106 protein-coding genes, 1 tRNA gene and 2 pseudogenes (1 of these 109 only partly in view) are annotated in these 113,832 nt (G+C 60.7%); 59 read left to right on the top strand and 50 right to left on the bottom strand.

The window, feature by feature from the left end; genetic code table 11:
* Nucleotides 1–235, top strand: the 3' portion of a protein-coding gene (locus QRN10_RS07975; protein ID WP_285428131.1) for an AraC family transcriptional regulator. Its footprint begins 554 nt before the window's first position; 235 of the gene's 789 nt are visible here — the last part of the coding sequence; its start codon lies beyond the left edge, outside the window; the stop codon is at nt 233–235.
* Between the two features lie 8 nt (nt 236–243).
* On the opposite strand, the gene QRN10_RS07970 is transcribed toward QRN10_RS07975, so the two are convergent.
* Entirely contained in the window at nt 244–933 is a 690-nt protein-coding gene (locus QRN10_RS07970; protein WP_253508158.1) for a helix-turn-helix domain-containing protein, read from the bottom strand.
* A 70-nt stretch (nt 934–1,003) separates the two neighbouring features.
* On the opposite strand from QRN10_RS07970, the gene QRN10_RS07965 reads away from it, so the two are divergent.
* Together QRN10_RS07965 and QRN10_RS07960 are read left to right on the top strand one after the other, a co-directional pair.
* The gene (locus tag QRN10_RS07965) at nt 1,004–2,242 is read left to right on the top strand and encodes an MFS transporter (RefSeq protein ID WP_285428130.1); all 1,239 of its coding nucleotides are present in this window, start codon (nt 1,004–1,006) and stop codon (nt 2,240–2,242) included.
* Nucleotides 2,243–2,315: 73 nt separating this feature from the next.
* Nucleotides 2,316–2,747 (top strand): hypothetical protein, encoded by a 432-nt coding sequence (locus tag QRN10_RS07960; protein ID WP_285428129.1) that lies wholly within the window; start codon nt 2,316–2,318, stop codon nt 2,745–2,747.
* Nucleotides 2,748–2,829: 82 nt separating this feature from the next.
* On the opposite strand, the gene QRN10_RS07955 is transcribed toward QRN10_RS07960, so the two are convergent.
* The 9 genes from QRN10_RS07955 to QRN10_RS07915 form a co-directional block, all read right to left on the bottom strand.
* A complete protein-coding gene (locus QRN10_RS07955; protein WP_285428127.1) occupies nt 2,830–4,074 on the bottom strand; it encodes a zinc-dependent alcohol dehydrogenase in 1,245 nt (414 codons plus the stop codon).
* Nucleotides 4,075–4,122: 48 nt separating this feature from the next.
* Nucleotides 4,123–5,067, bottom strand: a complete 945-nt coding sequence (locus QRN10_RS07950; protein ID WP_285428126.1) for a methyltransferase — start codon at nt 5,065–5,067, stop codon at nt 4,123–4,125.
* Between the two features lie 11 nt (nt 5,068–5,078).
* Complete coding sequence (locus QRN10_RS07945; RefSeq protein ID WP_285428125.1) at nt 5,079–6,458, bottom strand: iron-containing redox enzyme family protein; 1,380 nt, start codon at nt 6,456–6,458, stop codon at nt 5,079–5,081.
* Nucleotides 6,459–6,807: 349 nt separating this feature from the next.
* Nucleotides 6,808–8,550, bottom strand: coding sequence for an ABC transporter substrate-binding protein (locus QRN10_RS07940; RefSeq protein WP_034114134.1), 1,743 nt, complete (start codon nt 8,548–8,550; stop codon nt 6,808–6,810).
* Nucleotides 8,551–8,583: 33 nt separating this feature from the next.
* Nucleotides 8,584–8,856 (bottom strand): DUF2160 domain-containing protein, encoded by a 273-nt coding sequence (locus QRN10_RS07935; RefSeq protein WP_003232363.1) that lies wholly within the window; start codon nt 8,854–8,856, stop codon nt 8,584–8,586.
* Nucleotides 8,857–8,867: 11 nt separating this feature from the next.
* Nucleotides 8,868–9,668 carry a carbohydrate ABC transporter permease gene (locus QRN10_RS07930; protein WP_181076743.1) on the bottom strand — a complete coding sequence of 267 codons (801 nt, stop codon included), beginning with the start codon at nt 9,666–9,668 and terminating at the stop codon, nt 8,868–8,870.
* 10 nt (nt 9,669–9,678) lie between these two features.
* A complete protein-coding gene (locus QRN10_RS07925) occupies nt 9,679–10,545 on the bottom strand; it encodes a carbohydrate ABC transporter permease (RefSeq protein WP_034098582.1) in 867 nt (288 codons plus the stop codon).
* Complete coding sequence (locus QRN10_RS07920) at nt 10,542–11,639, bottom strand: ABC transporter ATP-binding protein (protein WP_181076742.1); 1,098 nt, start codon at nt 11,637–11,639, stop codon at nt 10,542–10,544. Before QRN10_RS07920 ends, QRN10_RS07925 begins: the two co-directional genes overlap by 4 nt.
* Entirely contained in the window at nt 11,639–12,733 is a 1,095-nt protein-coding gene (locus QRN10_RS07915; protein ID WP_181076741.1) for an ABC transporter ATP-binding protein, read from the bottom strand. Before QRN10_RS07915 ends, QRN10_RS07920 begins: the two co-directional genes overlap by 1 nt.
* A gap of 277 nt (nt 12,734–13,010) precedes the next feature.
* Between QRN10_RS07915 and QRN10_RS07910 the strand changes: the two genes are divergently transcribed.
* Nucleotides 13,011–14,840: a sigma-54-dependent Fis family transcriptional regulator gene (locus QRN10_RS07910; RefSeq protein ID WP_285428124.1), complete on the top strand. Its 1,830-nt coding sequence runs from the start codon at nt 13,011–13,013 to the stop codon at nt 14,838–14,840.
* A gap of 87 nt (nt 14,841–14,927) precedes the next feature.
* On the opposite strand, the gene QRN10_RS07905 is transcribed toward QRN10_RS07910, so the two are convergent.
* Nucleotides 14,928–17,045: a TonB-dependent receptor family protein gene (locus tag QRN10_RS07905; RefSeq protein WP_285428123.1), complete on the bottom strand. Its 2,118-nt coding sequence runs from the start codon at nt 17,043–17,045 to the stop codon at nt 14,928–14,930.
* Nucleotides 17,046–17,270: 225 nt separating this feature from the next.
* Between QRN10_RS07905 and QRN10_RS07900 the strand changes: the two genes are divergently transcribed.
* Entirely contained in the window at nt 17,271–17,552 is a 282-nt protein-coding gene (locus QRN10_RS07900; protein ID WP_181076738.1) for a hypothetical protein, read from the top strand.
* A gap of 59 nt (nt 17,553–17,611) precedes the next feature.
* Here the strand turns inward: QRN10_RS07900 and QRN10_RS25250 are convergent.
* The 7 genes and pseudogenes from QRN10_RS25250 to QRN10_RS07870 form a co-directional block, all read right to left on the bottom strand.
* Nucleotides 17,612–18,049 (bottom strand): annotated as a pseudogene (locus QRN10_RS25250) (methyl-accepting chemotaxis protein); the annotation flags it as partial.
* 111 nt (nt 18,050–18,160) lie between these two features.
* Nucleotides 18,161–18,925, bottom strand: a pseudogene (locus QRN10_RS25245) (PAS domain-containing protein); the annotation flags it as partial.
* Between the two features lie 138 nt (nt 18,926–19,063).
* Nucleotides 19,064–19,333, bottom strand: coding sequence for a hypothetical protein (locus QRN10_RS07890; protein ID WP_181076734.1), 270 nt, complete (start codon nt 19,331–19,333; stop codon nt 19,064–19,066).
* 132 nt (nt 19,334–19,465) lie between these two features.
* Nucleotides 19,466–20,194, bottom strand: a complete 729-nt coding sequence (locus QRN10_RS07885; protein WP_181076733.1) for a hypothetical protein — start codon at nt 20,192–20,194, stop codon at nt 19,466–19,468.
* Nucleotides 20,195–21,949: 1,755 nt separating this feature from the next.
* Nucleotides 21,950–22,570 carry a hypothetical protein gene (locus QRN10_RS07880; RefSeq protein WP_253508182.1) on the bottom strand — a complete coding sequence of 207 codons (621 nt, stop codon included), beginning with the start codon at nt 22,568–22,570 and terminating at the stop codon, nt 21,950–21,952.
* 304 nt (nt 22,571–22,874) lie between these two features.
* The gene (locus QRN10_RS07875; protein WP_253508184.1) at nt 22,875–23,318 is read right to left on the bottom strand and encodes a GNAT family N-acetyltransferase; all 444 of its coding nucleotides are present in this window, start codon (nt 23,316–23,318) and stop codon (nt 22,875–22,877) included.
* 245 nt (nt 23,319–23,563) lie between these two features.
* Nucleotides 23,564–23,654 (bottom strand) — tRNA-Ser (locus QRN10_RS07870).
* A gap of 152 nt (nt 23,655–23,806) precedes the next feature.
* Here QRN10_RS07870 and QRN10_RS07865 point away from each other — a divergent pair.
* Nucleotides 23,807–24,478, top strand: a complete 672-nt coding sequence (locus QRN10_RS07865) for a Bax inhibitor-1/YccA family protein (protein ID WP_003174664.1) — start codon at nt 23,807–23,809, stop codon at nt 24,476–24,478.
* A gap of 61 nt (nt 24,479–24,539) precedes the next feature.
* Here QRN10_RS07865 and murB read toward each other — a convergent pair whose 3' ends face one another.
* From murB to QRN10_RS07825, 8 genes are all read right to left on the bottom strand, one after another.
* The gene (gene murB, locus QRN10_RS07860; protein WP_285428122.1) at nt 24,540–25,559 is read right to left on the bottom strand and encodes a UDP-N-acetylmuramate dehydrogenase; all 1,020 of its coding nucleotides are present in this window, start codon (nt 25,557–25,559) and stop codon (nt 24,540–24,542) included.
* A complete protein-coding gene (locus QRN10_RS07855; protein WP_266247801.1) occupies nt 25,556–26,020 on the bottom strand; it encodes a low molecular weight protein-tyrosine-phosphatase in 465 nt (154 codons plus the stop codon). The genes murB and QRN10_RS07855 overlap by 4 nt, the downstream gene beginning before the upstream one ends.
* A complete protein-coding gene (gene kdsB, locus QRN10_RS07850) occupies nt 26,020–26,784 on the bottom strand; it encodes a 3-deoxy-manno-octulosonate cytidylyltransferase (RefSeq protein ID WP_181076688.1) in 765 nt (254 codons plus the stop codon). The genes QRN10_RS07855 and kdsB overlap by 1 nt, the downstream gene beginning before the upstream one ends.
* Nucleotides 26,781–26,966, bottom strand: coding sequence for a Trm112 family protein (locus tag QRN10_RS07845; protein ID WP_003174668.1), 186 nt, complete (start codon nt 26,964–26,966; stop codon nt 26,781–26,783). The genes kdsB and QRN10_RS07845 overlap by 4 nt, the downstream gene beginning before the upstream one ends.
* Before the next feature lie 24 nt (nt 26,967–26,990).
* Nucleotides 26,991–28,001: a tetraacyldisaccharide 4'-kinase gene (gene lpxK / locus QRN10_RS07840; RefSeq protein WP_181076686.1), complete on the bottom strand. Its 1,011-nt coding sequence runs from the start codon at nt 27,999–28,001 to the stop codon at nt 26,991–26,993.
* Entirely contained in the window at nt 28,001–28,429 is a 429-nt protein-coding gene (pocB, locus tag QRN10_RS07835; RefSeq protein WP_181076685.1) for a flagellar polar localization protein PocB, read from the bottom strand. The genes lpxK and pocB overlap by 1 nt, the downstream gene beginning before the upstream one ends.
* Nucleotides 28,426–29,061: a flagellar polar localization protein PocA gene (pocA, locus tag QRN10_RS07830; protein ID WP_159936015.1), complete on the bottom strand. Its 636-nt coding sequence runs from the start codon at nt 29,059–29,061 to the stop codon at nt 28,426–28,428. Before pocA ends, pocB begins: the two co-directional genes overlap by 4 nt.
* 99 nt (nt 29,062–29,160) lie before the next feature.
* Entirely contained in the window at nt 29,161–31,386 is a 2,226-nt protein-coding gene (locus QRN10_RS07825; RefSeq protein WP_266247797.1) for a DNA internalization-related competence protein ComEC/Rec2, read from the bottom strand.
* 135 nt (nt 31,387–31,521) lie between these two features.
* Here QRN10_RS07825 and QRN10_RS07820 point away from each other — a divergent pair, with 135 nt between their 5' ends.
* Nucleotides 31,522–32,037, top strand: coding sequence for a DUF2062 domain-containing protein (locus tag QRN10_RS07820; RefSeq protein ID WP_181076681.1), 516 nt, complete (start codon nt 31,522–31,524; stop codon nt 32,035–32,037).
* A 3-nt stretch (nt 32,038–32,040) separates the two neighbouring features.
* Here the strand turns inward: QRN10_RS07820 and QRN10_RS07815 are convergent, their stop codons facing one another.
* A complete protein-coding gene (locus QRN10_RS07815; RefSeq protein ID WP_285428121.1) occupies nt 32,041–33,411 on the bottom strand; it encodes a histidine kinase sensor domain-containing protein in 1,371 nt (456 codons plus the stop codon).
* Nucleotides 33,398–34,114: a response regulator transcription factor gene (locus QRN10_RS07810; RefSeq protein ID WP_181076678.1), complete on the bottom strand. Its 717-nt coding sequence runs from the start codon at nt 34,112–34,114 to the stop codon at nt 33,398–33,400. Before QRN10_RS07810 ends, QRN10_RS07815 begins: the two co-directional genes overlap by 14 nt.
* A 205-nt stretch (nt 34,115–34,319) precedes the next feature.
* Here QRN10_RS07810 and QRN10_RS07805 point away from each other — a divergent pair, with 205 nt between their 5' ends.
* The 4 genes from QRN10_RS07805 (at nt 34,320) to QRN10_RS07790 (ending at nt 39,013) form a co-directional block, all read left to right on the top strand.
* On the top strand, nt 34,320–37,073 hold the full coding sequence (locus tag QRN10_RS07805; RefSeq protein ID WP_181076676.1) for a response regulator: 2,754 nt from the start codon (nt 34,320–34,322) through the stop codon (nt 37,071–37,073).
* A gap of 37 nt (nt 37,074–37,110) precedes the next feature.
* Nucleotides 37,111–38,100, top strand: a complete 990-nt coding sequence (locus QRN10_RS07800; RefSeq protein WP_181076674.1) for a 2-hydroxyacid dehydrogenase — start codon at nt 37,111–37,113, stop codon at nt 38,098–38,100.
* Between the two features lie 71 nt (nt 38,101–38,171).
* Nucleotides 38,172–38,612, top strand: a complete 441-nt coding sequence (locus QRN10_RS07795; protein WP_181076672.1) for a hypothetical protein — start codon at nt 38,172–38,174, stop codon at nt 38,610–38,612.
* On the top strand, nt 38,609–39,013 hold the full coding sequence (locus tag QRN10_RS07790; protein ID WP_181076670.1) for an META domain-containing protein: 405 nt from the start codon (nt 38,609–38,611) through the stop codon (nt 39,011–39,013). The genes QRN10_RS07795 and QRN10_RS07790 overlap by 4 nt, the downstream gene beginning before the upstream one ends.
* 73 nt (nt 39,014–39,086) lie before the next feature.
* Here the strand turns inward: QRN10_RS07790 and QRN10_RS07785 are convergent, their stop codons facing one another.
* Nucleotides 39,087–39,548 carry a TlpA disulfide reductase family protein gene (locus QRN10_RS07785; protein WP_181076669.1) on the bottom strand — a complete coding sequence of 154 codons (462 nt, stop codon included), beginning with the start codon at nt 39,546–39,548 and terminating at the stop codon, nt 39,087–39,089.
* Between the two features lie 115 nt (nt 39,549–39,663).
* Here QRN10_RS07785 and arsC point away from each other — a divergent pair, with 115 nt between their 5' ends.
* Genes arsC through QRN10_RS07770 form a run of 3 tightly spaced genes read left to right on the top strand, consistent with a single transcriptional unit; the run spans nt 39,664 to nt 41,016 of the window.
* The gene (gene arsC / locus QRN10_RS07780) at nt 39,664–40,017 is read left to right on the top strand and encodes an arsenate reductase (glutaredoxin) (protein ID WP_181076667.1); all 354 of its coding nucleotides are present in this window, start codon (nt 39,664–39,666) and stop codon (nt 40,015–40,017) included.
* Complete coding sequence (gene wrbA / locus QRN10_RS07775) at nt 40,014–40,628, top strand: NAD(P)H:quinone oxidoreductase (RefSeq protein WP_181076666.1); 615 nt, start codon at nt 40,014–40,016, stop codon at nt 40,626–40,628. The genes arsC and wrbA overlap by 4 nt, the downstream gene beginning before the upstream one ends.
* Nucleotides 40,612–41,016, top strand: coding sequence for a DUF2069 domain-containing protein (locus QRN10_RS07770; RefSeq protein WP_253508197.1), 405 nt, complete (start codon nt 40,612–40,614; stop codon nt 41,014–41,016). Before wrbA ends, QRN10_RS07770 begins: the two co-directional genes overlap by 17 nt.
* A gap of 50 nt (nt 41,017–41,066) precedes the next feature.
* Here the strand turns inward: QRN10_RS07770 and QRN10_RS07765 are convergent, their stop codons facing one another.
* Entirely contained in the window at nt 41,067–41,738 is a 672-nt protein-coding gene (locus QRN10_RS07765; RefSeq protein WP_181076663.1) for a DNA-3-methyladenine glycosylase I, read from the bottom strand.
* 67 nt (nt 41,739–41,805) lie between these two features.
* Complete coding sequence (gene ttcA, locus QRN10_RS07760) at nt 41,806–42,630, bottom strand: tRNA 2-thiocytidine(32) synthetase TtcA (protein ID WP_181076661.1); 825 nt, start codon at nt 42,628–42,630, stop codon at nt 41,806–41,808.
* 280 nt (nt 42,631–42,910) lie between these two features.
* Here ttcA and QRN10_RS07755 point away from each other — a divergent pair, with 280 nt between their 5' ends.
* Both QRN10_RS07755 and QRN10_RS07750 read left to right on the top strand, forming a co-directional pair.
* On the top strand, nt 42,911–43,513 hold the full coding sequence (locus tag QRN10_RS07755; protein WP_181076660.1) for a Yip1 family protein: 603 nt from the start codon (nt 42,911–42,913) through the stop codon (nt 43,511–43,513).
* A 128-nt stretch (nt 43,514–43,641) separates the two neighbouring features.
* Complete coding sequence (locus QRN10_RS07750; protein WP_253508199.1) at nt 43,642–44,136, top strand: SprT family zinc-dependent metalloprotease; 495 nt, start codon at nt 43,642–43,644, stop codon at nt 44,134–44,136.
* 103 nt (nt 44,137–44,239) lie between these two features.
* Here the strand turns inward: QRN10_RS07750 and QRN10_RS07745 are convergent, their stop codons facing one another.
* Entirely contained in the window at nt 44,240–45,415 is a 1,176-nt protein-coding gene (locus QRN10_RS07745) for a CaiB/BaiF CoA transferase family protein (RefSeq protein ID WP_285428120.1), read from the bottom strand.
* Between the two features lie 157 nt (nt 45,416–45,572).
* Here QRN10_RS07745 and tusD point away from each other — a divergent pair, with 157 nt between their 5' ends.
* The 6 genes from tusD (at nt 45,573) to QRN10_RS07715 (ending at nt 49,008) form a co-directional block, all read left to right on the top strand.
* Nucleotides 45,573–45,965, top strand: coding sequence for a sulfurtransferase complex subunit TusD (gene tusD, locus QRN10_RS07740; RefSeq protein ID WP_181076655.1), 393 nt, complete (start codon nt 45,573–45,575; stop codon nt 45,963–45,965).
* Between the two features lies 1 nt (nt 45,966).
* Nucleotides 45,967–46,317, top strand: a complete 351-nt coding sequence (gene tusC, locus QRN10_RS07735) for a sulfurtransferase complex subunit TusC (RefSeq protein ID WP_181076653.1) — start codon at nt 45,967–45,969, stop codon at nt 46,315–46,317.
* Nucleotides 46,317–46,595: a sulfurtransferase complex subunit TusB gene (gene tusB, locus QRN10_RS07730; protein ID WP_181076652.1), complete on the top strand. Its 279-nt coding sequence runs from the start codon at nt 46,317–46,319 to the stop codon at nt 46,593–46,595. The genes tusC and tusB overlap by 1 nt, the downstream gene beginning before the upstream one ends.
* A complete protein-coding gene (locus QRN10_RS07725) occupies nt 46,592–46,927 on the top strand; it encodes a TusE/DsrC/DsvC family sulfur relay protein (RefSeq protein ID WP_181076650.1) in 336 nt (111 codons plus the stop codon). The genes tusB and QRN10_RS07725 overlap by 4 nt, the downstream gene beginning before the upstream one ends.
* Nucleotides 46,924–47,925 carry a glycosyl transferase family protein gene (locus QRN10_RS07720; RefSeq protein WP_266247788.1) on the top strand — a complete coding sequence of 334 codons (1,002 nt, stop codon included), beginning with the start codon at nt 46,924–46,926 and terminating at the stop codon, nt 47,923–47,925. The genes QRN10_RS07725 and QRN10_RS07720 overlap by 4 nt, the downstream gene beginning before the upstream one ends.
* An 87-nt stretch (nt 47,926–48,012) precedes the next feature.
* On the top strand, nt 48,013–49,008 hold the full coding sequence (locus QRN10_RS07715; protein WP_285428119.1) for a glutathione S-transferase family protein: 996 nt from the start codon (nt 48,013–48,015) through the stop codon (nt 49,006–49,008).
* Nucleotides 49,009–49,080: 72 nt separating this feature from the next.
* On the opposite strand, the gene cysG is transcribed toward QRN10_RS07715, so the two are convergent.
* From cysG to QRN10_RS07680, 7 genes are read right to left on the bottom strand one after another with little or no spacing between them, the layout of a single operon-like run.
* Nucleotides 49,081–50,475: a siroheme synthase CysG gene (gene cysG / locus QRN10_RS07710; protein ID WP_253508210.1), complete on the bottom strand. Its 1,395-nt coding sequence runs from the start codon at nt 50,473–50,475 to the stop codon at nt 49,081–49,083.
* A complete protein-coding gene (serS, locus tag QRN10_RS07705) occupies nt 50,476–51,756 on the bottom strand; it encodes a serine--tRNA ligase (protein ID WP_181076644.1) in 1,281 nt (426 codons plus the stop codon).
* A gap of 16 nt (nt 51,757–51,772) precedes the next feature.
* Nucleotides 51,773–52,147 (bottom strand): fluoride efflux transporter CrcB, encoded by a 375-nt coding sequence (gene crcB / locus QRN10_RS07700; RefSeq protein ID WP_034120232.1) that lies wholly within the window; start codon nt 52,145–52,147, stop codon nt 51,773–51,775.
* Complete coding sequence (locus QRN10_RS07695; protein WP_181076643.1) at nt 52,147–53,469, bottom strand: replication-associated recombination protein A; 1,323 nt, start codon at nt 53,467–53,469, stop codon at nt 52,147–52,149. Before QRN10_RS07695 ends, crcB begins: the two co-directional genes overlap by 1 nt.
* Nucleotides 53,470–53,496: 27 nt before the next feature.
* A complete protein-coding gene (lolA, locus tag QRN10_RS07690; RefSeq protein ID WP_266247779.1) occupies nt 53,497–54,120 on the bottom strand; it encodes an outer membrane lipoprotein periplasmic chaperone LolA in 624 nt (207 codons plus the stop codon).
* 54 nt (nt 54,121–54,174) lie between these two features.
* On the bottom strand, nt 54,175–56,580 hold the full coding sequence (locus QRN10_RS07685; RefSeq protein ID WP_181076639.1) for a DNA translocase FtsK: 2,406 nt from the start codon (nt 56,578–56,580) through the stop codon (nt 54,175–54,177).
* Nucleotides 56,555–56,827 carry a hypothetical protein gene (locus QRN10_RS07680; RefSeq protein WP_181076638.1) on the bottom strand — a complete coding sequence of 91 codons (273 nt, stop codon included), beginning with the start codon at nt 56,825–56,827 and terminating at the stop codon, nt 56,555–56,557. The genes QRN10_RS07685 and QRN10_RS07680 overlap by 26 nt, the downstream gene beginning before the upstream one ends.
* Nucleotides 56,828–57,078: 251 nt before the next feature.
* On the opposite strand from QRN10_RS07680, the gene aat reads away from it, so the two are divergent.
* The 3 genes from aat to infA all read left to right on the top strand — a co-directional run bounded on the left by aat (nt 57,079) and on the right by infA (nt 58,842).
* The gene (gene aat, locus QRN10_RS07675) at nt 57,079–57,759 is read left to right on the top strand and encodes a leucyl/phenylalanyl-tRNA--protein transferase (RefSeq protein WP_253508220.1); all 681 of its coding nucleotides are present in this window, start codon (nt 57,079–57,081) and stop codon (nt 57,757–57,759) included.
* Between the two features lie 56 nt (nt 57,760–57,815).
* On the top strand, nt 57,816–58,523 hold the full coding sequence (locus QRN10_RS07670; protein WP_181076635.1) for an arginyltransferase: 708 nt from the start codon (nt 57,816–57,818) through the stop codon (nt 58,521–58,523).
* 100 nt (nt 58,524–58,623) lie between these two features.
* Entirely contained in the window at nt 58,624–58,842 is a 219-nt protein-coding gene (gene infA, locus QRN10_RS07665; RefSeq protein WP_002553999.1) for a translation initiation factor IF-1, read from the top strand.
* Nucleotides 58,843–59,018: 176 nt separating this feature from the next.
* Here the strand turns inward: infA and clpA are convergent, their stop codons facing one another.
* Nucleotides 59,019–61,289, bottom strand: coding sequence for an ATP-dependent Clp protease ATP-binding subunit ClpA (clpA, locus tag QRN10_RS07660; RefSeq protein ID WP_181076633.1), 2,271 nt, complete (start codon nt 61,287–61,289; stop codon nt 59,019–59,021).
* Nucleotides 61,290–61,318: 29 nt separating this feature from the next.
* The gene (clpS, locus tag QRN10_RS07655; RefSeq protein ID WP_010567912.1) at nt 61,319–61,687 is read right to left on the bottom strand and encodes an ATP-dependent Clp protease adapter ClpS; all 369 of its coding nucleotides are present in this window, start codon (nt 61,685–61,687) and stop codon (nt 61,319–61,321) included.
* 224 nt (nt 61,688–61,911) lie between these two features.
* Here clpS and cspD point away from each other — a divergent pair, with 224 nt between their 5' ends.
* Nucleotides 61,912–62,217, top strand: a complete 306-nt coding sequence (gene cspD / locus QRN10_RS07650; RefSeq protein WP_181076631.1) for a cold shock domain-containing protein CspD — start codon at nt 61,912–61,914, stop codon at nt 62,215–62,217.
* A gap of 75 nt (nt 62,218–62,292) precedes the next feature.
* Here cspD and icd read toward each other — a convergent pair whose 3' ends face one another.
* Nucleotides 62,293–63,549 (bottom strand): NADP-dependent isocitrate dehydrogenase, encoded by a 1,257-nt coding sequence (gene icd, locus QRN10_RS07645; RefSeq protein WP_181076630.1) that lies wholly within the window; start codon nt 63,547–63,549, stop codon nt 62,293–62,295.
* A 493-nt stretch (nt 63,550–64,042) separates the two neighbouring features.
* Between icd and QRN10_RS07640 the strand changes: the two genes are divergently transcribed.
* From QRN10_RS07640 to nuoN, 22 genes are all read left to right on the top strand, one after another.
* Entirely contained in the window at nt 64,043–66,268 is a 2,226-nt protein-coding gene (locus QRN10_RS07640) for an NADP-dependent isocitrate dehydrogenase (protein ID WP_285428116.1), read from the top strand.
* A 160-nt stretch (nt 66,269–66,428) separates the two neighbouring features.
* Nucleotides 66,429–66,875, top strand: coding sequence for an NUDIX hydrolase (locus QRN10_RS07635; RefSeq protein ID WP_285428115.1), 447 nt, complete (start codon nt 66,429–66,431; stop codon nt 66,873–66,875).
* Nucleotides 66,876–66,934: 59 nt separating this feature from the next.
* Nucleotides 66,935–68,059, top strand: a complete 1,125-nt coding sequence (gene mnmA, locus QRN10_RS07630; RefSeq protein ID WP_253508224.1) for a tRNA 2-thiouridine(34) synthase MnmA — start codon at nt 66,935–66,937, stop codon at nt 68,057–68,059.
* A complete protein-coding gene (gene hflD, locus QRN10_RS07625) occupies nt 68,056–68,679 on the top strand; it encodes a high frequency lysogenization protein HflD (protein ID WP_016969254.1) in 624 nt (207 codons plus the stop codon). Before mnmA ends, hflD begins: the two co-directional genes overlap by 4 nt.
* A 125-nt stretch (nt 68,680–68,804) precedes the next feature.
* The gene (gene purB / locus QRN10_RS07620; protein ID WP_007972090.1) at nt 68,805–70,175 is read left to right on the top strand and encodes an adenylosuccinate lyase; all 1,371 of its coding nucleotides are present in this window, start codon (nt 68,805–68,807) and stop codon (nt 70,173–70,175) included.
* A gap of 84 nt (nt 70,176–70,259) precedes the next feature.
* The gene (locus tag QRN10_RS07615; RefSeq protein WP_181076622.1) at nt 70,260–71,426 is read left to right on the top strand and encodes a ribosomal protein uL16 3-hydroxylase; all 1,167 of its coding nucleotides are present in this window, start codon (nt 70,260–70,262) and stop codon (nt 71,424–71,426) included.
* Nucleotides 71,419–71,841 carry a GNAT family N-acetyltransferase gene (locus tag QRN10_RS07610; protein ID WP_285428114.1) on the top strand — a complete coding sequence of 141 codons (423 nt, stop codon included), beginning with the start codon at nt 71,419–71,421 and terminating at the stop codon, nt 71,839–71,841. Before QRN10_RS07615 ends, QRN10_RS07610 begins: the two co-directional genes overlap by 8 nt.
* Nucleotides 71,842–72,058: 217 nt before the next feature.
* Nucleotides 72,059–72,796 (top strand): secretin N-terminal domain-containing protein, encoded by a 738-nt coding sequence (locus QRN10_RS07605; protein ID WP_285428113.1) that lies wholly within the window; start codon nt 72,059–72,061, stop codon nt 72,794–72,796.
* Nucleotides 72,797–73,302: 506 nt separating this feature from the next.
* Nucleotides 73,303–74,628 carry an isocitrate lyase gene (gene aceA, locus QRN10_RS07600; protein WP_003174717.1) on the top strand — a complete coding sequence of 442 codons (1,326 nt, stop codon included), beginning with the start codon at nt 73,303–73,305 and terminating at the stop codon, nt 74,626–74,628.
* 569 nt (nt 74,629–75,197) lie between these two features.
* Nucleotides 75,198–75,611 carry an NADH-quinone oxidoreductase subunit A gene (locus tag QRN10_RS07595; protein ID WP_003219575.1) on the top strand — a complete coding sequence of 138 codons (414 nt, stop codon included), beginning with the start codon at nt 75,198–75,200 and terminating at the stop codon, nt 75,609–75,611.
* Between the two features lie 10 nt (nt 75,612–75,621).
* Entirely contained in the window at nt 75,622–76,296 is a 675-nt protein-coding gene (locus tag QRN10_RS07590; RefSeq protein ID WP_003174719.1) for a NuoB/complex I 20 kDa subunit family protein, read from the top strand.
* A gap of 71 nt (nt 76,297–76,367) precedes the next feature.
* Complete coding sequence (nuoC, locus tag QRN10_RS07585) at nt 76,368–78,152, top strand: NADH-quinone oxidoreductase subunit C/D (RefSeq protein WP_285428111.1); 1,785 nt, start codon at nt 76,368–76,370, stop codon at nt 78,150–78,152.
* A gap of 2 nt (nt 78,153–78,154) precedes the next feature.
* A complete protein-coding gene (gene nuoE / locus QRN10_RS07580; RefSeq protein WP_003174721.1) occupies nt 78,155–78,652 on the top strand; it encodes an NADH-quinone oxidoreductase subunit NuoE in 498 nt (165 codons plus the stop codon).
* Nucleotides 78,649–80,007 carry an NADH-quinone oxidoreductase subunit NuoF gene (gene nuoF / locus QRN10_RS07575; protein ID WP_181076615.1) on the top strand — a complete coding sequence of 453 codons (1,359 nt, stop codon included), beginning with the start codon at nt 78,649–78,651 and terminating at the stop codon, nt 80,005–80,007. The genes nuoE and nuoF overlap by 4 nt, the downstream gene beginning before the upstream one ends.
* Before the next feature lie 136 nt (nt 80,008–80,143).
* A complete protein-coding gene (gene nuoG / locus QRN10_RS07570; protein WP_285428110.1) occupies nt 80,144–82,858 on the top strand; it encodes an NADH-quinone oxidoreductase subunit NuoG in 2,715 nt (904 codons plus the stop codon).
* Complete coding sequence (gene nuoH / locus QRN10_RS07565; protein ID WP_181076612.1) at nt 82,855–83,862, top strand: NADH-quinone oxidoreductase subunit NuoH; 1,008 nt, start codon at nt 82,855–82,857, stop codon at nt 83,860–83,862. Before nuoG ends, nuoH begins: the two co-directional genes overlap by 4 nt.
* A gap of 11 nt (nt 83,863–83,873) precedes the next feature.
* Complete coding sequence (nuoI, locus tag QRN10_RS07560) at nt 83,874–84,422, top strand: NADH-quinone oxidoreductase subunit NuoI (RefSeq protein ID WP_003174725.1); 549 nt, start codon at nt 83,874–83,876, stop codon at nt 84,420–84,422.
* 9 nt (nt 84,423–84,431) lie between these two features.
* Nucleotides 84,432–84,935, top strand: a complete 504-nt coding sequence (nuoJ, locus tag QRN10_RS07555; RefSeq protein ID WP_016974048.1) for an NADH-quinone oxidoreductase subunit J — start codon at nt 84,432–84,434, stop codon at nt 84,933–84,935.
* A 2-nt stretch (nt 84,936–84,937) separates the two neighbouring features.
* On the top strand, nt 84,938–85,246 hold the full coding sequence (gene nuoK / locus QRN10_RS07550; RefSeq protein ID WP_003174727.1) for an NADH-quinone oxidoreductase subunit NuoK: 309 nt from the start codon (nt 84,938–84,940) through the stop codon (nt 85,244–85,246).
* Nucleotides 85,243–87,096, top strand: a complete 1,854-nt coding sequence (gene nuoL, locus QRN10_RS07545; RefSeq protein WP_285428109.1) for an NADH-quinone oxidoreductase subunit L — start codon at nt 85,243–85,245, stop codon at nt 87,094–87,096. Before nuoK ends, nuoL begins: the two co-directional genes overlap by 4 nt.
* 39 nt (nt 87,097–87,135) lie before the next feature.
* Entirely contained in the window at nt 87,136–88,668 is a 1,533-nt protein-coding gene (gene nuoM / locus QRN10_RS07540) for an NADH-quinone oxidoreductase subunit M (protein WP_034098707.1), read from the top strand.
* Between the two features lie 7 nt (nt 88,669–88,675).
* Nucleotides 88,676–90,139 (top strand): NADH-quinone oxidoreductase subunit NuoN, encoded by a 1,464-nt coding sequence (gene nuoN / locus QRN10_RS07535; RefSeq protein ID WP_181076610.1) that lies wholly within the window; start codon nt 88,676–88,678, stop codon nt 90,137–90,139.
* A gap of 253 nt (nt 90,140–90,392) precedes the next feature.
* Here nuoN and QRN10_RS07530 read toward each other — a convergent pair whose 3' ends face one another.
* On the bottom strand, nt 90,393–91,145 hold the full coding sequence (locus tag QRN10_RS07530; RefSeq protein ID WP_285428108.1) for an outer membrane beta-barrel protein: 753 nt from the start codon (nt 91,143–91,145) through the stop codon (nt 90,393–90,395).
* Nucleotides 91,146–91,269: 124 nt separating this feature from the next.
* Nucleotides 91,270–92,109: an arylamine N-acetyltransferase family protein gene (locus QRN10_RS07525; RefSeq protein ID WP_285428107.1), complete on the bottom strand. Its 840-nt coding sequence runs from the start codon at nt 92,107–92,109 to the stop codon at nt 91,270–91,272.
* 119 nt (nt 92,110–92,228) lie between these two features.
* On the opposite strand from QRN10_RS07525, the gene QRN10_RS07520 reads away from it, so the two are divergent.
* On the top strand, nt 92,229–92,465 hold the full coding sequence (locus tag QRN10_RS07520; protein ID WP_181076606.1) for a DUF6555 family protein: 237 nt from the start codon (nt 92,229–92,231) through the stop codon (nt 92,463–92,465).
* Nucleotides 92,466–92,513: 48 nt separating this feature from the next.
* On the opposite strand, the gene QRN10_RS07515 is transcribed toward QRN10_RS07520, so the two are convergent.
* Nucleotides 92,514–92,714, bottom strand: a complete 201-nt coding sequence (locus tag QRN10_RS07515; protein ID WP_285428106.1) for a DUF6021 family protein — start codon at nt 92,712–92,714, stop codon at nt 92,514–92,516.
* A gap of 11 nt (nt 92,715–92,725) precedes the next feature.
* Entirely contained in the window at nt 92,726–92,908 is a 183-nt protein-coding gene (locus QRN10_RS07510; protein ID WP_181076603.1) for a hypothetical protein, read from the bottom strand.
* Nucleotides 92,909–93,034: 126 nt separating this feature from the next.
* Between QRN10_RS07510 and QRN10_RS07505 the strand changes: the two genes are divergently transcribed.
* Nucleotides 93,035–93,556 (top strand): DUF3087 family protein, encoded by a 522-nt coding sequence (locus QRN10_RS07505; RefSeq protein WP_181076601.1) that lies wholly within the window; start codon nt 93,035–93,037, stop codon nt 93,554–93,556.
* A 1-nt stretch (nt 93,557) separates the two neighbouring features.
* On the opposite strand, the gene QRN10_RS07500 is transcribed toward QRN10_RS07505, so the two are convergent.
* A complete protein-coding gene (locus QRN10_RS07500) occupies nt 93,558–94,691 on the bottom strand; it encodes an MFS transporter (RefSeq protein ID WP_285428105.1) in 1,134 nt (377 codons plus the stop codon).
* 197 nt (nt 94,692–94,888) lie between these two features.
* Here QRN10_RS07500 and QRN10_RS07495 point away from each other — a divergent pair, with 197 nt between their 5' ends.
* The gene (locus QRN10_RS07495; RefSeq protein ID WP_181076598.1) at nt 94,889–95,629 is read left to right on the top strand and encodes a carbonic anhydrase; all 741 of its coding nucleotides are present in this window, start codon (nt 94,889–94,891) and stop codon (nt 95,627–95,629) included.
* Between the two features lie 18 nt (nt 95,630–95,647).
* On the opposite strand, the gene QRN10_RS07490 is transcribed toward QRN10_RS07495, so the two are convergent.
* Entirely contained in the window at nt 95,648–96,511 is an 864-nt protein-coding gene (locus QRN10_RS07490; RefSeq protein ID WP_181076597.1) for a Dyp-type peroxidase, read from the bottom strand.
* Nucleotides 96,512–96,660: 149 nt separating this feature from the next.
* Between QRN10_RS07490 and QRN10_RS07485 the strand changes: the two genes are divergently transcribed.
* The 4 genes from QRN10_RS07485 (at nt 96,661) to QRN10_RS07470 (ending at nt 104,258) form a co-directional block, all read left to right on the top strand.
* Nucleotides 96,661–98,277, top strand: coding sequence for an NADP-dependent glyceraldehyde-3-phosphate dehydrogenase (locus QRN10_RS07485; RefSeq protein ID WP_285428104.1), 1,617 nt, complete (start codon nt 96,661–96,663; stop codon nt 98,275–98,277).
* 392 nt (nt 98,278–98,669) lie between these two features.
* Nucleotides 98,670–99,734 (top strand): FUSC family protein, encoded by a 1,065-nt coding sequence (locus tag QRN10_RS07480; protein ID WP_285428103.1) that lies wholly within the window; start codon nt 98,670–98,672, stop codon nt 99,732–99,734.
* A 556-nt stretch (nt 99,735–100,290) separates the two neighbouring features.
* A complete protein-coding gene (locus tag QRN10_RS07475) occupies nt 100,291–102,249 on the top strand; it encodes an RCC1 domain-containing protein (protein ID WP_285428102.1) in 1,959 nt (652 codons plus the stop codon).
* A gap of 95 nt (nt 102,250–102,344) precedes the next feature.
* A complete protein-coding gene (locus QRN10_RS07470) occupies nt 102,345–104,258 on the top strand; it encodes an RCC1 domain-containing protein (protein ID WP_285428101.1) in 1,914 nt (637 codons plus the stop codon).
* Nucleotides 104,259–104,519: 261 nt separating this feature from the next.
* On the opposite strand, the gene QRN10_RS07465 is transcribed toward QRN10_RS07470, so the two are convergent.
* Nucleotides 104,520–107,618 (bottom strand): hypothetical protein, encoded by a 3,099-nt coding sequence (locus QRN10_RS07465; RefSeq protein ID WP_266247738.1) that lies wholly within the window; start codon nt 107,616–107,618, stop codon nt 104,520–104,522.
* A 291-nt stretch (nt 107,619–107,909) separates the two neighbouring features.
* Nucleotides 107,910–108,647, bottom strand: a complete 738-nt coding sequence (locus tag QRN10_RS07460; protein WP_253508253.1) for a TetR/AcrR family transcriptional regulator — start codon at nt 108,645–108,647, stop codon at nt 107,910–107,912.
* A gap of 356 nt (nt 108,648–109,003) precedes the next feature.
* On the opposite strand from QRN10_RS07460, the gene QRN10_RS07455 reads away from it, so the two are divergent.
* Genes QRN10_RS07455 through QRN10_RS07440 form a run of 4 tightly spaced genes read left to right on the top strand, consistent with a single transcriptional unit; the run spans nt 109,004 to nt 113,609 of the window.
* Nucleotides 109,004–109,708 (top strand): ABC transporter ATP-binding protein, encoded by a 705-nt coding sequence (locus tag QRN10_RS07455; RefSeq protein WP_181080916.1) that lies wholly within the window; start codon nt 109,004–109,006, stop codon nt 109,706–109,708.
* Nucleotides 109,705–110,904, top strand: a complete 1,200-nt coding sequence (locus tag QRN10_RS07450; protein WP_181080917.1) for an ABC transporter permease — start codon at nt 109,705–109,707, stop codon at nt 110,902–110,904. Before QRN10_RS07455 ends, QRN10_RS07450 begins: the two co-directional genes overlap by 4 nt.
* On the top strand, nt 110,897–112,375 hold the full coding sequence (locus tag QRN10_RS07445) for a TolC family protein (RefSeq protein ID WP_285428100.1): 1,479 nt from the start codon (nt 110,897–110,899) through the stop codon (nt 112,373–112,375). Before QRN10_RS07450 ends, QRN10_RS07445 begins: the two co-directional genes overlap by 8 nt.
* A complete protein-coding gene (locus tag QRN10_RS07440) occupies nt 112,365–113,609 on the top strand; it encodes an efflux RND transporter periplasmic adaptor subunit (RefSeq protein ID WP_285428099.1) in 1,245 nt (414 codons plus the stop codon). Before QRN10_RS07445 ends, QRN10_RS07440 begins: the two co-directional genes overlap by 11 nt.
* The last annotated feature ends 223 nt before the right edge of the window (nt 113,610–113,832 follow it).

Genomic DNA, 113,832 nt, shown 5'->3' with positions numbered 1-113,832 from the left:
GAGCGACAAACTGGGGGTCAGCGAAAAAACCCTCAGCCGCCTGTTCCTGCGCGATACCGGCCTGACTTTCCGCGCCTGGCGCCAACGCCTGCGCCTGCTCAGCGCCCTGCCCGCCCTCGAACATGGCGAACGGGTCACGGACGTGGCGCTGGCCAGCGGGTATGAATCGACATCGGCGTTCATCAATGCGTTTCGCCAGCAGTTCGATGCCACGCCGGGGGAGTTTTTCCGCTGATTCCAGCGTCAGGATGAAATATCAAATACAGCAGCCAGGCGCTTGCGGCCTTTGGGGGTGAGCGTTAACGCGCGGGTATCGAGCGTGCGCATCAGCCAGCGGTCATGCAGCATATGCGTCAGCAACTGCGCGCCCAACGCACCGCCCAGGTGCGAGCAACGCTGGCTCCAGTCCAGGCAGGGATAAGCAAATCGGCGGCGCGCCGAGCTGTCCGGAACTGCCTGCAGCCCCAGCGCCGTCAGCCGTTCGGTGCCTGTGGCGGTCAGTTGATATCCGCTGTCCTGCAGGCACATCCACTGCTTGCGCAACAACGCATCGTGCACTTGGACGCCAAGTTCTCCGGCCAGGTGGTCGTAGCAACTGCGAGCGTGGCGCAGGTGGCAAGGCGTCGAGGGTTTGAAGGCCGGCGCGTCGAATGAGCTGATTGAAAGCAAGCCTTCCAGCGCCCTGGCGACATCGGCACTGACCAATTGAAAGTAGCGATGCTTGCCTTGAGTGACCAGGGTCACCAGCCCCTGTTCCAGCAGTTTCTGGAAATGGCTGGAGGCGGTCGACGGGCTCTTTTGCGCCACTACCGCCAATTCGGTCGCCGTGCGCGCGCGGCCGTCCAGCAGGCAGCAGAGCATACGCGCCCTGGCGGGGTCGGCGATGGCGGCGGCGACACTGGCCAGTCGCAGCTCGGACTGCTCAACATCCATTGTTCGATGCTCCTCGAAGTGAACGACAGGGCGCAAGCATAGCCTGTGCGTCCACCAAAAGGAGATAGCCATGCGTGACAAGCATTTTTTCGGACATACAGTGCTCAGGTGCACATTCATTCTGGCGATGCTCGGATGGGGCATCGGCTTTTACGGCCCGCCGATTTATCTGCAGGCGGTGATGGAGCGCACGGGCTGGCCAATCGCTCAAGTGTCGGGCGCCGTCACCCTGCACTTCCTCAGCGGCACGCTGGTGATTGCCAATCTGCCCCGCCTGTACGCACGGTTCGGCGTGCCGGCGATCACACTCGCGGGCTGCGTGATGCTGGGCATCGGTGTGAATATCTGGGCCCGGGCCGACACCGTGCAGGTGCTGTACCTGGGCGCGATCTGCTCGGGTATCGGCTGGGTGACCCTGGGCGCCACTGCGGTGAACACTTTGATCGCGCCCTGGTACGTCAAGGAGCGGCCAAAAGCCTTGGGTAAGGCTTACAACGGCGCCAGCCTGGGCGGGGTGATTTTTTCGCCGTTGTGGGTCGTGCTGATCGAGCGCTTCGGCTTTGCCGTGGCTGCGCTGATGGTGAGCCTGGTCGCCGTGGTCGTCATCGCCGGGTTCTCGCTGCGGGTCTTCAACCGGACGCCGCGTGATCTCGGGCAACATCCGGATAACCAAGCCCAGGCGGAACCGGTGAGCGTCTCCCAGGCCGATTCGCCCTGGACCACCGCACAGGCGTTCAGGTCAGGTTCGTTCCGCTCGTTGGCCGCCGGCATGTCACTGGGCCTGTTCGCCCAGATCGGCCTGATCGCGCATTTGTATTCCCTGCTCAGCACACGTCTGGGCAGTCATGAAGCCTCCGTGGCCATGGCGCTGGCCACCGCCAGTGCGATGGGCGGTCGCTACGTTGCCGCCCATTTGATGATCGGCGGCTTCAACCGTCGCCACCTCGCTTGCCTGGGGTACGCGGTGCAGTTGCTGGGGACCTTGATGCTGCTGGGTCTGGACCTGCATCCGGCATTCGCATGGGCCGCCGTGCTGCTGATCGGCTCGGGCATCGGCAATGCGACTTCGCTGCCGCCGCTGATTGCACAGGTTGAATTCAATCGCGCGCACACTGCCAAGGTCATCGCCCTGATGGTGGCCGTCAGCCAGGCCACTTACGCCTGTGCGCCGGCGTTTTTCGGGTTGATCCGCTCCGTCTTCGACGACCCCGGCCACACGATCATGGCGATGGTGGGCGCGACGGTGGCCGTTCAATTGCTGGCGATGCTGTCGTTCTATCGCAACTCATCCACCCGCGAGCGCAAATAGTGCCCAAACCCGCCCTCGGCTGTTATTGTGCGGCGCTTTGAAAAGCTGCCATGCCACTGCGAGGAAACGGACGTTGAACACTGACGAAAAAATGACCGGAGACCTGTTCGAGGTCGATAAGCGCCTGTCACTCAAACCGGTGGTGGAGTTTAACGCTTACCTGCGCAGCGCATTTGGCGACGGCCTGTGCACCTGCATTCGCTGCACGGCCAGTGGTGGCGACGAAAACGGCTATGAGTTCCAGCACACCTTCGGTTTCGACGGCAAACCCACGCATCGCCGCTTTGCTTCAACGGCGGGCAGCGATGTGTTGCAGGCATTGAAAAAGGCCTGGTTGTCGTATACCAAGGCAGAGCTGCCCGCGAGCGGCGTGTTGGCCCTCGATACGGTAAAAGAATTTGTCGAGCCGCAACTGCACAAACGCCTGGCGCCATTATTCTTGGCCAGTGGGCTGGTCAAGCATGTGGACGGTGTCTTGCACATTCAGCCCCAGGCTATGGCCTGATTCGTACGGCGAATGCACTTTTACAGGGTGAATCTGAGCCAAGCGATGCAGGACGGATAACCCCTCCCGCATCGCGCCCGACTCAGAACCCCGGCACGCCCTGCACTTGCAGCTCAGGCATCGTTTCATCCAGCGGCTCCACCAGCGGCCGCTCATCCAGACCCGGCACCAGAATCACCTTACGGCACTCCTCCTCGGCTTTATCAAACAGTTCATAGCCGCGCGCCGCCTGCTCCAAGGACAGGCGATGAGTAACGATAGCCTCCGGGTTCAGACGCCCCAGTTCGATATGTTGCAGCAGTTGCGGCAGGTAACGCTGCACGTGGGTCTGCCCCATCTTGAACGTCAAACCCTTATCGAATGCATCGCCAAACATGAAACCGTGGATGAACCCGGCGTACACCCCTGCCACGCTTACCACCCCGCCCCGTCGGACTGCAGCAATACATTGGCGCAGGGCCTTACCGCTGCTGCCTTCGATCTTAAGCGTGGTAAGGATTGTTTCGGTGGTGCTGCCCTTCGCTTCGAAGCCGACCGCGTCCACTACCCCGTCGACCCCACGCATGCCACGGGTCTGGCGGATGATGGTATCGGCGGGGTCATCGTCTTCCTCGAAATTGATCGGAATCACGCCATACATCTTCTGCGCGTACGCCAGTCGATACGGGTGATCATCGACCATGAAGATTTGCTCGGCGCCGAGCATCTGCGCGCACGCGGCGCTCAGCAGGCCTACGGGGCCTGCGCCGTAGATCGCTACGCTGGAGCCCTGGCCGATGCCCGCGTTAGTCACCGCCTGCCACGCCGTGGGCAAGATGTCTGAGAGAAACAGCACCTTCTCATCAGCCAGGGCGCCGGGGGCTTTGAACGGCCCGGTATTGGCCTTGGGAACCCGAACCAGCTCAGCCTGACCACCGGGAATGCCACCGTACAAGCGGCTGTAGCCGAACAACGCAGCACCTGGTGGGATCGACTTTTTGTTGAGGATCGCGCCGCGCCCGTCATTGGTGGTTTCACAGGCGGCAAATTGCTGGAGCTGACAGAAGAAGCAGTCGCCACAAGCGATTACGAACGGGATCACTACCCGGTCGCCACGCTGCACGGCGGTGACCGCCGGACCGGTCTCTTCAACGATGCCCATGAACTCGTGGCCGAAGATATCGCCGTGCTCCACCGTCGGTATTTTGCCTCGATACAGATGCAGGTCCGAACCGCAGATAGCGGTAGCGGTGACGCGCAGAATGATGTCGTCGGGTTGCTCGATGATCGGGTCGGGAACCGTATCCACTTGCACTTTGTGGGACCCTTGGAAAGTCATCGCTCGCATGCTTTGCACTCCTGATCTGAAAAAAATGGCAGATTTAAGGGACGGCCATCAGCGCAGTCGCGTAACCGCCAATGCGACCACGGCAATCCGCTCCACGCGCTCGTAACCCGGTTTTTCCAACTCCTCGCCGAACACGTCCGGGTCCAGTTCGCGGTAGGTCCAGCCGTAGGCATCGCTGCCGAGCAACGGCTTGACTGCGGCGAGGAAGGGGTCCTCACCAGCGACAATCGCCGCACCGGTGTACAGCACCAGGGTGCCGCCCACGGCCAGGCGACCGAGGGCCTCGCTGACAATCCGCACCGACAGTTGCTCGCCCAGGGCACCGCCGCCGTGCCGGTAGGCGCGCTGACGGTCGTCGTTCATATAGGGCGGGTTGGCGACAATCAGGTCGAATTCGCCTTCGACGCTGTCCAGCACATTACTGTGATAGGCGCTGACGTTGCCCAGGCCGGCCAGCTCCGCGTTCACGGCAGTCAAGCGCAGTGCGCGGGGGTTGATGTCCACCGCGAGCACTTCGGCGTCGTGGCGCGCCCGGGCGATCACCAGCGCGCCGACGCCGGCGCCGCAACCTATGTCCACCGCGCGTTTGATCGGCTCGAAACGCTGTTGCAGGTGGGCCTCGATCAGTTGCGCGAAGCGGTAGCTGTCAGGCCCGAAAAACACCGCGTCCGATTGGGTGGTGGGGTACGCCGAATGGGCGATCAACAGATCATCCAGGCTCGACCAGCGCACCGTACTGCGCCACAGCGAATCGTGCTCTTCGACCACGTCGGCATGCTGCAACGCTTCGCGCACGCTGTCAGGCAACAGGTCGCGGTCGAACGGCATCGACCAGCCGAACACGTCGCGCAGGTTCATCGCCAGCGGGGTCGCGAGGCGACGATAGACGCGGTCATGGGTCAGCGGCGTGGGGGTGATGAAGTGATAGCCGTCGTGTTTCAACCCTCGGCCCAGGTCCAGCAAGGCGCGGTCGGCGAGTTGTTGTGCGGACATAAGCGGGTTCCTTAGCGCAGGCGCGCACGCAGTTGGATAAAGCGCCGCGTGGCATACAGCCCCGCAGGAGTGCAATGGCGGCGGGCCGACAGCCAGGGAATCAGCGCCGTGAGCTGCTGTTCATCGGTCAGGTTGCTCAGCGATTCGACCAGGGACTGAGTGTCCGGGTCCGTTGGACGGTGCGAGTCGCGGGCCAAGGGTCTGCCGCGTCCAGGCCGCACCGCCGGCACACGCTCGGCGCTGATCCAGTCACCGGCGATCCAGTCGTGCAGCACCTGCTTTTCATAGCCGCTGAACACGCCGAACATCGCCGCGCCGGCGCCTTCGATCAGTTGCCAGAAACGGCTCTCGGTTGGGTCCTGATTGCGTTTGATCCAGCCCTTGTCTTCCAGAGCCTGGAGAAATGCGCCGATCTGCCCGGGCTTGGCCAGCCACTGGTTGACGGTCTTGCCTTCGAAGCGGCAGTAATCCGAATGCATGTGCTGGCCGAACGTGCGCTTGCGCTCCAGCATGGCCACCACTTCGTCATGCAGGTTGAAGCTGTCGATGACGGCGTTGGTGCCCGGGCCCAGGTCATTGAGGCGATAGCCCTCGGCGACACGTCGGTAAAAGTCCGCCCTGCCCTCGCCCAGCGGCAATAGATCGATCACCGATTGCGCCGCCTTGCAGGCGTGGCCGGTGCTGGCATTGTCGATGGTTACATGCAGGGTGAAGTAATAAGGGTCGATGCCCAGCTCGCTCAGCTCGTACGAGGTGATGAGCAGGTGCAGGGGCAACTGTTCGTAGCCAAGGTTGTAGCCGATGATTTCCGGCAGGAAGTCCTCGCCGCACAGGCCCAGCGCCATTTGCAGAGCGCCTTGCAGGTAATGGTCGTCGTCCAGGCCGGCTTCGCTGGCGGCGTCGTGATCGCTGAGCAGCTTGCGGTAGATCACCACATGATTTTGCGCGGCCTGACCGTCGCCCAACTCTTCCAGGTAGGTGGTGAGCAAGCCGTCGAAACGCGGGTCGTGCCAGTGGGCCAGCAGCCCGTACAACCAGGCGCCGTCGACCTGTTTGGTCGGTGCTACGCGCTGCAGGCAATACAAGGCATGGGCCTTGTTCTGGAAAAAGCGCCGGGGCCGACCTTGCTGGCGTTGTTCCAGGTACTCGGCGTAGGCCTGGGCGACTTCGGCGCAGCGCTGCTCCACCCACGCCGTAAGATGTTCAGGCACTTCGGGCAGATCGCCGGGCAGCTCGCGCGCCAGGGTCAATTGCGCCTGCACGAAGTCGCGCGCGACCTCTTCGGCGCCCTCGACTTCGCTGTACAACTGCTGATACAGGTGTTGATAACGACCGTGAGCCGAAAGAAACATCGAGGCCGGCTGGCCTGAGAGCGCAGTGAGGAACGTCATGATGGCAGTGTCCGCAAAGTCCTAAACAACCAGGCCTGCCGACAAGGCGGCCCCGTGAGCGCGCTGAAATACGCGTGTCTAGAATGCAGAGCGTCGGAGTGTGCAGAAAATTCAAATTGGGTTCAGATGGGCTGGACCAGCGGTCGATTGATTTGGCGCGCAGTGGGCCTGCATGGCTTGGCAGGGCTTATGGGGTGGATGGGCTTTCTGTGGCGAGCGGGCTTGTCCCGCGCTGGGCTGCGAAGCAGCCCCTTTTCAGGCGATGTGTTCCATCTGACACACCGAGGTGCCTTAAGAAGGGCTGATACGCAGCCCAGCGTGGGGCAAGCCCGCTCACTACAAAGGGCGCTTACTTGCGCGCCGCCTCCCATTGTTTAAGCAGGTCGTTGTAGCCGACGGTTTCGCCCTTGGGCTTTTCGTTGGCCAGTTTCGGCTTGGGTGCGCCCGGCTGGTCGAACCAGTATTGCGCGTCGCGCTCGGGGTTCATTTTCGGGCCGCACACCGGTTGCACCTTGGAACGTTCCAGGCGCGTCATGATCGCGTCCTGTTCCTTGGCCAGGTTGTCCAACGCCTGCTGCGGGGTTTTCTCGCCGCTGGCGGCGGCGGCGATATTGCTCCACCACAGCTGCGCCAGGCGTGGGTAGTCCGGCACGTTGGTACCGGTCGGGGTCCACTCCACGCGGGCCGGGCTGCGGTAGAACTCCACCAGGCCGCCCAGTTTCGGCGCCATGTCGGTCATGGCCTGGGAGTTGATGTCGGACTCGCGAATCGGCGTCAGGCCGACGATGGTTTTTTTCAGTGACACGGTTTTCGAGGTGACGAACTGCGCATAGAGCCAGGCCGCCAGTTTCTGCTTCTCGGGAGTGGACTTGAGGAACGTCCAGGAACCTACGTCCTGATAGCCCTTTTTCATGCCCTTTTCCCAGTAAGGCCCTACCGGCGACGGCGCCATGCGCCATTTCGGCGTGCCATCGGCATTCACCACCGGCAGGCCCGGTTTGGTCATGTCGGCGGTAAACGCGGTGTACCAGAAGATCTGCTGGGCGATATTGCCCTGGGAAGGCACGGGGCCGGATTCGGAGAACGTCATGCCCGCCGCTTCCGGCGGCGCGTAGGCTTTCATCCAGTCCACGTATTTCTGGGTGGCGAATACCGCCGCCGGGCCGTTGGTGTCGCCGCCACGGGTGACACTGGAACCCACCGGGTGGCAGTCCTCCACGCGAATGCCCCACTCGTCCACCGGCAAGCCGTTTGGCAGGCCTTTGTCGCCGCCGCCGGCCATGGAGAACCAGGCGTCGGTGAAACGCCACCCCAGGGACGGGTCTTTCTTGCCGTAGTCCATGTGCCCATAGATGCGCTTGCCGTCGATTTCCTTGACGTCTTCGCTGAAGAATTTGGCGATGTCTTCGTAGGCCGACCAGTTCACCGGCACACCGAGTTCATAGCCGTACTTTTCCTTGAACTTGGCTTTCAGTTCCGGACGCTCGAACCAGTCGGCACGGAACCAGTAGAGGTTGGCGAACTGCTGGTCGGGCAATTGGTAGAGCTTGCCGTCCGGGCCGGTGGTGAACGACAGGCCGATAAAGTCCTTGAGGTCCAGGGTCGGCGAGGTGAAGTCTTTGCCTTCGTTGGCCATCAGGTCGGTGATCGACTCGGTCTTGCCGTAGCGAACGTGGGTACCGATCAAGTCGGAATCGTTGACCCAGCCGTCGTAGATGTTCTTGTCGGACTGCATCTGGGTTTGCAGTTTTTCCACCACGTCGCCTTCCTGCAGCAGGTCGTGGGTCAGCTTGATGCCGGTAATTTCACTGAAGGCCTTGGCCAGCACCTTGGATTCGTACTCATGGGTGGTGAGGGTTTCCGACACCACGTTGATCTTCATCCCACGGAACGGCTCTGCGGCCTTGATAAACCACTTCAACTCTTCGAGCTGCTGAGCTTCGGTGAGGGTGGACGGTTTGAACTCGCTGCCGATCCATTTTTTCGCGGCATCTTCGTAGGCATCGGCCCAGGCCGACGCGCTCAAACCGCTCAGGGCCAGTACGGCGGCCAATGAAATGCTATGTCGCAGCTTATTGTTCTTATTCAACATAGAGACCTCCTGGTTGTTTATTTCATAAGGGCATCAGCCCCAGCGCATCACACTCAACAGCCATACCAGGGACAGCGCGGACGCTACCCAGATGCTCCAGTCGGTAACGCCGATCACCAGCAAATGCAGGTAGGCGCTGCCGAGAAGACCGATAAACAAGCGATCACCACGGGTGGTGCTGATCGGCAGAAAACCGCGTCGAGGGATGCTCGGCGAGCGCAGCTCCCAAGTGGTCATGCCCGCCAGAATCAGGGCGATGCCGCCGAAGAACAGCGCGGTGGGGGTGGTCCAGGCCATCCATTCCATCATCGAATCCTCTAGACCCGGCCCAGGGCAAAGCCCTTGGCCACGTGGTTACGAACAAACCAGATCACCAGCATGCCCGGCAGGATAGTCAGCACCCCCGCCGCTGCCAGCACGCCCCAGTCGATACCGGAGGCCGAAACGGTGCGGGTCATCACCGCCGCAATGGGCTTGGCATTGACCGACGTGAGGGTGCGCGCCAGCAGCAGCTCGACCCAGGAAAACATAAAGCAGAAAAATGCCGTCACCCCGATGCCGGAGCCGATCAGCGGAACAAAGATTTTCACGAAGAACTTAGGAAACGAGTAGCCGTCGATGTAGGCGGTTTCGTCGATTTCCTTGGGCACGCCGGACATAAAACCTTCCAGAATCCACACCGCTAACGGCACGTTGAACAGGCAATGGGCCAGCGCCACGGCGATGTGCGTATCGAACAGGCCGATGGACGAATACAGCTGGAAAAACGGCAACAAAAATACCGCCGGCGGCGCCATGCGGTTGGTCAGCAGCCAGAAGAACAGGTGCTTGTCGCCCAAGAAGCGATAGCGCGAGAAGGCATAGGCTGCCGGCAACGCCACGCTCAGGGAAATCACTGTGTTCAGGCTCACGTAGTACAGCGAGTTGAGGTAACCGGTGTACCAGCTCGGATCGGTGAAGATCACCTTGTAGTTAGCCAGGGTGAAATCCTGCGGAAACAGGGTCAGCCCACCGAGGATTTCGGTGTTGCTCTTGAAGGACATATTCAGCAGCCAGTAGATCGGCACCAGCAGGAACAGGATGTACACCAGCAGCGGAATCAGCTTGCGTTTGCTCATGTTGGCGGCCTCAGCGGTTGGCGTCGGAGTGGGTCATGGCGGTGTAGAACAGCCAGGACACCAACAGGATGATCAGGAAGTACACCAGGGAAAACGCCGCCGCCGGGCCGAGGTCGAATTGACCTACGGCCATCTGGGTCAAGGTCTGACTCAGAAACGTGGTGGCGTTACCTGGCCCGCCGCCGGTCAGTACGAAGGGTTCGGTGTAGATCATGAAGCTGTCCATAAAGCGCAGCATTACCGCGATCAGCAGCACGCTCTTCATCTTGGGCAACTGGATATGCCGGAAAACCGCCCAGGCTGAGGCCCGATCGATACGTGCGGCCTGGTAGTACACATCCGGAATCGCCCGTAGGCCGGAATAACACAGCAGCGCCACCAATGAGGTCCAGTGCCATACGTCCATCACCAGCACCGTGACCCAGGCGTCCATGGTGTTGGCCGCGTAGTTGTAGTTGATGCCCAGGGCGTTGAGGGTCGAGCCCAGCAGGCCGATGTCGGCGCGGCCGAAGATCTGCCAGATGGTGCCCACTACGTTCCAGGGAATCAGCAACGGGATCGCCAGAATAATCAACACCAGCGACGACCACCGGCCCTTGGTCGGCATGGTCAGGGCGATGGCGATGCCCAGGGGGATTTCGATCAGCAGCACGCAGGCCGAATAGATGAACTGGCGCAGCAGCGAGTCGTGCAGGCGCGGGTCGAGCAGTACTTGCTTGTACCAGTCGGCGCCGACGAAGTAGCGGCTGGACTGGTCGAAAATGTCCTGCACCGAGTAGTTGACCACGGTCATCATCGGGATCACCGCACTGAACGCTACCAGCAGGAACACCGGCAGTACCAGCCACCAGGCTTTGTTGTTCTGCACCTTGTTCATGGCTGCACCTCCAGCAGGTAATCGTCGGCATAGAGCATCAGCCATTGCGCGGGAAAACTGATGGACGCCTGGCGTTGCGGCACCGGTTTGTCTTCGGCCAGGCGCACCTTAAGCGTTGCACCGTCGAGGTTGAGGGTCATGATCTTGTAGGTGCCGAGGTCTTCCAGATGAGTGATATCGGCTTGCAGGGCGTCAGGGTTGTACTCGTCCCATACATGGATAAATTCCGGACGAATACCTACCTGGAGCTTTTGGCAGTTCGACTCGGCAATGCGTTGCTGCAATGCGCCGGACAGCGGCAGGTGCGTGCCGGCAAAGCGTACACCGCCCGCCTCGGCCTGCACCTCAATCAGATTCATCCCAGGGCTGCCGATGAAATAGCCGACAAAGGTGTGGCTGGGCCGTTCGAATAACTCACGTGGTGTGCCGAACTGCACGATCTGCCCGCCGTACATCACCGCGATCTTGTCGGCGAAGGTCGACGCTTCCAACTGGTCGTGGGTGACGTAGACCATGGTGATATTGAACTGCTCGTGGATCTGCTTGAGCTTGCGCCGCAGTTTCCACTTCAGGTGCGGGTCGATCACCGTCAGCGGTTCGTCGAACAGGATCGCCGACACGTCGTCACGCACCAGGCCACGGCCCATGGAGACTTTCTGCTTTTCGTCGGCGGTGAGGTTGCGGGCTTTTTTGTTCAGCAGGTTTTGCAGGTCGAGAACTTCAGCAATTTCCTGCACTTTGCTATGAATTTTCGCCTCGGCCATGCCCTGGTTGCGCAACGGGAAGGCCAGGTTGTCGAATACCGTCATGGTGTCGTAGACCACCGGGAACTGGAAGACCTGGGCAATGTTGCGTTTCTCCGGAGTCAGGTCGTTGACCACTTGGGTGTCGAACAGCACCTGGCCTTCGGACGGGCTGAGCAACCCGGAGATGATATTGAGCAGGGTCGACTTGCCGCAGCCCGATGGGCCGAGCAACGCGTAGGCGCCGCCCTGCTCCCACACATGGTTCATTTCCCGGATCGCGTAGTCTTCAGGCCCTTTGGGCGTAGGGCTGTAGCTGTGCGCCAGGTTCTGCAAATGGATCTCGGCCATCAGGCAACCCTCGCGACACGGCGCCCGGGGGCCTGGACCAAACGGCCCTGGCCATCGAACACAAACAGTTTATGGGTGGGGATATACACGCGGATCGGCGCGTCGACGTCGTACTCGTGCACTCCCGGCAAGTGCAGCACCAGCAGAAAGTGCTCGCTGCGCACATGCAGGAAGGTCTCCGAGCCGCTGATCTCAGCCACCTCCACGGTCACGGCCAACTCCAGGTCGTCGTCGTTGCTCGGCACCAGGCTGATGTGGCTGGGGCGCACACCGAAGCGGAACTCGCCCTCACCAATGGGGCGCAGGTCGACATTCAGCGGGAAGTGCACAAAGTTGGCGAAGCTGACTTCGTTGCCGCTGATCCGCCCGGGCATCAAGTTGATCGGCGGTTCGGAAAACAGCTCGGCGGCCAGCACCGTTTGCGGCTGGTGATACACCTCGGCGGCCTTGCCGCTCTGGATCACCCGGCCTTCATGAAGGATGGTGGTGGTGCCACCCAGCGCCAGCGCTTCATTAGGCTCGGTGGTGGCGTAGATGGCGATGGTGTGACGCGCGGCGAACAGCTCGCGCATTTCCTGACGCAGCTCTTCGCGCAGTTTGTAGTCCAGGTTCACCAGCGGCTCATCGAACAGGATCAGCTCGGCGTCCTTCACCAAGGCGCGCGCCATGGCGGTGCGCTGTTGTTGCCCACCGGACAACTCCAGCGGGTGCCGTTGCAGGAATTTCTCGATGCGCAGCATCCGGGCGGTTTCCAGCACCTTGCTTTGGATCAGCTCGTCGCTCACGCCGGCCTGGCGCAAGGGCGAGGCGATGTTCTCGAACACGGTCATGGTCGGGTAGTTGATGAACTGCTGATAGACCATCGACACGTTGCGCAGGCGCACCGGTTTATGGGTGACGTCCGCGCCGTTCATCAGGATGCGGCCGCTGTCGGGCTTGTCCAGGCCGGCCATCAGGCGCATCAGGCTGGTCTTGCCGGACAGCGTCCGGCCAAGCAGAACGTTGAACGAACCCGGCTCGAAACGCAGGTTGGCGTCGTCGATCCAAGTCTGGCCTTCTACAACGCGGGAGACATGTTCCAGGGTCAATGACATGACACGACCTTTTTATTATTGGAATGAATCTGGCCATTCGTCAGAGCGAGTTTCGTGCCAAAAATGCAGGTGCTTGATTCACAAGCAAATGGCCTCAAGGTGATGTTCAGGAGTGAACAATTTGGCTGAACAAGTGAACAGCTTGGGGGTTGACAGTGAACAGTTCTGAACAACACTCTTTGAACCCGACTGACTGTTCAACACACAGGTCCAAGGTGGCCCGGTGGCGTCAGGTAGATCGTGCAAGACCCCAAAACAATAAAAAGAAGGTCACCCCATGGCCGAACCCTTGGCTCACGACACCATCATCCAGGACTCCTGGCGCCGTTGCCGCGCCTTTGGCCTGGACCACCAAAGTACGCCCAGCTTTGACCAGTTGCCCGCCGAGGGCATCAGCCAACTGCTGGAGAGCCAGCACTCCCTGGTGCAGACCACTCACCAGGAAGTACTGCCCTACTACGAAAATATCCTCAGCAATTCCAACTGCCTGATCATGCTGGCCGATAACCAGGGCCAGGTCCTGACGTCATGGGGCACCCAGCGTTTTATCGAACCCAAGCTCGCCCGTGGTTTCAGCGCCGGCGCCAGCTGGCTGGAACGCGCCAGCGGTACCAACGCCATCGGCACCGCGCTGGCCTGTGCCCAGGCGGTGCATATCGAGCATGACGAGCACTTCCTCAAGGCCAACCGCTTCATGACCGGCTCGGCGGCGCCGATCTTTGATGCCCAGCGCGAAATTATCGCCGTGCTGGATGTGTCCAGCGACAGCTACCTGCCGCCCTCCCATACCCTCGGCATGGTCAAGATGATGAGCCAGACCGTGGAGAACCGGTTGATCCTCAACCTGTTTCGCGGCGAGCACTTCCAGCTGACCTTCAACACCGGATTGAGCAACCTCGACAGCCAATGGGCGGGGCTGCTGATTTTCGATGAAAGCGGCCAGGTACTGTCGGCCAACCGTCGCGCCGACAACCTGCTGGGCATCAGTTTGTCGCGGGTGATGATCGACAGCCTGTTCAAGGTGTCGTTGCTGGAGTTGCTCAACCAGCCCGAAGGCTTGCCGTTTTCGTTGCAGGCGGCCGGGCGCAACCGCTTCCAGTGCCTGCTCAAACGCCCCCTCCAGCAGCCGGTGCAGGCTCGCGTGTTTACCGAGCCCAAGACCAGCGAACCACCCGCGCCCCCGCCACCGGCGTCAATCGGGCTTAATACCCTGCATTTCGGCGACCCACGCGTGGAAAAAGCCGTGCGCCAGGCCGAGCGCCTGCTGGAAAAAGACATTCCCCTGCTGATCCACGGCGAAACCGGCGTGGGTAAAGAAGTATTCGTCAAAGCCCTGCACCAGGCCAGTTCCCGCAGCCGCCAGGCGTTTATCGCGGTGAACTGTGCGGCCATTCCCGCCGAGTTGGTGGAATCGGAACTGTTCGGCTACGAAAAAGGCGCGTTCACCGGCGCCAATCAGAAAGGCAGCATCGGCCTTATTCGCAAGGCCGACAAAGGCATGCTGTTTCTCGACGAAATCGGCGACATGCCGCTGCCGACTCAGGCGCGGCTGCTGAGGGTGTTGCAGGAGCGCTGCGTGCAACCGGTGGGCAGCAGCGACGTGTTCCCGGTGGATCTGCGCATCATCTCCGCCACCAACCGGGCCTTGCGCGAGCTGGTACAGGTCGGGCGCTTTCGTGAAGATTTGTACTACCGCATCGGTGGCCTGACCCTGGAACTGCCACCGCTGCGTGAACGTCACGACAAACAGGCGCTGTTCCAGCAACTGTGGCAACGGCATCGCGAGCCGACGCAATGGGCCGGTTTGAGCGCCGAGGTGCTGGCCCTGTTCGAGCAACACCCCTGGCCAGGTAACCTGCGCCAGGTCAGCAGTGTGCTGCAGGTGGCGCTGGCGATGGCTGAAGAACAGCCGATCCGCGCGGAGCATTTGCCGGACGACTTTTTTGTCGACTTGGGCCGGGCAGCGCCACCGCCGGCCAATGACGGGCTGGAAGACAGTGGCGACCTGAACCAACGCCTGAAAGCCGCTGGCGGAAATATTTCCCACTTGGCGCGGGAACTGGGAGTAAGCCGCAATACCTTGTACAAACGTCTGCGCCAGCACTGACGTTTTAAGCGCGGAGAAGCTCGCTGCCCAGAACGATCACGCGCTTTTTGTGATGCGCGCTGGGCATGTGGATCAGACTGCTGTGGCTCAACGCCAGCTCCACGACACACCTGTGTAGACGCCGCGCCCCTGCGCCGGCGTAGAGCGCGCCATATCTAAACCTTTGTCGTCATAGCCCGGCGTAACGGTGTTGGCGTAGCGTCGATTGGTCAGATTGCGCAGATCGACCCAGGCCTGCCAGTCGCCCTTGGGGGCGTCGTAGCCGAGGGTTGCACCCAGGATGGTGTATGACGCGGCGTAGTAGGAATTGGCATAGTCCACCGCTACCCGCGACGAACGCTCGGTGTTGAGGCTGCTGTAAAAGCCTGCCGGGTGGCTGTAGCGCAGTTGTGCCTGGTAATAATGCCTGGGGATGCCCGGCAACGTGTTGTCGCCGAAACGGTCGTCGTCACGGTAGTGAAAGTCGCTGAACGTGTAAGCCTGGCGCAGGGCGAGCCGGCCGTTGCGGCCGCCATCCCAAAGCGGGCTGAGCAGGTTCAGTTCCAGCCCTTGGTGCACGGTGGGGCTGGCGCTGGATTCGGCGATCACGGCATTGCTGGTCGGTGTTTGCGCCTGCGTCTCTACACTGAGCAACTCGTGGCGCACTTGGGAGCGGTACAGCGCCAGGTCCCATTCACCAAACCACTGCTCGCCGCGCCCACCGATTTCCAGGGTGGTGGCGGTCTGGTTTTTCAGTTTTACGCCTTCGCGTTGCAGGCCAGTGGCCGGGCCGCTGCCTTGGGGGAAATATTTATTGGAACCCCAAATCATCGACCATGCGTGCGGCGGCTCGACCGAGCGGCTCAGGTTGCCGTACACCTGCAACTGCGGTGTGAAGTCGTAACGCAGGCCGATGCGCGGCGCGTAGTCCCAATCATGCTGACTGACCGGCGTGCCGGTATCCGGGTAGGTCACTTCGGTTTCGCGACGGGTGTAAATCGCCGCCAGACCGGTGGTCAGCCACAAGTCCGGCATCAATTCCAGGTCGTTGCCTACGTGCAGTACGGTGTCGGAGCCCAGGTAGCTGTAGTCGCGGGTCTTGGTGCCGGGCGCGTAGGAGGCGGTATTGCCGGCCGGCGTACGCACGTATTCCGACGTGCCGTTGTTGGGCATCGCCTGGGTGGTGCGCAGGCCGACCGTGGTTTTGCTGTCGTGGCCGAACAGCGTGTCCTGGCGGATGTAATTGAGGGTGCCGCTGATATCGGTATAGGCCACTTTCAGGCGATTGGTGCCTTCGCGCAGGTCCATCGGGTAATCGTGGTAAGCCAGGCCTGCTTCGAGCCGACTGTTGTCATCCAACTGCAAGGTGGTCTTGTTGGCCAGCCAGGTGGAGCCGGGTTGCAGGCGCTTGGAGTCGCGAGCGACATTGAGCGTATTGGCTGCCTCGGGATCATGGCTGATCTGATTGCGCGTGAGTTTGCCGGGGGTGTCGTTAGTGGTTTCGCGATAACGCAGGTAGAAACGCGTTTCCAGGTCCGGGTTGAACCGGTAGCCGAAGTTGGCGGCAACCCCCTTGCCCGAGCCGGCACTCTGGTGCTGATAGCCGTCGGACTCGGAATCGGTGAGGCTGATGTAGTAATCGGCATCGCCCGAGACCTGGCCGGAACTGATCTCGCGCTGGCCATAGCCGCGACTGCCCAGCTCATAGCGCAATTGCAGCTTGGGCGCGTCGTAGCCGGTGCGGGTCACATAGTTGACCGCGCCGCCCAGCGCCAGCGCGCCCTGGTCGAAGCCATTGGCGCCGCGCAGCACTTCAACCCGGCCTTGCCATAGCGGGTCCTTGAGCTCGTAAGGTGTGCCGCCGGGGCCGGTCAGTGGCAGGCCGTCGAACATTTCGTAGAGGCCGGAGGCATGGGCGCCGGGGCCGCGATTGAGGCCCGAGCCGCGTATAGACAGCTTGACCCCTTCGTTGTTGGCCGCCTTGGCATACACCCCGGCCTGGTACTTGAACACATCTTCGTTGGTGCTGACCCGGCCCTGCTGCACGCTGTCCATGTCAATGTAATGAGTGCCGCCAGGCACGTCGCGCAATTGCGCCCGGGCCACTTCGCCAGCGCTGGGCTCACCGCCGGTGACTTCGACCGGCGCCAATTGCAGCGCATCGGCATGCGCAAAGGAAGTCAGGGTCAGTGCAGCAAAAAGAAACGCAGGTTGACGCGACAGCATGGGTAATCCTTGGAGTTCGGGGGCGTGAACGGCGTGGCCGAGCACGCTGGCAGTGTTGGGAAGGCAGCGGCACCCGGCAAGTCACGCCTAAGTGACCAACCGGAACCCTCCCACGCTCACATCGGACGGCGTCGTAGGCTTGGGGCCACAACACCGACGAAACCTCTACGCCTTGGTTGAGGTCCACTGCCTAACTCATCGCGTTGCATTGAAAAGGAAACGCCCATGTCGCTGACACACGAAGGTACTGCCGATGTACTCCTGGCATCGCGCCATCTCGGCGCCGAACCTGAGGAATGCCCCAACCCATCGGTGACTATCAGACTGACGGAGCAAGGTACGCCGACCATTGCCCGCCTGGAAGTGGACGGCCCGCTGCAATGGCCGGGGCACGCCAATCACGTCACGGTGACGCTGCCCAACGGACGGGAAATCAAAGGGGTGATCGTCGAGATCAATCGGGAAGCCGAAGGCGCGCATTGGCTGACGTTCAGCCTGGATGACTGAAAACCGTCAGCCGGGTAGGTAGGCCCGGCTGTAGAACACCGCCAGCAGGGTGCTGGCGGTTATTGCAGCTCGTTAGCGAAACGGCCCACAGCACTGACCACTTGCTTGGCGCCGCCCTGAATCTCAGTAATCACGGCACCGGCCTGGTTGGCCAGGGTCAGGCCCTGCTCGGCCTGTTCGCGGCTGCTGAACATCTCGGCGATGGCTTCATCGGCCAGCCGCTGGTTCTGCTGAACCACGCTGACGATCTCTTCGGTCGCGGCACTGGTACGACTGGCCAGTTGCCGGACCTCATCGGCGACCACCGCAAACCCCCGCCCCTGTTCGCCCGCCCGCGCAGCCTCAATCGCCGCGTTGAGCGCCAGCAGATTGGTTTGCGCGGCGATGCCACCGATGGTTTGCACGATGGCGCTGATCAGCAGCGATTGCTTGCCCAGCGCCTCGATGCTGCTGGTCGCCGACTGCATCTGCGCGGCGATGTTCTGCATGGTCTGCACGGTGTTCTGCACGACCGCCGCCCCACGTTCGGCGGTCACATCGGTCTGCTGTGACACTTCATAGGCCACTCCTGCGGCTTCCTTGACCTCGGATTCCCTCAAGACCTGGTCGGTCACCACACTGGCAAACTTGACCACTTTGCACAGGTTGCCTTCGGCATCGTGCACGGGGTTATAGGTAGCTTCGAGCCACACTTCATGCCCGCGGCTGTCCACGCGCTTGAAGCGACTGGCGACATATTCCCCGCGATTAAGCGTCTGCCAGAATTGGCTGTATGCGGGCGACGCGGCCTCCTGCGGGGTACAGAACATGCTGTGCTTCTTGCCCACGATCTGCTCGAGCGTGTAGCCCATGGCGTCGAGAAATTGTTTATTGGCAGTGACCACGGTGCCATCCAGCTTGAACTGAATCACCGCCGTCGAGCGCAGCAGCGCGTTGATGAACGCTTCGTTTTCCTTACCGATTTCGATGGCGCGGGTGACTTCGGCACCATAGGCCTGAACATATGACAGCTGGCCATCGCGCCCTTTGATGGGCAGCCAGGTCAGGTGGAACCAGGCCAGGCTGCCATCGCTGCGCAGGTAACGGTAATCATCGTTGACCGGTTCACAGCGCGCGACCGCGGCGTTGAAGTTACGAAAGCAGGGTAGATCCTTGACGTAGGCAGGGACTATCTCACTCAACAAGCGCCCCTCCACTTGTTCGCGGGAATAGCCGAGGGCCCGTGCAAAGCCCTCATTGACGGCAGCGATGCGAAAGTCGGCATCCAAGCGTATGGAAATCATGCCTCGGTCACTCTGCGCGACGAGTTGACGTAGCAGGAAGAGTTCATCGTCCTGGTCCAGAAGGTCCTTCTTCAAGCGTCGATTAAACATGTTGGCGTCCACTGAGGGTTTTCATCACTGCATCGGCTCAGTCGCCCAATGCTTTAAACACAGGTCGACGAACTGTCATGATAGCTCCCGGTTGAAGACGCGCCAGGCCGCTTTTTCCCGGTCCTGGGCCCGGGAAACCTAGGGAGTGGACACCGTCAGGGTCTGCATCAACTCGTCGGCCTCCGAGCCCGGCGCAAACCTGAAGCCTGCCATCTCGTCAGTGCCGAGTATGTCCTTGAGCGCCCCCAGCAGTTGCGCCTCGTTCGGCGAATCGCGCAGTAACCTGTGGGCCGGCAGCAACACATCGGCAGGCACACCCTCCACCGTCGCGGCATCGATCAACGCAAAGAGCATGAAGCGCAGGCGTATTTCACGATCAGTAGGCCAAACCGTCTTTCGCTTACCCAAGGTAGGGCCTCGTTTTTTCGGAAAAGTCCGAGGCTATTGCCCAGGCCAGGGTGTTTCAAGCACCGGCAGGCAAGATAGGCCGCTTCCTACAGGGGAAAGGGAAACACCGCACCAGGCAGTGCGGCAGTCGGCTCATTGCACGGGCAGAAAGTTCATCAACAGCAGACTTTGCGCATAGTTCAGGCCGATACGTCGGTAGCGTTCATCAAGCATTTGGGTAAGCAAGTCGAGACGCGCCACGATCTTGCCGAACTCCACCGCAAAACTGAGGTTGCTGCCCTCCTCCGATATTTCGTTGGAAAATAGCAGTAAAACGCCATTGGCATCCTGGCGCTGGCTAAGCAGCCAGGTGGCCTTCTCGATATTGCGTGCAGCGTTGCTGACGAACTGCGGGTTGATCGAATCGGTCAGGTAGAACTCCGTGCGCCCGCCGTGAGCCGTCACGATCATGCTGCCGATCGCATAGATGAACGCACCGACACGATCGCCCTTGAACTCCGGACTCAGGGAATAACTCAGCGCCACCAGGTCGCGGCGCTCGCCCAGGGCCGCCAGTGGACGACGCTGTTCGATGGCCTGGCGAATTTCCCGCTCGGCGCTCACCGCGTCCGGGTAGCCCGACTGCCGCCACTGGTTGGGGTTGCGCAGATACAGCTTGCCCATCAGCAAATAGAGGCTTTGCAGGTTGTCACGCATGCTCAACGTGGCCATGCGATCGACACTGGTCTGAAAAAACTCATCGGGTTTGCCGTTGCTTAATTGCCGGGTGATATCGCGACCCTGCTGCTGGCTGCAGCCGGTGACCAAGACCCAAACTACCGCCAGCAGCAATGGCAAGCGCGCCCGGCAATTGACTGGCATTGATAATCTGAGATTCATCGGCACCCGATACTGAATAGTCTGCCCACGCGTGAATCGGCGTAGTTGGGACATCGATAGAGCGGGAAAATGTGAAAAAGTGCGGCGCAGGTGTCCAGATTGTTATGACAAATAGGCGGTAGAGCCGTGAATAATTCGTTTCACGATCTATACTTGCAGGACCAGCGACGTACATAAGCGGTCACTGTAATCGAGGGTCACAACAATGAGACATCCCATTCGAGCTCAAATGGTTGTGCAGATGATTTGCCTGCTATCGGTGGCTCAGCTTTTTTGTTGATTGGAAAGTAACCAGGCTGCCCTACACGTTGGCATCACAGCGACGCAAAGGTGTCGAATAAAGGAAAGCGTCGCCCGTGGCTGAGTACGGCGACGCTCAGCCTATCTGATCAGCATGCGCCTGGCGGAATGCCGTCCTTATTGAAATCTTTCAAACGCTCGCGCTCCTCTTCAGTAGCGTGCGCTGGTGTTTCCTGCTCGGGTTTTTTCTGCTTTTCGTCAGTCATGGACGCATCCTCTGGGTGGTTATGACTTGGGTTGCTGCAGCGAACAGCAGTTCAAGTTAATCGCTGAGGCGCGCGAATAAAACGCCACTTCCCACCGTCATCTATCACCACCGTAGAAAATTTGAATTAGCGGGTTGTCCATCGGGTCAAGAATTATGAACGCAGTAATCTGATGAGGTAACAGCAATGACTATCCAAGCAGAGACACTCGTACAACTGACCGAAGCACTGCAGAAACGTGGCCTTAATCTAGTGTCGGATGTGCACTTCACGCGCGCACCTTATCGGCGTAATCATCGCTGGATTTGTATCGTAGAGTAACTCCATTCTGCTGACGGCCTGGCTCGATGGCCGGTCGTCGGCACCTCTTCCCTTCCCATTCCCTAGATGGCACTGGCGCTTATCCACGCCCGATGTATTGGATGGAGCCAGCCGCGAATGACTGGCTCGAAGCAATGAGGCAGGAGTCGCGTTAGGTTGACTGCCCGTTTCCGAGATTTTGTGGTTTTTTTACATTTTTTCGATTCTTTCTCTCGTATTGGTGATGAACACACCAGACGATCAGAAGCAGTGCCGAAAATGCAAAAACGCCCATCAACAGCTCTAGCGCGGGACCTTCGTGTGAAAACATTTTTTCGTTCCTCGTCCTGAAGTAACGCACCTGAAAAAAGGCGCTTCCGAAATTGTTCGTAACAATTCATACATTTTCAGGGTAGTCGCCAAATGCGCAGGTGACAACCCAAAAAACCCCAGAACCGTTGATCCAGACACGTCAGTCGTCGAAAAAACGCCGAGCAGATACCCAAGCTCGATCCACTGCAGTTTCGCGCCGGACCCCATAACACCGCCTGAAGCGCTTGATTATTAGCTAAATAGCGACTTGCTCTTCAGATACTCTTCAAACCCCAACTTCCACCACTCGCGCCCAATATCCGACTGCTCGCCGTCGCGTAGCGACCCTGTCAAGAGCCAGTTCTTGCACTCCAACGCCCAGAGCCGGATCTGGTTCTCTTGCCACTTATTGTCAATGGGTAGCGCAACTGTCGACCTGAGACATCAGATGCTCGAGTGGATGCTGAAAGCCTGTACATGCTTTCTGAGGGTGTGCCTCTTTGAGGGCGGCCGTCGCGAGCCGAGCCGCCGGGGCGGCACCACCCTTCGGGCATTCATCCTTCACGCATAAGGGCTTCGACCTGCGCACAGCGCTTGCGAGGGAACGCACCACTCCTCGTTAATCTGTAACCTGCGGGCAAGGGTTAAAAACCTCGGTTACGTCGACCGTTGTATGCCACGGGATGGCAGTGCCTGACACCATTCCGCCTACGGTTTGCTGTCGACCCGACTTGCGTACATAGCCGCCATCCGTTCCAGTGAAGACGTGCTGCCCCGGCTTCGTCAGATAATCAAAAAAACTGACTTTCACAGGCAAATTCATTTGCCCACCCGGCGTAATGACGGCGAGCATGATCGCTCGGTCTTTGGTGAAAACAACGAACGGCTCGACCCCAGTGCGACCACCAACTGTCTTCACGCATTGCACTTGCTCTGGGAGGATGCGTGCGGTTTCAGTGTAGGTGTGGTTGTTGTAGAGGCTGAGGATCAGGCCTTTGCTGGTCAACACTCCCAAGCCTTGAGTGGCTCTGCAGCTGCCTTCGCTTCCATATGGGAACAAGCACCAGTTCGTTTCCGACACGGCTTGAATATCCGATGGTGCGATTTTCAGATCGCGCTGGATTTGGGCTTTTGATTCCGGCGTGTCGTAAGGGATCATCACGCATCCCCCGACTGTCAACGCCGCGATGAAGCCTATGGCCGCAGCTACGTTTTGGATTGATGATTTGAAGGTGTTCATTGTTCGCTCTCCTTGCTGTATGCCACCACTTGAACGCTGTGGTGATTTTGGTAGCGAACCTTACGGCATGGGCGGCAAACAGTCATGCTCGTGCTTGTAGCCGGATCGGTAAATGACTTGATTGGACGCTTACCTATTTCTGGATCTAGCTTTGACAGCGTGACCACAATTTCGGCAATGGTTTCGCACCCCCAAGGATAGGGAGAACTCAGCTGGTGGTAACCCGGCTTTCGCCTGTATCTGCACTCGACGCCATCGTATGCCATGGGCGGCTACCGGCTTCTGGCGCGTTACCGACGCCCCATCAAGCGTGCCGCTCATACGTGAGGTATCCATGCGCTCCCGTCCCGGTGCAAAAAAAACCCGCTTTCTGGTACATAAACTTCGCAGGGTTGTCAGGTCGTACACTTAAATGCATTTGAGTGAATCCCTGTCCTGCCGCGTCCAACGCGCACGCCTCCAGAAGCGCCATTCCTACGCCGCTACGTCTATGCTCCGCCACTACGTGAATGGTGCTAAGTTCCGCGTGGTTTTGACACGGCGCCCAAAGCGAGTATCCAGCGAAGTCATCACCTATGAGAGCAATTGTAAGCCGTTCAAAATTTTCCACCCAGCACGTCAGATGTCGCTCCAGCTGCAAGCGCCACGCAATTTCATGCTCTGGCTCCCAACACCGAATATAGCTTTCCTCGCCTCGGTAGATCGCTGGGATATCAGTCACGCGTGCTTGCCTTAGTCGTATTGCCATTCCATTAGCCCCTGATTGAACGAGACCGGATGATATGGCGCACCTGGCCTTTCGCAAAGCTCGCAAACCACTGCGCTGAGCGACTGCTGCACATCAAAGATGGGCGCCACTGCCAAACCGTCAAAATAGACAAGTTTTCGGAAACCCTACCTCAACGTTTCGGAACGCCTATCAAAAACCGGCGTTATCGACCCAAACCCCAGAAACGCAAAAGCCCCGCAATAGCGGGGCTTTCGTGTGAATCTTGGCGGGAAACCAGGGATTCGAACCCTGGAGACGCTATTAACGTCCGCCGGTTTTCAAGACCGGTGCATTCAACCACTCTGCCAATTTCCCTTGTGCGATAACGGATGATAATAGCCCATCCCGTCTCAGCGGGCGCCATAATACCCGAATGAAACACACTGTCAAACTCTCGCCATCGCTTGTTACAGAGCGTCTGTTATGATCTTTGCGACTGAACGTTTCAAAACCCAAGGAGTGTCGCCATGCGCGAACAGAATTACGCAGTGAATGGCAACGCGCAGGCTGAGCAGCTTGAAGTCAGCCGCGTGTTGCGCAACACCTATGGCCTGCTCGCCCTCACCCTCGCCTTCAGTGGCGTGATGGCGTTCGTAGCGCAGCAAATGCGTGTGGGCTACCCGAATATCTTCGTGGTGCTGATCGGTTTCTATGGCCTGTTCTTCCTCACCAACAAGCTGCGCGACTCGGCCTGGGGCCTGGTGTCGGCGTTTGCCCTGACCGGCTTCATGGGCTTTATCCTCGGCCCGATCCTCAACCGTTACCTCGGCATGGCCGGCGGGGCGGAAGTGGTCAGTTCGGCGTTTGCGATGACCGCGCTGGTATTTGGTGGTTTGTCGGCCTACGTTCTCATTACCCGTAAGGACATGAGCTTCCTGGGCGGCTTTATCACCGCTGGTTTCTTCGTGTTGCTGGCGGCTGTGGTTGCAGGCATGTTCTTCCAGATCAGCGGCTTGCAGCTGGCGATCAGCGCCGGTTTCGTGCTGTTCTCCTCGGTGTGCATCCTGTTTCAGACCAGCGCCATCATCCACGGCGGTGAGCGTAACTACATCATGGCGACCGTGAGCCTGTATGTATCGATCTACAACCTGTTCATCAGCCTGTTGCAGATCTTCGGCATCATGAGCCGCGACGACTGATTCACAGCGGAAAAAAAATGCCCCGTATCGAAAGATGCGGGGCATTTTTGTTTTCAGGGGTTCAATACTGGTTGGGTTCCATTTCCAGCTCAACCTTGAAGCGCTCAGCGATATCATGCTGGATGCGCTGGGCCAGGTTGGCGATGTCGTGCCCTGAGGCGCCGCCATAGTTGACCAGCACCAGCGCCTGCAGCGCGTGCACGCCTGCGTCGCCATCCCGGAAGCCCTTCCAGCCGGCCTTGTCGATCAGCCAGCCGGCGGCGAGCTTCATTTGCCCATCGGCTTGTGGATATGCCACCAGATCCGGATACAACGCCTTGAGTTCCTCTGCCAGCGCCTTGGACACCAGCGGGTTCTTGAAGAAGCTGCCGGCATTGCCCAGCACTGCCGGGTCCGGTAGTTTTTCCTGGCGAATGCTGCAGATTGCGCGGCTCACATCACTCGGCGTGGCTTCGGTGATGCATTGCCCGGCCAGGCGCTGCTGAACCGGGCCGTAATCGAGTTTGAGGTGGCTGGCACGGCTGAGGGCGAAGCGCACGCGCAGGATCAGCCAACGACCGGTCTCGTGCTTGAACACACTGTCGCGGTAGGCGAAGCGGCACTCCTCCAGACTGAAGTCGCGCAACTCACCCGTGTGGCGATCCAGGGCGGTCAAGCCGGCGAACACGTCCTTGATCTCTACGCCATAGGCGCCGATGTTCTGCATGGGTGCCGCACCGACGGTGCCAGGGATCAGGCTGAGGTTTTCCAGGCCGCCAAAGCCGTGTGCGAGGGTCCACAGCACAAAGGGGTGCCAGGCCTCGCCTGCCTCGGCCTCGACCACCACCTGCATACCATCATCGTGCAATACCCGGATACCTTGGGTGGCCATGCGCAGCACCAGCGCTGGAATATCCCGGGTCAACAGCAGGTTACTACCGCCGCCAATCACCAGCAGTGGCAGCGCGTGCGTCGCGGCATAGGCCAGCGCTTCGCGCACATCATCATCGCTGCGGGCTTCGGCAAACAGCTGAGCACGCACATCAATGCCAAAGCTGTTGAATGGCTTGAGCGACGCCTGCGCTCGCATATGCAAGGTCATAAGCGCCCCTTCAATTCGATCACCAGTAAATCGCAGGCGGTCTCGATCAAGTCCAGGACCCGCTCAAAGCCTTGTTCACCTTCGTAATAAGGGTCTGGCACTTCATCCACCACCCCTTCGTAGCGACGCAGGAACAGGTCCAGTTCAGCCTTGCCCTGCGCGGGCTGCATCGCCTTGAGGTTGCGCAGGTTGCTGTGGTCCATGGCCAGGATCAGATCGTAGCGGGCAAAATCGGCGCGCGACACCTGTTGGGCGCGCTGGGCCGACAGGTCATACTCACGCCGCAGCGCGGCCCGCTGGCTGCGTTGGTCGGGCGGGTTGCCGACGTGCCAGTCGCCGGTGCCGGCCGACGCCACCTCGACCTGTCCCGCCAGCCCGGCCTCACGCAATTTATGGCGCAGCACACCTTCGGCAGTCGGCGAACGGCAGATATTGCCCAGGCATACGAACAAAACTTCCATCAAGCCCCCAGCAAACGACGAACGCGCTCAAGGTCTTCCTGGGTATCGACACCGGCCGGCGGCGCTTCGAGGGCATCGCCCACATGAATGCGCACGCCATGCCACAGGGCCCGCAGTTGCTCCAGGGATTCGGTGTTTTCCAACCAGCACGGGCCCCAACCGACGAAGTCATGCAGGAAACCGGCGCGATAGGCGTAGATACCGATGTGACGGCGATAAGGCACGCCTTCCGGCAATACGTCAGGCCGCTTGGCAAACGCGTCACGCGCCCACGGCAACGTGGAACGGCTGAACGTCAGGGCCAGGCCATTGATGTCGCTGACCACCTTGACCACGTTCGGGTTGAGTAGGGTCTCGATGTCTTCGATCGGTTCGGCCAGGGTCGCCATGCGCGCTTCGGCATGGGCGGCCAGGTTGGCGGCCACCTGGTCGATCACGCTCGGCGGAATCAGTGGCTCGTCGCCTTGCACGTTAACGACGATGGCGTCGGGTGCCAGGCCCAGTTGCGTGGCCACTTCCGCCAGGCGATCGGTGCCGGAGTTGTGGTCTTCACGCGTCAGCACCGCTTCGGCACCGAAACCCTTGCAGGCCTCGATGATCCGCGGGTCGTCGGTGGCCACGACCACCCGCTCGGCGCTGCTTTTACAGGCCTGTTCCCACACCAGCTGAATCATCGGTTTGTCGCCGATCAGTTGCAGCGGCTTACCGGGCAAGCGGGTCGAGGCATAGCGCGAGGGAATGACAACGGTAAAGGCAGTGGTCATTTATCCAGACGCTCGTCGGTGGTCAGGGTGCGGGCCTCACTCTCCAGCATCACAGGGATGCCATCACGGATCGGGTATGCCAGGCCGGCGCCTTTGCTGATCAGCTCGGTTTTGTCGGCACTGAGCTTGAGCGGGCCTTTGCAGATCGGGCAAGCGAGGATATCGAGCAGTTTGGTGTCCATGAATATGTCCTGGAAAGAAGCGTTTTAAGGCAAAAAACGGGCGGGCAGCAGGCGCATCAACTGGTTGTCGAACCAGGCGACAAATGCCGGCGATGGCCGCGCATCCACCGCAAGGTACCACCAGTCGGGCTGGGCGAAGGCGCGGCACTTCACCGCGTCTTTCTCAGTCATGACCAGCGGCAACGACGGTGTAAAACTCAAGACTTCAGCGCTGTATGACGCATGGTCGGCAAACGCATGGGGTATCGGCCGCCAGTGTAGCGTTTCAAGGGTGTTGAAGAAACGTTGCGGGTTGCCGATGCCCGCGACCGCATGCACGGCCTGGCCCTTGGCAAAGTGATCCACCGGCAGGCGCTCACCGGTCTGCAGGTTGACCAGCGTGGTGGGTTGCAGGCTGAAGGCAAAGCCACCGTCCCGATCATCGGGGGCACCGTTGTAGAGCAGCGCGTCGACGCTCAGCAGTCGCTCCGCCGGCTCGCGCAGAGGCCCGGCAGGCAGGCAGCGGCGATTGCCCAGGCCACGCGCGGCATCGATCAGTACCAACTCCAGGTCACGGGCCAGGCGGTAGTGTTGCAAACCGTCGTCGGAAAGGATCAGGTCCAGGGGTTCGCTGTCCAGCAGCGCCTTGACCGCACGGCCGCGGTCCGGATCGATCATCAGGGGTACGCCGCAGCGCTGCACAATCAGCAGGGGTTCGTCACCCGCCGTCTCGGCGCTGTGGCTGGCCTCGACCCGCCACGGCAATTGCGGCGGCCTGGCGCCATACCCTCGGCTGACCACGCCTACACGCAGGCCGCTGCGGCGGCAGTGCTCAATCAGCCATAGGATCAACGGCGTCTTGCCGGTGCCGCCCACGGTGATATTACCGACCACCACCACTGGCACGGGCGCCCGGTAAATTTCGCCCTCGCCCGCCAGGAAGCGCGCACGCTTGCGCTGCACCACCCGGCGATACAGGGCTTCCAACGGCCGCAGCAACAGCAGAGCCGGATGACCTTCATACCAGCCTTTGAGCAATCGATCGGACATGGCCATCAGGGTTGGCTCGCCGCCTCGACGGTGCTCATGCGCAAATGACTGAAGCCCAGCTTGCCGGCGGCATCCATCGCGGTGACCACGGCCTGGTGCTGGGTCTTGCCATCGGCGCTGATGGACAACGGCATTTTCGTATCGCCGCCGGATTCTTTCTGCAACGCGTCCATAAGACTGTTGAGATCGTTTTTCTCCAGCACCTGGTTATTCACCGAAAACACGCCCTCGGCGCTGATGGCGATCTCCAACTGCTTGACCTGCTGGTCTTCGGCCGGCGAACCGCTGACCGCTTCGGGCAAGTCGACCCGCAACTCGGTCTGCCGGGTAAACGTGGTGGTGACGACAAAAAACAGCAGCAGGATGAACACTACGTCGATCAAAGACGCCAGGTTGATATCGACATTTTCCCGTTGCTTGCGGCGAAATTTCACGCTTTGCCTCCAACCAGATCCACGTCGCGATCGCCCTGCACCACTTCCACCAATTTGATGGCTTCCTGTTCCATGCCCACGACCAGTTCATCGATGCGGCGCTGCAGGAAACGATGGAAGAACACCGAGGGAATCCCCACCATCAAGCCTGCCGCGGTGGTAATCAGTGCCTTGGAAATGCCGCCGGCCAGCACCGCCGCGTTGGTGGTCATACCCGCGCCCATGAACGAGCTGAAAATATCGATCATGCCCAGCACCGTACCCAGCAAACCGAGCAGCGGCGCCATGGCGGCGATGGTGCCGAGAGCGTTGATATAACGCTCCAGTTCGTGGATCACCCGCGCGGCGGCCTCTTCGATGCACTCTTTCATGATCTCGCGGCCGTGCTTGGAGTTGGCCAGGCCGGCGGCGAGGATTTCACCCAGCGGTGAATCGGCGCGCAGTGCCTTGAGCTTTTCCTTGTCCAGCTGTTTGTTCTTGATCCAGCCCCACACCTGCCCCAGCAGATGCTCGGGGGTGACACGGCTCGCGCGCAGGGTCCACAGGCGTTCGGCGACGATGCCGAGTGCGGCGATGGAGCTCAAGATGATCGGCAACATCATCCAGCCGCCGGATTTGACCAATTCCCACACAGTGAATGCCCCCTCGAAAAAGTGCGCCACTTTACCATATAGGTTCGACAGCGGGGCTCGTCGACCCTGGCATTGCCCAGGGTCGTCGCGCATACCGGGTCAGGGTAACCGTTCGCGCCAGAAACGCCGTTGACCGCGCGCAACCTCCGGGGTCGCAAAAGCGCCCAATTGCAGACGCACGGCGCCTTGCTCGGCGCTGTCGTAGACCCGGCTGCCCAGCGCCCGATAGCGCTCCATGACCTGCGGATGGGGATGTCCGAACGCGTTGCCGCGCCCGCGCGAGATCAGCACCGAACGGGGCGCAAGGCGCTCCAGAAAGGCCCAGGAGGACGAGCTGTGGCTGCCATGATGCGGTGCTTGCAGCCAGTCGGTCGGCACCGCCAGCGGCGAGTCGAGCAGCGCCCGCTCGGCGGCGTGATCGATATCGCCGGTCAGCAATAGGCGCTCCCCGTTGGCCTGCACTTGCAGGACACAGGATTTCGCGTTGCCGCTGATAGCCTCAGGCCATTGCCATAATTCAAAAGCCACCCCGTCCCATACCCACTGCCGGCCACTGACACACGCCTGCGCGCCGAGCAGGGCCGGCAGCCGTTGCGTTTCTCCGCTGATCACGCGGTCAACCGGCATGCCTCGCGCGATCGCCACCGCGCCGCCCGCATGGTCGGCATCGGCATGGCTGAGCAGCAGCAGGTCCAGTTTGGCGACGCCAAGTTTCTTCAACGACGGCAGCACCACGCGCGCGCCCAGGTCGAACGCTCCCGCACGCGGCCCGGCGTCGTAGAGCAACGTGTGATTGCGGGTACGCAGAATCAGCGCTTGCCCTTGCCCTACATCCAGTTGCAACACATCGACCTGACCGTGGGGCACCGGCGCGCGCGGAGGGAATACCGCCAGCAGCAGCATCGGCCAACCCAGCCCCCGCAGCGGCACGCCGCGGGGCAATAACAGCACCACCGCGCCGAGCAGGCTGACCAGCCAGGCAGCCCACGGCACTTGGGCCGGCAGCCAGGCGGGCATGTGCCCTGCGAGCCAGGCCAGGCCGACGAACAACCCATCCAATGCGCCGCCCGCGAGCCACAACAGCCCTTCCCCTACAACTGGCACGCTCAACAGGGCGGTGCCCAACAGCGCCAATGGCAGTACGACCAGGCTGATCCACGGCACGGCCACCAGATTGGCGAGCGGCGCACTCAGGCTGATGGGCAACCCCAGCACCAGCAGTACCGGAAACAGCCCAACGGCGATCGCGCATTGCGGCCGCGTCCATACCTGCCAGAGGCTCCACGGCCCCAGACGCCCGCTGAACGCCAGGATCAGCACCGCCACCGCCGCAAACGACAGCCAGAAACCTGCCTGCAGGCTGGCCAACGGCTCCAGGATCAACACCCCATTGAATGCCAGCAACAATGGCCACCACACGCCCAGGTGACGAAAACGCAAACGCCACAACAGCACCAGCCCTACCATCACACACGCACGCTGCACCGGCACGCCGAAGCCGGCCAGCAATCCGTAACCCAGGGCGGCGGCAAACGCCAGGCCACAGGCCCACGGCAGCCACGGCCAGCCTCGCGGCCAGGCGCCCCGACGCGCCAGCCCGGCGATCAGCCCGTAGATCAGGCCTGCCAGCAGGCCGATGTGTTGCCCGGAAATCACCAACAGATGCACCGTGCCGGTGTCCTGCAAGACCTGCCAGTCCTCAGTGGTGAGACCGGAGCCATCGCCCAGCACCAGAGCGGCCAGGCCCGCCTCGCGACCATGGGCATCCACCGCCAGCAGCCGCTGGCGCACGCCGTCGCGCCAGGCATTGTGCGCTGGCGCCAGGCGTTGGCCGTCTTTCACCGAACCGGTCGCACCGACACGCTGGGCCAGCAGCCAGGCTTCGCGGTCAAAGCCATGGAAATTCAGCAGACCGGCAGGCCGTTTCAAGGTAATTGCCAAACGCCATCGTTCGCCGCTGCGTACCGGCGGGCCGTCACGCCAGGACACGCGAATACGCTTGGGTAATCGACCCGCCCGCGACCGTCCGTCGGTCAGTTCGAAACGCACCGCCTCTTCGGTTTGTTGCGGCAACCCCGTCACCCGGCCTTCTACCCAACGGGTCTGCCCATCCAGCGCCGGCGACAGCCGGTCATTCAGGGCCCACTGCGCGCCGATACACGCCCAACTCAGTCCCAGCAGGAAAAACGCCAGTGGGTAGGTTCGAAATGGCAACAGCATCAACGCCAGCGCCAGCATGCCTATCAGCCATCCCGTGGCAGGCAGCGTGGGTAGGAACACCACCGCCAGCAGCCCCAACGCAAGCGCACACATCCCTGTCCTCATGAATCATCCTTTTCAAGTGATCCACTCAGTCTTAGACGGGCCTGCGACAAGGCCTATGATGTTTTGTCACAAAGTCTGAATTTCCTGTTTATAGAATGCGGGCATACTTGCCCCTCGAACCGACCTGGACCCCTTATGCCTCGGCGCTTATTCAAACGGTACATGCCCGACCCCACCAGTATCAGGGAACACAAGTCATTACAGTTTCTCGGTACGTTGCTGCATGATCCGAACCTCTGGCACCTCAACCGACACTCGGTGGCGCGGGCCATGGCCGTGGGCCTGTTCGCGGCGTTCATTCCGATTCCCTTGCAGATGCTGCTCGCAGCGATCCTCGCCATCACGGTGCGCGGCAACATGCCTATCGCCGTGAGCCTGGTGTGGCTGACCAACCCGATCACCATGCCGGTGGTGTTCATTTGCACCTATCTGACCGGCGCCTGGCTGATGAACGTCCCCGCGCGCAGCCTTCCCGACGACTTGACCTGGGAATGGATCAGCGGCCAGTTAAGCACCTTGTGGCAACCCTTTCTGCTCGGTTCGGTGGTACTGGGGCTGGTGCTGGGCGCACTGGCCTATTGCCTGACCATGGGCTACTGGCGTTGGTGGGTTGCCCATCAATGGAAGAAACGCAAACAGCGTCGCGGCTGAGATCTACAGCGCCGGCAGGCGTAAATGCATACGCAGGCCCGCGCCGGTATTTTCCGCCCACAGGCTGCCGTCCTGACGTTGCAGCGCATTGCGCGCGATACTCAACCCCAGGCCGAAGCCGCCATCGCCCGGGCGCGAGCCGTCCAGCCGAGTAAACGGCGCAAAAATGCGCTCCAGGTCCCGCTCATCGATTCCACCGCCCTGGTCTTCCAGCCATAAGTGCCAGTACTCCCCTTCGCGCCGCCCGTCCAGGCACACCACCCCGCCCGTCGGAGAATGCCGTATGGCATTGCGCAGGATATTTTCCAGGGCCTGGGCCAGCCCATTGAGGTTGCCCCGCACCCAGCATTCAGGCCCCAGCAGGCACGGCAGGCGCGACGCCGGCCAATCGCTTTCAAAGCAGGCGTTTTCACGCAACATGTCCCACAGCGCCTGCAATTGGATCGCTTCCTTGACCAGCGGCGCCCGTTCGGCGTCGAGCCAGGCCAGTTGCAGACTGTCTTCCACCAGCCGCTGCATCGCGTCGATTTCCCGGCCCAGGCGCTCACGCAGCTGCGCCAGGTCCTGCTCACTGTCGCAGGCCACGCGCAGGCGGCTCAACGGCGTGCGCAGTTCGTGGGACATGTCTCGCAGCAACTGCTGCTGCAGCACCACGGTGCCCTGCAAGCGCTCGGACATATGGTCAAAGGCGCGGCCCAGTTCGCCCAACTCATCCTGGCGACTGGTCGCATCTTGCGACAAGCGTGTGTTCAATTGGTCGGCGCGCCAGGCGTTGGCCTGTTCGCGCAACTGATTGAGCGGCATGATCAGCAGGCGATAGAGGCCAATGCACAACAACAGCGTGAACAAACCAGGGATCACGCCGTTGGTGACCACACGCCAGAACACTTGATAGCGACCGGGCATAAAACGCTGCGGCAATTCGATCACCAACGAACCGGCCTCGGGGTCGGTGGGGAATGCAATCTTCAACCAGGGCAGCCCTTTCACATGCCGGCTCACCGGCCAGTCCAAGCCGCGCAGAAAGGTCAGGCGCTGGCTCTCCGAGCTGCTCAGGGGAGAACTGCTCAACGATTGCAGGTCGTTGCCGATCACGCCGACCCAGGTGGTTTCCCGAGCCCCCAGCATCTGCAGCCAGGCATCGACGCCTGCATGGCCACCTCGGTTCCAAGCCTGCTCCGCGCCCGCCGCATAACCGCCCAGGGTAAATTTCGCCTCTTCGGACAGATAAGCGTTCTGCTGCTCCATGTAGCGGCCCCAGGACCAACTGAGCCAGATCATCAGTAAGCAGAAAGCAATCAACAGGCAGGCCAGCTTCCAGAACAACGAGTGCTTGCCCGGCAGGCGCTTCAAAGGACGTTCAAAGGCTGTCATCGCGACCGCTCAGCGTATAACCCCTGCCCCACACGGTGCGCACTTCGCGCTCGGTGTAGCCGATGGCCTTGAGCTTGCGGCGGATCTGGCTGATATGCATGTCGAGGCTGCGGTCATGGGGGGCATAACCGCGTTGCAGCACATGCTGATAAAGAAAGGCTTTGCTCAAGACTTCCTCAGCGTTGCGGTGCAGGGTTTCCAGCAGGCGGAATTCGCTGCGGGTCAGGCCGGCGGCGTGCTGCTGGTGGAAAACATCATCCAGCTCATCGTCAAAGCGCAGGCCCGGCACGTCTTCGCATAGGGCTGGCCGGGCAGGCAACGGCCGTCGGTCAAGCGCCACGCGACGCAGAATGGCCTCAATGCGCACACGCAGCTCAAGCATGCTGAAAGGCTTGGGCAAGTAGTCGTCTGCGCCCAGGCGAAAACCGCTGACCCGGTCGGCCTCGGCGCCCAGGGCCGACATCAGGATCACCGGGGTCGAATGACTTTTGCGTAAATCGGTGAGGATCGACAAGCCATCCAGCCCCGGCAGCAGAATATCCATCAACACCACGTCGAATGCACGCGCGCGCGCCATGTCCAGGCCCTGTTGGCCGTTCTGGCACCAGGTGACCTGAAAGCCACTGCGCTCCAAGTGTTCATGAACGTAGGCACCGAGCACGGGATCGTCTTCGATGGTCAGGATACTGGCTGCGGGAGTCATTAGCGTCTGCAAGTCATTCTCAATCGCCAATTATTCAAGATTAGCCCGCCGCAGGCAATCGCCGCTCGCCTTCCAATGGCCTGAAGATTGTCGGCGGTGTCGAATTTGCAAGATTCCACCCCGCGCAAATGGCTACACTGCGCAGGTGGCGCGGGCGGGATGCCTGCGCGAACGATTGATTTCAATGTAGTAGCAGGAGAGTGGCGTGCTTAGAAGAATGGGGATAAAAGGCCGCGTACTGTTGCTGACCTTGTTGCCGACCAGCCTGATGGCCTTGTTGTTGGGTGGGTATTTCACCTGGATGCAGCTGTCGGAGCTGCAAACCCAGTTGCTGCAGCGCGGCGAGATGATCGCCGAGCAATTGGCGCCACTGGTGGCACCGGCCCTGAGCAGCAGGAACGTGGACTTGCTGGAGCGCATCGCCACCCAGTCCCTGGAGCAGCAGGATGTACGCACCGTGTCCTTCCTCGCGCCCGACCGCGGCACCCTCGCCCACGCCGGCCCGACCATGCTCAATCCGGCACCGATCGGCAACAGTTCTCACCTGTTGCAACGCACCGGCAACGACGCCACCCGTTACCTGTTGCCGGTGTTCGGCCGGCATCGCAACCTCGCCGGCGACCTGATTCCCGACGAAAGCGACCGCCTGCTGGGCTGGGTCGAAGTGGAACTGTCCCATAACGGCATGTTGCTGCGCGGCTACCGCAGCCTGTTCGCCAGCCTGCTGTTGATTGCCATCGGGCTGATCTTTACCGCCGCGCTGGCGCTGCGCATCAGCCGCACGATCACCTCGCCGATCGGCCTGATCAAGCAAGCCGTGGCCCAGCTCAAGGACGGTAATCTGCAAACGCGTCTGCCCGCGCTGGGCAGCCAGGAGCTGGATCAGCTCGCTTCGGGCATCAACCGCATGGCCGAGACCCTGCAGAACGCCCAGGAAGAACTGCAGCACAGCATCGACCAGGCCACCGAAGACGTACGCCAGAACCTGGAAACCATCGAAATCCAGAACATCGAGCTGGACCTGGCGCGCAAGGAAGCCCTGGAGGCGAGCCGCATCAAGTCGGAGTTTCTGGCCAATATGAGCCATGAAATCCGCACGCCGCTCAACGGCATCCTCGGTTTTACCCACCTGCTGCAGAAAAGCGAACTGACGCCGCGTCAGCTCGACTACCTGGGCACCATCGAAAAATCCGCCGACAACCTGCTGGGCATCATCAACGAGATTCTCGACTTCTCCAAAATCGAAGCCGGCAAGCTGGTGCTCGACAGCATTCCATTCAACCTGCGCGACCTGCTGCAGGACACCCTGACCATCCTCGCGCCCGCCGCCCATGCCAAGCAGCTGGAGCTTGTCAGCCTGGTCTACCGCGACACGCCGCTGGCGCTGGTGGGCGATCCGCTTCGGCTCAAGCAGATCCTCACCAACCTGATCAGCAATGCGATCAAGTTCACCCGCGAGGGCACCATCGTGGCCCGCGCGATGATCGAGGAAGAGCAGGAAGACACCGTGCAACTGCGCATCAGCGTGCAGGACACCGGCATCGGCCTGTCCAGCCAGGACGTACGCGCGCTGTTCCAGGCCTTCAGCCAGGCCGATAACTCATTATCGCGCCAGCCCGGCGGCACCGGCCTGGGGCTGGTGATTTCCAAGCGGTTGATCGAACAGATGGGCGGCGAAATCGGCGTCGACAGCACGCCTGGCGAAGGCTCGGAGTTCTGGATCAGCCTGAACCTGCCCAAAACCCGGGACGACGTCGAGGACCTGCCCTGCGCGCCGCTGCTGGGGCATCGCGTGGCCGTCCTCGAAAACCACGAGTTGGCGCGCCAGGCCCTGCAACACCAACTGGAGGATTGCGGCCTGGAAGTCACCCCGTTCAACACCCTCGAAAGCCTGACCAACGGGATCACCAGCGCCCATCAGACTGAGCAGGCCATCGACCTGGCCGTACTCGGCGTGACGGCCAACGACATTCCCCCGGAGCGCCTCAACCAGCATTTGTGGGACCTGGAGCACCTGGGCTGCAAGGTCTTGGTACTGTGCCCTACCACTGAGCAGATGCTGTTCAATCAGTCGGTGCCCAACCCCAACAGCCAGTTGCAGGCCAAGCCGGCGTGTACCCGCAAACTGCGTCGGGCGCTGTCGGACCTGATCAGCCCGCGCCCTTCGCGCAGCGAGCCGGGCGAACCGTTGTCCAGCCGCGCGCCGCGTGTGCTGTGCGTAGATGACAACCCGGCGAACCTGTTGCTGGTGCAAACGTTGCTGGAAGACATGGGTGCCAAAGTGCACGCGGTGGAAAGCGGTTACGCCGCCGTCGACGCGGTCAAGCAGGAGGCCTACGATCTGGTGCTGATGGACGTGCAGATGCCCGGCATGGACGGTCGCCAGAGCACCGAAGCGATACGCCAGTGGGAAAGCGAGCGTCATGGCACGCCGCTGCCGATCGTCGCCCTCACCGCTCACGCCATGGCCAACGAAAAACGCGCCTTGCTGCAAAGCGGCATGGACGATTACCTGACCAAACCCATCAGCGAACGGCAATTGGCCCAGGTGGTACTCAAATGGACCGGGCTGGCGCTGCGCAACCAGGCGCCGGAGCGCACCACCGACGGCCTGGCCCCTGGCGTGCAACTGCCGGTGCTGGACCATGAGGAAGGCCTGCGCCTGGCCGCCGGCAAAACCGACCTGGCCGCCGACATGCTCGCCATGTTGCTGGCTTCGCTGGAAGCGGACCGCACGGCCATCAGCGTCGCTCGCCAAGCCAATGACAACAACGCGCTCATCGAACGCGTGCATCGCCTGCACGGCGCCACACGTTACTGTGGCGTGCCGCAACTGCGCGCTGCCTGCCAGCGCGCTGAAACCCTGCTCAAGCAGGACGACGCCAAGGCCTTGCACGCACTGGACGAGCTCGACATGGCCATCGCCCGATTGGCCAGTGAAGCGCGGGTCAGCGCCTGACGCGGCCCATTGATTTGAATACGCAGGGAGCTTTGCAATGCGCGTAATTCTGTTCAGCAGCCAAACCTACGACCGCGACAGTTTTCTCGGCGCGCCGCTGCCGCCGGGTCTGGAGCTGCAGTTCCAGCCGGCGCGGCTGAACCTCGACACCGTGGCGCTGGCCGAGCACCACGAAGTGGTCTGTCCTTTTATCAATGACGACCTCAGCGCCCCAGTGCTGGAGCACCTGGCCAAGGGCGGCACGCGCCTGATCGCGCTGCGTTCGGCCGGTTACAACCATGTCGACCTGGCCACCGCCAAGCGCCTGGGCCTGACCATCGTGCGCGTGCCCGCCTACTCGCCCCACGCCGTGGCCGAGCACGCCGTAGCGCTGATCCTGGCGCTCAACCGCCGCTTGCACCGCGCCTACAACCGCACCCGCGACGGCGATTTCAGTCTGCACGGATTAACCGGCTTCGACCTGGCGGGCAAAACCGTCGGCGTGGTCGGCACCGGGCAGATCGGCGCAACCTTTGCCAGGATCATGGCCGGATTCGGCTGCGCGCTCCTGGCCTACGACCCCTTCCCCAATCCCGACGTGCAGGCGCTCGGCGCGCGCTACGTGAGCCTGCCGGAGCTGCTCGCCCAGGCCCAGGTGATCAGCCTGCACTGCCCGCTCACTACAGACACCCGGCACTTGATCAACGCCGTTTCACTGGCACAGATGCAGCCTGGGGCGATGCTGATCAACACCGGACGCGGCGCACTGGTGGACACGCCCGCCTTGATCGACGCCCTCAAGGACGGTCAGCTCGGCTACCTGGGGCTGGACGTGTACGAGGAAGAAGCCCAGTTGTTCTTCGAAGACCGCTCCGACCTGCCCTTACAGGATGACGTCCTCGCGCGCCTGCTGACCTTTCCCAACGTGATCATCACCGCGCACCAGGCGTTCCTGACCCGCGAGGCCCTGGCGGCCATCGCCACCACCACGCTGACCAACATCGCGGCATGGGCCGACGGCCAGGTGCGAAATCAGGTTGATGGTTGATCAGCGGTCACATAGCGCGCTGATGATAGGCCGGCACCCGTGATAGGATGCCGCGCCTATTTGGAGGATCCATGGCCGAACACGATTTCCGCTTCAGCTTGCTGAGCCCGCAACACACCCTGATCGAATGCCGCGCCCTGGTGCCGGGCCGTTACCAGGTCACCGGCAACGGTGGCTCGATCAAACATGGCGACGTTCTGATCGTCACCCTGCGCGGCAGTAAAACCCTGTCGATGCGTCTGACCGTCGAAGGCGATGCGCGCTACTCCATCCGCCCGGCCGGCCAATGGGTCGCCATGGCCCAGGGGCCGAAATTCGGCGAATTGGAGATCCACACCTGGAAGGTCAACTGCGACAGCTGCGACGCCGTGCTGGAATTTGAGTTCGCTGTGGAAACCAAGCTGACCAAGGAGCCGCTGCAACCGGCCGCCAACGCGCGTGTCGCGGAGTTGGGCTGGGCCAGCGACGGCGACAAGCACCGCTGCCCGAGCTGCCGGAAGGCCACGCAATGAAAGGCGTGCTGCTGATGGCAGCACTCGGCGCGGGCCTGGCCGGCTGTGCGGGCGATGAGGTCAAACTCAAGCAGGACCACAGCTACGTGGTGGAGTGGATCGGTGAGCGGCCGCTGATGGATTACGCGCACCTGACCGTCACCCTTGGCAATGACGGACGTGCCTACGGCAATGGAGGCTGCAACCACTGGTTTGCGCCCTACACTCTGGACGGCGACAAACTCAGCTTCGGCAAGATCGGCAGCACCCGCAAACTCTGCGCCGAGGCCCTGATGGAGCAGGAGCACCGCTTCTTTCAGGCCCTGCAAAACGTACAACGCTGGGACGTCTCGCCCATCGAGCAGACTCGCTTCTGGCCGGCCGAAGGCAAGCCGATCCGCCTGTGGCTCGAAGAAGGCTGATCCGAGTTCTGACCGGATGAACATCCAACGGTGGGACCAGAGCCCTCTCCCACCGTTGCGTTGAGAGCTCGCTTTACCCGCGCAACGCCTTGAGCTTGGCCAGCACCCCTGCGGCCGTCTGCTCGCCCATCAACTGCTCGCGCACCTTACCCTTGTCATCGATGATGTACGTCACCGGCAGCGCTTCGCTGCGCGGAATCTCGAAGATGCCATCCGGGTTCTGCGCCAGCACCGTGAACTTGATCCCCAGTTTCTCGCTGGCGGCCTTGAGTTCTTCGCCCTGCACATTGTCGAAATTGACCCCGAACACTCCGACATTCTGGCCTTTGAGCTGTTCGGCCAAGGCATTGAGCTCGGGGATTTCCGTACGGCAGGGGCCGCACCATTCGGCCCAGTAGTTGATCACCACCCACTGTTTGTCCAAACGTTCGGCCGCGACTTTCTGGCCGTATTGGTCAATGCCATAGTCATTCCCGCAGCCGCTGAGCAGCAGGGTTGTAATGATCGCCAATGCACCGATCAGTCGACGTGTCATGGGGTAATCCTTCGTAAAAATAGACATGGGCTGCGACCGGATGCCTCTTACGGTTTAAGGACCGGGCGCCGCGCAGGTAGAATACCCGCCACCTCCTGCAAGATGCGACCCGCATATGACCGATCTGACGCTTTATCACAACCCGCGCTGCTCGAAATCGCGCGGTGCCCTCGAACTGCTGGAAGCGCGCGGCCTTACCCCGACCGTGGTGCGTTATCTGGAAACCCCGCTCAACGCTGCGCAAATTCAGGCGCTGCTGGGCAAACTCGGCCTGAGTGCGCGCCAGCTGCTGCGCACCGGCGAAGACGAATACAAAAGCCTTAACCTTTCTGACGCCAGCCTCAGTGAAACCCAGTTGATCGACGCCATTGCCGCCCATCCCAAGCTGATGGAACGCCCGATCCTGGAAACCGCCGACAAGGCCGTCATCGGCCGTCCTCCGGAGAACGTATTGGAGATTCTGCCGTGACTGCGCCCTATGTGCTGGTGCTGTATTACAGCCGCAACGGCTCGGTCAGTGAAATGGCCCGGCACATTGCTCGGGGCATTGAGCTGGGCGGCATGGAAGCACGCCTGCGCACGGTGCCGGCGGTGTCCACCGAGTGCGAGGCGGTAGCGCCGAGCATCCCGGACGAGGGCGCGCTGTATGCCAGCCTCGATGATCTGAAACACTGCTCGGGCCTGGCGCTCGGTAGCCCGACGCGTTTCGGCAACATGGCCGCCCCCCTCAAGTATTTTCTCGACGGCACCAGCAACCTGTGGCTCACCGGCGCATTGGTGGGCAAACCGGCCGGGGTGTTCACCTCCACGGCCAGTCTGCACGGCGGCCAGGAAACCACGTTGATGTCGATGCTGTTACCGCTGCTGCACCACGGCATGCTGATCACCGGCCTGCCCTACAGCGAACAGGCCCTGCTCGACACCCAGGGCGGCGGCACGCCATACGGCGCCAGCCACCATGCCGGGCCGGACGGCAAGCGCCTGCTCGACCCCCATGAAATGGCGCTGTGCAAAGCCCTCGGCCTGCGCCTGGCCACTACCGCCACGTTGCTGGAGAACGGCCGTGGCCAGAAAGCCTAAGGTACTGCCACCGCAAGCGTGGCTGGAGCCACGGGTAAAAGTGGCGCGCGCATTAAGCCTGCTGGCGTTTTTGGCGCTGGTGGGTTTGTTGTGCGGGTATTATCTGTTTGTCGCCGATCTGCACGGCGCACGCCCCTGGGTGATCCTGCTGATCGAGTTGGTGCCATTGCTGGTACTGGCACCGGGCATGCTGCTCGGCAGCGCCCGCGGGCACTCGTGGATGTGCTTTGCGGTGAACCTGTACTTCATCAAGGGCGCGTTGGCGGCGTATGACCCGAACCGCCAGTGGTTCGGCGTGCTGGAAATGCTGGCGAGTCTGGCGGTGTTCTGTACCGCGCTGCTGTATGTGCGCTGGCGCCATCAGTTGAACCGACGCCTGGCCGCATAAATCCTCCGTGGCGAGGCGACTCGCCACGAACGCCGCGCTGACCGTGGGGGTCAGTGGTTGACGGTGTACGCCAGCATCATCGACAGCTGGCACATTGGCCGACCACTCTCGGCATGCCACTGGTTGAAGGCGCCCTGCACCGTCGCCAGGTCGCGCAGGCTGGTGGGGGCCTTGTCGACGATCTTCTGTGCATTCAACGCCGCGACCACGTCATCGCTGGGCACAAAGGTGTCCTTGCCGACCATGCGTAGAAAGCGTGGGGCCGACAGGCCGCCCAGCTGGTGGCCGTGCTTGCTCAGGTATTTCCACAGGCCAACGATGTCGGTCACCGGCCACTCGGCGATGAACGCGCCGAAGCTGCCCTTTTCCTGGGTGATATCCAGGATCATCTGCGCATTGCGCGGCACGCTCTTGAGCTTGCCCAGGTGACGAATGATGCGGGTGTCCTGCATCAGCCGCTCCAGATGCTCGGCGCCCATCAACACGACCTTTTCCGGATCGAAGCCAAAGAACACCTGTTCGAAGGCTGGCCATTTGGCGTCCACCACGCTGTGCTTGAGGCCGGCGCGAAATACCCGCAGTGCCAAGGTCGACAGGTAGCGATCATCGCTGATCCTGCGCAATTGCGCCGGGGTCTTGGGAGTCGGCAAATGAGCTTCCAGTTTGGCCGCCGAGCCAAAGCGATTCAGACAATATTCGTGCAGCCACTTGTAATCGCGCATGCCCTCTCCTGGCAGTGGAATTGAAAACGGCGCCCGCGAGCGCCGTGTGTCAGAGCCTTGAATCGACTCAGAGGTTCACCACATTAACGAAGCGCGACGCGGCGGTCTCATCGATCCTCAGGCTGGTGAAGTCGAACAGGTTGCGGTCGGCCAGCTGCGACGGGATCACGTTCTGCAGGCTGCGGAAGATGCTTTCGGTGCGTCCGGGCGTTTTGCGCTCCCAGTCCTGCAGCATCTCCTTGACCACCTGGCGCTGCAGGTTTTCCTGGGAGCCGCAGAGGTTGCACGGGATGATCGGGAATTGCTTGAAATCGGAGTAGGCTTGGATGTCCTTCTCGTTGCAGTAGGCCAGCGGGCGAATCACCACGTTGCGCCCGTCATCGGCGCGCAGCTTGGGCGGCATGGCCTTGAGCGAGCCGTTGAAGAACATATTGAGGAAAAACGTCTCGACGATATCGTCGCGATGATGCCCCAGCGCCATCTTGGTCGCGCCGATCTCATCGGCAAAGGTGTAGAGCGTGCCACGGCGCAGGCGCGAGCACAGCGAGCAGGTGGTCTTCCCCTCCGGAATCAGCTCCTTGACCACCGAATAGGTGTCTTTTTCGACGATGTGATACTCGATGCCCAACTCTTTCAGGTAGGCCGGCAGCACATGCTCGGGAAAGCCCGGTTGTTTCTGGTCCATGTTGACGGCAACGATCTCGAACTTGATCGGCGCGACCTTTTGCAGGTGCAGCAGCACGTCAAGCAGGGTGTAGCTGTCTTTGCCGCCGGAGAGGCAGACCATCACCTTGTCGCCGTCCTCGATCATATTGAAATCGGCGACCGCTTCACCGGCCAGGCGACGCAGGCGTTTTTGCAGTTTGTTCTGGTTGACCGTAAGAGTGCCCATGGCGCTTGGATCCGCTTGAGGTGTGTGACGAAAAGCGCAGCATTTTACCGGTATGCGCCAACGAGTCCAATGCGCGGTTGCAGTGCTCCACCTACAGACCCTGGCGCGATTACGCCGCGTGTTTACAGTGCAATATGCTCTAACGGCCCTACGGCTTTTCCGTTCATCCGTTCCTATACTGCGACATAAGGTCGCAGACAGGCTATCCAGACCTTTCAGGCCAACTGGCCCGTGGGCGCTCCGATGGGGGGCGATGGTAATAACGACAGGAGTGACTGGCATGATCCATCACGTCGTGGGGCTGTTTACCCATCCTGACCAGGAATGGCGGGAGATCCGTGGCGATAAGGAAGAAAGCATCGGCCACATGTACCTCACTCATACGCTGATTCTTGCGGCGATTCCCGCCCTGTCAGCCTTCATCGGCACTACCCGGGTCGGCTGGGTTATCGGCAACCGCGCACCCGTGATGTTGACTCAGGAAAGCGCGTTGTGGATGACCATCATGTCCTACGCGGCCATGCTCGCCGGCGTGGCGGTGATGGGCGCCTTCATCCACTGGATGGCACGCACCTACGACGCCAATCCCAGCATGGCGCGCTGCGTGGCGTTCGCCACTTATACCGCGACCCCACTGTTTATCGGCGGGCTGGCGGCGCTTTACCCGCATATGTGGCTGGGCATGGTCGTGGGGACAGCGGCGATCTGCTATACGGTGTATCTGCTGTATGTGGGCGTGCCGACCTTTATGAGCATCGATCCGGATGAAGGCTTCCTGTTTTCCAGCTCCATACTGGCCGTAGGTTTGGTGGTGCTGGTGGCGATCATGGCGTTTACCGTGATTGTCTGGGGCCTGGGCGTCGGGCCGATCTACACCAACTGACGCACCCACCGCGCCGGCAGGGCCACCGCAAGGTGGCCTTGTGCGTCTGGCATGACCATTCGGCGCCTGACAGATTCGGAAACACCCGGTTTTACGGCATACTGGGCGTCTCTGGAGATAGATACAGCATGCCCGAGCAACTCAATACCCGCGTCGAAGAGTGTTTCCAGCTAGCCGAGTCCTTTTTCAAACGAAGCTTCAAACGCCCCCAGGTCAGCCTCAAGCTGCGGGGCCAGAAAGCCGGTGTCGCGCATTTGCACGAGAACCTGCTGCGCTTCAACCCCCAGCTTTACCAGGAAAACAGCCAACACTTCCTCAAGCAGACCGTGGCCCATGAAGTGGCGCATCTGATCGCCCACCAATTGTTCGGCGAACGCATCCAGCCCCACGGCGAAGAATGGCAATTGATCATGCGCGGGGTTTACGAACTGCCGCCGGACCGTTGTCACACCTATGCGGTGAAACGCCGCCAGATGACCCGCTACATCTACCGCTGCACGTGCGCCGATAGCGACTTTCCATTTTCGTCGCAGCGTCATGGAATGGTGGCTCAGGGGCGGCGGTATTTGTGTCGGCGGTGTCGGCAGACCCTGGTGTTCAGCGGGGAAACGCGGGTGGAATAAGGGCCTCTTCGCGAGCAAGCCCGACTCCCATATCTGACCGCACTGTCATGTCGATCAACTTTCAAATGTGGGAGGGGGCTTGCCCCCGATAGCGCCAGATCAGTCACCCTACCACCTTGCTCCGCCGCAAATCGGCTATCCGCTGAGCACTGAAACCCAGCTCCGCCAACACTTCATCACTGTGTGCCCCCACGGCGGCGCCAATGTGTCGGGGCGCCGGCAACCCTTCTGAAAATTTCAACGGGCAGGCAATCTGCGCCTGGCTCGAGCCATCGCTTCTGGGCACTTGGCTGACCAGTGCCCGCGCCATTATCTGCGGATGGGCCACGGCTTCGCTGAGCGTCAGCACAGGCTCCACGCAGGCATCCACACCGGCAAACAACTCACAGAGCTGATCAAAACTGCGTTTTTCGAATTCCACCTGCAACGCCTGCTTGAACGCCGGCTGCCGTTCGGGTGTGAGGCCGTGGGCGGTCAACTCCGGCCGGCCCAGCGCCGTGCACAAGGCCTGCATGAACGCCGGCTCCAGGCTGCCCACCGACATCCAGCGCCCGTCCCGCGTGCGGTAGTAATCGTAGAAACTGCCGCCATTGAGCACCTGGATTTCCCATTGAGGCTCTACACCGCACGCCAGATAACCCGCGCCAGCCATGGCGTTTAGGCTGAACGAGCAGTCCGTCATGCTCACATCCAGGTATTGCCCCACCCCACTCTGCTGCCGCGCGATCACTGCCGCCAGCAAGCCGACGACCGCGTGCAGCGAGCCGCCGCCCACATCCGCCACTTGCACGCCCAGGGGCAACGGCCCGCTGTCCTGGCGCCCGGTATAACTGGCCATGCCGGCCAGTGCCAGGTAGTTGATATCGTGGCCGGCACGGTCCTTGTAGGGCCCGGTCTGGCCATAGCCGGTGATCGACACGTAGATCAGTCGCGGGTTGATCGCCTTTAACGCCTCATACCCCAGACCCAGGCGCTCCATCACGCCAGGCCGGAACTGTTCGAGCACAATGTCGTAATCCGCGACCAGCGCATGCACGATCTCCAACGCCTCGGCCTGCTTGAGGTCCAGCGCCAGGCTGCGTTTATTGCGATTGAGGTACGCGTGGCTCGCCGAGGTACCCTGGTCGTGGGGAGGCAACACACGCAGCAGGTCCGGGCGCGTGGGCGATTCGATACGCAGTACCTCGGCGCCCATGTCCGCCAGCATCAAACTCGCAAACGGGCCGGGCAGCAAGGTGGAAAAATCCAGCACTTTAAGGGACGCCAGTGGACCAGGCATGGAAACTCCTTTTGGGTGTCGAGTTCCCACAGACTAAGCAGCCCGTTGCCTACCGGCAATCGTCAGAACAGTCAGCGACAGTGACCGTTTTGATCACGGCGGGCTTTTTCGTGCAGGCGGCTTTATCATTGGCCCACGTTTGCTTGCCGAGTGTTCCATGAAGTTTGCGATTGCTTTGTTTTCCGCCGCCCATGCGCCCTCATCGCGCCGTGCCCTGCTGTTTGCCCAGGCCGCGCTCGCCGGCGGGCATGAGATTGTGCGGTTGTTCTTCTATCAGGACGGCGTGTACAGCGCGGCGAATACCGTCGTGGCGCCCCAGGATGAGCAGGACATCGCGCGCCAATGGCGCGAGTTCGTCAGCCAGCATCAGCTCGATGGCGTGGTGTGCATCGCCGCCGCCCTGCGCCGTGGCGTGCTCAACGCCGAAGAAGCCACGCGCTATCAACGCAGCGCCGTGAACCTGGAGGCACCCTGGGCGCTGTCGGGCCTGGGGCAATTGCACGACGCCACCCAGGCCGCCGACCGCCTGATCTGTTTTGGAGGGCCATGACATGTCCAAATCCTTGTTGGTAATCAGCCGCCAGGCTCCGTGGTCCGGCCCAAGTGCGCGCGAAGCGCTGGACATCGTGCTGGCCGGCGGTGCCTTCGATCTGCCGATCGGCCTGCTGTTCATGGACGACGGCGTGTTTCAACTGGCCCCCGGCCAGGACGCCAAGGCCGTGCAGCAAAAAGACCTCAGCGCCAATCTGCAGGCCCTCGGGTTGTTCGGCATCGATGACGTGTTCGCCTGCAGCCACAGCCTGGCCGAACGCGGGCTTACGCCTCCCGCCAGTGCGCAGCCCTTGGACAGCGCCGCTGTTTCCCAGTTGATTGAACGTTACGACCAGGTGATGACCCTCTGATGTCGACTCTCCATGTGGTTTCCCACTCGCCCTTTACCGACAGCCGCCTCGCCAGTTGCCTGCGGGTCTGCGGCGCTCATGATGCAATCCTGCTGTGTGGTGACGGCACCTACGGCCTGCACAACGCGGCGCTGCAGGCCAAAGGCGTGAAGGTCTTCGTGCTGGCCGAAGACCGCCAGGCACGCAACCTGCCGCTGCCTGAATGGGCCGGCAGCGTGGATTATCCGGGATTCGTGCAATTGTCGATCGACTACGACAAGGTCAACACCTGGCTATGAATACGCTCATCGTCGGTACGCGCAGCCTGGAACTGGACAAGGACGGCTATCTGGTCGACCTGGATGACTGGTCCGTCGAAGTCGCCCACGCCCTGGCCGCCGCCGAAGCCTTGGAGCTGACCCCGGACCACTGGCAGATCCTCGATCTGCTGCGCCAGTTCTACGCCGAATTCCAACTGTCCCCGGCCACGCGCCCGCTGATCAAGTACACCGCCTTGAAGCTGGGCCCGGAAAAGGGCAACAGCCTGCACCTCAACAAACTGTTCAACGGCACTCCCGCCAAACTCGCCGCCAAACTGGCGGGCCTGCCCAGGCCGACGAATTGCTTATGACCGACTTTGCCCCACTGACCCTGCAAACCCCTGACGAGCATCCGTTTGCGCCGTTCGTGCGCATCCTGGGCAAAGGCAAGCGCGGTGCGCGCAACCTCACCCGTGAGGAAGCCCGCGAAGCCATGGGCATGCTGCTCGACGAAAAAGTCGAGGACACCCAGCTCGGCGCCTTCCTGATGCTGCTGCGGCACAAGGAAGAAAGCCCGGAAGAACTCGCCGGTTTTACCGAAGCGGTGCGCGAGCGCCTGAACGCTCCGGCGCTGAACGTGGACATCGACTGGCCCAGCTATGCCGGTAAAAAGCGCCATCTGCCGTGGTTTCTGCTGGCCGCCAAATGCCTGGCGCAAAACGGCGTGCGTATCCTGATGCACGGTGGCGGCGCGCACACCGCCGGGCGGCTGTACACCGAGCAATTGCTGCAAGGTTTGCAGATTCCATTGTGCCGCGACTGGCAGCAGGTCGAGGCCGCGTTTGCCCAAGGCAACCTGGCGTTTATCCCGCTAGGGGATTGGGCGCCGCAGTTGCAGCGCATGATCGACCTGCGCAACACCCTGGGCCTGCGCTCGCCGATCCATTCCCTGGCGCGCCTGCTCAACCCGTTGAACGCCCGATGCGGCCTGCAAAGTATTTTCCACCCCGGCTATCAGGGCGTGCATCGCGATGCCAGCGGCCTGCTCGGCGACACGGTGATCGTGGTCAAGGGGGATGGCGGCGAGATCGAGATCAACCCCGACACCCTCAGCCATCTCTACGGCACCACCGGCGGCCAGAGCTGGGACGAAGAGTGGCCGGCCCTTTCCACCCAGCGCCATGTCAAACCGGCGACCCTGGAGCCTGAACACCTCAAAGCGGTATGGCGTGGCGATGTCGAGGACAGCTACCCACAACTGGCGCTGATCGCCACCATGGCCCTGGCGTTACGCGGCCTTGGACAACCCCGTGAGCAGGCATTTGCGATGGCCGAGGAGTACTGGCAAGCGCGGGACAGATCGATTTAATCGATAATTGACCCGCAGTCTTTGCGCTTTTAAATCGAACCCTGAGCTTTAGACTGGCTCCAACGCTTATTAGTCGAGGAGCCAGTCATGGGTTTGCTGATCGAAGGACACTGGAAAGACCAGTGGTACGAAAGTAGCGCGGATGGCGCTTTCCAGCGCGAGCAGGCGCAACGCCGCCACTGGGTCACCGCCGACGGCCAGCCCGGCCCGAGTGGCGAAGGCGGCTTCAAGGCCGAAGCCGGTCGCTATCACCTCTATGTCTCCCTCGCCTGCCCGTGGGCACATCGCACGTTGATCCTGCGCAAGCTCAAGGGCCTGGAAAACCTGATCGATGTGTCGGTGGTCAGCTGGCTGATGCTGGAAAACGGCTGGACCTTCGATAAGGCCAAAGGCTCCACCGGCGATCGACTCGACGACTTTGCCTACATGCACCAACGCTACACCGCCGACACGTCCGACTACACCGGGCGGGTCACCGTACCGGTGCTGTGGGACAACCAGCTCAAGCGCATTGTCAGCAACGAATCGGCGGAAATCATCCGCATGTTTAACAGCGCGTTCAATGGGCTGACCGGCAACACCTTGGACTTCTACCCCGAACCGTTGCGCGCCACCATCGACGCACTCAACGCGCGCATCTACCCGGCCGTCAACAACGGCGTGTACCGTGCTGGCTTTGCCACCTCGCAACAGGCCTACGAAAGCGCGTTCAATGATGTATTCGCCGAGCTGGACCATCTGGAACAGCACCTGGGCGAGCATCGCTACCTGGCCGGGGAATACCTGACCGAAGCCGATGTGCGGCTGTTCACCACGCTGATTCGGTTTGATGCGGTGTATTACAGCCACTTCAAATGCAATCTGCGGCGAATTGCCGATTATGCGAACCTGTCGAATTGGCTGAGGGAAATGTATCAGTGGCCTGGCGTGGGCGAGACGGTGGACTTCGAACACATCAAAGGGCACTACTACGCCAGCCACCGCACCATCAACCCCACCGGGATTGTGCCGAAGGGGCCATTGCAGGCGTTCGATACCGTGCACCATCGGCAGCGGTTGAGCGGAAAAGGGGTGTGGAGCTGATCCAACATCCTGGCTGACTGCCAGGCCGCGTCGGGGGCAAGCCCCCTTCCACAGGGTGATGGCGCTTCAGGCTCAGACCTGAGACTGGGCGCCTTCAAACCACTTCAGTTTCTCACGCAGCACCACCACCTCACCCACGATTACCAGTGTCGGCGCATGTACTTCATGCTCCGCCACCATGCGCGGCAAGTCCGCCAGGGTGCCGGTGAACACGCGCTGGTTGGACGTGGTGCCCTGCTGGATCAACGCCGCCGGCGTGTCCGGCGCACGACCATGCCGGATCAGCTGTTCGCAAATGATCGGCAAGCCAATCAAGCCCATATAGAACACCAGCGTTTGCGAAGGCCCTACCAGGTCCTGCCAGGGCAGGTCAGAGGTGCCATTCTTCAAGTGTCCGGTGATAAAACGCACGGATTGCGCGTAGTCGCGGTGGGTCAACGGAATACCGGCATAGGCCGCGCAGCCGCTGGCCGCAGTGATGCCCGGCACTACTTGGAACGGGATGCCATGGGCGGCCAGCTCCTCGATTTCCTCGCCGCCACGGCCAAAGATGAACGGATCGCCCCCTTTAAGACGCAACACGCGCTTGCCTTGCCTGGCCAGGTCCACCAGTTGCTGGTTGATCTGGTCCTGCGGCACCGCATGCTCGGCGCGCCGCTTGCCGACATAAACGCGCTCGGCGTCACGACGGCACAACTCCAGGATCGCCGGGGCGACCAGGCGGTCGTAGAGCACCACGTCGGCCTGCTGCATCAGGCGCAAGGCGCGAAACGTCAGCAGGTCGGGATCACCCGGACCGGCACCCACCAGGTAGACCTCACCCGGCGCATGGGGCGGCGCACCGTTGACCTTCTCGACCAACAGGCGCTCTGCCTCGTCGCCCTGCCCGGCCAGTTGACGGTCGGCAATCGGGCCCTGGAAAACTTCTTCCCAGAACGCACGACGCTGCTGCACATCCGGGTACAGGCCTTTGACCTGGGCCCTGAAGCGCGCGGCCAACCCGGCCAACTGGCCATAGGTGGACGGAATCCAGGTTTCCAGTTTGGCCCGGATGAGTCGCGCCAACACCGGCGCGTCGCCGCCACTGGACACCGCGATCACCAGAGGCGAACGGTCGACAATTGCCGGGAAGATCACACTGCACAAGGCCGGTGCATCCACCACATTGACCGGCACGCACCGACGCTTGGCGTCGCTGGACACTTGCGCATTCAGCGGTTCATCGTCCGTCGCGGCGATAATCAGGGTGCAACCATCCAGGTCGGCCTCCTGATAACCGCGCAAAACCAGCTCCCCGCCACTGCCCTGCACCAGCACGCGCAACTGGTCTTCGATCTGAGGAGCAACCACCCGCAGCACGGCGCCGGCATCGGCCAGCAGCCGGGATTTGCGCAAGGCAATTTCCCCACCACCGACCACCAGCACCCGGCTGCCGCGCAGGTTGTGAAACAGCGGCAGAAATTCCATTTAGCCGATAACCTCGACGCCCGCCATGTACGGCTTGAGCACCTCGGGCACGCGGATCGAACCGTCGGCCTGCTGGTAGTTTTCCAGCACGGCGACCAGGGTACGGCCGACGGCCAGGCCCGAACCGTTGAGGGTGTGCACCAGCTCCGGCTTGCCGGTCTCCGGGTTGCGGAAACGCGCCTGCATGCGACGCGCCTGGAAATCACCGCAGTTGGAGCACGAGGAAATCTCGCGGTACTTGTCCTGGCTTGGCACCCACACTTCGAGGTCGTAGGTCTTCACGGCGCTGAAACCCATGTCGCCAGTGCACAGCGCCAGTACGCGATACGGCAATTCAAGCAGCTGCAGAACGCGCTCGGCGTTGGCGGTCAGGCCTTCCAGGGCTTCCATGGACTTGGACGGCTCGACCACCTGCACCATCTCGACTTTGTCGAACTGGTGCTGGCGGATCATGCCGCGGGTGTCACGGCCCGAGGCGCCGGCTTCACTGCGAAAGCACGGGGTGTGGGCGACAAATTTGATCGGCAGTTGCTTGGCGTCGAGAATCTCGCCGGCGACGATATTGGTCAGCGACACTTCAGCGGTCGGAATCAGATAAAAGTCGGCTTCGCCGTCGCGACTGATCTTGAACAGCTCTTCCTCGAACTTCGGCAACTGGCCGGTGCCCTGCAGCGCCGGCGCCTGAACCAGGTAAGGCGTATAGGCTTCTTCGTAACCGTGCTCGCCGGTGTGCAGGTTGATCATGAACTGCGCCAGGGCACGATGCAGGCGCGCGATCGGGCCGCGCAGCAAGGCAAAGCGCGCGCCGGACAGCTTGGCGGCGGTCTCGAAATCCAGGCCACCGCTCAATTCGCCCAGAGCGACGTGGTCCTTGATCTCGAAATCAAAGGCTTTGGGCGTGCCCCAGCGGCGCACTTCGACGTTACCGTCTTCGTCTTCGCCGACCGGTACCGAGGCGTCCGGCAGGTTAGGGATACCCAACAGGATCTGATCCAGCTCGGACTGGATCTTGTCCAGTTCGGCCTTGCCGTCGGACAGCTCGGTGCCCATGCGCTCGACGTCTGCCATCAACGGCGCGATGTCTTCACCGCGCTGCTTGGCCTGACCGATGGATTTGGAACGCGCATTCCGCTCAGCCTGCAGTGCTTCGGTGCGGGTCTGGACGGTCTTGCGCTGTTCTTCCAGCGCTTCGATGCGCGCGACATCCAGGGCAAAGCCACGGGAAGCCAGGCGGTCCGCTACGTCCTGAAGGTTGCTACGTAACAGTTTGGAATCGAGCATGTCGGTCTCTCGTTTATCAAAGTTTGGTCAAGGACAGGCCGGCCCAGGTGGCGAGCAGCCCGCCGAACACGCTGATGCCCAGGTACCCGAAGGCGACCAGGGCCTGCCCGCTTTCCAGCAGGCGCAGCGTATCCAGTGAAAAGGATGAAAAGGTCGTCAGACCGCCTACAAAGCCGACAATCAAGCCGGCGCGAATCTCAATCGGCACTTCCGGGCGCAACAGAAACCAGCCGTACAACAGCCCGATAATCAAACAGCCCACCAGATTGACCGCCAGGGTCGCCGCATAAAAATGCTTCGGCCAGTTGGCGCTGACCCAGGTGCTAGTGGCGAAACGCAATAATGTACCAGCGATGCCGGCCACGGACACGGCAAGAATTGTCTTGAGCACTACTTTCTCCGCTGTTTGGGGCTGAGGCGATCGAGTTGCGCGAGATGGTTGAGCTTTTCGCCGATCTTCAACTCCAGGCCGCGAGGCACCGGCTGGTAGAACGGCTGGGGCTCCAGAGCATCGGGAAAGTAATCTTCGCCGGCCGCGTAGGCGTCCGGTTCATCGTGGGCGTAGCGGTATTCGTCACCGTAGCCCAGTTGCTTCATCAACTTGGTCGGCGCATTGCGCAGGTGCAGCGGCACTTCCAAGGAACCGTACTCGGCGGCCGCACGCAGGGCGGACTTGAAGCCCATGTACACCGCGTTGCTTTTGGGTGCGCAGGCCAGATAGGTGATGGCCTGGGCCACGGCCAACTCGCCTTCCGGGCTGCCGAGGCGCTCCTGCACATCCCACGCCGCCAGACACAGGCTCAAGGCTCGCGGGTCGGCGTTGCCGATGTCTTCGCTGGCCATGCGTACCACGCGACGCGCCAGGTACAGGGGGTCGCAGCCCCCGTCGATCATGCGCGCGAACCAGTACAACGCGCCGTCCGGGTTGGAGCCGCGCACGGATTTGTGCAGCGCTGAAATCTGGTCGTAGAACGCTTCGCCGCCCTTGTCGAAACGGCGACGGGTGTCGCCGAGCAGGCTTTGCAGGAGGTCGACGCCGATCTCGCTGCCGTCTTCGGCCAAGTCCGACGCGTTTTCCAACAGGTTGAGAAAACGTCGGCCATCGCCGTCGGCGGCGCTGAGCAGGATTTTGAAGCCTTCGTCGCTGACGCTCAGTTGGCGCTTGCCCAGGCCTTTGTCTTCGCTCAAGGCCCGGTGCAGCAGCTTCTGCATGGCCGCCTCGTCCAGGCTTTTGAGCACATAGACCCGCGCCCGCGACAGCAAGGCGTTGTTGAGTTCAAACGAGGGGTTTTCGGTGGTGGCGCCGATAAAAATCAGGGTGCCGTCTTCGACATACGGCAAAAACGCATCTTGCTGCGATTTGTTGAAGCGGTGCACTTCGTCGACGAACAGAATGGTGCGCTTGCCGTATTGGCCGGCCTGCTGCTTGGCGACTTCGACGGCCTGGCGGATCTCCTTGACCCCAGCCAGCACCGCCGAGACCGTTTCGAAGTGCGCGTCCGAGACTTTCGCCAGCAGACGCGCCAGGGTGGTTTTACCCACCCCCGGCGGCCCCCAGAAAATCATCGAGTGCAGCGCACCCTGCTCCAAGGCTTCGCGCAGGGGCTTGCCGCGGGCGAGCAGGTGTTCCTGACCGACGTACTCATCCAGGTTGGTCGAGCGCAGGCGCGCTGCCAGGGGCTGGGCAATCGGGTCACTTCGAAACAGGTCCATGGGCAGCGTTTGAAACCTCTGGGCAGTTTATTCCTGGATCACGTCGGCACCCTTGGGGATGACGAACTTGAACTTGGATGCATCCACTGGCTGGTTAGCCTTGACGCCGGAGAACAGGATATCGGTGCGCTGGCCGACGCTGTCGATCAGGCGCATGTTGTTGATCACGCCGTTGCCGAACGACAGGTTCAGGCTGTCAAACAGCGTGTCCTTGGATTTTGGCTTAAGGGTGAACTCGATCACGTTGCTGGTTTGCTTGGAGGTGATGTCGAAGCTGTCGTTGATTTTCGACACATCGCCCGACAGCAGCAGCGCCGGCGTCTGGTTCAGGCGCGGGTCGAGCTTCTTGATGGTTGCCTGCTCCAGGTCCGGGTCCCACAGCGTGACCTTCTGGCCGTCGGACACAATGGTCTGCTCGGACTTGCCTTCGGTGTGCCAATAGAACAGGCCTGGGCGCTGCACGGCCATTTCACCTTCGGTCTGCTGCAACTGGGTGCCGCCGGCATCCAGGGTCAACTGGGAGAAGCGCGCGGTAAGGGTCTGGGATTTGTCCAACAGATTCTTCAAACTGGTGACGGAAGCCGGGTCGGCATGCGCCGAAACAGCAGTCAGGGCCAGGGCCGGCAACAACAGCATGCGAATAAAGCGCATGGGAGTCCTCATTGAGTCGTTAGGGCATGCCGCATGCTGCCATGCGGCACGTAGTCAGTCGCGCATCTGCCCGGGGGCAATGACTTCGCGCGAGCCGTTGGTGTTCATCGCGGTGACGACACCGGCGTTTTCCATGGCTTCGATCATACGGGCGGCGCGGTTGTAGCCGATCTTCAACTTGCGCTGCACGGCGGAAATCGAGGCACGGCGACTTTCCAGCACGAATGCCACGGCTTCGTCGTACAGCGCATCGGTCTCGGCGTCATCGTCGCCACCGCTGCTGCCGCCGTCGAAGCCGCTGCCGGCCTCTTCAACGCCCGCGAGGATGTCGTCGTTGTATTCCGGCGCGCCGCGCAGCTTCCAAGCTTCAACTACGCGGTGAACTTCGTCATCGGACACGAACGCGCCGTGAACGCGAATTGGCAGGCTGGTGCCCGGCGGCATGTAAAGCATGTCACCGTGGCCGAGCAGCTGTTCGGCGCCGCCCTGGTCGATGATGGTCCGCGAGTCGATCTTGCTCGACACCTGGAACGCCATGCGCGTCGGGATGTTGGCCTTGATCAGACCGGTGATGACATCCACCGATGGACGTTGTGTCGCAAGGATCAAGTGGATACCGGCGGCACGAGCCTTCTGGGCGATACGTGCGATCAGTTCTTCGACCTTCTTGCCGACGATCATCATCATGTCGGCGAATTCGTCCACTACCACGACGATAGTCGGCAGCTTGGTCAGCAGCGGCGCTTCGTCGTGAATGCTTTCGCGTTTGTACAGCGGGTCGGTCAGCGGCGTGCCGGCGTCCTGGGCTTCCTTGACCTTGGCATTGAAGCCCGACAGGTTACGCACGCCCATCTTCGCCATCAGCTTGTAGCGTCGCTCCATCTCGGCCACGCTCCAGCGCAGCGCGTTGGCGGCGTCCTTCATGTCGGTGACCACCGGGCAGAGCAAATGCGGGATGCCTTCATAGATCGACAGCTCAAGCATCTTGGGGTCGATCATGATCAGTTTGGCGTCTTCCGGGCCGGACTTGAACAGAATCGACAGGATCATCGCGTTCACGCCCACCGACTTACCGGAACCGGTGGTACCGGCCACCAGCAGGTGCGGCATTTTCGCCAAATCGGTGATGACCGGTTTGCCGCCGATGTCGTGCCCCAGGGCCAGGGTGACCGGCGACTTGAAGTTGTCGTACTCCGGCGTCGACAGCACCTCGGAAAAGCGCACGATCTGGCGGTCTTCGTTGGGAATCTCGATACCCACGGTGGTCTTGCCGGGAATCACTTCCACCACGCGCACGCTGGTCACGGCCAGGGAGCGCGCCAGGTCTTTGGCCAGGTTGGAGATACGGCTGACCTTGACGCCAGCCGCAGGCTGGATTTCGTAACGGGTGATCACGGGGCCTGGGTGAATGGAATCCACCGACACTTCGACGCCGAATTCCTTGAGTTTGATCTCCAGCAGATGGCCGACGGCCGCCAGGGACTCGGGGGAATAGTTGAGTTGTTTCTTTTCAGCCGCGTCGAGAATCGAGATAGGTGGCAAGGTGCCTTCGACCGCGCTGTCGATAAACAACGGGGCCTGTTTCTCTTTCTGCACGCGATGGCTCGGCTCCGGGGCCTTGGGCGGCGCGGGGGCGATGACCGGCGGTACCTGCTTCTCGCGGTCCGACATGTGCTTGCTCAGGGCCTGCTCGCGCTCGATCAGGCGCTCCTTGACCTTGGCCTGCTCGCGACGATCCGGCGTGCTCGGCGCCACCACTTCGTTGACGCGGGTATCCACCTCGCGCAGCTGGGCCACCATGCGTTTGCGCTCGACCCGGGCCGCCCACCAGCGATTGGCGGCGCCTTGGAACAATTCAAGCAGGTCAAGGGTGATCTTGCCGGTCACGTCCATCACTTTGAACCACGACAGGTCGGTGAACACGGTGAGGCCGAACAGGAACAGCGCGATAAACATCAAGGTGCTGCCCTGGATATTCAGGGTCCTGCGCGCCAGATCGCCCAGGCTTTCACCCAGGGCACCGCCCGCGCCCGCCGGCAGACCGGTGGGTGCATGAAAATGGATATGGGCCAGCGCGGCGCCGGACAGCACCAGGAACACCAGGCCGATCAGCCGCCAGGAAAACAGCCAGCCGCTCCACTGCCACGGCTCGTGGCGCTGGCGGAAGATCTGCCAGGTCTTGATCGCCAGCAGCAACGGGAAGATATAGGCGAAGTAACCCAACACCATGAACAGGATATCGGCGCTGTAGGAGCCGACGGGGCCACCGAAGTTCTGTACGTCGTCGATCTTGCTGTTATGGCTCCAGCCCGGATCGTCCTTGCCATAGGTGAGCAAGGCCATCATCAGGAACAGGCACAATGCGCCGATCGCGATCAGCGCACCTTCCTTGAGACGATAATGCAGGTGCTGACGCCAGGCCGGCACGACTGTTTTAGGTGTCGCGGTGGATTTCTTCAAAACGGGTCTTTTCCTGCGCTTTTAGCGCGTCCATCTGTTGAATGACTGCAAAATACTGCCGGATCCGGGCAGCTGAAAAATGAACCAACGGGGTGAAAATTACTTTCAGCACGGGTGCTTGCCGTGCGAAACGACGATAACGCCACACTGGCCGCATTGTACGGGTTTGTGACCACGATGCCACGCCATTGCCTGCAACTCGACGGCCTGGCCGATTACGCTGTTGCGACGGGTTCAATTTGAGCATGCATTGCCTTTGCTGACAAAGGCTTATGCGCTGTTTCCGACAATCCAAAGCAGCTTGGCAAATGGCCTGCATGTCACCGCCCCGCTTACGACCGCACCCTCGGCCCAGAGTTGCAGAAACACCCGCTCACGCTAATCCACGCCAACGGCCGATTCGGGCTGGCCCCAGGGCGCCGCGTCGACAATAATCAGCACTCGCGCGGCAGGTGCCAAGCCTGCCACTCCCCTCCCCTTTCGCTAGCCTGGATACCCATGCTGACCTGGTTACAACGCGACTCGCTGACTTTCCCCCCGCTGGCCAAGGCCATGCGCGAACCTAACGGCCTGCTAGCCGCCGGCGGCGACTTGTCGGCCGAGCGTCTGATACACGCCTATCGCCACGGCTGCTTCCCCTGGTTTTCGGAGGGCCAGCCGATCCTGTGGTGGTCGCCGGACCCTCGTACCGTGATTTTCCCCGACGAACTGCACGTGTCCCGCAGCCTGGCCAAACTGTTGCGCCAGCAGCGTTACACCGTGACCTTCGATCAGGATTTTGCCGCCGTCATCCAGGCCTGCGCCGCACCACGCGCCTACGCCGATGGCACCTGGATCACCGAAGGCATCCAGGCCGCCTACCTGGAACTGCACAGGCGCGGCCATGCCCATTCAGTGGAAGTGTGGGACAACGGCACGCTGGTAGGCGGCCTGTACGGCCTGGCCATGGGCCAACTGTTTTTTGGCGAATCGATGTTCAGCCGCGCCGACAACGCCTCCAAATTCGGGTTTGCGACCCTCACACGGCAACTGCAGGCCTGGGGCTTTGTGTTGATCGACTGCCAGATGCCCAACGACCATCTGCACAGCCTGGGTGCACGCGGCATTTCCCGCAGCGAGTTTGCGGGCTTTCTGCGCGACCACCTGGACCAGCCCAACGCCGGCCCCTGGCTTTCTTAGGCGACTTGCGCTGACCTGGCTTACACTTATTTCAAAGCTTATCCCGAGGGTTGATCATGACCGAGCTGGCGCGCTTGAAGTTTTATGCCACTCAAGCTCACTCTTGCAGCTATCTGCCCGACGAGCAGGCCACCACGCTGTTCCTCGACCCCAGCCAGCCCATGGACGTGCATGTGTACGCCGATCTTTCGGAAATGGGCTTTCGTCGCAGCGGCGACCACCTGTACAGGCCCCATTGCCAGAATTGCAACGCCTGCGTTCCGGCCCGGATCCCCGTGGGGCAATTCCTGCCGGACCGCAACCAGAAACGCATCCTCAAGCGTAATGCCGACCTGACAGTAACGTCGGCCAGGCCGAGGTTCACTGAAGAGTATTTCGACCTCTACCAACGCTATATCGAGCAACGCCACGCCGACGGCGATATGTTCCCACCCAGTCGCGACCAGTTTTCCACGTTCCTGGTACGCGACCTGCCCTTCTCGCGATTCTATGAGTTTCGCGCGGGTGGTCGGTTGCTGGCCGTGGCGGTCACCGATCTGCTGCCTAACGGCCTGTCGGCGGTGTACACGTTCTACGAACCCGGCGAGGAGCGCCGCAGCCTGGGGCGTTTTGCCATTCTCTGGCAAATCGGCGAAGCGCTGCGCCTGGAACTGGAGGCGGTGTACCTCGGCTACTGGATCAAAAACTGCAAAAAAATGAATTACAAGACCCAATATCGGCCCATTGAGCTGCTGATTAATCAAAGATGGGTCACGCTTAACTAGAACCCCTTGGCTTAAACACCCTTTTTCGGGCACAATGCACGCCGCTTTTGCCTGGCGCAGTTGCACCGGGCCATTCACTGGATACCGAGGGCTTTACTGCATGTCGAAAGAAGACAGCTTCGAAATGGAAGGCACTGTCGTCGACACCCTGCCCAACACCATGTTTCGTGTGGAGTTGGAAAATGGGCACGTCGTAACCGCGCATATCTCCGGCAAGATGCGCAAGAACTACATTCGTATTCTTACCGGTGACAAAGTGCGCGTCGAGCTGACGCCCTATGACTTGAGCAAAGGGCGCATCACTTACCGCGCTCGCTAAGCAAGTCAATACAAAACGCCCGGTTATGCCGGGCGTTTTTGTGTGCATGATTTTTCAAACATCGAAGGGGCTCCGCGGCGAGCTCTCTCCCACACTGGATCTTCATTGGTCTGGCAATCGAATTTCCACACAGCAAAAAGGCGCCTTTCGACGCCTTTTGCATGGGTGCGGTACGATCAGGCCATTTCAGCGGTGGTCTCGAACTCGAAGGTCAGCTCACCATCCTTCAGGTCGATATGCACCACGCCACCATGGTCGGACAGCTCGCCAAACAGGATCTCCTCGGCCAGTGGCCGCTTGATCTTGTCCTGGATCAAACGCGCCATTGGGCGGGCGCCCATTGCCGCATCGTAGCCACCTTCGGCGATCCAACTGCGCGCCGCTTCCGTGACATCGAGCTGTACGCGCTTGTCTTCCAACTGCGCCTGGAGCTCGGTAAGGAACTTGTCCACCACGCTCTTGATAACCTCATGACTGAGGCGACCAAACTGGATGATAGTGTCCAGACGGTTGCGGAACTCCGGTGTAAAGCTCTTCTTGATCACTTCCATCGCATCGGAAGAGTGATCCTGATGGCTGAAGCCAATCGAAGCCCGCGCGGCCGTCTCGGCACCGGCGTTGGTGGTCATGATCACGATCACGTTGCGGAAATCCGCCTTGCGCCCGTTGTTGTCGGTCAGGGTCCCGTGATCCATCACCTGCAGCAGCAGGTTGAAGACTTCCGGGTGTGCCTTCTCGATTTCATCGAGCAGCAATACGCAGTGAGGCTGCTTGGTGATCGCCTCGGTGAGCAGACCGCCCTGATCGAAGCCCACATAACCAGGAGGCGCACCAATCAGGCGTGACACGGTATGGCGCTCCATGTACTCGGACATATCGAAGCGAACCAGCTCGATACCCATAGCCTTGGCCAATTGCCGCGCCGCCTCGGTCTTGCCGACGCCGGTAGGACCGGCGAACAGGAACGAGCCGACAGGCTTGTCCGGCGACTTGAGGCCCGCGCGCGACAGCTTGATAGCCGTGGACAGCGAATCGATGGCCGCATCCTGACCGAACACGGTCAGCTTGAGGTCGCGCTCCAGGTTACGCAGCAGCTCCTTGTCCGAGCTGGTGACGTGTTTTGGCGGAATCCGCGCAATTTTCGCCACGATATCTTCGACCTGCGGCACATCAATGCGCTTCACGCGCTTCTCGGCTGGCTGGAGACGTTGGTAAGCACCCGCCTCATCGATTACGTCAATCGCCTTGTCAGGCATGTGACGGTCGTTGATGTAGCGCGACGCCAACTCCGCGGCCGAGCGCAGCGCTTCATCGGTGTACTCGATGCCATGGTGCGCCTCGAAGCGGCCCTTCAGGCCACGCAGGATGCCGATCGTGTCTTCAACCGAAGGTTCGGACACATCGACTTTCTGGAAGCGCCGCGCCAGGGCGCGATCCTTCTCGAAAATCCCGCGAAACTCCTGGAACGTGGTGGAGCCGATGCAACGGATATCACCCGACGACAGCAACGGCTTGAGCAGGTTGGACGCATCCATGACCCCGCCGGAAGCTGCGCCGGCACCGATGATGGTGTGAATCTCATCGATGAACAGGATCGCTTGCGGGCGTTTTTTCAACTCGCCCAGCAAAGCCTTGAAGCGCTTCTCGAAATCGCCACGGTATTTGGTACCGGCAAGCAAGGCACCCAGATCGAGGGAATATACGACACTGCTGGCCAGCAGGTCCGGCACCTGATTGTCGACGATACGCTTGGCCAGGCCTTCGGCAATCGCGGTTTTACCCACGCCGGCCTCGCCGACCAGCAGCGGGTTGTTCTTGCGACGACGCGCAAGGATCTGCGCTACGCGCTCGACTTCAAGCTCACGCCCCACCAGCGGATCGATCCGCCCCTGACGCGCCAGTTCATTGAGGTTGCTGGCATAGGCATCCAGTGGATTGCCCGAAGAAGAAGACTCGCCGCCCTCGTCGTCCTGCATATCCTGTTCACCCTCGGAATGATCGCCGTGCCCAGGCACCTTGGAAATACCGTGGGCGATGTAGTTGACCACATCGATACGGGCAACGCTCTGCTGCTTGAGCAGAAACACCGCCTGGCTTTCCTGTTCGCTGAAGATCGCCACAAGCACATTGGCGCCCGTGACTTCACGCTTACCGGAGCTCTGTACGTGGAAAACGGCACGCTGCAATACCCGCTGAAAACCCAGGGTCGGCTGGGTTTCACGGTCCTCGTCATGCACGGGGATCAGTGGCGTGGTGGAGTCGATAAACTCCTGCAGATCATGCTTGAGTTTGTCGAGGTTGGCGCCGCACGCACGCAGAACGGTGGCGGCAGCTTCATTATCCAAAAGTGCCAGCAGCAGGTGCTCGACGGTCATGAATTCATGACGCTTCGAACGAGCCTCCTTGAAGGCAAGATTGAGGGTGACTTCGAGCTCGCGGTTTAACATAGCTTCACCTCATACCCAAGTGGTCGGCGTTAACCGTCCTTCTCGATTTCACAGAGTAGCGGATGCTGGCTTTCCCTGGCGTACTGGTTGACCTGCATGGCCTTTGTCTCGGCGATGTCGCGGGTAAACACTCCACATACTGCCCGTCCTTCTGTATGAACGGCCAGCATTACCTTGGTCGCCAACTCGCGGTTCAGGTTAAAAAACACCTCGAGCACTTCGACCACGAAATCCATCGGTGTGTAGTCATCGTTGAACAAAACCACCTTGTACATCGGCGGCGCCTGTAAGGCAGGCTTGGCCTCCTGAACAGCAATGCCTGCAGAACCGTCGTCATCGTGTTCGTGATCCGGTCGATCCTGATTGAATGTTAGTCGAATCTGGCTGATTGCATGCATGGAAAGAAAGGTTCGTCAGTTGTTCAATACAGTGGTGGGGGCAACCTGTCAGAATTTCAACTCTGACCGACTGGTCGCCTTGACTATCGGCAAAACGGTGTTACAACCAATAGAACCCACAGTGGGTAAAAAAGGTCCGCGCAGTCAACCTTATTTATTCGGGTTAGGACGGATAAACTGGATGATACTCCAGTGATGGAGTCTGGTGCAGAAGGAAATGGGTTATGTCTGGCAGCAAGATCAAAGGCAAGGTCAAGTGGTTCAATAACGCCAAGGGATATGGCTTTATTAATGAAGAAGGTAAAACCGATGACCTTTTTGCGCACTATTCAGCGATCACCATGGACGGCTACAAGACGCTGAAAGCAGGCCAAAGTGTGGAGTTCGAAATCATTCAGGGGCCAAAGGGACTGCATGCCGTTGAAATTTGTGCGGCCTGCGCGGCGGCGCCCGGGACGGCCCACGACACGACGCACGAAAAAAAGCCCAAAAAAGATCAATCCTCTAAAGAAAAGAAGCAACTGGCCTGATCGCATTTGGGCAAATAGCCTGCAAAAAAAACGGCCATTCTGGTTCAGCAGAATGGCCGTTTTATTTAGCCTGCCTTACATATGCGAAATCAACGCATCACCAAAGCCTGACGACGACACCAGCTTCGCGCCGTCCATCAGTCGCTCGAAGTCATAGGTCACGGTCTTGGCCGAAATCGCGCCATTGGTCCCCTTGATAATCAGGTCCGCCGCCTCGATCCAGCCCATGTGACGCAGCATCATTTCCGCCGACAGGATCAGCGAGCCGGGGTTGACCTGGTCTTTGCCCGCATACTTGGGCGCGGTGCCGTGAGTCGCCTCGAACATGGCGACGGTGTCGGACAGATTGGCGCCCGGCGCAATACCGATGCCGCCGACTTCCGCCGCGAGGGCATCGGACAGGTAGTCGCCATTGAGGTTAAGGGTGGCGATCACATCATATTCCGCCGGCCGCAGCAGGATCTGCTGGAGCATGGCGTCGGCAATCGCATCCTTGACCACCACATTCTTGCCGGTTTTCGGGTTCTTGAACTGCATCCAAGGCCCGCCGTCCAGCAAGGTCGCGCCAAACTCCTGCGCGGCCACTTCATAGGCCCACTCTTTGAAGGCCCCTTCGGTGAACTTCATGATGTTGCCTTTGTGCACGATGGTCAGCGAATCACGATCGTTATCCACCACATATTGCAGGGCTTTACGCGCCAGACGCTGAGTACCTTCCTTGGACACCGGCTTGACGCCAATCCCGCAGTCCTGGTCGAAACGGATCTTGGTGACGCCCATTTCCTCCTTGAGGAACTTGATCACCTTGATCGCTTCAGGCGAACCGGCTTTCCACTCAATACCGGCGTAAATATCTTCGGAGTTTTCACGGAAGATGGTCATGTCCACGTCGCCAGGCTTTTTCACCGGGCTGGGCACGCCTTCGAACCAGCGGACGGGGCGCAGGCAAACATACAGATCGAGTTGCTGGCGCAGGGCAACGTTCAACGAACGGATACCGCCGCCAACCGGCGTGGTCAGCGGGCCCTTGATGGACACTACGTAATCCTTGACCGCGTCCAGGGTTTCCTGGGGCAGCCAGGTGTCCTGGTCGTAAACCTGCGTGGCTTTTTCGCCGGCGTAGACTTCCATCCAGGAAATCTTGCGCTTGCCGCCATAAGCCTTGGCAACAGCTGCGTCGACCACCTTGATCATCACCGGGCTGATGTCGACGCCAATACCGTCACCTTCGATGAACGGGATGATCGGGTGGTCAGGAACATTGAGAGAATGGTCTGCGTTGACGGTGATTTTGTCGCCGACTGCCGGAACCTGAATCTTCTTGTATCCCATGCTGAACTCCATCTATGGATTGAACATCTGGCTGCGTTCGAGCCTACTCCAGATAAATGACGACTGAAACCTAGCGCCATGCTCATTTGCATCGAAAACAGCATAAATTGTCGCCTACAAGCCTGAAAGCAAAGGGAAAAACGCCAATCTTGAGCACAACGTGCGACTTTAGGCGTAACCCGGTACCTGCGACCTTTAGACCAATGGACGACCCACCTTTTGTATGAAGGCTCAGCGTAAGCATAGCGACCTATGTATAATGCCGCCGCTGACCCAAGAGTCACGCCGGCAGACCGCTCTGGAACCGGGCCCTCCGCCAGAAAGCAGGACTATTACAATAGTCCACCCGCTTGACGCTCGACTGATGCAACCCAACATCACCGCGAAGAAACCTCGACATTTCGCTCATGGATGACTTTGAACGAACGCGCTCCACCCGGCGCATCTCGAGTTTCTGCGCACGCTTTCAGCAAAGAAGAGAGTTAATCCGAATATGCCCACCCGCTCGAAGATCATCTACACCTTCACCGACGAAGCCCCCGCCCTCGCCACCTATTCACTGCTGCCTATCGTAGAGGCTTTCACCGCTTCCGCTGATATTGCCGTGGAAACCCGCGACATTTCCCTCGCCGGGCGCATCCTCGCAAGCTTCCCCGAGCAACTGGGTACCAAGGCCGTGGCGGACCACCTCGCCGAACTGGGCGACCTGGCCGTAACCCCTGAAGCCAACATCATCAAACTGCCTAACATCAGTGCTTCGACCCCTCAATTGCAGGCGGCGATCAAGGAATTGCAGGCCCAGGGCTACGCCCTCCCGGACTACCCGGAAACCGTAACCACCGACGCGGAAAAAGAAACCCGTGCCCGTTACGATAAGGTCAAGGGCAGCGCCGTGAACCCGGTACTGCGCGAAGGCAACTCCGACCGCCGTGCGCCATTGTCGGTCAAGAACTATGCGCGCAAGCACCCGCACAAAATGGGCGCCTGGGCGGCAGACTCCAAGTCCCACGTTGCCCACATGAGCAATGGTGACTTCTACGGCAGCGAGAAAGCCGTACAGATCGAAGCCGCCGACGCGGTCAAGATCGAGCTGATTGCCAAAGATGGCACCGCAACCGTGCTGAAGGAAAAGACCTCGGTACAAGCCGGCGAAATCCTCGACAGCGCAGTGCTGAGCAAAAACGCCCTGCGTGCGTTCATCGCCGCCGAGATCGAAGACGCCAAGAAACAAGGCGTATTGCTGTCGGTACACCTGAAGGCCACCATGATGAAGGTCTCCGACCCGATCATGTTCGGCCAGATCGTTGCCGAGTTCTATAAAGAAGCGCTGACCAAGCACGCTGCCGTGCTGGAACAGATCGGCTTTAACCTGAACAACGGCATCGGCGACCTGTACGCCCGCATCAAGGCCCTGCCGGCCGACCAGCAAGCGCAGATCGAAGCCGACATCCAGGCGGTCTACGCCGCTCGCCCTTCCCTGGCGATGGTCAACTCCGACAAAGGCATCACCAACCTGCATGTGCCGAGCGACGTCATCGTCGACGCCTCGATGCCGGCCATGATCCGTGACTCCGGCAAAATGTGGGGCACCGACGGTCAACTGCACGACACCAAGGCCGTGATTCCGGATCGCTGCTACGCCACCATCTACCAAGCCGTCATCGAAGACTGCAAGGCCAATGGCGCGTTCGATCCAACCACCATGGGCAGCGTTCCGAACGTTGGCCTGATGGCCAAGAAAGCCGAAGAATACGGCTCCCACGACAAGACGTTCCAGATCAAGGCTGACGGTGTGGTCCGCGTCACCGACAGCAAGGGCAACCTGCTGATGGAGCAAACCGTCGAAGCCGGCGACATCTTCCGCATGTGCCAGACCAAAGACGCGCCGATCCAGGACTGGGTCAAGCTCGCCGTCAACCGCGCCCGCGCCAGCAACACCCCGGCCATTTTCTGGCTGGACCCCAAGCGCGCCCACGACGGCGTGGTGGTCGAGAAAGTTCAGGCCTACCTGAAAGACCACAACACCGAAGGTTTGGACATCCGCATCATGTCGCCGGTCGACGCGATGAAGTTCACCCTGGAGCGTACCCGCAAGGGCCTGGACACCATCTCGGTGACCGGTAACGTATTGCGCGACTACCTGACCGACCTGTTCCCGATCATGGAACTGGGCACCAGCGCCAAGATGCTCTCGATCGTGCCGCTGATGAACGGCGGCGGCCTGTTCGAAACCGGCGCCGGCGGCTCGGCACCCAAGCACGTACAGCAACTGCTGGAAGAGAACTTCCTGCGCTGGGATTCCCTGGGTGAATTCCTGGCCCTGGCCGCGTCCCTCGAACACCTGGGCGTCACCTACAACAACCCGAAGGCCCTGGTACTGTCCAAGACCCTGGACCAGGCCACCGGTCAGTTCCTGGACAACAACAAGTCGCCATCGCGCAAAGTCGGCAACATCGACAACCGCGGCAGCCACTTCTACCTGGCGCTGTACTGGGCCCAGGCCCTGGCCGCTCAGTCTGAAGATACAGCGCTGCAAGCGCAGTTCGGCGAACTGGCCAAGACCCTGGCTGCGAACGAGGCGACCATCGTCGCCGAGCTCAATGCCGTACAGGGCAAGCCAGTGGACATCGGTGGCTACTACGCACCGAACCCGGAGTTGACCAGCAAGGCCATGCGCCCAAGCAACACCTTTAACGCGGCGATTGCCAAGTTGAAGTAAGGTTGTAAGGATGCAGAGAAGCCCCGGCCCCGTGCCGGGGTTTCTGTTTCCAGCGCTCAACTCAGGAAACCGGATCAAATATGGGAGGGGCCTGCCCCTTCCCACATTGACTGTAATCCAGATCCAAGAACGCACCGCCCCCTGAATCAAGAGGCACACCATGACCTGGCAACCCCACATCACCGTCGCCACCATCGTCGAAGACAACGGCAAGTTCCTGATGGTCGAAGAACTCAAGGGCGGGCGCGCCGTACTCAATCAGCCTGCCGGTCACCTCGACCCGCATGAAACGCTAACCGAAGCCGCCGTACGCGAAACCCTTGAGGAAACCGGTTGGGACGTGGAAGCGACCGGTATCGTCGGCATCTACCTGTACACCGCCCCCAGTAATGGCGTGACTTATCAACGGGTCTGCTTCATTGCCAACGCCTTGAAACACCACCCGGACTATCAACTCGACGACGGCATCCTCCGCGCCCGCTGGCTGACCCGCGGCGAACTGATGGGCCTGCGCGACGCCTGGCGCAGCGAGCTGATTATCCGCTGCATCGATGATTATCTGGCCGGCCAGCGGCACAGCCTGGAATTGATCCGCCCTTCTCTTTAGCCTTGCGGGCCCAGGCCTGCTAGAATCGCGTCCTTTTTCAAGACACCCGTTGAAACCCTATGCGTGATCCAGCCCCTTCTGACACACAAAAGAAGCGCGTCATCGTCGGCATGTCCGGCGGCGTGGATTCTTCCGTTTCCGCCGTTCTGCTCATGGAGCAGGGTTATGAGGTGGAAGGCCTGTTCATGAAGAACTGGGAAGAAGACGATGGAACGGAATATTGCACCGCCATGGACGACCTCGCGGATGCCCAGGCCGTGTGCGACAAGATCGGCATCAAGCTGCACACCGCCAACTTTGCGGCCGAGTACTGGGACAACGTGTTCGAGCACTTCCTGGCCGAATACAAGGCCGGACGCACGCCGAACCCTGACATCCTGTGCAACCGCGAAATCAAGTTCAAGGCGTTCCTCGACTACGCCATGATCCTCGGCGCGGACCTGATCGCCACTGGCCACTACGTGCGCCGCCGCGATATCGATGGCCGCACGGAACTGCTCAAGGGCCTGGACCCAAACAAGGACCAGAGCTACTTCCTGCACGCCGTCGGCGGTGAACAGATCGCCAAGACTCTGTTCCCGGTGGGCGAGCTGGAAAAGCCCGAAGTGCGCAGGATTGCCGAGCAGCACGGCCTGGCTACCGCCAAGAAAAAGGACTCCACCGGGATCTGTTTTATCGGCGAGCGCCGCTTCAGTGACTTCCTCAAGCAGTACCTGCCGGCGCAACCGGGCGAGATCAAGACCACCGAGGGAGAGGTCATCGGCCGTCATCATGGCCTGATGTACCACACCATCGGCCAGCGCCAGGGCCTGGGCATCGGCGGCCTCAAGGACGCCGGCGAAGAGCCGTGGTACGTGCTGGTCAAGGACTTGGAACACAACGTGCTGATCGTCGGCCAGGGCAACGAGCACCCGTTGCTGTTTTCCGGCGCCCTGCTGGCCTCGGAGATCTACTGGGTCAACCCGATTGACCTCACTACCCCGCGCCGCCTGACCGCCAAGGTGCGCTATCGCCAGAGCGACCAGCCCTGCACCCTGGAAAAGACCGCCAACGGCTACCGCGCCACCTTCGATGACCCGCAGCGCGCCGTCACTCCCGGCCAGTCCGTGGTGTTCTATGACGGCGAGGTGTGCCTGGGCGGTGGCGTGATCGAAGTCGCCGAACCCTGGAGCAACCCGGCATGAGCCCGACCCAGGAGCAATTGACGGCATTGGGCGGGGTATTTCTGGCCGCGGTGCTGGTGGACAAAATCGCCAAGACCGGCCAGGTCACCGAGGCGGGCCTGACCTGCATGCTCGGCAGCCTGCTGATCCGCGACCCCAAGGACACCCTGGAAGTCTACGGCGGTGATGACCTGGCGCTGCGCGAAGGTTACCGCGCCCTGATCGGCGCCCTGGAGCGCGACCCCAGCACCTTGCAGCGCGAGCCACTGCGCTACGCCCTGTCGATGCTCGGCCTGGAGCGCCAATTGGCCAAGCGCGAGGACATGCTGGAGACCATCGGCAAGCGTCTGCCACAAATCCAGTCCCAGGTGGAGCACTTCGGCCCGGCCCACGAAAACGTGATCGCCGCCTGTGGTGCGCTGTACCAGGACACCTTGAGCACCCTGCGCCAGCGCATCCAGGTGCATGGCGACATGCGCAACCTGCAGCAACCGAACAACGCGTCGAAGATCCGCGCCCTGTTGCTGGCCGGCATTCGTTCGGCGCGACTGTGGCGCCAGCTGGGCGGTCACCGTTGGCAGCTGGTCATCAGCCGTCGCAAATTGCTCAAAGAGCTTTACCCGTTGATGCGCAACGAATAAGTCGCAGCAGCAGGCTGTTTTCACGCCGTTACGCGTAATACGCCGGTCAGTTGGCGACGGACCGGCGGATTTTTTCATGTATGATACGCGCCCCATTTCGTTGCCCGACTGTCCGAGAACACCCCATGCAGCTTTCTTCGCTCACTGCGGTTTCCCCTGTTGACGGCCGCTACGCCGGCAAAACCCAGGCCCTGCGCCCTATTTTCAGCGAGTACGGCCTGATCCGCGCCCGCGTTCTGGTTGAAGTGCGCTGGCTCCAGCGCCTGGCCGCTCACCCCGCCATCAGCGAAGTGCCGGCGTTTTCCGCCGAAGCCAACGCCGTGCTCAATACCCTGGCGGAGAACTTCTCCCTGGAGCACGCCGAGCGTGTGAAAGAGATCGAGCGCACCACCAACCACGACGTCAAAGCCATCGAATACCTGCTCAAAGAGCAAGCGGCCAAGCTGCCGGAACTGGCCAAGGTCAGCGAGTTCATCCACTTTGCCTGCACCAGCGAGGACATCAACAACCTGTCCCACGCCCTGATGCTGCGCGAAGGCCGTGACGACGTGATGCTGCCGCTGATGCGCCAGACCGCCAACGCCATCCGCGAGCTGGCGATCCGTTTCGCCGACGTACCGATGCTGTCGCGCACCCACGGCCAACCGGCCTCGCCGACCACCCTGGGTAAAGAGCTGGCCAACGTGGTGTACCGCCTGGAGCGCCAGATCGCGCAAGTGGCCGCCGTGCCATTGCTGGGCAAGATCAACGGCGCGGTGGGCAACTACAACGCCCACCTGTCGGCTTACCCGGAGATCGACTGGGAAGCCAACGCCCGCGCCTTTATCGAAGACGAACTGGGCCTGGGCTTCAATCCGTACACCACGCAGATCGAACCGCACGACTATATCGCCGAGCTGTTCGACGCCATTGCGCGCTTCAACACCATCCTGATCGACTTCGATCGCGATATCTGGGGCTACATCTCCCTGGGCTACTTCAAGCAGCGCACCATTGCCGGTGAAATCGGTTCGTCGACCATGCCGCACAAGGTCAACCCGATCGACTTCGAAAACTCCGAAGGCAACCTCGGCATCGCCAACGCCCTGTTCCAGCACCTGGCCAGCAAGTTGCCGATCTCCCGCTGGCAGCGCGACCTGACTGACTCCACCGTGCTGCGCAACCTCGGCGTGGGCTTTGCCCACAGCGTGATCGCGTATGAAGCCAGCCTCAAAGGCATCAGCAAACTGGAACTCAACGAGCAGAAGATCGCCGCTGACCTGGATGCGTGCTGGGAAGTACTGGCCGAACCGATCCAGACCGTGATGCGCCGCTACAACATCGAAAACCCGTACGAGAAACTCAAAGAGTTGACGCGCGGCAAGGGCATCAGCCCTGAAGCGCTGCAGACTTTCATCGACGGCCTGGACATGCCAGCCGCAGCCAAGGCCGAGCTGAAACTGCTCACCCCGGCCAACTACATCGGCAACGCTGTAGAGCAAGCCAAGCGCATCTGATCCAAGCAAGACCCTTTGAGACGCCCGGCCGCGCCGGGCGTTTTTATTCCAGTCTGAAAAGTGCTTTTTTTCAATAGGTTACACATGAATCCTGATATTCCTCTTCAACTTCTGGGCGGCATCACGGCACGGGAATTCCTGCGCGATTACTGGCAGAAAAAGCCGCTGCTGATCCGTCAGGCCATCCCTGACTTCGAAAGCCCGATCGACGCCGACGAACTGGCCGGCCTGGCCTTGGAGGAGGAAGTCGAATCACGCCTGGTGATCGAGCATGGTGAGCGTCCGTGGGAACTGCGCCGTGGTCCGTTTGCTGAAGACGCCTTCAGCACACTGCCTGAGCGCGAATGGACCCTGCTGGTGCAAGCGGTCGACCAGTTCGTACCGGAAGTGGCCGAGCTGCTTGAGCAGTTCCGCTTCCTGCCAAGCTGGCGCATCGACGATGTAATGATCAGCTTTGCCGCGCCTGGGGGCAGTGTCGGCCCGCACTTCGATAACTACGATGTGTTCCTGCTGCAGGCCCAGGGCAAGCGCAACTGGAAGATCGGCCAGATGTGCAGCTCCGAGAGCCCGCTGCTGCAACACGCCGACCTGCGCATCCTGGCCGAATTCGAAGAAAGCGCCGAGTGGGTGCTGGAACCGGGCGACATGCTCTACCTGCCGCCGCGCCTGGCGCACTACGGCATCGCCGAAGATGACTGCATGACCTACTCGGTCGGCTTCCGTGCACCGAGCGCTGCCGAAGTACTGACTCACTTCACCGACTTCCTCGCCCAGTACCTGACCGACGAAGAACGTTACACCGATGCCGACGCGCAGCCGGTCAGCGACCCGCACCAGATCCAGAGCGACGCCCTCGACCGCCTCAAAAGCCTGCTGGCCGAGCACATGAGCGATGAGCGCATGCTGCTGACCTGGTTCGGCCAATTCATGACCGAACCGCGCTATCCGGAACTGGTGGCTGGCGAAGAGCTGGGCGAAGAAGACTTTGTCGCCAGCCTGCAGGACGGCGCGATCCTGGTGCGCAACCCAAGCGCGCGCATGGCCTGGTCGGAAGTGGACGATGACGTGCTGCTGTTCGCCAGCGGCCAGAGTCGTTACCTGCCGGGCAAGTTGCGCGAACTGTTGAAAATGATTTGCTCTGCCGACGCCCTGCATGCCGAGAACCTCGGCCCGTGGCTGGCGGACGAAGACGGTCGCGACTTGCTGTGCGAATTGGTCAAGCAAGGAAGCCTGGGATTTGCCGATGAATAGAATTCACGTAAGTGTCGCGAACTGGCATAAGGATATCGCTGAGATTCGGCGCATTCGTGAAGCAGTGTTTATTGCTGAGCAGTCGGTTCCACCTGAGCTGGAGTGGGACGCGGACGACGCAGAGGCCATGCATTTCCTGGCGTTCGAAGGCGACTTCCCGATCGGCACCGCGCGCCTGCTTCCCAGCGGCGAGATCGGTCGTGTATCGGTGCTCAAGGACTGGCGCGGGCTGAAGGTGGGCGACAAGCTGATGGAGGCCGTGATCGAAGCCGCTGAAAACCGCGGCCAGACCAGGCAATTCCTCAGTGCCCAGGTGTATGCCGCGCCGTTCTACGAGCGGCTGGGCTTTGAGATCGTCAGTGATGAATTCCTGGAAGTCGGGATTCCTCATGTCGATATGGTGCGCGGCGCCTGATTCGAGATCGCGTCGCTGCTATCGGGGGCAAGCCCCCTCCCACATTTGAAATGTACAGGGTCAACATGTGGGAGGGGGCTTGCCCCCGATAGCTATTTCAGCCACACCAGCAATGCCCTGCCATGCGGGGCATTTTGCCGTCTACGATTCAATATGCGACCGGCCAGGCCGACAAACTGGCACTATCACGTCTAATTGACTCGCAGAGATAACGGACATGTCCCTACGCACCCTGCTCACCGCCCTCCTCCTGACCGTCAGCGTCTCGGCCAGCGCCGACACCGCAGTCGTCAACCTGAGCAACCGCACCAGTGCCGACCTGCTACCGGTGGCGCAGAACTTTATCGGCAAGGACGGCACTGTCAGTGCCTACGGCAACCAGCTGATCGTTAACGCTGCCCCTGGGAAGATCGAGGGCCTGCGCACCCTGCTCTCCCAACTGGACACACCGGCCAAGCGCCTGCTGATCACCGTCGATACCAATGAAAGCAACCAACAGGACACTGGCGACAGCCAGACCCGCATCATCAACTATGGCACCGTCAGCCGCGAGGGCGGCATTCAGCAGATCCAGGCCAGCGAAGGCGTGCCCGCGCTGATCCAGGTCGGCCAGAGCGTGCCGCTGACTACCACCTCGCAAGACAGCTACGGGCGCCTGCAAAACCAGACCCAGTATCGCAACGTCACCCAAGGGTTCTATGTCACCGCCAGCGTCACCGGCGACACCGTACACCTTGCGATCAGTACCAACCGTGACCGCATGAGCCAGGAACGTCCCGATGTAGTGAACGTGCAGAGCACCGACACAAGTGTCAGCGGGCGCCTGGGTGAGTGGATCCCGCTCGCTGGCATCAACCGCCAGACTCAAGCCGATAAAACGTCCACGACCCGCAGCTACTCTACTCAGGGCCGGGATGACCTGACATTGCGGGTCAAGGTCGACACCCTGAACTGAAGCACCAAAAACTGACTGATGAGTCGTATAAGACTAAAGATGTAGTGCCTGAAAAAAAGCACTACAAAACATTTGACGATCCAAAAAAGCCTGGGCATGATGGCCTCGCTCCCGCTAATCAGGGGCCCTGGCAAGGGCCTTCGGATCGTCGCTCCAAGTTACCCACCCGAGCCGATTCGTGTCTGTACCGCCCACAAGGCGTGTTTGACGAGGTTGCGACTGGAACGAAGTTGTCCCGAGGGACGGAAGCTAACCAGGTAACCCGGCTACACACTGATGGATCGTACAAAGGCCCACGACGCCCGAAGACCGTTCGCAGTCTGCCCTTACCTGCTCAACTCCCCCTTGAGCCCATCGTTCAACCCGTCGCCCACCCCGTCGAACCTGACCTGACTGCCTACGCTTCTGATCAGCGAGCAGCCATGACCACGCACTGGCTACAGTGGCTGGCCAACGGAATGTTCAACCCAGTAGATTTTCCACAAGACGCGACGAGGTTTTTCCCCATGGCACTGACACGCGAACAGCAAATTGCAGCCCTTGAAAAAGACTGGGCTGAAAACCCACGCTGGAAAGGCGTGACCCGCGCTTATTCCGCTGCTGACGTCGTCCGCCTGCGCGGCTCGGTTCAACCTGAGCATACCTTTGCAAAACTCGGCGCCGAGAAGCTGTGGAACCTGGTTACCCAAGGTGCCAAGCCATCCTTCCGCCCCGATAAAGATTTCGTCAACTGCATGGGCGCCCTTACTGGCGGCCAGGCAGTCCAACAGGTAAAAGCCGGTATCCAGGCAATCTACCTGTCCGGCTGGCAAGTGGCGGCGGACAACAACTCCGCCGAATCCATGTACCCCGACCAATCGCTGTACCCGGTGGACTCCGTGCCGACCGTGGTCAAGCGCATCAACAACTCGTTCCGCCGCGCCGACCAGATCCAGTGGAAAGCCGGCAAGAACCCGGGCGACGAAGGCTACATCGACTACTTCGCACCGATCGTGGCTGACGCCGAAGCTGGCTTCGGTGGCGTGCTGAACGCCTACGAGCTGATGAAAAGCATGATCGAGGCAGGCGCTGCCGGCGTGCACTTCGAAGACCAACTGGCGTCGGTAAAAAAATGCGGCCACATGGGGGGCAAGGTACTGGTACCGACCCAGGAAGCCGTGCAGAAGCTCACCGCCGCGCGCCTGGCAGCTGACGTCGCCGGCACGCCGACCATTATCCTTGCCCGCACCGACGCCAACGCCGCCGACCTGCTGACCTCGGACTGCGACCCGTACGACCAGCCGTTCGTCACTGGCGAACGCACCCAGGAAGGCTTCTACAAAGTTCGCGCAGGCCTGGATCAAGCCATCGCCCGCGGCCTGGCCTACGCGCCGTACGCCGACTTGATCTGGTGCGAAACCGCCAAGCCGGATCTGGACGAAGCCCGTCGCTTTGCCGAAGCAATCAAGAAGGAATACCCGGATCAGCTGCTGTCCTACAACTGCTCGCCTTCCTTCAACTGGAAGAAAAACCTGGACGACGCGACCATCGCCAAGTTCCAGCGCGAACTGTCGGCCATGGGCTACAAACACCAGTTCATTACCCTGGCCGGCATTCACAACATGTGGCACAGCATGTTCAACCTGGCGCACGACTACGCCCGCAACGACATGACCGCCTACGTGAAACTGCAGGAGCAGGAATTCGCTGACGCCGCCAAGGGTTACACCTTCGTCGCGCACCAGCAGGAAGTGGGCACCGGTTACTTCGACGACATGACCACCGTGATCCAGGGCGGCACCTCGTCCGTGACTGCGCTGACCGGTTCGACTGAAGAAGAGCAGTTCCACTGATCGATCCAAGTACACGGCCACCGCGGACCCGTTAAAAAGCTAACCGCAGTGCCGCACGATCTGACGCCCCGACTGGTTCGGGGCGTTTTTTTGCCGATATACATCTCACCGATTCAATAAGGGCCCAATGTGGGAGGAACCCTGCAACCTGAAGATTTTGTGCAAAACCTTGATCCAGAGCGGTATTCACCGCAGATAAATCGGTTAAAAGATCCGCTGCGACAACTAGCGGTAACCGATCAAGTAACGGCAACTTCCCTCGCCACACCACAACCGTCCGCTTAAAACCCACCCAAACAATATTCATTATCATTTAGAACATAGAAACTTCGTTACAACCTAAACAAAACACAATTGATCAAATGCCCGCTAATGCCCACCACGCAAGGGTTACAGCCCCAAGAAGGTGCACTATGTGCTTATTCCGCCGAATAATTTCGCCATCGGAATTTTACTTGCCCGGTGTTTAGCCATAAAATCAACGCGATTGACTACGCTGCGACATATCGTCACTGCATCGTTACTTTTTCGAGCTCAGAGGCCTTTGCCCTCTGTTAAGGATTTCCAGCATGACCGAAGCGACAGGACTCATGGCCCACAACTGGGGCTTTGCCATTTTCCTTCTCGGTGTTGTCGGCCTTTGTGCCTTCATGCTCGGCGTCTCCAGCCTCCTCGGGTCAAAAGCCTGGGGCCGCAGCAAAAACGAACCGTTCGAGTCCGGCATGCTACCCACAGGTGGCGCCCGCTTGCGGCTCTCAGCCAAATTCTATCTGGTCGCGATGCTGTTCGTGATCTTCGATATCGAAGCCCTCTTTCTCTTTGCCTGGTCTGTGTCCGTCCGCGAAAGCGGCTGGACCGGATTCGTCGAAGCTCTCGTTTTCATAGCAATTCTGTTGGCAGGTCTTGTCTACCTGTTCCGAGTGGGCGCCCTTGATTGGGCTCCGGAAGCTCGTCGCAAGCGGCAGGCGAAGCTGAAACAATGAGGCTTTGGCGATGCAATACAATCTCACCAGGATCGACCCGGATGCTCCTAACGAGCAGTACCCCATCGGCGAACGGGAAACCGTTTCCGATCCGTTAGAAGATCAAGTCCACAAAAACATCTACATGGGCAAACTCGAAGACGTGCTGAGTGGCGCGGTCAACTGGGGGCGTAAGAATTCCCTATGGCCGTATAACTTCGGCCTTTCGTGCTGCTACGTGGAAATGACCACCGCCTTCACGGCGCCCCACGACATCGCGCGCTTCGGCGCCGAAGTAATCCGGGCATCGCCGCGCCAGGCGGATTTCATGGTTATCGCCGGTACCTGCTTCATCAAGATGGCGCCGATCATTCAGCGTCTCTACGAGCAAATGCTCGAGCCGAAGTGGGTTATCTCCATGGGTTCGTGCGCCAACTCCGGGGGCATGTACGACATCTACTCCGTGGTTCAGGGGGTGGACAAGTTCCTGCCCGTGGACGTCTACGTGCCTGGCTGCCCGCCCCGCCCGGAAGCATTCCTGCAAGGCTTGATGCTGTTGCAGGAATCGATTGGCAAGGAGCGTCGCCCACTGTCCTGGGTGGTCGGAGATCAAGGTGTTTACCGCGCCGAGATGCCGTCCCAAAAGGAACAGCGCCGCGAACAGCGAATCGCAGTCACCAACCTGCGCAGCCCCGACGAAGTCTGATCCAGCCCGCTTCTTTCATAGAACGAAAACCTGGCCTCATTCTTTACGTTGACCGAAAGCGATAAAAAACCATGACTACAGGCAGTGCTCTGTATATCCCGCCTTATAAGGCAGACGACCAGGATGTGGTCGTCGAACTCAATAACCGTTTTGGCCCTGACGCCTTTACCGCCCAGGCCACACGCACCGGTATGCCGGTGCTGTGGGTGGCACGTGCCAGGCTCATCGAAGTCCTGACTTTCCTGCGCAACCTGCCCAAGCCGTACGTCATGCTCTATGACCTGCATGGCGTGGACGAGCGTCTGCGCACCAAGCGCCAGGGCCTGCCAAGCGACGCCGACTTCACTGTGTTCTATCACCTGATGTCGCTGGAACGTAACAGCGACGTGATGATCAAGGTCGCGCTGTCCGAAAGTGACCTGAGCGTGCCGACCGTGACCGGCATCTGGCCCAACGCCAGCTGGTACGAGCGTGAAGTCTGGGATATGTTCGGCATCGACTTCCCGGGCCACCCGCACCTGTCGCGCATCATGATGCCGCCGACCTGGGAAGGTCACCCGCTGCGCAAGGACTTCCCTGCGCGCGCCACCGAATTCGACCCGTTCAGCCTCAACCTGGCCAAGCAGCAGCTTGAAGAAGAAGCGGCGCGTTTCCGTCCGGAAGACTGGGGCATGAAGCGCTCCGGCACCAACGAGGACTACATGTTCCTCAACCTGGGCCCGAACCACCCTTCGGCCCACGGTGCCTTCCGCATCATCCTGCAACTGGACGGTGAAGAAATCGTCGACTGCGTACCGGACATCGGTTATCACCACCGTGGCGCCGAAAAGATGGCCGAACGTCAGTCCTGGCACAGCTTCATCCCGTACACCGACCGTATCGACTACCTCGGCGGCGTGATGAACAACCTGCCGTACGTGCTCTCGGTCGAGAAGCTGGCCGGCATCAAGGTGCCGGACCGTGTCGACACCATCCGCATCATGATGGCCGAGTTCTTCCGGATCACCAGCCACCTGCTGTTCCTGGGTACCTATATCCAGGACGTCGGCGCCATGACCCCGGTGTTCTTCACCTTCACCGACCGTCAGCGCGCCTACAAGGTCATCGAAGCCATCACCGGTTTCCGCCTGCACCCGGCCTGGTACCGCATCGGTGGCGTGGCCCACGACCTGCCCAATGGCTGGGAACGCCTGGTCAAGGAATTCATCGACTGGATGCCCAAGCGCCTGGACGAGTACCAAAAGGCTGCGTTGGATAACAGCATCCTCAAGGGCCGTACCATTGGCGTTGCGCAGTACAACACCAAGGAAGCCCTGGAATGGGGCGTCACCGGTGCCGGCCTGCGTTCCACCGGCTGCGATTTCGACCTGCGTAAAGCTCGCCCCTACTCCGGCTACCAGAACTTCGAGTTCGAAGTACCGCTGGCGGCCAACGGCGATGCCTACGACCGTTGCATCGTGCGCGTCGAAGAAATGCGCCAGAGCCTCAAAATCATCGAGCAATGCATGCGCAACATGCCGGCAGGCCCGTACAAGGCGGATCACCCGCTGACCACGCCGCCGCCCAAAGAGCGCACGCTGCAGCACATCGAAACCCTGATCACGCACTTCCTGCAGGTTTCGTGGGGCCCGGTCATGCCGGCCAACGAATCCTTCCAGATGATTGAAGCGACCAAGGGTATCAACAGTTATTACCTGACGAGCGATGGCGGCACCATGAGCTACCGCACCCGGATTCGTACACCGAGCTTCCCGCACTTGCAGCAGATCCCTTCGGTGATCAAAGGCGAGATGGTCGCGGACTTGATTGCGTACCTGGGTAGTATCGATTTCGTTATGGCCGACGTGGACCGCTAAGCATGAACAGCACGCTTATCCAGACAGACCGTTTCACCTTGAGTGAAACCGAGCGCTCGGCCATCGAGCACGAGCTGCATCACTACGAAGACCCGCGCGCGGCGTCGATCGAAGCCTTGAAGATCGTCCAGAAGGAGCGCGGCTGGGTGCCGGACGGCGCCCTCTACGCCATCGGCGAAATCCTCGGCATCCCCGCCAGCGACGTTGAAGGCGTGGCGACGTTCTACAGTCAGATCTTCCGCCAGCCGGTCGGCCGCCACATCATTCGCGTGTGCGACAGCATGGTCTGCTACATCGGTGGTCACGAGTCCGTGGTCAGCGAAATTCAGAACAAACTGGGCATCGGCCTCGGCCAGACCACCCCGGACGGCCGCTTCACGCTGCTGCCGGTGTGCTGCCTGGGCAACTGCGACAAGGCGCCGGCGTTGATGATCGACGACGACACATTCGGTGACGTCCAGCCTGCCGGCGTGACCCAATTGCTCGAGGGCTACCCATGACCCTGACATCTTTCGGCCCGGCCAACCGCATCCAGCGGTCGCCCGAAACTCACCCGCTGACCTGGCGCCTGCGCGACGATGCCGAACCGGTATGGTTCGACGAATATCAGGCCAAGAACGGTTACGCCGCCGCGCGCAAAGCCTTCGCCGACATGGCCCAGGACGATATCGTCCAGACCGTGAAAGACGCGGGCCTCAAAGGCCGCGGCGGTGCAGGCTTCCCCACGGGCGTCAAATGGGGCCTGATGCCCAAAGACGAATCCATCAACATCCGCTACCTGCTGTGCAACGCGGATGAAATGGAACCCAACACCTGGAAAGACCGCATGCTGATGGAGCAACTGCCCCATCTGCTGATCGAAGGCATGCTGATCAGCGCCCGCGCGCTGAAAACCTACCGGGGCTATATCTTCCTGCGTGGCGAATACACCACTGCCGCCAAGCACCTCAACCGTGCCGTGGCAGAGGCCAAGGCCGCAGGCCTGCTGGGCAAGAACATCCTCGGTTCGGGGTTCGACTTCGAACTGTTCGTGCACACCGGCGCCGGGCGTTATATCTGCGGTGAAGAAACCGCGCTGATCAATTCCCTCGAAGGCCGCCGCGCCAACCCGCGCTCCAAGCCGCCCTTCCCCGCCGCCGTGGGCGTGTGGGGCAAGCCGACCTGCGTGAACAACGTCGAAACCCTGTGCAACGTGCCGGCGATCATCGCCGACGGCGTGGACTGGTACAAATCCCTGGCCCGCGAAGGCAGCGAAGACATGGGCACCAAGCTCATGGGCTTCTCCGGCAAGGTCAAGAACCCTGGCCTGTGGGAGCTGCCGTTCGGCGTGACCGCGCGCGAGCTGTTCGAGGACTACGCCGGCGGCATGCGCGACGGCTATACCCTGAAAGCCTGGCAGCCAGGCGGCGCCGGTACCGGCTTCCTGTTGCCCGAACACCTCGACGCACAAATGTACGCCGGCGGCATCGGCAAGGTCGGCACCCGTATGGGTACGGGCCTGGCGATGGCGGTGGACAACACCGTCAACATGGTGTCCTTGCTGCGCAACATGGAGCAGTTCTTTGCCCGTGAATCGTGCGGGTTCTGCACCCCATGCCGCGACGGCCTGCCGTGGAGCGTCAAGCTGCTGATGGCCCTGGAAAAAGGCGAAGGCCGCGAGGGTGATATCGAGACCCTGCTGGGCCTGGTCGGCTTCCTCGGCCCAGGCAAGACCTTCTGTGCTCACGCACCGGGCGCCGTGGAGCCATTGGGCAGCGCAATCAAATACTTCCGCTCTGAATTCGAGGCCGGCATCGCGCCAACCCGCGCGGGCGACCTCAATCAGGTGGTATCACCGACCATGGTCGGTGCGTAACGCTTAAAAAAGCGAAGGGTCCGTGCCCTTCGCTTTTCTCATGTGCTGACGCCTTGAAGGCTGTGTAGATGCACATGAATAACAAGATTCCATTAGCCACGCCCGCTGACAACGGGCCAACGAAGAACTTTGAACCATGGCCACTATCCACGTAGACGGCAAAGCGCTCGAAGTCGATGGGGCGGACAACCTGTTACAGGCATGTCTGTCACTCGGTCTCGACATCCCTTATTTCTGCTGGCACCCGGCGCTCGGCAGCGTCGGTGCCTGTCGCCAGTGTGCGGTCAAGCAGTACACCGACGAGAACGACACCCGTGGTCGTATCGTCATGTCCTGCATGACACCGGCCACCGACAACACCTGGATCTCCATCGACGATGAAGAATCCAAGGCGTTCCGCGCCAGTGTCGTCGAGTGGCTGATGACCAACCACCCCCACGACTGCCCGGTCTGTGAGGAAGGCGGTCACTGCCACCTGCAGGACATGACGGTGATGACCGGCCACAACGAGCGCCGTTATCGCTTCACCAAGCGTACCCACCAGAACCAGGACCTCGGCCCGTTCATCTCCCATGAGATGAACCGCTGCATCGCCTGCTACCGCTGCGTACGTTTCTATAAAGACTACGCCGGCGGCACCGACCTCGGCGTATTCGGCGCCCACGACAACGTGTACTTCGGTCGCGTTGAAGACGGCGTGCTCGAAAGCGAATTCTCCGGCAACCTCACCGAGGTCTGCCCCACCGGCGTGTTCACCGACAAGACTCACTCCGAGCGCTACAACCGCAAGTGGGACATGCAATTCGCCCCGAGCATCTGCCATGGCTGCTCCAGCGGTTGCAACATCTCCCCGGGCGAGCGCTACGGTGAACTGCGTCGCATCGAAAACCGCTTCAACGGTTCGGTCAACCAGTACTTCCTGTGCGACCGTGGCCGTTTCGGCTATGGCTATGTCAACCGCGAAGACCGCCCACGCCAGCCGCTGCTGGCCGATGGCGCCAAGCTGAGCCTGGACGCGGCGCTGGACAAAGCCGCCGATCTGCTGCGCGGCCGTAACATCGTCGGTATCGGCTCGCCCCGCGCCAGCCTCGAAAGCAATTTCGCCTTGCGCGAACTGGTCGGCGCCGAGCACTTCTACAGCGGCATCGAAGCCGGTGAGCTGGAACGCATCCGCCTGGTCCTGCAAGTGCTGAACGACAGCCCGCTGCCGGTGCCGAACATGCGCGACATCGAAGACCACGACGCCATCTTCGTCCTCGGTGAAGACCTGACCCAGACCGCCGCGCGTATCGCGCTGTCCCTGCGTCAGTCGGTCAAAGGCAAGGCTGAAGAGATGGCCGACGCCATGCGCGTACAGCCCTGGCTTGACGCGGCAGTGAAGAACATCGGCCAGCACGCGCTGAACCCGCTGTTTATCGCCAGCCTGGCTGAAACCAAGCTCGACGATATTGCCGAAGAGTGCGTACACGCCGCACCGGACGACCTGGCCCGCCTCGGGTTCGCCGTAGCCCATGCCCTCGACGCCAGCGCCCCTGCCGTCGAAGGCCTGGATACTGAAGCCGCCGAACTGGCCCAACGCATTGCCGACGCCCTGCTGGCGGCCAAGCGTCCATTGATCATTGCCGGTACCTCGCTGGGTTCCAAGGCGCTGATCGAAGCGGCGGCCAACATCGCCAAGGCGTTGAAGCTGCGCGACAAGAACGGCTCCATCAGCCTGGTTGTACCGGAAGCCAACAGCCTCGGCCTGGCCATGCTCGGTGGCGAGTCCGTGGATGCTGCCCTGCAAGCGGTGATCGACGGCAACGCCGACGCCATCGTGGTGCTGGAAAACGATCTGTACACCCGGACCGATGCGGCCAAGGTTGACGCTGCGCTGAACGCCGCCAAGGTGCTGATCGTCGCCGACCACCAGAAGACCGCCACCAGCGACCGCGCCGACCTGGTACTGCCGGCCGCCACCTTCGCCGAAGGCGACGGCACCCTGGTCAGCCAGGAAGGCCGCGCCCAGCGCTTCTTCCAGGTGTTCGATCCGAAGTACATGGATGCCAGCATCCTGGTTCACGAAGGCTGGCGCTGGCTGCATGCCCTGCGCGCCACCCTGCTGAACCAGCCGATCGACTGGACCCAGCTCGACCACGTCACCGCCGCCACTGCCGCGAGCGCGCCGCAGCTTGCCCGGATTGTCGACGCCGCGCCGTCCGCCGCGTTCCGCATCAAGGGTCTGAAACTGGCCCGTGAGCCGCTGCGTTATTCCGGTCGTACCGCCATGCGCGCCGATATCAGCGTGCATGAACCGCGTACGCCGCAGGATATCGACACCGCGTTTGCCTTCTCCATGGAAGGCTACTCGGGGTCGGCCGAACCGCGTCAGCAGGTGCCGTTCGCCTGGTCGCCGGGGTGGAACTCGCCACAGGCCTGGAACAAGTTCCAGGACGAAGTCGGTGGCCACATCCGTGCCGGCGACCCGGGCACCCGCCTGATCGAAACCCAGGGCGATTCGCTGAACTGGTTCGCCGCCATACCGCGTCCGTTCAACCCGGCCCAGGGCACCTGGCAGGTTGTGCCGTTCTTCCACCTGTTCGGCAGCGAAGAGAACTCTTCCAAAGCCGCGCCGGTACAAGAGCGCATTCCGCAAGCCTACGTGTCCGTGGCCAAGTCCGAAGCCGACCGCCTGGGCGTCAACGACGGTGCCCTGCTCAGCCTGAACGTGGCCGGCCAGACCCTGCGTCTGCCGCTGCGTATCAACGAAGCGTTGGGCGCCGGCCTGGTTGCACTGCCTAAAGGCCTCGCCGGCATCCCGCCTGCGATCGAAGGTTTTACCGTTGACGGTCTGCAGGAGGCAGCGCAATGACCTGGTTCACCCCTGAAGTGATCGACGTGATCATCTCGGTCGTCAAGGCTATCGTGATCCTGTTGGCCGTGGTTGTGGCGGGCGCCCTGCTCAGCTTCATCGAACGTCGCCTGTTGGGCTGGTGGCAGGACCGTTACGGTCCGAACCGTGTCGGCCCGTTCGGCATGTTCCAGATCGCCGCCGACATGCTGAAGATGTTCTTCAAGGAAGACTGGACTCCGCCGTTTGCCGACAAGGTGATCTTCACCCTGGCACCGGTCGTGGCCATGAGCGCCTTGCTGATCGCCTTCGCGATCATCCCGATCACCCCGACCTGGGGCGTGGCGGACCTGAACATCGGCTTGCTGTTCTTCTTCGCCATGGCCGGCCTGTCGGTCTACGCGGTGCTGTTCGCCGGTTGGTCGAGCAACAACAAGTTCGCCCTGCTGGGCAGCTTGCGGGCCTCGGCCCAGACCGTGTCCTACGAAGTGTTCATGGGCCTGGCGCTGATGGGCATCGTGGTGCAGGTCGGCTCGTTCAACATGCGCGACATCGTCGAGTACCAGGCGCAGAACCTGTGGTTCATCATTCCGCAGTTCTTTGGCTTCTGTACCTTCTTCATCGCTGGCGTGGCCGTGACTCACCGTCACCCGTTCGACCAGCCGGAAGCGGAACAGGAACTGGCCGACGGTTACCACATTGAATACGCCGGTATGAAGTGGGGCATGTTCTTTGTCGGTGAGTACATCGGCATCATCTTGATCTCGGCCCTGCTGGTCACGCTGTTCTTCGGCGGCTGGCATGGTCCATTCGGCATCCTGCCGCAGTTGGCGTTCTTCTGGTTCTTCCTCAAGACCGCGTTCTTCATCATGTTGTTTATCCTGCTGCGCGCTTCCATTCCGCGTCCACGATACGACCAGGTGATGGATTTCAGCTGGCGCTTCTGCCTACCGCTGACCCTGATCAATTTGCTGGTGACCGCTGCCGTTGTGTTGTTGAACACGCCAGCGGGCGCGGTTCAGTGAGGATTTGACCCATGTTCAAATATATTGGCGACATCGTTAAGGGTACCGGTACCCAGTTGCGAAGCCTGGTGATGGTTTTCGGCCACGGCTTTCGCAAACGCGACACCCTGCAATACCCGGAAGAAGCGGTGTACCTGCCGCCGCGCTATCGCGGCCGCATCGTACTGACCCGCGACCCCGATGGCGAAGAGCGTTGCGTAGCCTGCAACCTGTGCGCCGTGGCGTGCCCGGTGGGTTGCATCTCCCTGCAGAAAGCTGAAACCGAAGACGGTCGCTGGTACCCGGACTTCTTCCGCATCAATTTCTCGCGCTGCATTTTCTGCGGCCTCTGCGAGGAAGCTTGCCCGACCACCGCGATCCAGCTCACACCGGATTTCGAGATGGCCGAGTTCAAACGTCAGGACCTGGTGTACGAGAAAGAAGATCTTTTGATTTCCGGTCCCGGTAAAAACCCTGATTACAACTTCTATCGTGTTGCAGGTATGGCCGTTGCCGGTAAGCCCAAAGGCGCCGCACAAAACGAAGCCGAGCCGATCAACGTGAAGAGCTTGCTGCCTTAAGGAAGAAAGATGGAATTCGCTTTCTATTTCGCATCGGGTATCGCGGTTGTGTCCACGCTTCGCGTGATCACCAACACCAACCCCGTGCACGCCCTGCTCTACCTGATCATTTCGCTGATCGCCGTGGCCATGACCTTCTTCAGCCTCGGCGCACCGTTCGCCGGTGTGCTGGAAGTGATCGCCTACGCCGGCGCCATCATGGTGCTGTTCGTGTTTGTGGTGATGATGCTCAACCTGGGTCCGGCTTCGGTCGCCCAGGAACGCGTCTGGCTCAAGCCCGGCATCTGGCTCGGCCCGGTTGTCCTCGCGGCGCTGCTGCTGGGTGAACTGCTGTATGTGCTGTTCGCTCACCAGAGCGGCCAGGCCATCGGCCACACCACCGTGGATGCGAAAGCCGTCGGCATCAGCCTGTTCGGCCCGTACCTGCTGGTGGTCGAACTGGCGTCGATGCTGCTGCTCGCCGCAGCCGTCACCGCCTTCCACTTGGGCCGCAACGAAGCCAAGGAGCAATGACGATGCCTGCTATCCCTTTGGAGCATGGTCTGGCGGTCGCCGGCATCCTGTTCTGCCTTGGCCTGGTCGGCCTGATGGTTCGCCGTAACATTTTGTTCGTGTTGATGAGCCTGGAAATCATGATGAACGCCGCCGCACTGGCGTTCATCGTCGCGGGTGCACGTTGGGGCCAGCCGGATGGACAAGTCATGTTCATCCTGGTGATCAGCCTGGCAGCCGCCGAGGCCAGTATCGGCCTGGCGATCCTGCTGCAGCTGTACCGTCGCTTCCACACGCTTGATATCGACGCTGCCAGTGAGATGCGCGGATGAACATGATCTTTCTGACTTTCCTGTTTCCCCTGATCGGTTTCCTGCTGCTGTCGTTCTCTCGCGGGCGCTGGTCGGAAAACCTGTCCGCGCTGATCGGCGTGGGTTCGATTGGCCTGTCGGCAATCGTCGCCGCCTACGTCATCTGGCAATTCAACGTGGCGCCGCCGGAAGGCGGTCACTACACCCTGGTGCTGTGGCAGTGGATGTCGGTGGAAGGCTTCAAGCCCAACTTCGCCCTCTACATCGACGGCCTGTCGATCACCATGCTCGGCGTAGTGGTCGGCGTAGGTTTCCTGATCCACCTGTTCGCGTCCTGGTACATGCGCGGTGAAGCGGGCTACTCGCGCTTCTTCTCGTACACCAACCTGTTTATCGCCAGCATGCTGTTCCTGGTGCTCGGCGATAACCTGTTGTTCTTGTACTTCGGCTGGGAAGGCGTGGGTCTGTGCTCGTACCTGTTGATCGGTTTCTACTACAGCAACCGCAACAACGGTAATGCCGCGCTCAAGGCGTTTATCGTCACCCGTATCGGCGACGTGTTCATGGCCATCGGCCTGTTCATCCTGTTCCAACAGGTGGGCACGCTGAACATCCAGGAACTGCTGGTACTGGCACCGCAGAAATTCCAGATCGGCGACTTCTGGATCACTCTGGCCACGCTGATGCTGCTGGGCGGCGCCGTGGGTAAATCCGCGCAACTGCCACTGCAGACCTGGCTGGCGGACGCGATGGCCGGCCCTACCCCGGTGTCGGCACTGATCCACGCCGCAACGATGGTGACCGCCGGTGTCTACCTGATCGCCCGTACCCACGGCCTGTTCACCCTGGCGCCGGAGATCCTGCACCTGGTGGGCCTGGTCGGCGGCGTGACCCTGGTACTGGCCGGCTTCGCCGCGCTGGTACAGACCGACATCAAGCGCATCCTCGCCTACTCGACCATGAGCCAGATCGGCTACATGTTCCTGGCCCTGGGCGTCGGCGCCTGGGACGCGGCGATCTTCCACCTGATGACCCACGCCTTCTTCAAGGCCCTGCTGTTCCTCGCTTCCGGTGCGGTGATCGTGGCCTGCCACCACGAGCAGAACATCTTCAAGATGGGCGGCCTGTGGAAGAAACTGCCATTGGCCTATGCCAGCTTCATCGTCGGTGGTGCCGCCCTGGCCGCCCTGCCGCTGGTGACCGCCGGTTTCTACTCCAAGGATGAAATCCTCTGGGAAGCCTTTGCCAGCGGTAACCAGAACCTGCTGTACGCAGGCCTGGTCGGTGCCTTCATGACCTCGCTGTACACCTTCCGCCTGATCTTCATCACCTTCCACGGTGAAGCCAAGACCGAAGCACACGCAGGCCACGGCATCTCGCATTGGCTGCCACTGTCGGTGCTGATCATCCTGTCGACTTTCATCGGCGCCATGATCACTCCGCCACTGGCCGGCGTATTGCCGGAAAGCGTGGGCCATGCCGGCGGCGACGCCAAGCACAGCCTGGAAATCGCCTCGGGCGCCATTGCCATTGCCGGTATCCTGCTGGCGGCCCTGCTGTTCCTCGGCAAGCGCCGCTTCGTGACCGCCGTGGCCAACAGTGGCATCGGCCGTTTCCTGTCGGCCTGGTGGTTCGCTGCCTGGGGCTTCGACTGGATCTACGACAAACTGTTCGTCAAGCCGTACCTGGCCATCAGCCATGTACTGCGTAAAGACCCGCTCGACCAGACCATTGGTTTGATCCCGCGCGCGGCCAAAGGCGGTCACACAGCCTTGAGCCGCAGCGAGACCGGCCAATTGCGTTGGTATGCGGCTTCCATGGCGGCTGGCGCCGTGCTGGTGATCGGCGCCATCGTAGTGGTAGCGGTCTGATATGAACTTTGCGAACTTGCGAAAGGAAACGAGCCCGTCATGATTCTGCCCTGGCTAATCCTGATCCCCTTTATCGGCGGCCTGCTCTGCTGGATGGGTGAACGCTTCGGCGCCACCCTCCCCCGCTGGATTGCGTTGCTGACCATGTCCCTGGAACTCGCGCTCGGCCTCTGGCTGTGGGCCCATGGCGACTATTCATTTGCTCCGGCACCGGGTGTCGATCCGACGTTCGCGCTTGAATTCAAGCACGTGTGGATCCAGCGCTTCGGCATCAACGTGCACCTGGCCCTCGACGGCCTGTCGCTGTTGATGATCCTGCTGACCGGCCTGCTAGGTATCCTCTCGGTACTCTGCTCCTGGAAAGAGATCCAGCGTCACGTGGGCTTCTTCCACCTGAACCTGATGTGGATCCTGGGCGGCGTGGTCGGCGTGTTCCTCGCCCTCGACCTGTTCATGTTCTTCTTCTTCTGGGAAATGATGCTGGTGCCGATGTACTTCCTCATCGCGCTCTGGGGTCACAGTTCTTCGGACGGCAAGAAAACCCGGATCTACGCGGCGACCAAGTTCTTCATCTTTACCCAGGCTTCCGGCCTGATCATGTTGGTGGCGATCCTGGGTCTGGTACTGGTCAATTTCAACAACACCGGCGTGATTACCTTCAACTACGCCGATCTGTTGAAGACCAAGATGTCGCTGACCACCGAGTACGTGCTGATGCTGGGCTTCTTCATCGCCTTTGCGGTGAAGCTGCCGGTGGTGCCGTTCCACTCCTGGCTGCCGGATGCGCACGCCCAGGCACCGACCGCCGGTTCCGTCGACCTGGCCGGTATCCTGCTGAAGACCGCTGCGTATGGTCTGCTGCGTTTTGCCCTGCCGCTGTTCCCGAATGCTTCGGCCGAGTTTGCGCCGATTGCCATGACCCTGGGTCTGATCGGGATTTTCTACGGTGCGTTCCTGGCTTTCGCGCAAACCGACATCAAGCGTCTGATTGCCTTCTCGTCCGTTTCCCACATGGGCTTCGTACTGATCGGCATCTACTCGGGCAGCCAACTGGCGTTGCAAGGCGCAGTGATCCAGATGTTGGCCCACGGTGTCTCGGCCGCGGCCCTGTTTATCCTGAGTGGTCAGCTGTACGAGCGCCTGCACACCCGTGACATGCGTGAGATGGGGGGCGTGTGGTCGCGCATTGCCTACCTGCCGGCGATCAGCCTGTTCTTCGCCGCCGCGTCCCTGGGCCTGCCGGGCACCGGCAACTTCATCGGCGAGTTCCTGATCCTGATGGGCGCGTTCGTACAGACGCCGTGGATCAGCGCCATCGCCACCTCGGGCCTGGTATTCGGTTCGGTCTACTCGCTGATCATGATCCACCGCGCTTACTTCGGCCCGGCCAAGTCCGACACCGTCCTGAAAGGGATGGATGCGCGCGAACTGATCATGGTGCTCGGTCTTGCGGTATTGCTGATCTATATCGGCGTGTACCCGCAACCGTTCCTGGACACGTCTGCCGCAACGATGCATGGCGTGCAGCAGTGGTTCGGCACCGCCTTCTCTCAACTCGCTTCGGCCCGGTAAGAGCGCTATGGAATTCACGATCCAACACTTTATCGCGCTTGCGCCGCTGCTGATCACCAGCCTCACCATCGTGGTGGTGATGCTGGCGATCGCCTGGCGCCGCAATCACTCGCAAACGTTCCTGCTGTCCTGTGCCGGGTTGAACCTGGCCCTGCTGTCGATCATTCCGGCCCTCAAGGTCGCGCCGTTAGCGGTCACCCCGCTGATGATGATCGATGACTTCGCACTGCTGTACATCGCGCTGATCCTGGTGGCCACCCTGGCGTGCGTCACCCTCGCCCACGCCTACCTCGGCGAAGGCGGCACCGGCTACCCGGGCAACCGCGAAGAGCTGTACCTGCTGATCCTGCTGGCTGCGGCCGGCGGTATCGTGCTGGTCAGCGCGCAGCACCTGGCCGGCTTGTTCATCGGCCTGGAACTGCTGTCGATCCCGACCTACGGCCTGGTGGCCTACGCCTTCTTCAACAAGCGCTCTCTGGAAGCCGGCATCAAGTACATGGTGCTGTCGGCCGCCGGTTCCGCGTTCCTGTTGTTCGGTATGGCCCTGCTCTACGCCGAAGCCGGCAGCCTGAGCTTCACCGGTATCGGCCATGCCCTGGCCGCCACCCACCTGCCTGCACCGATCGCCCAGCTGGGCCTGGCCATGATGCTGATTGGCCTGGCGTTCAAACTGTCGCTTGTGCCGTTCCACCTGTGGACCCCGGACGTGTACGAAGGCGCCCCGGCGCCGGTGGCTGCGTTCCTGGCCACGGCGTCGAAAGTCGCGGTGTTTGCGGTGATGGTGCGTCTGTTCCAGATCTCCCCTGCCGCCAATACCGGCGTGCTGAGCAACGTGCTGACCGTGATCGCGATTGCGTCGATCCTGTTCGGTAACCTGCTGGCGTTGACCCAGAACAACCTCAAGCGTCTGCTGGGTTATTCGTCCATCGCGCACTTCGGCTACCTGCTGATCGCCCTGGTGGCGAGCAAAGGCCTGGCCGTGGAAGCCATCGGCGTGTACCTGGTCACCTACGTGATCACCAGCCTCGGCGCGTTCGGCGTGATCACATTGATGTCCTCGCCTTACAAAGGCCGTGATGCCGACGCCCTGTACGAATACCGCGGCCTGTTCTGGCGCCGTCCGTACCTGACCGCTGTGCTGACCGTGATGATGCTGTCCCTGGCCGGTATCCCGCTGACCGCAGGCTTTATCGGCAAGTTCTACATCGTCGCTACCGGTGTTGAAGCGCATGAGTGGTGGCTGGTTGCATCGCTGGTACTGGGCAGCGCCATCGGCGTGTTCTACTACCTGCGCGTGATGGTCACCCTGTACCTGATCGAGCCGAACCTGCGGCGTGTGGATGCCGAGCTGCACTGGGAACAGAAAGCCGGTGGCGTAATGCTGCTGGCCATCGCCCTGCTCGCCTTCTTCCTGGGCGTGTACCCACAGCCGTTGCTCACCCTGGTGCAGCATGCGGTGCTGGGTGTTTGATCGCTTAGCGGGATGTGAGTAAACAAAAACGGCGCCTTAGGGGCGCCGTTTTTGCATTGTGGGGATTAGGTTGGAGGTTTGCAGCGCAGTGCCAAGCCGGATTTAGCAGTGCCTTTGGTGGGGCTGCTGCGCAGCCCGGCGCGGGGCAAGCCCGCTCACCACAAAAGCCTGTTCACAATAAGAGCCTGTAGACCACAAGCTCAGTCACCACAAAGCTCCCCCTTATCCAATCAGCCCGCTCACTACAAGCGGATTAGAACGCAATACCGACCTTGAACCCGTACTCGTCACGCTTGAGCTTGGTGTTGTCGGCCACGGGGGAATCTTCATCCAATTTGTATTCGGTGCGGGTGTAGTACAGGCCGGCCATCACTGGCAGGTTGCCCTTCTGGTTCATCAGCAGGCTGACTTCCGCGTACGGATTGGTGCGGTCCTTGAGGTCGACGGAGTCGCTGCCCAGGCCGTCAACCTTGACTTTGACCCGGCCGTCGAGGGTATGACGAGCGCCGGCTTCAACCCGCAGGGTCATGTCATCAAATTGATGGTTGTAACCCAGTGCAGCTTTGGCAAATGGCGATTTGCTGGTCAATTCCAGGTCGTAGCCATTCGTCTGCGGCTCGTAGCGAGTCCAGCTGTAGCCGCCGCCCACGATGACGTCGACAAAGTTGCGTGCGTCCAGGGCGGCACGCCAGCCCAGGTCCAGGTCGGCCTGGCCTTCCTTGAGTTTGTTGTCGCTCTTTTCACCGTATTTGGCTTCGATACCGGCCTGGTAGATAAAGCCGGACTCAGCGGTGAGCTTGTTGCCGAAGGTGTAGAACAGGCCTGCTTCAGGCATGTGCTCCTTGTCGCTCTGGCTGCCGCCTTCGAGTTTGAAATCGTTGTAGCTGCCCTGCAGCCCGAAGATGGAAATCGGGTCGGTGGACGGTGCTGCGAACGCCATCGCCGGCGCGGTGGCCAGGGCGAACAACGAAGCGTTCTTGAGGAATGTTCCGAATAGTTTGGACATCGTTTTACATCTCCTTGTCAGGTGGACAAATTATTCAGGAATCGCTTCGAACCTTCGCACGTGCAAAAGGTTCGAAAAAAATCACCTGATTTTGGAGGTAAAACGGTTCAGCGAATGCTCTAGATCAAGGCTCTTGGCGGCTCGCCCGGATCAAGCCGTCCAGTGCGTCCTTCAAGTGCGGATGCGTCGGCACCTGAATGCCGAAGGTGTCATGCAGCAACGCCAGCAGTTCATCAGTGTGGTGCACCGTACGCTTGGCGCTGGGCCGGTCGAGGTAATGAATCGCGTAGTGCGCGTTGTTCAACGTGTGACGCTCCCCCACGGCCAGCCGCGCGACTTTGAGTTGCCCCAGAAATGGCGAGCCAGGGTGAGTCGAGACATACCAGTTGCCGATTTCATAGTCGATGTCGGCCTGCACTTGCAGGTCGAATACATACAAGCCGCGCCATTCCCCGGCCACCTCGGCCCACAGCGTGTAGCTGCCCTCCCGTGCATCGAAAGTCACACGGTAGGGCTCATGGGCCGTGGCCTGCGCCGCTTGGCTATCAAGCAGTAAGGGACTGCTGGGCACCATGCCGCCGAAGCCCACGTCGGTGATGTAGCGCGCCCCGTCCAGGGTCACCAGGCTCAGGCGATGGGTACGCGCCGTACGCGCGTCCGGCGGGCCGCCCATAACCACTCGCCCCGTGATGCCGCGCGCGTCGAAGCCCAGTTCCTGCAGCAGTATCAGAAACATCTGGTTCAATTCGTAGCAGTAGCCGCCTCGCCCTTCGAACAGCACTTTATGCTCGACGCTCGGCAGATCGATCAGCACCGGCTGGTGCAGCAGGGTCGACAGGCTTTCGAAGGCGAAAGTGCTGACATGACGCAATTGCAGGTCCTGCAGGGTTTGCAGAGTGGGCGGCGGCGGCGTGTCGTAGCCCAGGCGTTGCAGGTAGCGTTGGCAATGGTTGAGTCGAGGCATGGCACGGTCCTTGGGCACGGGCAAAGGCGTCACTATGCCGCGCTCGCGTGCAGACTGTCATTTTGAATGAACCTTTTTAAACGCCTTCCTATCCATTTATAACAAGTCAGGGAGGCACCATGAGTACCGCAAAAATCTACACCATTAATTATCAGCTGCACGGTCAACCGAAGTCCTTTGTAGTACGCGCCGAAGTGATGAATAACGCCGAGGCCTGGCATTGGGCGGCGGTCGACGCCGACATTGCCCACGTGAGTCGCATAGGCCGCGTGGGCCATGAGCAAGTAAAGAAAACCACCCGTCCGTGGGCGGAGAAATACGGCATCACCGATGTCACCTGGATGCCACCTAAATAACCCCATCCCCTTAACGAAAAAGCCCCGCTCAATCGAGCGGGGCCTGCCTTAATTCTTCAAGTCGCCCAACGGATCGTAGGGCGGCTTTTTTTCCGGTTGATCCTTCTTGTCCCTGTCCAACGGCGCGATGGCCGGGCCGATGGGGTCGACCTGCGGGTCAGCGACATCCGGCGAGTCCGGGTCGAAACCCAGCTCATCCTTGCCGCTGGCATGCTCGCTGGAGCGTGGGCCTTTGTCTGGAGCGTTCATGGGTGTCTCCTCTAGAGCGGACGGGCTTTATCGTGAAGGTGTTCCAGGTCTTGCTCGGCCTGCTCCACATCGTCGTCGGTGTCCGGACGATCCGCCGGGTCATTGGGACGCAGGGCGTCGTTGTCGCGCTCTTCTTCGCCGGGGGTACGGTTGGGGTCCGGCGTGCCGGGCGGCGGTTGTTTGTATTCGGGCATGGTGGTTCACCTCGCAAAGGTTGGTGGCCTGCATCGATTTAGAGAAAGCCCTGCGCACCAACGTTCAACTTGTTTGCCCAGGCGTGCGATGATGCCGCACCGCCACCCTCTGGAGACCTACCCCGGATGTTCGAGCTCAAACCCTGCGATCCTGCCACCTACCGTCGACAGACCCGCCGCAGCACGCTGATCGTGGCCTTACTGTTCCTGGCCCTGGCCATGCTGCTGTCGAGCCTGGCGGTGATGCTGTTCGGCGAACCTGGCGGGGACAATTTTCGTTTCAATGTCGGTGGTGTATTCGCGGGTGTGCTGATCACCGTGGCGCTGGTGCGCGGCCCGTTCTGGAGCCAGGCGTGGCTGGCGCCGGCGGTGTATGGCTGGCAGCTCAAGCGCAGCCTGATGAGAGTGACCAATGTGATGCACAACGTTACCGAGCGGGTGCAGGCCAACGATCCGACGGCCATGAAGCTATTGCGCTTCTATCATCTGGGGCTGACCCAGATGCACGCACTGGATGCCAACTCCAGCGCCCAGGCACAGTTGGTCGGTGAGATGCAGGCCCACGCCGGCAAGATGCAGGCGCTGGGGTTGGACACCGACCAGACCCGCCTGGACCCCGCCTGGCTCGACCGCATCAAGAGCGCCTGAGTCACACCACCGTGGGGCGTGCGCGCCAGCAAAACAGTGCACTCACGGCGATGGCCGCGCCGGCCAGGCCGAACACCAGCGGTGCTGACGCCACCGGCAGCAACACCCCCGCCAGCAGCGGCCCGAGGCCTGCGCCGATGTCGCGCCACACCGCATTGGATGCCAGCGCCGATACACGCATCGCACCGGGATTGCGCTCGGCCACCAGGGTGGTTACCAAGGGCAGTTGCAAGGCGCGCAATACCAACACCGCCGCCGCCCCGAGAATCACCCAATGGCTGCCGAACGCGCTCAACGCCAGGGCACTCAAGAACGAAAACAGCAGCAACATCGACGTCGCGCCGAAGCGTTGCGCCGCCTGCCCGCCCAAGGGGCTCAAAAGCAGCTCCGACACATACCGCAACGCCATCAGGCCGCCGGCGATCAGCACCGCGTTACCGCCCATACTCTTCTGCGCTTGAATCGACAGGCCAAAGATAAACAGCCCATCCAGCGCCACGCCCTCAATAAACGACCACAGGGCCACACTGTCGGGCCATCTGAAGCGACGTACGCCACTGTTTTGCAAGGCATGGCCGGCGCTGGGTAAGCCGCGCGCCATCCACACCCCAACCAGGCAACAGCCGGCCAGGAGCATAAAGATCGGACGCGGCCCGGCCCATACTGTGAGCCAGCCGCCAAACGGCAGCGCGAGCATCGGTCCCAAGGCGACCAACGCCCGCGAACGCCCCGCGCGTCGTGCGGCACCCGCCGGCTCGGCGGTCGCCAGCACTTGGGTCGACAGGTTCAGCGCGGCGAAACACAGCCCCCACACCAGCCGCAACCCCAGCAAGGCGGCAAACCCGCACAGCAGCGAATTGCCGACGGCGCACAGGGCGGCCGCGCCGGCGGCGATCATGCAGGTCAGACGATCACCGTGGCGCGCGTAAAAATTCAGTACATGCCGGTAGCCGAAGATCCGCACCAGGCGATTGGCCGCCAGCAACACCCCGGCCTGGGCCAGGGTGATGCCAAAGGCCTGGGATTGCATGGGCAGCAACAGGTAGAGCAGGACATCGCTGGGCAGGCACAGGGCGAGAGTCAGCGCGGCGCGCCGTGAGGTGGAGTCGGCAGAGCGTTGGGCCTGGCTGGACATAAATCTGAAACATCCCGAAATCTTCAGGCGGTCAAGGTAGCGTTCCTCCACGGTTTTTTACAATGTCCGGTCAGCCCTTTTGCAGAGGACGATCACCGTGAGCCGCTGACCATACCCCCAGAAACTTCCTACATCCATGATGCTGCGTTCTCTGCACCCTTTGCGCTTTCCTTCATCCCTACTGCGAGAGCCCATCCATGTGCAACGCTCAACACCCTGCTGATGCCCCTTTAAACAACGGCCGCCGCAACTTTCTGCGCCTCACCGGCGTCGGCGCGGGAGCGATCATGCTGGCCGGTGCCTTGCCTGCCAGCCTGGTGAACGCGGCGCCTGCGCCTAAAGTCGCCAACGATCTCAACCCACAACAGGCATTGAAACGCTTGATGGAAGGCAACCAGCGTTACGTCGATGGGGTTACCAAGCGCCATGATTTCACGCATGAACGCGAGGCTCTGGTGGGCGGTCAGAACCCCTTCGTCGCGGTGCTCAGCTGCGCCGATTCGCGGATCGCGCCGGAATACGCCTTCGATACCGGCCGCGGCGACCTCTTTGCGGTGCGGGTGGCGGGTAATTTCGTCACCGAGGACGGGCTGGCCAGTCTCGAATACGCCGTGGCAGTGCTGGGTACACCGCTGATCATGGTGCTGGGGCACGACCGCTGCGGCGCCGTGGCGGCCGGGGTCAAGGCCGTCAAGGACAGCGCGCGCTTCCCCGGCAAAATCCAGGGCCTGGCCGACGCACTCAAACCGTCCGTCACCAAAGTGCTCAAGGCGCCGGGCGACACCCTGGATAACGCCATCGCACAAAACGTCCAGGACACGGTGGCACGGCTCAAGGCCGAATCAAGCCTGCTGAGCGATGCCCTGGCCAAAGGCACGTTGCAAATTGTCGGCGGCGTATACCGCCTGCACAGTGGCGAGGTTGAGCTGATCGGCTGATCCACCCCCGCAGCCGGTTCAGCCGGCGAGTGCGCTCAGGTCCAGATGGCCATCGAGTATCGGCGGGCACCAGTAATAGCCCCCGGTCAACGGCGTGCTGATGCGGTACAGGCCGTCGACAATCCCGTCTTCCAGACCGCTCATGCGGCGCAGCTGCGCTTCGAATGCATCAAAGGAGTGGCCGAAGGCGAGAAACATTAACCCGGCCTGGCCATTCTCGGCCCAGGGCATGGAGCGGCGCACCACGAAGGCTTCGGGAGTGAAACTCTCCTGAGCGGTGCGCTTGGTGTGGGCGGACTCAGGCGCGTCTTCCAACTCTTCGTTATCGCCATGGCGACGGCCGATAATATGGTCGCGCTCCTGGGCCGGCAGCGCGGCGAAACCGTCGAGGTCGTGCCGCCACTGCTGAAGGGCGGCGAAGCTTGCGCCACTGGCGCTCATCGCAGCGTCGACCGCAGCCTCATCGTGAGGGTTTTCGGTGCCGTCTTCGTAATCGGTGAGGTCGAAGCCTGTCTTGTAGCGGAAACCTTCAAGCGACTGCACCAGGCGAAACGCGGGGGCCAGGGCCTTTTCGAATGCGCGAGCGCGCAACAGCAGTTCGCCACGATCCACACCATGCAGCCATACCCACAACGCCTGCTGGGTCGACGGGTTATGTGCCCCCGGCCCGCTGATCGGTGCAAACGGCCGCAGACCGTCAATCGTCGCGCCCAGTGCAGTCACCAGCGGCTCGCCGAGGCCGACCACCGCCGCCGCATCGGTCAACCGCACCAGGGCGTCCAGCGCGACGGGCACAGCGGCCAGGGAATCCACGGCAAAAAACAGATGGCGTGCCTGCAACGGCACCGGTGCGGCAAGAATGCCCGGCTGGTACTGACTCATGTGAACTCCTTCAAGAAAGGCGCGCAGTTTACCCGGCACCCGTGGCGCTGCGTACTGCAAAGCGCACAAGCCTTGCCATAGAGCCCTTGGTTGGGTGACTCTCTAGTCAAGCACCAGTCAAGTTTTGTAACCATTACAGGGATAGCGCTATGACCACTCAGCACCTGCTCGCCCAGCTGTTTCCCACTTCCACCGCCCAAATCCCCGAGCAATACCGCCTGGCGGCGCCCATCGAACAGCGTGATTACCTGGTGGACGGCCAGTTGCAGGTGTGGCACGGCCCATTGGCCCAGGTCCACAGCCCGGTGCAGTTGGGTGATCAGCGCGTGGTGATCGGCAGCACGCCGCTGTTGGACGCCGACACCGCCCTCACCGCCCTTGATGCCGCCGTGCGCGCCTATGATCGTGGCCAGGGCGAATGGCCGACGATGCGCGTGGTCGACCGCATCCGCCACGTCGAAGCGTTTTTGCGGCGCATGCGCGAACAGCGTGATGCGGTGGTCAAGCTGCTGATGTGGGAGATCGGCAAGAACCTCAAGGACTCGCAGAAAGAATTCGACCGCACCTGCGACTACATCACCGACACCATCAATGCCCTCAAGGAACTGGACCGCCGCAGCAGCCGCTTCGAGTTGGAACAGGACACTCTCGGGCAGATCCGCCGCGTGCCCCTGGGCGTGGCGCTGTGCATGGGCCCCTACAACTACCCGCTCAACGAAACGTTCACCACGCTGATCCCGGCGCTGATCATGGGCAACACCGTGGTGTTCAAGCCGGCCAAGCTCGGCGTGCTGCTGATTCGCCCATTGCTGGAGGCGTTCCGCGACAGCTTCCCGGCCGGGGTGATCAACGTGATCTATGGCAGCGGCCGCGAAACCGTCAGTGCGCTGATGGCCAGCGGCAAGATCGATATCTTTGCGTTTATCGGCACCAACAAGGCCGCCAGCGATTTGAAAAAACTGCACCCCAAGCCGCACCGCCTGCGAGCCGCCCTCGGCCTGGACGCAAAAAACCCCGGCATCGTGCTGCCGGAGGTGGACTTGGACAATGCCGTCAGCGAAGCGCTCACTGGCTCGCTTTCATTCAACGGCCAGCGCTGCACCGCGCTGAAAATTCTGTTCGTGCATGCAGACGTGGTCGACGCGTTTATCGAGAAATTCAACGCCAGACTGGCGACGCTCAAGCCCGGCATGCCATGGGAAGACGGCGTGTCCCTGACGCCGTTACCGGAAGTCGGCAAGGTGGATTACCTCAACGGCCTGGTGGCCGACGCGGCGCAACACGGCGCCCAGGTGGTGAATGCCAATGGCGGTGCCAGTCGCGGTTCGTTCTTCTACCCGGCGGTGCTGTACCCGGTAAACCCGCAAATGCGTGTGTACCACGAGGAGCAGTTCGGTCCGGTGGTACCGATCGTGCCCTACCGCGACCTGGAGACCGTGATCGACTACGTGCTGGAGTCGGACTTCGGCCAGCAACTGAGCCTGTTCGGCAACAACGCCGAAGCCATCGGGCGCCTGGTGGACACCTTTGCCAACCAGGTTGGGCGCATCAATATCAACGCCCAATGCCAGCGTGGGCCGGACACCTTCCCGTTCAACGGGCGCAAGAACTCGGCCGAAGGCACGCTGTCGGTACATGATGCGTTACGCGTGTTCTCGATCCGCACCCTGGTGGCGACCAAGTTCCAGGACAGCAACAAGGCACTGGTCAGCGAGATCCTGCGCAACCGCGATTCAAGCTTCCTGACCACTGACTACATCTTCTAGGTTCACCTCGGTCAAACCATGTGGGAGAGGGCCTGGCCTCGATAGCGATGTGTCAGCTAACCGATTCTTTACTGATCCACAGTTATCGAGGCATAGGTATCTACACAACGTTGGCTCAACGCTGAATTCCCGGCAGATAGGGCTGTTGTGGCGAGCGGGCTTGTCCCGCGTTGGGCTGCGCAGCAGCCCCAAAACCAGCCTCTACAGAGTGTCTGATACACCACATTCTTCTTTACTGGGGCTGCTTCGCAGCCCAACGCGGGGCAAGCCCGCTCGCCACAGGGGATTTGTCTGGATCTGAAAGTTGTGTAGATACCCATGGTCATCGGGGGCAAGCCCCCTCCCACATTCGAATTGTGTACATCTCCAGAATTGAGGCCCCGTTGTTATCAATGAATCTGCCTATGGTTGCCCGGCGCCTGTTGCGCCCGTTGCTCGACCCCTACCGCCGCTATCGCCATGCCAAGCTGATCCACGCCGTGCGCGTGTCCATCGGGCTGCTGGCGACGATCCTGCTGACCACCGGCCTCAACCTGCCCCACGGAGAGTGGGCGTCGGTGACCATGCTGATCGTCATTGGCGGTTTGCAGCACCACGGCAATATCGGCAAGAAAGCCATGGAACGCGCCTACGGCACACTGATCGGCGCCAGCGTCGGCCTGCTGCTCGTGGTGCAACAGGCCTACTTCGGCCTGCCGCTGCTGACCTATCTGTTGATGTCGATGGTGTGCGGGTTCTTTTCCTATCACGCCATCGGCAAGGGCGGTTACATCGCGCTGCTGTCGGCGATCACGGTGTTTATCGTCGCCGGCCACGGCGACAACCCGATCTCGGATGGCTTGTGGCGCACGGTGGATATCCTTATCGGCATCGTGCTGGCCCTGGCGTTCTCGTTTGCCCTGCCGCTGTACGCCGTGTACTCGTGGCGCTACAACCTTGCCGGTGCGTTGCGCGACTGCGCGCAGATCTACAGCCGGATCATCAACGGCCAGTCGGTCACCGACGACGAACACCTCAAACTGCTCAACCGCCTGAACGCGGCGATGCTGCAATTGCGCTCGCTGATGCCGTCGGTGTCCAAGGAAGTGCGCATCTCCATGACCGAGCTGGACGTGATCCAGCGGCACTTGCGCCTGTGCATCAGCACACTGGAGATACTCGGCAATACCCGGCCGGACCCTCGCGATGAACAGGCGATGGCGCGGATGCAGGTGATGCTGAAGGCCGAGCATCGGCAGATTCGGGTGCAGTTGGTGGGGATGGCGCGGGCGTTGAGGTCGGGGGTGACGGAGCGGTTGGAGAGGTCGAACCTATTGCCTGCAGGCGAAGCTGAATTTGGAAAAACACCTATTTATACCATGCTGGATGGGTATCGATTGTTGACCATACAGCTGGCTGAAAACGTGAATGCGATGCGAGGGGTGTTGGTAAAGCACTCAGGGCAGTGGAAAATTTGAGCACTGGTTTACACATCAAATTGCCAACATCTGTATTTAGACCCAAAGTTCCTTATCGCCCACTCTATTGACAATGGTGCAAGCGAATCCGCCGCCGAAGAGGCATTCAACGCCTTATCGCTCAGTACCGGGGCGAACTGGCTCCTATGGCCCGAGTGCTGCTGAATAACCGTGCTGGTGGCTCAACGCTGACAGGGCCGACAAACGGCGATGATAAGCGGACCGCATAGTGCCTTCATCTCGAAACACTCGTACTGTGTCCTCACGCTGCAGTTGGCGCGTCATGCCCTTAATGTCAATTCAACGATTTTAAATCAACGAATCAATCCAGCGGACGAACGGTCGCGATACCTGTTAACAATGACAGTAGACAAGGTTTTTCCTGCGCTGCCTACTACTGATGCGCAAACAAGAATTGCGCAAATGATCCCATGCAGCGGGTCAAACCATAGGATAAACATGGCGCGCCTTATCAATTATCTCTATCAATAAATCACACTCCCTTGACTAATTGGAATCGCTTAGCGCCGGCTGTCAACCTTGAGAGGATTGCACCATGAGCCAAGTATTAACCACACCAGTGGTAACTAACGTCACGATTATTGGCGACCCCGTACCTGGGTCGTTCCTTCGAGGAAGTTATTTTTATGACGGCACAAGCCCTGAGGAAAATTCTATATATAGATGGTATGTAGACGACGTATCGTTTTTACCTTCCCCCAGTCTTGACTATGAAATAACCCACGAGCACGCCCGAGCAAAGATAAGGTTTTCAGTGACTCCTGTTTCAACCGACGGCAGCATGGGCATAGAAACTTACTCACTGCCGCTTGAGGTTTTTGACGGATATCAGAATATTACTGAAGAGGAAGACCGCAATAGCTTTATGTCGCAGCGGGGCCATTATTCCGTTTATGGTTCGGATCCGAAAGACAGAGTATTCGTCGGCAATGCGGTCGCCTTTTCGCTGACCAACGGTAGCAGCCAAAGTGTCAATGTAAGAGGACGATCTGACTTTGCAGGCGTGCCCCCCGCAGAAATACAGCAGTATCTTAGAAACAACCCCGCCACTCGTATGTTTTCGACCGAGCGAGACTTTGGGGCCTTGGTGCCGGTTTTGGGCAGCACTAAGCGTTTGCTGTTGTGGGGCAACAACATGCTTAATGTGCCTCCTACTCTTGACCTGAATAACATTAAATACGTTTATAGCAATCGTGCTGCCGTTGCTTTCATATACGACAATCCGCCTGGTGGAAAAAACACCATTGGCGCTTTCGGTAGTCCCACCCTCGGAGGCGTAGTGCCCGTCGCAATCCAGACACCACTTTTATTTGATCCCCCCATGGCGATTTATGCGACGGAGTATGCATTTGCTGTGTTAACTCATGAAGGCCGCGTCTATGCATGGGGAAATCCAACGACCGGAGGGACTATCCCTGGGAACATCGCGGATCAACTGATGTATATGAAGGTTGAACGAATCGTTTGCACTGCGAGTGCATTCTGTGCAATTGGGCCGGAACGCTTCGGTGACCCAGAAATCAAACTGGTATTGACTTGGGGCGATGCCAATGGTGGTGGCAATATCCTTGCCCCAGAGATGGAAACCATCATTGATCAGGATGGGGTTGATCAAGTCGTCGCCAATCGTAACGCCTTCTGTGCCATCACCAAACGCAGGAAAAGGGCCGTAAGCTGGGGGTACGCCCCCTATGGCGGCACCATGGGCGACAGCACGAAACAGTTCGCCGCGCGCGGTAACATCATGCTGTGCGTAGGTTCTGCATGGGCGTTTTGCATGGTCAATAGCTCAGGGCAGTCGGAATCATGGGGTGCTGCAGGCTCTGGGGGGGGGTCGCTGACTGACGGTAAAGACGAGGAGGATGTTGACGCCGCACAGTTATTTGAGGAGAGCGGTGCAAAGGAGAGCATTGCAGCGCTCTTCAACGACATGAAGATTGATGACTGGTATCAGCAGCGTATGCGTTCCGTACCGCATAAATGCGAGTGTGATCCGAACACACTGCCGGGTCGCAATCTGAGCGAAGTAGTAACCCCCAATGGGGTAATCAGCATTCATTCAAACGACTCCAGCTTTTTCCTGGTTGCAAAGGAACCGGATGGACGTACCAAAGATTTATTTGCCTGGGGTCAGGCAACGGGGGGCGGAGCTATCCCGCCGAATACCCGGCAAGTGCTAATGGCCAGCCTTATAACAGGAGTTTATTGTACCAATGGCGCCTATGGGGTAATTAGCACTCAGGGTACCACCCCAGGCGCTGTCTCAGCATTTGGCGGTGGACCGGCTCAACAAGATGCGGGAGTGATTCCGACCGCGTTAGAGGATCATTTGAGAAGGGACGTAAGCAGTCTTTACACGATGAAAACCCTCCCTCCCTTTGCTCCCACTGCCTCTCGATCAGTATCGGCGTTCGCAGCCCGGCGTGAAGACGGAAACTACGTCGTCTGGGGCGGCGGTGGATGGGTAACCGATGAACTGTTTGTGCCTACCTGAGCATTTTAAGAGGAGGGTACTGAATCCATCCTCCTTTTAATTAACGCCCGCTTTACATTCTTCCTCAACATGTTGCTTTACTCGGAGCAATAGAAATGAGCAAAAAAAATAACGAAGCAAAAAAGAAGCTGGGGCCTATAGCTACGGATGTTCAAGTGCTGGGCGATATTTTTGTAGGTGCGACCGTACATGGTGATTATCGATATGACAATAATGGCGGCGGTCCAGAAGGACTCTCTCGTTTTTACTGGCACCTGAACGGCAATCGACTTGAAGATGAGGGCCAGCCGGACCTCAAACTCAGGTCTTCAGACACCAACAAATATCTGCAATTCTCGGTTATTCCAGTCGATTCCAACGGTATAGAGGGAGCAGAATACTTTTCTTCTACATACTTGGTGCGCTCAGGTTTTCAAGGTATATCCGACGAAGAAAATGAATGGTGCTATCTTAAACAGCGCGGTAATTTTTCATTTCACGTCCCTGAACCTTCAGACAGGTTATTCGTTTCCACAGGTGGAGTTTTTGCACTGCTTGAACCCTCGACTGGGGACGTTCATCTGGAAGGGCAGACCGGCTGGGGACTGCCGGTACCTGCAGAAATAGTAAATTTTCTAAAAAACAACAAGGCAATCAAATTATTTTCGGCGGAGTTCAGTTTCGGCGCATTGGTTAACGTAGGCATCACCAATCAATTATTAGTTTGGGGTGGCACTATTCCAGCCAACTTACCAGCTTTGCGGGGGATCAAGTCGGTGTACAGTACTCGAAGTGCGTTCGCTATCATTTATGACAATCCCTCTCCAGGGGCAGACAGCATTCGCGCCATTGGTCCTGTGAACAATCCTGTTTCGACCGTTCCTGTAGAGATCCAAAGAGCATTGTGGTTCGATCCACCTGAAGCCATCTATGCCGCGGATGACGCATTTGCTGTCCGCACTCAAAATGGAAAGGTTTATGCGTGGGGGCAGCCGAACAACGGCGGGACGATACCACAAGACGCGCGGGCACAACTGGATTCGATGTTTGTCACACGGATTGTTGCGAGTGCCGTTTCTTTCTGCGCAATAACAGACAACGGCGACTTCGTCGTATGGGGCGCGGCGAATGGGGGTGGGACTATTCCCGAGGATAAATTGCGGAGAATCCTTGACGACGGTGGCGTGCAATCAGTGATTGCCGCGACGGCAGCATTCTGCGCCATTACCAGAGACAGTGGCAGAGCTGTCAGTTGGGGCAGAGCCGGAGAGGGCGGCGATATGAATCCGAGCGCCGAGGCAATCGCAGTGCGAGGCAATATCGTTTTATGCAGGGCGGCCCGCTGGGCATTCCTGATGGCAAACCGCAGTGGTCAGGCGGAGGCCTGGGGCGCTCCTCAATATGGTGGCGCGCAACTGACGGCCACGCAAAAACGCGCCTACCGGCAGGTGCTCAAAGACGCTAAAGCTGTACCCGGCGAGCCTCTGCGCCGGGGCGAGAAAAAACAGCCGAAACGGCACCGCAACAATGTTTCATCGAGGGCAATCATCGTTGGCGGGAACCTCAGCTTGTACGCTAACGATGTCAGCTTCTTTTTATTGAGTCGTTATGACGATGGGAGGACGAATGCCATCGTGTTGACAGGTTTGGTCACCCACGGCGGCAGAATGAGTGATGCGCTGCGACAAACGCTGATGGCCAGTTTGATCCGTGATGTTTACTGCACAAATGGCGCATACGGAGTGATCCTCACGCAAGGGGGCACGGACGGTGCGGTTGAAGTGTGGGGCGCGACCCTGGCGATGGAAGATGCTGGCGAAATCCCTCCCGAACTGCGGGAGCACCTGCGCAACGGGGTAACGGAACTGTATTCCATCAAACGGTTCCCCTATGTGGTCCTTCCGCCCCCTCCTCCTCCCATTCCTCCTCACACGGACCCTTCCTTCGCTGCAAGACGTGTCGATGGCACCTATGTGTTATGGGGAGGGAATGTGAGAAACCAGCATTTTGATCCGAGGCCAACAAAATAGAACAGAAAAATGCCCGTATCGTTAGATACGGGCATTTTTCTTCTGCGTTATACCCCCCGAAGACCTATAGTGGTCAACCGGTATCGGACATCACGCCATTGGCAGCGCCCAATGAGTTTGACCAATAAAGCGAACGACTGAATAAATCGCTGTTGATGAATGATCACCACGGGCTGTTACAGGTATTGAAAAATAATTGCCCGATGCAACGCATCGGGCAATTATGAGGACGAGACAGATATAACCTGCTTCAGTCACCTATTACTTGGCAGTTTGCGTGGTTTGCACGCTGTGTACCTCCCGCACCAGAATTTCATCCATGCTAAATACGCCCGCCCCACTGGTCGAGAACGCTATGTTCACCACGTGGCTCTGCGTTGGCGGTGTTGCGGGCGTTGTGAATGTATGAGTGAACCTGGCCCAATTCAGGTCAGGGGCAACCGTCATTGGAACCGTTGTGCCGCTGAAGTTGATACTGGCGGTTACCAGAGCAGTCGTGCCGGTGGTCTTGCAATAGAAGCTAACTTCGTAGCGAGTGTTTGCGGTCAAGTTCATATAAGTTTTCTGCACGCCGGGCTGTATGTTCTCAATGCCGGTCTTGGTAGCACGCCAAATCACATTTTCCGCGCCTTCAATCTGAAGTCCACCCCTGCCGCTGATGCTGTTCGTCCAACCGTTCCAGTTGAAGTTGTTAAAGTTAGTCAGGTCTCTGAAGTAATCTAGCCGTACTGTGTAGGTCCGCGTTGGAAAAGCGACGGCCAATGCTTTATCCAGGCTTTGGCTGAATCCAACCCATACTTGAATGGTCAGGGATGAATGGTCCATGAGTCGTTGCAGCGCCTCAACCGGCGTCGGAGGTTGCAGCCCGGTGAGTGCATCGCTTTCCCCCAGGCGGTGTGAACTATAGACTGTTTCGTGATAGCGGTTGCCATCGGCCAGCGTCCCCTCGTATTCCATCCAGATACGGCTGTCTGGATCAATAAAATGCCAGACCGACGTCAGAGTTCTCGCTCCTGAGATGAGTTGGGAGAGCACCAGGTCCTTTGCATCGCCTACTCCCTGGATATAGGGTGTGGGCAACCCTTGCAGGGGCAGCAGTGTCAACGCAACAATTTGGGACGCGTACGGGAACGTGCCGCGATTGAAGCGATATTGCACATAGATCCTGTTGCCGTGCTCGCGGATCCCTTTGGCGATGGTGCGTTTGTCGATGAACACTGCAACTTGATGGCTCACCGGGTTGCCTTGCTCCTGTTCCGTGACGCTACCGATACCGTCGGCGCTGAGCCAGTCGACGTAGATGAGGTCGGTGGCCAGCATTGGCCGGAATTTCACAAACACTTCAGTGCCATTCAAGGCCGCCAACGGGTTAAGTTCATCAGGAAAAACCGTGGCGCCCACAATAATGGGCCGATCCAACTCCACCCCTTTGCCCACGGTAACGGCCAACGCCTCCGAACGCAGAACTACCCGCGGTGGGCCAGTGCGTTCCAGGCTGTAGGAGACGCGCAGGCTGCCGTTATTGTTTTTGTCGAGAATGTCACGCGTGACCGGGTACGGCAGTTCCCGGCCGGCCGTGGCGCTATTGATGTCGAGGGTGCCACTGGCGGAACCGCCCAGGCCCGAGCCAATGCAAGACCAATGGAGCTTGTCGCCGGCCTGAGTACCACGGTAGGTAAAAGTGACCAATACATCGCTGCCTGGAACGTCCGCGGGGTCTACGTTGTTCCCCATAACACCTTGCAGGCGGGGCGCCGGCATGTCGGCCATGCGCTCGCCGATCTGGGCTCCCAGCCTCAAGGAGCGCCGAGTCGCCAAGGCACTGCCGCCCAGGATATGGGCCGCACCGTCATTGGTTTCGTAATAGATATCAATGTGACCCAGCCCATTGAACTGTTCCAGGTCGGCGGCGCGCACTGTGTAGCTGCCCCCTTGAGCGCCCGCCAGTTGTTCCTGGCGGTAGATAATGGCACTACCCCCCCCCGTCGGTACGTGGGTGATGAACAGCGTTTCCAGCCAGCCGGGGTCATGCGGCTCGTAAGCCGGAATGGTGACCGTGATGTCTTCGCCTTCCGGAATCAACCCCAGCTCAATAGGGCTGACGTCCGGTGCCGGCATCAAGACCGGTGTGCCGACCACGGTGATGGTAATGCTGCCGGATTGGCCAAGCGGCACGCCGGCGGCGGTTTGCCACCGGAACGACACCCGAAATGAGCCCCCGACTAATTGGCCAATAATGCTCCGGTCAACGGGGATATAAGTGGAGCCGCGATTGGGATCTTCGACAGCCTCAAGGTCGGGGAAAATTACTTCGGTACCGTCCGCCAGTGTACCGATCAGGGTTACGATAATCTGATGCAAGGGGCTGGGGGTAGGACGCTGCCGATCGGTGTAGGCGATTACATCAAAGTCCGAGTCAAATACGACATCGAAATCGATCTGCTGGAACGGGATGTTGTCTACCAGGAACTCCGGAGCCTCCAGCAAACTGGGGTCCAATTCAGCCGTCAGGAAATAGGATTTGGAGTACTGATATATTTCCCCGGAGAAATTTTCCACCACATCGCGCACACGAAAACGAAGGGTCAATGTCCCCAGTTGTCCGCCCCGATCAATGACCGATTTGGGCACAAAGACCCGAATCGGCCCTGACCCGTCCGCCTCAGTCGGGCTCACGGTATGCAGAACAAACACGCCATCCCAGGACAGCTCAATGACGTCGTTCTTGCGAATGTGCTCGTACCGGTTAATCAGGCACCAAATGCCGCCCGCTACATCGCCTGCGCCAACGCTCGATCCTTCTGGAAATCCTTCGACGCGCATGATCAGGCCGGTATGCCACGGAATGCCCGGATCTCTATCGACCCCACCAGGGCGGTCGGTCTTGATTAAAAGGGTTCGATCAGGCGAGGTACTTTCATTGCCACTGCTTACCCGACTCACCCGACCATAACTGGTTACCTCGCCTTCAGGAATATATTCGTAGGGGACCGCCAAGTACTGCCTGGGACCGTCCAGATCCCACACGATATCGTCGGCGACTGGAAATATCGGGTCTTCAAGGTAGAGCGCGAAGTAGTCGCCGAAGCTCTGAATCAGCCAGTTTTCAAATGCGAACAACGCATAAGGATCCACATGGCGCTTACCCAAACCGTATTCCGCATTTTCAGGGTAGGCGGTGAACCGCAGGTCGACCGACGGGAAGGCCGAATAAGGGTGATCCAGATCTTCAAGGCGTCGCGGTTCAGGGCGCGCCGGCTCGTTTGGTTCCAGCGCGTTGGGTTGATGGGGGGCTGGAAGCGCAGCTGCGCGTGGACCGTCCGAGATTGATTCGCTCTCGGGGAGGGGATGGTCGGACATTGTGAGTCTCCTGGCTGGGGACGCGCACAGAACCGGCGCGTTGTGCAAGGAGAATCAAACTCTCATTCTGATGGAGCAGGTAACTGTCAGAATTGACAGTGGCGACAGACGGTCGGCAATCCATTAAGTCAAAACCCGTTCTCCACACTTTCACTTACATTTTTTTCACGTTTTATTCACATCCCCAAACGTACTGTGAAGCCTCATCCGTTACAAATGTTGCACATCAAGCCCGCCGCCCCAGCGGGCTTTTTTTTGCCTGGAGAAATCCGGATGATCAACGCGAGGCCTTCAGGCTGGAGTACTCGCCTGTTCACGAATAGCTCGCTGGGTATCCAGCACCTTCGCCAGCGCGGTTTGCGCCTCCGGGCTTTGTTGCGGCACGCGAATGGCGGCCGAGACCAGCGTAATCAGCTTGGCCATCACTTCTGCATCCGTCGCCGGGCGGCCGAGGCTCATGGAGTTCATCAGCAGCCGCAGCTCGGTGCCGGCCATCACCCCGGAGATCGCCTTGAGGGCAAATTGCAGGCGCACCCCCAGTTCGTTGCGCGGCAGATCCGGCAAGGCCAGGGCGAATGCTTCGAAGAAGCGCTGGAATACCGGTTGGTAATGCACCTTGAGGTATTCCTGGATAAATGGCGACGTATCGCTGTAGACGCGCCCAAGGAAACGAATAAATGAGCGCCCTTCCCCACTTGCCGGGTCGCTGCGCTCCAGGCCCATGGCCGGGGCGAACAGCACACCCAGCAGCGTGTCGCAATCGAGCGGGCCGTCGGACTCGGCTTCGCAGCGCGCCAGCAGTTCCAGGCGCTGTTCGTTGAGGGGCTCCAGGCGCTGCATCAGCAGGGTCTTCATCAGGGAGTCCTTGTCCCCGAAGTGGTAGTTCACGGCCGCCAGGTTGACTTGGGCGCGCTCGGTAATCTGCCGCAACAAAACCGCGTCGTATCCGTACTTGATGAAGAGAGCCTCTGTCGCATCCAGCAAGCGAGTCTTGGTAACGTTTGGAGCGCTGAGTTTCTTCGCGACCATGGGGATCTCACGGAAATATTGTTTTAAAAATTAATTTGATTTTTTATACCGGGGCAGCCCTGCGAAAGCAAGTAGTGAAGCACCACGATAGAGGTCAAAGCCTTGCTGCACGGCCGCTTGCCGTTGGATACCGGTATTTTGCCCACGCATGGACGCCGGCGAAAACAATCATTTCAAAGGGTAAATACGCTCTCCCATCGCGGCTGGCGAAGCGCAGGGAACGCGGTTAGTATTCAAACAATATTTTAAAAACAAGAAATAAAACCAGTCCGTGACGCGTACCGTTGGCTCCCGAACGTGTTTCAACGCTTTACCAGGGGAATGACGACAGCGGCGAGACTGAAGGCGCCGCGACCATGACCGACATCCACGCCCGCCCTGGGTTGATTTCCCTGCAAGGCATCGGCAAACGCTATCAACTGGCCGGGCAGGCGCTGTCGATTCTCAACGACGTGTGCCTGTCCATCGATCGCGGCGACAGCTGCGGCATTCTCGGCGCGTCCGGCTCCGGCAAAAGTACCCTGCTCAATATTCTCGGCTTGCTGGACCTGCCCAACTGCGGCCAGTACCACTTCGCCGGCCACGATATTTTCAGCGCCAGCCCCGACGAGTTGGCCGCGATCCGCAACCGCCAGATCGGTTTCGTGTTCCAGAGTTTCAACCTGCTGCCGCGCCTCAGCGCGCTGGATAACGTCGCCCTGCCCCTGAGCTATCGCGGCGTGTCGCGCCACGACTCGGTGGAACAGGCGCTGCGCATGCTCGATCAGGTGGGCCTGGGCGAACGCGCCCATCATCGTCCCGCCGACCTCTCCGGCGGCCAGCGCCAACGCGTGGCCATCGCCCGTGCGTTGGTCGGCAACCCGTCGGTGATCCTCGCCGACGAACCCACCGGCAACCTCGACAGCAGCACCGCCCAGGACATCATGGACCTGCTGCTGGCGCTCAATCGCGAGCAACAGGTGACGCTGATCATCGTCACCCACGACCCGCACATCGCCGAACGCCTGGAACGCAGGATCCTGGTGCGCAACGGCGTGGTGCACGAGGCCCCGCGCCCATGAGCCTGCGGGTCGAGCAAAGCCTCAGCCAACTGTTGCATGAAGCCTTCGTCAGCCTGCGCACCCTGGGCAAGCGCTCGATCCTCGCCCTGCTGGGCATTGTGATCGGCAGTTCATCGGTCGTGGCGCTGATCAATATCGGCCACAACGCCTCGGTAGATGCGGCGATGATCTTCAAGGACATGGGCACCGACACCCTGGTGGCGCAGTTCCCCCCCAAGGGCGCCAGCAACGTGCCGATGCGCACGCGCCTGGACCTGGACGCCGTGCGCCGGGCCGTTCCGGGCATCGCCCACATCGGCGCGCTCAGCCTGTTCAGCGGCCCCATCGTGTTCCACGGGCGCAGCGTCAACGCCAATCTGGTCGGCAGCACCCCAGGCATCGAGCAGGCCATGCGCCTGGCGTTGCAGCAGGGGCGCTTTCTGTCCGGGTTCGACGTCAACGAAACCTATGCCGTGATCGGCGCCGACATCGCCCAGGCCCTCAGTGCGCCGGGCGATCCGCTGCAACTGGGCGACCGCGTGCGCATCAACGATTACCTGTTCCTGGTGGTGGGTCTGCTGCACCGGCAACCGCGCGCGATGCTGATGCCGGTGCAGGCCAACGAATCGCTGTTCATGCCCGCCGAAGGCATGCGCCGCATCTACGCTGCTCCGCAGGTCGGCAACGTGATCATCCGCGCGGCGCCCGGCGAAGACATGGAGCGCATCGCCCGCGATACCGCAGCGGCCCTGACACCGCAGCTCGTCGACCATGATGTCGACATTCAGGTACCCCAGCAGATGATTGATGGCATGACCCGCCAGAGCCGCACGTTCGCGTACCTGCTGTTGGCCCTGGGCGCAATCTCTCTGGTGGGGGGTGGCGTGGGGGTGATGAACGTGATGCTGATGAACGTCTCGGAGCGGCGCCGCGAAATCGGCATTCGCATGGCGCTGGGCGCCCGGCAGCGAGACATCCGCAACCTGTTTTTACTTGAAGCGGTCACCCTCACCGCCGTCGGCGCCCTGTGCGGCGCGGTGCTCGGCATGACGGCTGCGTGGCTCTACGCCTGGCTCTCAGGCTGGACCTTCGCCCTGGCCGCCGCCGCCCTGCCGCTGGGGGTGGGCAGCACCTTGCTGGTGGGTTTGTTCTTCGGCATCTACCCGGCGGTCTCGGCCTCGCGGTTGCAACCGGTGGAGGCGCTGCGCGATGAGTAAATGGCTGCTGTGGCTCGCTTTGGTGAGCCTGCCCGGCGTGGCGGCGGATGTGGTCATCAAACCCTCGGCGCCGAGCACCACCCGCAGCGGCTATGACCGAGGGGTATCGCTGAATGCACAGGTGACCAGCCTGACCCTGGGCGACGCGGTGTACCTGGGCCTGCGCAACAACCCGGCGATCCGCAGCGCGTACCTGCAGCGGGTGGCGCAGAAGTTCGACCTGCGGGTCGCCGAGGATGTGTTCAACCCTAAGCTCACCCTCAACAGTTATTACCGCAGCAGCCGCGGATCGGTGGATAATGCGCGCAACGCCAATGTGGCGCCGTCCACCAGCCTGCTCGGCGAATACGGCACGCGCCTGAGCATGGCCTGGACCCAGCAACTGAACAACGCCGACCGCGCCGGACGCTACCGCAGCGATGGCCTGGACCTGGCGATCATCCAGCCGCTGATGCGCGGCGCCGGCTGGGATGCCACCACCGCACCACTGCGCCTGTCGCGCCTGTCGGAACAGGCCAACCGCCTGAACCTCAAGGCGACCGTGGCGCAGACCATCAGCCAGATCATCGCCACCTACCGCGAACTGCTGCGCGCCCAGGAGCAACTGAGCATCGTCCAGGACGCCCTCAAGCGCTCCGGCACATTGCTGGAAGTGAACAAGGCATTGATCAGCGCCGGGCGCATGGCCGAGTTCGAAATCGTGCAGACCGAAGCCGATATCGCCACCCAGCAATTGGGCGTCGAAGAAGCGCAGAATCAACTGGACACCAACCGCCTGGCGCTGCTGCGCCTGCTGGCCCTGGACCTGTCCACGCCGATTCGCGCCACCGAAGCCCTGGAGGCCAGGCCGATGCAGATCGACCAGCGCCAGGCCTTCAACCTGGCGCAGACCCAGCAACCGGAATACCTCACCGCCCTGCTCGGCAGCCAGCAGGCCGACCTCAACCTGGTGATCGCCAAGGACTCCGGGCGCTGGCAAGTGGACCTGGTCGCCGGCGCGAACCAGATACGCGACACCTACAATAACGAGGCCGGCAGCAGCAACAACCGCACCTGGGACAGCTACGCCGGGGTGCAGGTGCAGATTCCCATCGGTGATATCAGCACGCGCCAGGCCGAGGTGCGTGCGCGGGTGAACGTGGAGGACCAGCAGGTGCGCATCACTGACGCCCGCCAGGAACTGGAGCGCAGCGTCAATGACGTCGTGCGTGACCTCGGCACACGCTGGCGCCAGTATGAGATCGCCCAGCGCGCCGTCGAGTTGTCGCGGCGCAAGATCGAGATCGAACGGGAAAAACTCAGCGCCGGCCGATCCACCAACTTCCAGGTGTTGAGCTTCGAGACCGACCTGCGCAACGCCGAAAACGCGCAGCTCAATGCGCTGATTGCTTATCTGAACGCCCAGACCCAGCTCGATCTGACCCTGGGCATGACGCTGGAAAGTTGGGAAATCGCCCTCAATGACTACTAATCGAAAACGCCTGTTGGGTGGGCTGCTGATCCTGTTATTGGGCGCTGCGGGACTGGCCCTGCGCAGCCCGGCGTCCGCCCCCACCGATACCGCCGAACAATGGTTGCCGATCAAGCCGGAGGCGCTGGTGCACCAGATCGGCCTGGTGGGCAAGATCGAGCCCGATACCACGCTCATCCTCGCCGCGCCCTTCGACGGCAACGTGCAGGCCAATCTGGTCGAGCAAGGCCAGCGGGTCGAGGCCGGCCAGGTGCTGCTGCGCATGGACCCGGCAACCCTGGAAGTGCAATTGCGCGACGCCCTCTCCGCCCAACTCAAGGCCCGGCGCACCGTCCAGGAAATGCAGGACTGGGACAGCAGCCCGGCGGTCAGCCGTGCGCGCCGCAGCCTGCGCACCGCCGAGATGAGCGCCGGCAACACTCAGCGCAAACTCACCGAGAGCGAAAACCTGTTCAAGCGCGGCATCATCCCGCGTAATGAGCTGGACGACCTGCGCCAACAGGCCCAGCAGCAGCAGTTGGACCTCGCCTCCGCACGCAGTGAACTGCAGCAGGCGCTTGATCAGGGCAAGGGCGAGTACCGCCAGATCGCCGACATGGAGCTGACCAACGCCACGGTGAAATATGAGGCCCTGCGCACGTTGCTCGAAGGCCAGGAAGTCAAGGCGCCGTTTTCCGGCATTGTGGTGCCCGCGCCCGGTAATAATTCCCCCCAAGGCGGCGCCACTAACAACGTGCCTATCCAGGCCGGCAGCAAGGTCAGCCAGGGCCAGGTGTTGTTTGGGCTGGCCAATATCGAGCGACTGAAAATCGTCGCTAAGGTTTCGGAGCTGGACATCAACCAATTGCATCAGGGCCAGGCGGTGGAAGTCATGGGCGATGGTTTTGATGGCGAGCGGCTGACCGGTTCGGTCAGTGTGGTCAGTGGGTTGGCGATGGCCAGTGACAACCAGGGCAGCGCACAGTTTCCGGTGACCCTGTCGATTCCCAAGCTCACGCCCCAGCAGTTGCAGCGGGTGCGGTTGGGGATGAGTGCACGGTTGACCATCGTCACCTATAGCAATGCACAGGCGATCGTACTGCCGAGCCAGGCGATCCAGGCAGACATGACGGTGGAGTATCGCGAGGCGATGGATAAACCGGTGGAGCGGGTGAAGGTGACCACCGGGCAGTCGACGGCGCAAGGGGTGGAGGTGTTCGGCCTAAAGCCCGGCTTTGTGAAAATCTCAAGATAAATGGAGATCCTGGCGTCAGCTTCGAAGCCAGTGCTTTTCAAGATCATTCCCACGCTCCCGCGTGGGCATGCAGCCCGTGACGCTCTGCGTCACCTGTGCGCAATAGCCAGAACTTGCAGCGCCTGGCGGGACGCGGAGCGTCCCAGGCGGCATTCCCACGCAGAGCGGGGGAACGATCACCCGGTCCAAGATCGTTCCCACGCTCCCGCGTGGGAATGCAGCC

It is taken from the genome of Pseudomonas sp. lyk4-R2A-8 (genome assembly GCF_030209095.1).
GTDB lineage: Bacteria > Pseudomonadota > Gammaproteobacteria > Pseudomonadales > Pseudomonadaceae > Aquipseudomonas > Aquipseudomonas quebecensis.
The sequence above is the reverse complement of the archived record's forward strand: the minus strand, read 5'-3'. Positions and strand labels throughout refer to the sequence as shown.

Excerpts from the sequence above, each read along its gene's own strand:
- QRN10_RS07970 (WP_253508158.1), bottom strand. The coding sequence starts at position 933 with ATGGATGTTGAGCAGTCCGAGCTGCGACTGGCCAGTGTCGCCGCCGCC.
- QRN10_RS07965 (WP_285428130.1), top strand. The coding sequence starts at position 1,004 with ATGCGTGACAAGCATTTTTTCGGACATACAGTGCTCAGGTGCACATTC.
- QRN10_RS07955 (WP_285428127.1), bottom strand. The coding sequence starts at position 4,074 with ATGCGAGCGATGACTTTCCAAGGGTCCCACAAAGTGCAAGTGGATACG.
- QRN10_RS07950 (WP_285428126.1), bottom strand. The coding sequence starts at position 5,067 with ATGTCCGCACAACAACTCGCCGACCGCGCCTTGCTGGACCTGGGCCGA.
- QRN10_RS07945 (WP_285428125.1), bottom strand. The coding sequence starts at position 6,458 with ATGACGTTCCTCACTGCGCTCTCAGGCCAGCCGGCCTCGATGTTTCTT.
- QRN10_RS07940 (WP_034114134.1), bottom strand. The coding sequence starts at position 8,550 with ATGTTGAATAAGAACAATAAGCTGCGACATAGCATTTCATTGGCCGCC.
- QRN10_RS07935 (WP_003232363.1), bottom strand. The coding sequence starts at position 8,856 with ATGGAATGGATGGCCTGGACCACCCCCACCGCGCTGTTCTTCGGCGGC.
- QRN10_RS07930 (WP_181076743.1), bottom strand. The coding sequence starts at position 9,668 with ATGAGCAAACGCAAGCTGATTCCGCTGCTGGTGTACATCCTGTTCCTG.
- QRN10_RS07925 (WP_034098582.1), bottom strand. The coding sequence starts at position 10,545 with ATGAACAAGGTGCAGAACAACAAAGCCTGGTGGCTGGTACTGCCGGTG.
- QRN10_RS07920 (WP_181076742.1), bottom strand. The coding sequence starts at position 11,639 with ATGGCCGAGATCCATTTGCAGAACCTGGCGCACAGCTACAGCCCTACG.
- QRN10_RS07915 (WP_181076741.1), bottom strand. The coding sequence starts at position 12,733 with ATGTCATTGACCCTGGAACATGTCTCCCGCGTTGTAGAAGGCCAGACT.
- QRN10_RS07910 (WP_285428124.1), top strand. The coding sequence starts at position 13,011 with ATGGCCGAACCCTTGGCTCACGACACCATCATCCAGGACTCCTGGCGC.
- QRN10_RS07905 (WP_285428123.1), bottom strand. The coding sequence starts at position 17,045 with ATGCTGTCGCGTCAACCTGCGTTTCTTTTTGCTGCACTGACCCTGACT.
- QRN10_RS07900 (WP_181076738.1), top strand. The coding sequence starts at position 17,271 with ATGTCGCTGACACACGAAGGTACTGCCGATGTACTCCTGGCATCGCGC.
- QRN10_RS07885 (WP_181076733.1), bottom strand. The coding sequence starts at position 20,194 with ATGCCAGTCAATTGCCGGGCGCGCTTGCCATTGCTGCTGGCGGTAGTT.
- QRN10_RS07880 (WP_253508182.1), bottom strand. The coding sequence starts at position 22,570 with ATGAACACCTTCAAATCATCAATCCAAAACGTAGCTGCGGCCATAGGC.
- QRN10_RS07875 (WP_253508184.1), bottom strand. The coding sequence starts at position 23,318 with ATGGCAATACGACTAAGGCAAGCACGCGTGACTGATATCCCAGCGATC.
- QRN10_RS07865 (WP_003174664.1), top strand. The coding sequence starts at position 23,807 with ATGCGCGAACAGAATTACGCAGTGAATGGCAACGCGCAGGCTGAGCAG.
- murB (WP_285428122.1), bottom strand. The coding sequence starts at position 25,559 with ATGACCTTGCATATGCGAGCGCAGGCGTCGCTCAAGCCATTCAACAGC.
- QRN10_RS07855 (WP_266247801.1), bottom strand. The coding sequence starts at position 26,020 with ATGGAAGTTTTGTTCGTATGCCTGGGCAATATCTGCCGTTCGCCGACT.
- kdsB (WP_181076688.1), bottom strand. The coding sequence starts at position 26,784 with ATGACCACTGCCTTTACCGTTGTCATTCCCTCGCGCTATGCCTCGACC.
- QRN10_RS07845 (WP_003174668.1), bottom strand. The coding sequence starts at position 26,966 with ATGGACACCAAACTGCTCGATATCCTCGCTTGCCCGATCTGCAAAGGC.
- lpxK (WP_181076686.1), bottom strand. The coding sequence starts at position 28,001 with ATGGCCATGTCCGATCGATTGCTCAAAGGCTGGTATGAAGGTCATCCG.
- QRN10_RS07825 (WP_266247797.1), bottom strand. The coding sequence starts at position 31,386 with ATGAGGACAGGGATGTGTGCGCTTGCGTTGGGGCTGCTGGCGGTGGTG.
- QRN10_RS07820 (WP_181076681.1), top strand. The coding sequence starts at position 31,522 with ATGCCTCGGCGCTTATTCAAACGGTACATGCCCGACCCCACCAGTATC.
- QRN10_RS07815 (WP_285428121.1), bottom strand. The coding sequence starts at position 33,411 with ATGACAGCCTTTGAACGTCCTTTGAAGCGCCTGCCGGGCAAGCACTCG.
- QRN10_RS07810 (WP_181076678.1), bottom strand. The coding sequence starts at position 34,114 with ATGACTCCCGCAGCCAGTATCCTGACCATCGAAGACGATCCCGTGCTC.
- QRN10_RS07800 (WP_181076674.1), top strand. The coding sequence starts at position 37,111 with ATGCGCGTAATTCTGTTCAGCAGCCAAACCTACGACCGCGACAGTTTT.
- QRN10_RS07795 (WP_181076672.1), top strand. The coding sequence starts at position 38,172 with ATGGCCGAACACGATTTCCGCTTCAGCTTGCTGAGCCCGCAACACACC.
- QRN10_RS07790 (WP_181076670.1), top strand. The coding sequence starts at position 38,609 with ATGAAAGGCGTGCTGCTGATGGCAGCACTCGGCGCGGGCCTGGCCGGC.
- QRN10_RS07785 (WP_181076669.1), bottom strand. The coding sequence starts at position 39,548 with ATGACACGTCGACTGATCGGTGCATTGGCGATCATTACAACCCTGCTG.
- arsC (WP_181076667.1), top strand. The coding sequence starts at position 39,664 with ATGACCGATCTGACGCTTTATCACAACCCGCGCTGCTCGAAATCGCGC.
- QRN10_RS07765 (WP_181076663.1), bottom strand. The coding sequence starts at position 41,738 with ATGCGCGATTACAAGTGGCTGCACGAATATTGTCTGAATCGCTTTGGC.
- ttcA (WP_181076661.1), bottom strand. The coding sequence starts at position 42,630 with ATGGGCACTCTTACGGTCAACCAGAACAAACTGCAAAAACGCCTGCGT.
- QRN10_RS07755 (WP_181076660.1), top strand. The coding sequence starts at position 42,911 with ATGATCCATCACGTCGTGGGGCTGTTTACCCATCCTGACCAGGAATGG.
- QRN10_RS07750 (WP_253508199.1), top strand. The coding sequence starts at position 43,642 with ATGCCCGAGCAACTCAATACCCGCGTCGAAGAGTGTTTCCAGCTAGCC.
- QRN10_RS07745 (WP_285428120.1), bottom strand. The coding sequence starts at position 45,415 with ATGCCTGGTCCACTGGCGTCCCTTAAAGTGCTGGATTTTTCCACCTTG.
- tusD (WP_181076655.1), top strand. The coding sequence starts at position 45,573 with ATGAAGTTTGCGATTGCTTTGTTTTCCGCCGCCCATGCGCCCTCATCG.
- tusC (WP_181076653.1), top strand. The coding sequence starts at position 45,967 with ATGTCCAAATCCTTGTTGGTAATCAGCCGCCAGGCTCCGTGGTCCGGC.
- tusB (WP_181076652.1), top strand. The coding sequence starts at position 46,317 with ATGTCGACTCTCCATGTGGTTTCCCACTCGCCCTTTACCGACAGCCGC.
- QRN10_RS07725 (WP_181076650.1), top strand. The coding sequence starts at position 46,592 with ATGAATACGCTCATCGTCGGTACGCGCAGCCTGGAACTGGACAAGGAC.
- QRN10_RS07720 (WP_266247788.1), top strand. The coding sequence starts at position 46,924 with ATGACCGACTTTGCCCCACTGACCCTGCAAACCCCTGACGAGCATCCG.
- QRN10_RS07715 (WP_285428119.1), top strand. The coding sequence starts at position 48,013 with ATGGGTTTGCTGATCGAAGGACACTGGAAAGACCAGTGGTACGAAAGT.
- cysG (WP_253508210.1), bottom strand. The coding sequence starts at position 50,475 with ATGGAATTTCTGCCGCTGTTTCACAACCTGCGCGGCAGCCGGGTGCTG.
- serS (WP_181076644.1), bottom strand. The coding sequence starts at position 51,756 with ATGCTCGATTCCAAACTGTTACGTAGCAACCTTCAGGACGTAGCGGAC.
- QRN10_RS07695 (WP_181076643.1), bottom strand. The coding sequence starts at position 53,469 with ATGGACCTGTTTCGAAGTGACCCGATTGCCCAGCCCCTGGCAGCGCGC.
- lolA (WP_266247779.1), bottom strand. The coding sequence starts at position 54,120 with ATGCGCTTTATTCGCATGCTGTTGTTGCCGGCCCTGGCCCTGACTGCT.
- QRN10_RS07680 (WP_181076638.1), bottom strand. The coding sequence starts at position 56,827 with ATGCTCAAATTGAACCCGTCGCAACAGCGTAATCGGCCAGGCCGTCGA.
- aat (WP_253508220.1), top strand. The coding sequence starts at position 57,079 with ATGCTGACCTGGTTACAACGCGACTCGCTGACTTTCCCCCCGCTGGCC.
- QRN10_RS07670 (WP_181076635.1), top strand. The coding sequence starts at position 57,816 with ATGACCGAGCTGGCGCGCTTGAAGTTTTATGCCACTCAAGCTCACTCT.
- infA (WP_002553999.1), top strand. The coding sequence starts at position 58,624 with ATGTCGAAAGAAGACAGCTTCGAAATGGAAGGCACTGTCGTCGACACC.
- clpA (WP_181076633.1), bottom strand. The coding sequence starts at position 61,289 with ATGTTAAACCGCGAGCTCGAAGTCACCCTCAATCTTGCCTTCAAGGAG.
- clpS (WP_010567912.1), bottom strand. The coding sequence starts at position 61,687 with ATGCATGCAATCAGCCAGATTCGACTAACATTCAATCAGGATCGACCG.
- cspD (WP_181076631.1), top strand. The coding sequence starts at position 61,912 with ATGTCTGGCAGCAAGATCAAAGGCAAGGTCAAGTGGTTCAATAACGCC.
- icd (WP_181076630.1), bottom strand. The coding sequence starts at position 63,549 with ATGGGATACAAGAAGATTCAGGTTCCGGCAGTCGGCGACAAAATCACC.
- QRN10_RS07640 (WP_285428116.1), top strand. The coding sequence starts at position 64,043 with ATGCCCACCCGCTCGAAGATCATCTACACCTTCACCGACGAAGCCCCC.
- QRN10_RS07635 (WP_285428115.1), top strand. The coding sequence starts at position 66,429 with ATGACCTGGCAACCCCACATCACCGTCGCCACCATCGTCGAAGACAAC.
- mnmA (WP_253508224.1), top strand. The coding sequence starts at position 66,935 with ATGCGTGATCCAGCCCCTTCTGACACACAAAAGAAGCGCGTCATCGTC.
- hflD (WP_016969254.1), top strand. The coding sequence starts at position 68,056 with ATGAGCCCGACCCAGGAGCAATTGACGGCATTGGGCGGGGTATTTCTG.
- purB (WP_007972090.1), top strand. The coding sequence starts at position 68,805 with ATGCAGCTTTCTTCGCTCACTGCGGTTTCCCCTGTTGACGGCCGCTAC.
- QRN10_RS07615 (WP_181076622.1), top strand. The coding sequence starts at position 70,260 with ATGAATCCTGATATTCCTCTTCAACTTCTGGGCGGCATCACGGCACGG.
- QRN10_RS07610 (WP_285428114.1), top strand. The coding sequence starts at position 71,419 with ATGAATAGAATTCACGTAAGTGTCGCGAACTGGCATAAGGATATCGCT.
- QRN10_RS07605 (WP_285428113.1), top strand. The coding sequence starts at position 72,059 with ATGTCCCTACGCACCCTGCTCACCGCCCTCCTCCTGACCGTCAGCGTC.
- aceA (WP_003174717.1), top strand. The coding sequence starts at position 73,303 with ATGGCACTGACACGCGAACAGCAAATTGCAGCCCTTGAAAAAGACTGG.
- QRN10_RS07595 (WP_003219575.1), top strand. The coding sequence starts at position 75,198 with ATGACCGAAGCGACAGGACTCATGGCCCACAACTGGGGCTTTGCCATT.
- QRN10_RS07590 (WP_003174719.1), top strand. The coding sequence starts at position 75,622 with ATGCAATACAATCTCACCAGGATCGACCCGGATGCTCCTAACGAGCAG.
- nuoC (WP_285428111.1), top strand. The coding sequence starts at position 76,368 with ATGACTACAGGCAGTGCTCTGTATATCCCGCCTTATAAGGCAGACGAC.
- nuoE (WP_003174721.1), top strand. The coding sequence starts at position 78,155 with ATGAACAGCACGCTTATCCAGACAGACCGTTTCACCTTGAGTGAAACC.
- nuoF (WP_181076615.1), top strand. The coding sequence starts at position 78,649 with ATGACCCTGACATCTTTCGGCCCGGCCAACCGCATCCAGCGGTCGCCC.
- nuoG (WP_285428110.1), top strand. The coding sequence starts at position 80,144 with ATGGCCACTATCCACGTAGACGGCAAAGCGCTCGAAGTCGATGGGGCG.
- nuoH (WP_181076612.1), top strand. The coding sequence starts at position 82,855 with ATGACCTGGTTCACCCCTGAAGTGATCGACGTGATCATCTCGGTCGTC.
- nuoI (WP_003174725.1), top strand. The coding sequence starts at position 83,874 with ATGTTCAAATATATTGGCGACATCGTTAAGGGTACCGGTACCCAGTTG.
- nuoJ (WP_016974048.1), top strand. The coding sequence starts at position 84,432 with ATGGAATTCGCTTTCTATTTCGCATCGGGTATCGCGGTTGTGTCCACG.
- nuoK (WP_003174727.1), top strand. The coding sequence starts at position 84,938 with ATGCCTGCTATCCCTTTGGAGCATGGTCTGGCGGTCGCCGGCATCCTG.
- nuoL (WP_285428109.1), top strand. The coding sequence starts at position 85,243 with ATGAACATGATCTTTCTGACTTTCCTGTTTCCCCTGATCGGTTTCCTG.
- nuoM (WP_034098707.1), top strand. The coding sequence starts at position 87,136 with ATGATTCTGCCCTGGCTAATCCTGATCCCCTTTATCGGCGGCCTGCTC.
- nuoN (WP_181076610.1), top strand. The coding sequence starts at position 88,676 with ATGGAATTCACGATCCAACACTTTATCGCGCTTGCGCCGCTGCTGATC.
- QRN10_RS07530 (WP_285428108.1), bottom strand. The coding sequence starts at position 91,145 with ATGTCCAAACTATTCGGAACATTCCTCAAGAACGCTTCGTTGTTCGCC.
- QRN10_RS07525 (WP_285428107.1), bottom strand. The coding sequence starts at position 92,109 with ATGCCTCGACTCAACCATTGCCAACGCTACCTGCAACGCCTGGGCTAC.
- QRN10_RS07520 (WP_181076606.1), top strand. The coding sequence starts at position 92,229 with ATGAGTACCGCAAAAATCTACACCATTAATTATCAGCTGCACGGTCAA.
- QRN10_RS07515 (WP_285428106.1), bottom strand. The coding sequence starts at position 92,714 with ATGAACGCTCCAGACAAAGGCCCACGCTCCAGCGAGCATGCCAGCGGC.
- QRN10_RS07510 (WP_181076603.1), bottom strand. The coding sequence starts at position 92,908 with ATGCCCGAATACAAACAACCGCCGCCCGGCACGCCGGACCCCAACCGT.
- QRN10_RS07505 (WP_181076601.1), top strand. The coding sequence starts at position 93,035 with ATGTTCGAGCTCAAACCCTGCGATCCTGCCACCTACCGTCGACAGACC.
- QRN10_RS07500 (WP_285428105.1), bottom strand. The coding sequence starts at position 94,691 with ATGTCCAGCCAGGCCCAACGCTCTGCCGACTCCACCTCACGGCGCGCC.
- QRN10_RS07495 (WP_181076598.1), top strand. The coding sequence starts at position 94,889 with ATGTGCAACGCTCAACACCCTGCTGATGCCCCTTTAAACAACGGCCGC.
- QRN10_RS07490 (WP_181076597.1), bottom strand. The coding sequence starts at position 96,511 with ATGAGTCAGTACCAGCCGGGCATTCTTGCCGCACCGGTGCCGTTGCAG.
- QRN10_RS07485 (WP_285428104.1), top strand. The coding sequence starts at position 96,661 with ATGACCACTCAGCACCTGCTCGCCCAGCTGTTTCCCACTTCCACCGCC.
- QRN10_RS07480 (WP_285428103.1), top strand. The coding sequence starts at position 98,670 with ATGAATCTGCCTATGGTTGCCCGGCGCCTGTTGCGCCCGTTGCTCGAC.
- QRN10_RS07475 (WP_285428102.1), top strand. The coding sequence starts at position 100,291 with ATGAGCCAAGTATTAACCACACCAGTGGTAACTAACGTCACGATTATT.
- QRN10_RS07470 (WP_285428101.1), top strand. The coding sequence starts at position 102,345 with ATGAGCAAAAAAAATAACGAAGCAAAAAAGAAGCTGGGGCCTATAGCT.
- QRN10_RS07465 (WP_266247738.1), bottom strand. The coding sequence starts at position 107,618 with ATGTCCGACCATCCCCTCCCCGAGAGCGAATCAATCTCGGACGGTCCA.
- QRN10_RS07460 (WP_253508253.1), bottom strand. The coding sequence starts at position 108,647 with ATGGTCGCGAAGAAACTCAGCGCTCCAAACGTTACCAAGACTCGCTTG.
- QRN10_RS07455 (WP_181080916.1), top strand. The coding sequence starts at position 109,004 with ATGACCGACATCCACGCCCGCCCTGGGTTGATTTCCCTGCAAGGCATC.
- QRN10_RS07450 (WP_181080917.1), top strand. The coding sequence starts at position 109,705 with ATGAGCCTGCGGGTCGAGCAAAGCCTCAGCCAACTGTTGCATGAAGCC.
- QRN10_RS07445 (WP_285428100.1), top strand. The coding sequence starts at position 110,897 with ATGAGTAAATGGCTGCTGTGGCTCGCTTTGGTGAGCCTGCCCGGCGTG.
- QRN10_RS07440 (WP_285428099.1), top strand. The coding sequence starts at position 112,365 with ATGACTACTAATCGAAAACGCCTGTTGGGTGGGCTGCTGATCCTGTTA.